This is a genomic window from Flavobacterium sp. NLM (assembly GCF_002210235.1).
Taxonomy (GTDB): Bacteria; Bacteroidota; Bacteroidia; order Flavobacteriales; family Flavobacteriaceae; genus Flavobacterium; species Flavobacterium panici.
On sequence record NZ_LIAC01000025.1, the window covers coordinates 1 to 97,921 of the forward strand.

The window sequence follows — 97,921 nt, forward strand, 5'->3', positions numbered from 1 at the left end:
GTAGAGACGCACAGCAGTGCGTCTTGCGCAACGTAACCACAATATTTGATATACTTGACGTAGACGCACTGCTGTGCGCCTCTACGGATATACGTTGTGGATATAATTAATTATAAAATTGACAATTCAAACATTCCAATTTTTTGTATAGACGCACAGCAGTGCGTTTTTTTTATTCGTATTTGGTGTGAAATATCTTAAAAATGTCCAAAATTATTTCTTTGATTTTGCAGGTAAATTATACCTGTTTTCTTTGTTTTAGATTACAACACTCTTCAGTTTTGTCTGAGATTTCTTTAAATTAATTATTCCTTTATTTTCTTTTTCCTTTTTAAAGCTTGGTATTTCTGTTAAAGCCGAAATAAATCATCAAAAAAAATATCAAATTCTTAAAACATAAATTTGGATGTAATGAAAATATTTGTATGTTTGTAATGTTGTAGTATAGTATAGTATAAGTCAATTCGTTTTCTCGTATTTTAATGCTCAATAAAAAGAATAAAACTAACTCACTAATTTATTAACTAAAAAACCAAATTATTATGAGAATTGCAATAAGATACTTATGCTTCTTAGTAGTTATGATGTGTGCCGGTACACTTTACTCCCAAACCATAACCGGTAAAGTTACAGACAATGAAAATTTACCATTGCCAGGGGCCACAATTCTGGTAAAAGGTACACCGAACTCTACAGTAACAGACATAGATGGCAGTTATAAATTGTCAAACGTAAAATCCGGCTCAACTTTAGAGTTCAAGTTTATAGGATTTAATCCGCAGACGGTTATTGCTAATAAATCTGAAATTAATGTCTCTTTAAGTCCAAGTCCACAGGAATTAAATGAGATAGTAGTAGTAGGAGCTTCAGTAAAAAGAGGAGATCTTACCGGAGCGGTAGGAAACGTAAAAGGAGAAAAACTGCTGGAAACACCAACAGCAAACGCAGTGCAGGCATTGCAAGGACGTGCAGCGGGTGTTTATGTACAGCAAAATACAACTCCGGGTTCAAGCGGTAGTATTAAAATTAGAGGAAACAACTCGATACAATTTGGTACAAATCCAATATTTGTTGTTGATGGTCTTATTATTGACGGCGGTTTTGAATCGATAAACCCTAATGATATTGCGAATATTGATATCTTAAAAGATGCATCTTCTACAGCTATTTATGGTGCAAGAGGAGCAAATGGAGTTGTGGTAATTACAACTAAAAAAGGATCAAAAGGTGAAGGTAAAATAAACTTTGATACCTGGGTTGGAATGTCTGAGTTTAGCAAAACGCTTCCGTTAATGAACGGACAGCAATTGTTTGATCTTAGAGTTGATGCATTTGCAAATCAATATATGGATCAAAATCCAAATGCTGATCGTGCTGCTTACATCAACCAGATTAAATCAGACGGATCTACAGTATTTGCCCCATACGAATTAGAATCTTACAGAACAGGAAAAAGCTACAACTGGTTAGACGAAGTAGCAAGAACAGGAATGCAGACTAATTACAATCTTTCCTTTTCAGGAGGAGGAGATAAAGGTTCTTATTTTGTGAGTTTCAACTACGCAGATCAGGATGGACTTTTAGAAAAATCTTCTTTCAAAAGATATAACGGAAAAATCAATTTGACGCAGGACGTTAAAAAATGGCTTCAAATAGGTACAAGTACTACTTTTTCACGCAGTGAAGCAAGTTATATCGAAGGAAGTGCTTTCGGAAATGCATTAGGCGCTAATCCACTATTGCCTATTGATCCAGATGCTACTTATTTAAAATATGGAGACGTATTAAACGCAGATGCTTATAATCCAATTAAAAGTTTAACGATTGATAATGTAAGTTCTAAAAACCGTTTAATGTCAAGTAACTATGTAAACATTAAACCTGCAGACGGATTAAACTTAAGAACTACTTTTTCTGTAGATATTACTGACCAGGCTAACTTTTCGTACCAGCCAATGGATACAGGACAATCTATTAGAAATTCTGCAAACGGAGATGCTAATCATTACAGATACAGTGAATTGAATTACCAATGGGATAATACTATCACATACAATAAATCAATAGGAAAACACGATTTTAGTGCACTTGGAGCTTTTTCTATGCAGAAAAATTCAAACAATTACACGCAAGTTGATGCAAGAGGTTTTTCATCAGATGATTTTACTTATATGTACTTAAATGGCGCATCTCAAAAACAAGATTTTTCATTAGGTTCAGATTTTGTTACAACGACTTTAATGTCTTACACAGGAAGATTAAATTATTCGTATGATAAAAAATACTTCGCAACTGTTACAACACGTTTAGATGGTTCTTCTCGTTTTGGACCTAATAATAAATGGGGAACTTTTCCATCTGTAGCTTTAGGCTGGGATATTTCCAAAGAGTTTTTAGAATCTGTAGAAAGTATTAAATTATTAAAACTTCGAGGCAGTTATGGTATTGCAGGAAACCAAAACATACCAAACTATGCTTATGTAAGTAAATATAGACCAGTTTATACAAATGGAAGTGTTGTTTACAAACCAAGTGATTATTTAGGAAATCCTGACTTACAATGGGAAAGACAAAAACAATTTGATTTTGGTTTAGACTTTGCAACTTCAGATAACAGATTCTCTATGACTGTGGATTATTTTGATATCAAAAATGACAACTTGTTAATGGTAAAAAGCGTAACTAGTTTAAGCGGATTTACTACTGGAATAGACAACGTAGGTACGATGGTAAACAAAGGAGTTGAATTTAGTGCCAACTATAAAATTTTAAAAAATAATAATCTTAACTGGGATGTTTCAGGAAACATTTCATCTGCCAAAAATAAAATTACCAAGTTATACGGAGAAACTACAGCAATCTACAATACAGGAGGTTATACCGGAGTTGAAATTCAAAGAACAGGAAATTTATTCGTAGGTAAATCTGTTAATTCTATTTATGTATTTGAGTTTGATAAAATTGCTCAGGCATCAGATATGACAGAAATAAGCAAAATCAATTTTGGAGGAAGAACAGTTAAACCGGGAGATATTGTTCCTGTAGATAGAAACAAAGACGGAAAAATTGATGATAACGACCGTTATGTAGTTGGAAACACAGATCCGGATTTTTATGGAGGTTTTGCAACTGATTTCAGCTACAAAGGTTTTGGGTTGAATGCTGTTTTTGCTTACTCTATTGGAGGAAGAAGAATCAGTTCTGCTTATGAAAGTTTCATGAGTTCTGGCGGAATGAGTGCTGCTCATACTGATTTATTAGACCGTTGGACACCAGAGCATACGGACACAAATGTACCAAGAGCTTATTATGGCGGTGGAAGATTTAACAGTTATGAGACATCATTGGCAATTCAAAATTCTTCGTTCTTACGTTTAAATGCATTGACATTGTCATACAACTTTCCTAATTCAATTTTGGAGAAAGCATATCTTCAAAATCTAAGACTTTATGTTACCGGATCTAATTTATTTACGATCACAAAATACAAAGGTTACGATCCAGAAGGAGGAGATAGTTATCCTAACTCAAGAATGTTTGTTTTAGGTTTAAATGTTTCACTTTAAAAATAATTTTCGACAATAATTAAAAATATAATTATGAAAGTAAAAATTTTAACGGCAATGGCATCTATAATGCTTTTTGCTTCCTGTTCAGATTTCTTAGATCAGGACCCAAATACTGCTCTTACTGAAGAACAGACTTATTCAAAAATGGATAATATTGAACCTCTTGTTTTAGGAATGTATTCTTCATGGAGAAATGTACAAAAAGACAGAGGAGGATTAATGTTTCAATTAGGAACAGATGAAACGCAGCAAGGAGCATTTCAGGTAATGACAACTCCGGGACAAGCTGGATTAGATTACTATAATGGTTTTCTTTCTCAGGAAAATACTGCTTTGGCCGAGCAATGGGATTCACGCTGGTTAGTTTTACAAAGCGCTGGTCAGGCAATATATGCCTTGAATAACAATACAGAAGCAGATACAGCCCGTAGAAATATATTACTTGGAGAAGCTAGTTTTATAAGAGCTAGTTTAATGTTTGAGCTTTCGCAATACTGGGGAGAAATTCCAATTTTGGATCAGGCACGTACTCAGGAATTAGGATATGGAAGACAGCCATTGACAGATGTATATACATACATTATCAACGACCTTAAAGTAGCCGAAGCAAATTTGCCAGCGACACAATCAAATAAAGCTCTGCCAGTAAAATACCTTGCTCAGGCATTATTAGGTAAAGTATTTTTATACGCTCCTGTAGCTTCTGGCGCGCGTGATTATACTCAGGCAAAAGAATGGTTAGGAAAAGTTATCTCATCAGGAAAATACAGCTTATTAGCAAATTATGCAGATGTTTTTAGTCCGGATCATGCTAATTCTACAGAGTCACTTTATGAATTTCAGTTCAACAATACCTGGCCTGATAACAATCAAATTCAGTGGCAGACAGGATCAAGAGCAATCGCAAACTTAGATCAGTACGCTTATTTTGGAGGATATGATTTATTAGTTCCTACACAATATTGTTATAAAGATAAATCAGCTGGCGGTATTTGGGAACCAGGTGATAAACGTAAAGATGCAAGTATTCGTTATGACTTTACCTATAGAGGAATTACACCAACAATTCCGGCAGGTTTTGGAGGAGACGAATTAGATCCGCACGTAAAAAAATATGAAGACGTTCGTGTAGACGGAAGACAATCATTCTGGAATTCAGGGAAAAACAAACCCTATATCCGTTATGCTGATGTATTGTTATGCTACGCAGAATGCTTAAACGAATTAGGAAGTACTACAGATGCTGAAGGATATGTAAACCAAGTTCGTACCCGTGCTTTTGGAGGAACACTTCCGGCAGGAATGAACTGGACTGGACTTTCTCAGGCAGATTTCAGAGACCGAATTTTAGATGAGCGTATGCGTGAATTAGCATTTGAAGGTTGGAGAAGAATGGATCTTATCCGTACAGGAAAATTGGTACAGTATGTAAAAGCTCGTAATAAATGGGCAGCTGAAAGCGGAACAATAGCCGAATTTCATAACAGATATCCAATTTCCCTAAAAGAAATTCAGCTTAATGATGATATAAACCCGGAAGATCAAAATCCTGGTTATTAATATCTTTTAAAATAGTTTTTATCGTTTGGTTATGTGATTTTTGGTTAATAATCACAGTTTTTGATTTGTAATGCCATTTTGGGTATAGGTAATAAAACAGTCCTGAGAATTCTGTTAGAAAAACTTATTCCAAAATGGCATTCTTATTTTTAGTTACAATTTTTCATCATTCAAATAACAATATGAAATTCAATACAATTCAGGTTTATATCACTTTATTTGTTTTAAATGCCTTATCGTTCCAATTTTATGCTCAGAATAAAGTAAGTCTGAACTCTTCAGACATTGTCTGGAAAGTAAAACCACAGGCAGAATTAGGAAAAGACAGCCTTAAAATAGCTGCTGCAGATTATTCAGATAAAGACTGGGTAAAAGCAGTAGTTCCAGGTACAGTTTTTAATTCTTATGTCGTGAGCGGTTTAGAAAAAGATCCCAATTTTGGCGACAATATTTATCAGGTGGATAAATCGAAATACGACCGCAGTTTTTGGTATCGTTCAGAATTTTGTATTCCTGAAAATTTCACCAAAGAAATTATCTGGCTCAACTTTGAAGGAATCAATCGTGAAGGGGATATTTATCTTAACGGAAAAAAACTAGCCACGCTTAGCGGAATGATGCAGCGTGGTAAATTTGATGTTACAAAACTGGTACATCGCAAAGCAAAAAATGTACTGACTATTTTAGTAAGCATTCCAAAACAGCCTTTAAACAATTACGGAAGTCCAACTTATATTTCGAGTGCCGGCTGGGACTGGATGCCATATGTACCGGGATTAAACTCAGGAATTACAGATGATGTATTTTTAAGCAATACAGATAAAGTAACAATTGCAGATCCTTGGGTTCATACAAATCTGCCAACTAATGCACGTGCAGATTTGGATGTTAAAGTAGACCTTAAAAATTCATCTGCACAAAATCAGGAAGGAGTTTTAACAGGCGTAATTATGCCTGGAAATATTACTTTTTCTAAAAAAATAAGTCTTGATGCAGATGCAGTTACCAGTGTAAAATTAAGCAAAGAACAATTTCCGGAACTTTCAATTCAAAACCCTAAATTATGGTGGCCAAATGGTTACGGAGATCCTAATTTATATACCTGCCAATTCACATTTAAAATTGGAGATGTAGTTTCTGATTCCCAAAAAATAACTTTCGGAATCAAAAAATATACCTACGATACAGAAGGCGGTGTTTTGCACATTTCGATTAACGGAAAACGCGTTTTTCTAAAAGGAGGAAATTGGGGAATGAGTGAGTATATGCTTCGCTGCAGAGGTGAAGAATACGATTTGAAAGTCAAACTTCACAAGGAAATGAATTACAATATTATTCGTAACTGGTTAGGTTCAACAACAGATGATGAATTTTACCAGGCTTGCGATAAATACGGAATTATGGTTTGGGATGATTTTTGGCTAAATGCAAATCCAAATCTTCCTTTAGATATTCATGTTTTCAACAGCAATGTGATTGAGAAAATCAAAAGGGTAAGAAATCATGCCAGTATTGCAATCTGGTGCGGAAATAATGAAGGTTTACCTCAACCTCCACTCAACGGATGGATTGCCGAGAACATCAAAACGTTTGACAACAACGACCGTTATTATCAGCCATGTTCTAATACAGGAAACTTAAGCGGCAGCGGACTTTGGGGCAATAAAGATCCAAGGTTTTATTTTACAAAATATCCGGAACCTTATGTGGGAACAGGAGACGGTCCAAGCTGGGGTTTAAGATCAGAAATTGGTACAGCCGTTTTTCCTAATATGGAAAGTTTCAAAAAGTTTATTCCGGAAAAAGACTGGTGGCCAAGAAACGATATGTGGGACAAACATTTCTTTGGACAAAAAGCCTTTAATGCTTCTCCCGATAATTACGATAAAAGCATAACAGAACGTTACGGCAAGCCAAATAATCTGGAAGAATATACCAGAAAAGCTCAATTATTAAATATCGAAACCAACAAAGCCATGTACGAAGGTTGGTTAGATCATATGTGGGAAGACGCTTCGGGAATAATGATCTGGATGAGTCAGTCCTCTTATCCAAGTATGGTTTGGCAGACTTACGATTATTATTATGACTTAACAGGAGCGTATTGGGGCGTAAAATCGGCATGTGAACCTATGCATATTCAATGGAGTCCAGTAAATAATTCAGTTAAAGTAATTAATACGACCGGTACGGATTTCAAGAATTTGACTGCCGAAGCAATAGTTTATAATTTAGATGGAAAATCGGTAGCAAAGTTCAGTCAAAATGCCACAGTAGATTCTTATTCAAATACAGCGACAGAAAGTTTCGTAATTCCGTTTTATTCCAATCAGAAAGATTTAGCCTTTCAAAAAAATGTTATTGCATCTTCAACAGAGGGCGGAAACACTAAAGATATTACAGACGGTGATTCAAATACCCGCTGGGCAAGTAAATCAACAGATGATGAATGGATTTATGTAGATCTTGAAAATGAATATATTATCAATCGCGTAGTTTTAAACTGGGAAAATGCATTCGGAAAAGAATATAAAATTCAAATAAGTACAGATGCAAAAAACTGGACAGATGTAAGTACGATTAAAGATGGAAAACAAGGACTTCAGAATATTTCGTTTGACGTAACCAAAGGGCGTTATATTAGAATGCTGGGAATAAAACGCGGTTCTGGCTGGGGATATTCGTTGTATGATTTCAAAGTTTTTGGAGCAGAAACGAATGCCGATACTTCCAGTTTAAGTCCGGTACATTTCATCCGATTAAAATTAAAAGATGCACAGAATAAAGTAATGAGTGAGAATTTTTATTGGAGAGGTTCTAATATGAAAGATTTCACAGATTTGAATAAATTGCCAAAAGCAAACGTAAATGTTTCCAGTAAAGTGGTAAAACAAAACGGGAAGTATATTATTAAATCGAAGATTTCAAGCCCTTCAGGAATTGCATTCGGAATCCAGATACAAGTAGTAAATGAAAAATCCAGAACTCAAATATTACCTGCAATTGTAAGTGACAGCTATTTTACTTTGCTAAAAGGAGAAAGCAAAGAAGTCACCATAGAATTTGATGAATCAGCTTTAAAAAATGGAGAAAAACCAGTTGTAAAAGCGATTCCGTATAATAAATAATCAGCTTCAAATCCTGCAAGGTTTCCAAAACCTTGTAGGTATAATTTAAAGACTAAAAGATTCTCATAGTAAACCTGACAGGTTTTTAAAACCTGTCAGGTTTAATCGAAACGGAGAAAAAAATATACAAGTTCTCACAGATTAAAAAAATCATTCCAATCCTTTTAATCTGTGGCAAAAAAACAAACAACATGAATATCAAAAAAATAAAAGCATTACTATTTATACTAATACCCATTTTAGGTTATTCACAAAATAACGCATTGGAATTATGGTATAAAAAGCCCGCCTCTCAATGGGAAGAAACATTACCCTTAGGAAACGGACGTTTAGGAATTATGCCCGACGGCGGTGTTGCAACCGAAAAATTGGTTCTAAACGATATCACCCTTTGGAGCGGATCACCACAAGATGCCAACAATTATAAAGCATTTTCATTTCTGCCTCAAATAAGAGAATTGCTTTTAGCAGATAAAAATACTGAAGCCGAGAAACTTATCAATGATAATTTTGTATGTACAGGCCCGGGATCAGGAAGCGGCGACGGTGCAAATGTACAATTTGGATGTTATCAGGTTTTAGGAAATATGACCCTGAAATTTGATTACAAAACTAAATCGCAAGCCACAAATTACAGCCGAAACCTAAACATACAAACCGCAACCTCATCAACACAATTTACCATTGACGGAGTTGCTTACAAGCGTGAATATTTTGCAGGTTTTGGTGATGATGCCCTTTTTGTAAAATTGACTTCAAGTAAAAAAGGAAAACTGAATTTTACCGTACAGTTAGACCGACCAGAACATTTTAAAACGGCAAATGAAAACGACAATTCTCTTGTTATGACAGGTCAGCTGAACAATGGAATTGACGGAAAAGGAATGAAATATAAAGCCAAAGTAAAAGCTAAAACAACAGACGGAAGTGCTTTATATACCAATAATTCAATTGAAATAAAAAATGCCACTGAAGTTGTACTTTACATATCCGCAGGAACAGATTTTAAAGATAAAAGTTTTGAAACTTCTGTAGATAAAATTTTAGATACAGCAATTCAAAAGAAATATCAGGATCAGAAGAAAATCCACATTCAGAATTATCAGAAACTATTCAATCGTGTGGCTTTGAATTTTGGAAAATCAGACAAAAAAGTACTGCCTACAAATGAGCGTTTAGATGCCTTTTTAAAAGAACCAGATTCAGATACCGAACTTCCGGTTTTGTTTTACCAATACGGACGTTATTTAAGCATAAGCAGCACAAGAGTTGGATTGCTTCCGCCAAATTTACAAGGATTGTGGGCGCATCAGGTACAGACACCATGGAACGGAGATTATCATCTTGATGTAAACGTTCAGATGAATCATTGGGCTTTGGAAACCGGAAATCTTTCAGAATTAAATCTTCCATTAAAAGATTTGGTAAAAGGAATGGTTCCTTACGGAGAAAAAACAGCAAAAGCCTACTACAATGCGGATGGCTGGGTTGCACACGTAATTACCAATGTCTGGGGATTTACAGAACCGGGCGAAAGTGCTTCATGGGGAATTGCAAAAGCAGGTTCAGGCTGGTTGTGCAACAATTTATGGAACCATTATTTGTATACAAATGACCAAAATTATCTTGCCGAAATCTATCCAATTATAAAAGGAGCTGCGCAGTTTTACAACAGCATGCTCGTAAAGGATCCGGTAACGGGCTGGCTGGTAACTTCGCCGTCAGTTTCTCCTGAAAATTCCTTTTTCTTGCCTAATGGTCAGGATGCGCATGTTTGTATGGGACCGACAATTGATAACCAAATTGTTCGTGAATTATTTAATGATGTAATCACAGCTTCTCAAAAACTTGGAATCGATAAAGATTTAAGATCTGATCTTGAAAAAAGATTAAAATTATTACCGCCACCGGGAGTTATTAGTCCCGACGGAAGAATTCAGGAATGGCTAAAACCGTATAAAGAACCAGACGCACAGCATCGTCACATTTCTCATTTATACGGATTATATCCTGCTTCTTTAATAACTCCAGAAAGCACACCGGAACTTGCCGAAGCGGCGAAGAAAACTCTTGAAGTTAGAGGCGATGATGGCCCAAGCTGGTCAATTGCTTATAAAATGCTGTTTTGGTCTCGTTTGAAAGAAGGAAACAGAGCTTATAAATTATTAAAAACAATTTTGAGACCAACGCTTGCTACAAATATCAATTATGGAGCAGGAGGAGGAGTTTATCCAAACTTACTTTCGGCAGGACCGCCGTTTCAAATTGATGGAAATTTTGGAGCCACCGCAGGAATTGGCGAAATGCTGATTCAAAGCCACGCCGGATTTATAGATTTATTGCCTGCTATGCCTGAGGTTTGGTTAAAGGAAGGTGAAGTAAAAGGGCTTAAAGCCGAAGGGAACTTTACCATAAATATGCAATGGGAAAAAGGAAAAATCACTAAATATGAAATATTATCTCCTATACCAGCAAAAGTAAAAGTGAAAGTAAATGGAGAATTGAAAGAGATTATATCTTCTAAATTATAGAGCATGATTCCTGCAAGGTTTTCAAAACCTTGTAGGTATTAAATTGTAAAAGGAAATAAAAAACTAAACCTACAAGGTTTTGAAAACCTTGCAGGACTCAGAAATATCAATAAAAAGATATTTAAATCAAATTCTAAATTAATTGCCTCCTGCTTTAGCTGGAGGTTTAAAAGAGTCTATTAAACAAAGGGCTTTAGCCAAAATCATAATGTTTTGGCTAAGGCCCTATTTGAATCTAATTTCAATAACCTCCAGCTAAAGCATGAGGCAATTAAAAATAAGTTTTGGCTAAAGCCTTTTTTAAATTAATTCTTCTAGCCTCCAATTAAAGCTGAAAGCAATGGTAAAACATATACTAAGGCTTTTATTCATCAATCGGATATTGAGAATGGTGGAGTTTTAGAATTTAGTATGGGATCAAAACCGAATAAAAAATGGGGAACTAAATTAGAGGATAGACCAGTTAATTAGATATTATTGCCCACGGGTTTTGCGGGTTGAATGGATTATCGCAGATTTTAATTTTATTATTGCATGCATTCTTATCGCCTTCACGGAGTTCCTGCAAGGTTTCCAAAACCTTGCAGGATTAAAACCAGAAGCCCCGACAGGTTTTTAAAATCTATCGGGGCTAAACTTAAATTACCAATACTAACTTAAACAAAAACTGATTCCTCATTTTTCAATAAGGATAAATGTATCGTAACGCCTGAATGGCTTTTTTCTTCTGCAAGAACTGTTTCAAAAGTCTGTTCTGCTTCTGCTTTTTTATCAAGACCTAAAAGTCCTAATCCCTGCATATATAGACAGTGAATTTTATTTCTTTTATCTAAATCATCTTCCCAAATCATAAGATCTGGAAGTGATACTGCAAAATAATCGATCGTAATAGAATCGTTTACATGTTTTTGAGCATACGCAACTAATTTCTCAAAACGTTTTCCGGCTTCAGCAGCATTATTTAATTTTAGGAAAGCTAAACCTTGATAGAAAATTTTATCCGGCTGCTGATCGTTATAAAAAATAGCGGCCGTTGGTTCATCTAATCCTTGTGTGGCGCTTTGCCACCAATTATTAGCTTCTTTCAGATCATTTTTCTTTTCGTAAGCAACGCCAAGCCAGTAATGAATATCATTTTCCTGTGCGCCCGGAAGTTTTCCTTCGCCTAAATTATCAGGATAAATTTGAGCCTGTTCTAACAGTTCTATCGCTGCGTCATAATTTCCTTGTGAGATTTGCTGTTTCGCAATTTCAGTTAAAGAAATAAGATATTGTCCGCTCACTTTTCCTTCGCCGCCTTCCCACGGATGGAAAATTCGGTTTTGTAATAAGGTTAAGGCTTTATCATGTTTTCCTAAAAGATTATAAATAGCGGCTCTTTCTAAATAAACATCATCACGCTGAATTACTAATTCTAAGTGTTTTTCTAAGAAAGCAAGTCTGAAAACCAAATCTCTGTTCAAACGTTTGTACAATTGATCTAATTCCATCAGGATTCTTGAATCTTCTAAATCCAATGAAAAAGCTTTTTCTAAACTTGAAAGCGCTTTTTGTTCGTCGTTCAATTTGTTATAATATGCCAATGATAAATTACGATGTACCGTAGGGAAACTATTGTCTACAGCAACAGATTGTTCCCAGCAAGAAATAGCATCATCATAAAACTTCGCAGCGTACCAAAAGTTACCTAAATAATACAACGCCTTAGCATCATTGGTTTGTTTCTCAATTACATTTTGAAGTACCAATGCAGCTTCAACCTGATTTGGGAAACAATAATCTGGTTTTGCCTCAGAGGCCATTTTGAAACATTTTTCGGCTTGACCGAAATCATTTAATTTTTCATAAAAAGAACCCGCAAAATACCACGCCATTGGGTATGTATTTTCATCTTTCAAACCTTCATTTAATAATTCTGAAGCTTCTTCATAAAAACCTGCTGCATTATAATCTAAAGCATATTCGATATACGTATGAATGTTGTTTCGGATAAGCGAATTAAAATAGCTGAGGTCTTTTTTATCATTGCTTAAAAGATATTTCTCATAAAGCAATCCAAAATTAAATGAATCGTTTTCTAAATAAGTATTGGCAAGCTGAAGCGCTTTTTCTTTTTGATTTAATTTTCGAAGAAGTACCACTTTTAAATGCAGTGCTTTATGATCTTCGGTATTTTTAGAAATCGCTTTTTTAATATGTGTTAATGCCAAATCGTAATCGCCTTTTAAAGCATCAAGCTGTGCAACATAAAAATAGCCCTGATTTTGCCAGGCCGCATTCCATGTTGATTTGTAAAAAGCACTGTAAGCATCTTCGTTTTTATTTTGATATTTAAGACATAATCCTAAATTGAAATAAGCTTCGCCTTCATATGGATTTGGATTTCGCTGTGTCAATGTTTTTATTGCTGCTCTAAAATAAGGTTCCGCTTCTGCAAATTTTGCTCGGCGCATCAGCCATAATCCCATTGCATTGTTCGAACGAATATCGCCAGAATCACGTTTTATAGCTTCTTCATAATACGGAATCGGGCTGTAAGTAGCGTGTCTGTATTGTTCTAAATGCTGAGCCGTTAGAAACAATTGTTCGTTATTTTCGATATCTTCCGGCGCAAGCGCAGGTTTTGCAGCTTCTGGAATTTCGTCTTCGTTTTGACCTTCATAATTCCAATCTACCAGAACTTTATTATCAGCATCGGTTACGGCAATTGATAATCCTTCTAAACCAAAATTAAAATCAATTGTTTCTTCAAACGAATTGTATGGCGATGCATCATATTGTTTTTGAAATATAACAACATTATTATTCTTTAAAGTAATAGTAGCTTTAGGATAAACGCCCGTTGTATACGCTTTAATGACTAATTTATCATCAATACTTTCTAAATTAACCATCGCATTTTTGGTCGCATTTTTCACAATACCCAAATCACGATATGGCATAAAATATTGTGTAAAATCCTTTTGTTCGCCTGGCATAATCCACGTAAAATCCGGCTGATTATCGGTATAAACACCACACATTAATTCGATATACGGACCATCTTCGTCGGTAAGGTTACGATCCCACGCACGACCGAAATCTCCGTGTCCCCAAGTCCATTGTTTTTTTCCCGGAGAAACATGATGATTAGCTACGTGAAGTAATCCGCCTTTAGAATCATTTTCATATCCGCCCACAAAATTATATTTCGAAGCAATCGCCATATAAGATGTTGGAACCGGAATATTTTTATAACGGGAAATATCTGTTCCCGGAGAATAATCGACTTTATAATACGTCCCTTTTGCAATTGGGAAAGAAGAAACGTCACGTTTTCCATGATCAAATACAGCATTTACATCTGGTGGAAAAACCGATTGATAATCGTCATTTACCTTAACTGCCGGATTTGCCCACCATAAAAATGTCTGCGGAAAAGATGTTCTGTTGTACAATTGCGCTTTGATTTCTAAATATGCTTTATCAGGATATAATCTAAAACCTGCCATTCCTTTGGTTCTAAACATACGTTCTACTTCGCTGCACCAAACTGTTGCGCTTCCGTCTTCATGTTCTTCTATTGTAAAATCAACCGGATCAAAAGTCGTTGGTCTGTGATGCTGCGGCCAGTTAAACTCGATTCCGCCAGAAATCCACGGGCCAGTAAGTCCAACCAATGCCGGTTTTACAACCTGATTATAATACACAAAATGACGATTTTTAGTTTTATCATATGCCATATGAACTCGTCCGCCAAGTTCAGGCAAAATCATTATTTTAATAAATTCATTTTCAAGATAAACCGCCTGATATTCTTTGTTCGTTTTTTCGTCTGCTATTTTTTCAATAACCGGATACGGGTATACAGATCCGTTACTTCCCTGATACACTCTTTTCTCAATAAATACAGGATTTTTTTCAGGTTTGCCCACCTCATAAGTTGGCAGGATTATTTTTTCCTTCCAAACATTTACTTTTTGCATGATGTAATGAAATTTAGATTATTGAATATTCTTCGATTGACGATCAGAAACCATTAGTTCCTCAATCTCTTCAAGACTTTTGTTTTTAGTTTCAGGAAGTTTTCTGAAAACAAATACAAATCCTAAGGCGCAGATAATACCATACACCCAGAAAGTTCCTGACGTGCCCAGGTATTCGTTAAAAATTGGAAATGTTTGTACCAATAGTGCAGAAGCAATCCAGAGCGCAAATGTGGCAATAGACATCGCAACACCTCTGATTCGGTTAGGGAAAATTTCAGATAAAATAACCCAGGTAATAGGAGCAAGTGACATTGCGTAAATGGCAATGGCTAATAAAACCAGTAATAATAAAGGGAAACCGGTAACATTGGTATAATAAAAATAACCCAATAAAGCATAAATTATTGCCAATGCAGCAGAGCCAAAAAGCATTAATTTTTTACGTCCCCATTTGTCTACAGTACCCATAGCAACCAAAGTAAAAACTAGATTAATACTTCCGGTAATAACGATATTCATAAACAAATCGTTGATGCTGTAACCAGCCGAAACAAAAATTTCCTGAGCGTAATTAAAGATAATATTGATCCCGCACCATTGCTGAAAAGCGGCTAAAACAATACCAATTGTCAATATAGGTAAAGCCTTTTTGTCAAGAAGCATTTTGAAATCGGTTTTTTCCGTTTCGTCTGTAAAAGTTTCTTTGATTTTTGTGATAGCTTCTTTTCCGTAAGCTAATCCGCCAATTTTGGTAAGCGTTGCTTCTGCTGTATCATTTTTTCCTTTTTTAGCCAGATATCTAGGGCTTTCAGGAATTAAAAACATTAAAAGGAAGAATAAAACTGCCGGAAAAAATCCTGCCCAAAACATCCATCTCCAGCCCGTTTGTCCGTTCCATGAGGCCAGAATTTGGGCGTGCGTATAACCAGCAGGAATCACTTCTGTAATCAGCATATTGGTTATTTGTGCTGCCAGAATGCCTATAACAACGGTAAGCTGATTTATTGATACAAAAAGTCCGCGGGTTTCCTGTGGCGAAATTTCTGCGATATATAAAGGTGATATTGTAGAGGCAATCCCAATTCCGATTCCTCCAATAATTCGCCAGATAATAAATATGGTAAAAGTTTCTGAAGCTCCCGTACCAATGGCACATAAGGAGAATAATACTGCGGCAACAATTAACATAGGACGTCTTCCGTACGTATCTGCCAGTTTTCCGGCAACAGCTGCACCTGCTACACAGCCAACAAGGGCACTGCTCATCGCCCAGCCCTGAAGAGCCGGAGAATCTGAAATGCCAAAATAAATTTCGTAAAATGGTTTTGCACCACCTATTACAACCCAGTCGTAGCCAAAGAGTAAACCACCCAATGCTGCAACAAGGCTAATCGATAGTAAAAAGGTATAATTATAATTTTTCATAAAAAGGGTTTAATAGCTTTTGTAAAATTAGCGGAATAGAAACCTTTGATTTATGGATATTTTTTTTGAATAGATGGATTATAATCTGATTTTTTGATGCGCTGTATTAAAATACGAAAACCATTGCGTTACTGTTTGTATTCTGTGCGATATTGTATAGGCGAAGTGCTCATTATTTTTTTAAACAAACGGGAGAAATACAACGGATCATTAAAGCCCAGATTAAAACTGATTTCTTTTATGCTCATAGTAGTAAAACTGAGATACTGACAGGCTTTCTGCATTTTTAAATAGTTGAAATAATGTATGGGAGAATAGCCCGTCTGCTTCTTGAATAAGGTAAAAAAATGGGATGACGAATAATTAAAATAAGCAGCAACATCATTGATTTTTAACGAAAGATCCAGATGTTTTTTCATGTAGTCAATTGCGGATTCAATAGTATTATCCTCTGAAAATTTTCGGTTCTTTTGAATGAAAAATTTCTCATATAAAAAAGCATTCAGCAATTGCCATAATGAAAGATTGGCAAATTCGAGATTACTCGCACTGTAACCGTCTTCCATGACATCGAGTATGTTTTCAAAAAGTTCAATTCGTCTTTCTTCAAGCGAAAGCTGCGGTGCTGAATCCGGAAACTCCGTTATGAATTTGTCATAAAAATGAGGTGCCTGCGGTCCCGTAAAATGAATCCAGAAAATACTCCACGGGTTTTGTTTTAAAGCATAATAATCGTGCGCAACTTCGGGAGGTATAATATAAAAGGTATTCGCTTTGAGCGTTATGGTTTTGTTTTCTTTGCTAATAATGCCTTCACCTTTATAACAATAAATAAGGATGTATTGTTTACTTCCGTGTTTTCGTTTCATGGAGTGATGGCTTGCATTCGGGAAAACGCCAATATCTGTAAAATACAAACTCGCAATAAGAGGATTCTTTTTAATGTTTGAAAGAATGTTTTTAGGAATCACAATCATGCGCTGCCCTAAGAAACCTTCTTTAACTTTTATTTTTTCTTTTTGAGATGAATTTTTCATTTTACGGATTGTCTTTTCCAAATATCGTAATTTAATCCATGCTTTTAAAAAAAATGTCCATTTTGAGACGAATAATCAAAAGTACATTTGAAACACTATTATAACCCTCATGTTTTTAATCCTTTTTTAAAACAATATGAATCCTTTAATTACAATTGCATATGAGCCTTTTGGGTGGTATGCAGAAAAAGAAATTTTTAAATTCACACTTACAAATGTTTACGGAAATTATGTAGAACTGCTTAATTATGGAGCCATAGTAAAATCCATAGTAGTTCCGGATAAGAACGGAAATAAGGAAAATGTAGTTTTAGGATTTCCAACTTTAGAAGGATACATAAAAGATAAATCTTATATAGGAGCAACTGTTGGTCGTTTTGCCAACCGAATCAATAATGCCGAATTTTCTATTGAAGATAAAACCTATTATTTAGATAAAAATGATGGCAAGAACAATAACCACAGTGGTTCAGCCGGATTTAACAGTAAGGTTTTTGATTTTAGTATAAAAGAAGATGCTGTAATTTTTACTTTGGAGAATGAAAGCGGCGACGGCGGTTTTCCTGGAAATTTAAAAACCAAAGTCATTTACAAATGGACGGATAAAAACGAACTGAAAATTGAATTTTTGGCTGTAGCCGATGAACCAACTCCAATAAACTTTACAAATCATTCGTATTTTAATTTATCGGCTTGTACCGAAAAAATACATCATCATTATCTGAATATTCAGGCTGACAAAATAGTTGAAAGTACAGAAGATTATATTCCGACAGGAAGAATTATACCTGCAGAAAACTGTTCTTTTTACCATTACAAATTAGGAGATGTTATGAAAGATGGCGGACTGAATACCTATTATATTTTTAATAGAAATAATGACGATGAAGATTCGGTTTGTGAATTATTCGAAGAAATATCAGGAAGAATCATGTGTGTGTTTACTTCTTATCCGGGAGTACAATTGTATACGGGAGATTATTTATACAGTGCGGAAATTGGGGAACATTCTAAGTTTTATGAACCTTTTGACGGTCTTTGTTTAGAATGCCAGTATTATCCGGATAGTCCCACTCATGCACATTTTCCAAATACAATATTCAAGGCAGAGCAGGTTTATAATGAAACGATTACTTATGCTTTTGATGTTGTGACTCTTGAAAATTAAAAATATTTATGCCACAGATTATAGGGATTAAAAAGATTTTTTTATGCCACGAATTTCACGAATTAGCACGAATTAATTAGTGAAAATTTGTGCAATTCGTGGCAAAATAACCTTTACAATCTCTGCGAAAATCTATGTTTTAAAATTGAACTATCACCTTTAAAAATTATATAATGAGAAAAATATTTATTCATCGAACTTTGAGCTTACTGATACCCGCCGTATTTTTTGTGCTGACAAGCGGTAAAGCTCAAAACAAAGACCTTTACCTGAAGTCTAAGGATAATTTAAATAAAATTACTTTGTCTTTAACCGAAGGCGGAAAGTTGTCGTATAAAGTTACGCGCAGAGATAAAACAATAATTCTGGATTCTCCGCTCGGTTTGAATCTTGAAAATAATGATTTTACTTCTGGTTTGTCAGTTGTAAACGTTTCGCCTATCGAAGAAAAGCGTGAAAAATATGAACTTAAAGTCGCCAATAATAAAGTTGCCGATCATATATTTAAAACTAAAAGCATAACATTTAAGAACAAACAAGGCGCTTTAATTACAATTGATTTAATTGCGGGAGAAGAAGGAGTTGCTTTTAGGTATAAGTTTGCGGAGAAAGAAGAGAAAACCAGAGTGGTTAAAAATGAAATTACAGGATTTCATATCGATCAAAATGCAAAAGGCTGGCTTCAGCCGTACAATAAAGCAGGAGATTATACTCCGGGTTATGAAGATTTTTATGTGAATGTAAAATCAGGAGATCCAATAAGCGGTGCGAGAAATGTTTCAGTTGGCTGGTGTATGCCGGCACTTTTTAATGTAAACGATACTAAAAATTGGGTTTTAATTGCAGAATCAGGAGCGGAAGGCGTATTTCCGGGTTGTCATTTACAGCCGGATTCTAATGGAGGAATGTATAAAATTGCTTTTGCAGAAAAAGATGAAAAATTCACTTTGCCTTTGCCGGACACAAATGCTTATCCTGAATCAAATTTACCCTGGACAATGCCTTGGAGAGTTATTTTGATTGGCGATAAAGCGGGAGATATATTATTGTCAACTTTGATTACGGATTTGGCTCCGGCCTCTAAAATTGAAGATACTTCATGGATTGTACCGGGAAAAGCAGCCTGGTCATGGTGGTCACATCCTGATGATTTTACACCAGAAATGTATAAAAAGTTTACTGATGTTTCGGCTTCCTTTGGTTTTAGATATACACTTTTTGATGCGGGTTGGGAAAAAGCGAATAAAGAAGGAAAAATTATTGATCATGCTTTATCTAAAGGAGTTCAGCCATTAGTTTGGGGATATTCGGCAGAATATTTTAATCCTGAAAAAAGGAAAAAGAGATTTAAGGAATTGGCCGACATGGGCGTAAAAGGTGTTAAAATAGATTTTTGGTGTTCAGACAGACAAGAGGTTATGAGCACGCTTCAATCGGTTTTTGAAGATGCAGCCAAAGAACATTTGCTTGTAAACCTGCACGGTACAACGGTTCCAAGAGGCTGGCATAGAACATGGCCGAACTTTGTAACGGCAGAAGCTATTTTAGGAACTGAAAGTTATTTCTATGAACCAAGATTTCCTGAAATGGCTGCACAGCAAAATACAGTTTTGCCTTTTACGAGAAACGTTGCGGGACCTGCAGATTATACACCGTTTGCGTTGACATTTAGAAAATATACGCGTTTAAATACGGCAGTGCATGAATTGGCAATGGCCATGATTTACACATCGGGAATTATTCATTTTGCCGATTCAGAAGAAGTTTTTAATTCGCTTCCAAATGAACTTAAAGATTTATTTAAAGAGATGCCGGCGACTTGGGATAAAACGGAAGCTATAATTGCAGAACCGGGAAAAACAATTGTTTTATCACGTAAAAAAGATAATCTGTCTTATATTATTGGAATAAATGGCACTAATGCAGTATCGCCAATTTTAATTGATTTAGCTAGATACGGTAAGGGATTTTCGAAATTCAGGGTTATTTCTGAAGGCACAGATCCGTTGATGGAATTTAAGATTTCAAATTATCCTATAACTTCAAAATGGAATTATAATTTAGCTCCAAAAGGAGGATTTATTATTCAGTTTATAAAATAGTTGAAGATTACAAAAGTAAAAAAGCCTTTAAACAGAAACGTTTAAAGGCTTTTTTTATTTCTATTGGCTGAAGGTTTTTAAGCTTTAATCTTTTTAGTTTTTTTCTTTCCTTTTTTCCACCAAATAATAAATCCGGTTATAGGAAGCGAAGCTCCAATCAAACTTACCAAACACCAGATTATTTTCCCTGTAAGACCAAAGAAAACTCCTGTGTGCAAATCATGATTACTGGCTTCATATACATCGGCAGCATTGTTATCTTTGTAAAGCTTTGTGCGAAGCATTTGCCCCGTTTTTCCGTCAAAGAAAAGCATGTTTTGATTTCTTGCCCAATCATTCGGATATGTCATTCTAACTCTCAATTCTCCCGTTTTTCTAATCGAAAATGAAACAGAAGTTGCTCCCGGATATTTCGAGTTGGCACTTTCGTATATGTTATTGTATCGAACCGGAATTGTGGTTGAATCAATTTTTTCTTTAGATAAAACTTCATCACCTTTTCTAAGTTTGCTTCCGGTTACTATACTAACCGATTTTTTAACCGTATCAAATTTAAAGTACGTTCCGGAAAAAGCGATTAAAAGCAAAACAATAGAAGCATAAAACCCTAAAACCTGATGCAAATCGTAATTGACTCTTTTAAAAGAACCGCTCCACTTTATTTTTAGTGATTGCTTTAGTAATCGTTTTTGATTCGGAAACCATAATACAAGTCCGGTAATCAGCATAATAATAAAAATCACTACTGACCAGCCTTGAATAAATTCTCCAACGTCTCCCAGTAATAAAGTACGGTGTATTTCAAGAACAATATTTAACCAGTCCGAACTTTGCTTGTTAATTAAGCTTCCGTCATACGGATTAAAATAATAGGTCTTTTTCTTTTTGGTAGAAATCTCAATGGCAGCATTAGGATCTTCTCTGTTTACTTTTAAAGCAGTAATTTTCTGTTTAGGTTCCAGTTTTTCATAATTTTCAATTATAGTTTTTAATCCTATAAATGATTTTTGCTGAACCGGAACATGCAGATATTCTTTGTTTGAAAAATCACGGATTTCTTCTTCAAAAACATAAAGAAATCCAGTAATGCTCACTATAAAAACAATGAGGCCCGATGCTAAACCGAGCCACAAATGTATTTGTTTTATTATCTTTTTAAAACCTTTGGTCATAACTTATTATAAAAGCCAAATGTAAATAATATCAGTCGAAATAAAGAACTGAAAATCTTAGAATTTAAAGGTAATATTTCCGGTAACCCTCGTTGGATTTTGAGCAGCTAAACGGTATGACCAGTATTTCTCGTTGGTTAAGTTATCCACTTTTAAACCTAATCTGTATTTTGGTCTGTCATAGAAAACAGAAGCATCTAAAACTGTGTATTCAGGGATTTGGAATTTAAAAGCAGCCGTATTAGTCTGGAAATATTTGCTTCCGTAAATTCCTCCAACACCAAATCCAAGACCAGATGCAGCACCTTGTGTTAATCTGTAACTTGCCCAAAGATTGGCAGTTGTTGGCGAACCTGCAGTTGTTGGTCGTAATCCGTTTGTACTAGGATTTGATTTTGATAATCTACTGTCGTTATACGTGTAACCAGCCACAATATTTAAACCTTTAATAGGGTTTGCAATAAGTTCAGCTTCAAAGCCTTTACTTAACTGTGTACCATCCTGAATTTGAAAATTAGCATGATCCGGATCATTACGGGTAATGTTAGTTACTTCAATATTATAATAACTCAAAGTAGCACTAATTTTACTAAAGTCGAATTTAAATCCTCCTTCTAACTGATTCGCATGGTTTGGTTTAAAAACATCTCCGTTAAAATCAGAACCGCCAACATTATTAAATCCGTTCATGTAATTTGAGAATACAGAAATTTTATCTTTAACAATTTGATAAACTGCTCCAAATCTTGGAGAAAATGCGGTTTGGTTGTAATTCCCTGTAGTGGTGTTAGTAGCCGGATAATACAATCCTTTATTAATATAACGGTCAGCTCTAAGACCAGCCATTACAATTAATCGATCAGTAATATTCAATACATCAGATATATATGCGCTGTATGTTCTTTCGTTGTTAGATGTATAATTTGTGTAAGTAGCTGCCGCAAATAATGGCTTTATTTTATCGATAGTAAAGTTATTATAAGCATCTCCCGGTGTTCTAAAATTGACAGCCGGCATATTTACCGTTGCATCATTACGCGTTGCACGTACGCTGTAGAAATCTAAACCTGCTACAACTCTGTTACGTAAGTTTCCAATTTTGAAATCACCATTAAAGTTTTGCTGAATATCTGTACCGTAATAAGGAAAATCCTGATTTGTAACTTGTTGTCTTAATGTTTCGTTACTCATAGCTGTCAACGCTACAGTATATCCTTCTGATGATGATCTTGTACGCGAAATAATTGTTTGTGACGTCCATTCCTCTGATATTTGATATTTTAACTGTGCAAATATATTATACTGCTGAGCGGTGTAATTTACAGTATTGTTAGCAAATGAAAGTTTATAAGGAATTTCCATTTCTTCAATGCTGTGTGCAGTAGCACCAGCTCCGGTAAAAGGAGCTAATCTCATTGGTGAAACTCCTTTTGATGCACTAAACTCAGCATCAATAAGTAAAGTAAGTCTTTCGTTTACCTGATAAGAAAAACTTGGAGCAATAAAAAAGCTTTTATTAAAACCTGCATCCTGAAAACTTCTTTCACTATGTAAAGCTGTATTAATTCTGAAAAGAGCAGTTTTATCATCATTAATCGGGGTATTGATATCGGCTGTAAAACGATTTAAATCCCAATCACCTGCAGAATACGATACTTCACCTTTAAAGAAATCAAAAGGTTTTTTTGTTACCCTGTTAAACAAACCTCCAAAAGATGAAATTGTACTTCCAAACAATGTTGCCGATGGTCCTTTGATAACTTCAATACGCTCTAAGTTAGAAGGATCAATTGAATTATAAGTAAAACTTCCAACTCCGTTTCTTACTAACTGAGGTGTTACAAATCCTCTCGAAATATTAGTTGATCTTCCCTGGTTTCTAACCTCAGAAATACCTGCACCAGGAATGTTTTTAAAAGCACTATTATAATCCGTGATTACTTGTTCTTTCATAAGTTCTTTACTTACAATGCTGTAAACCTGCGGATTTTCCATGTTTTTAAGTTTCATTTTAGAAACCTCTTCACTTTCTTTTCTTGCAAATCGGTTTCCTCCAGAACTTACAATAACTTCCTCTAATTTTTGTGAAGTATAAGCAAGTTCAAAATCAAGAGTTGGATTTGCATTATTTTGATCGACTAAAACAGAAGCCGGAGCAGACTCATAACCGTTTAGTTTTATTTCAACTAAATACGTTCCAAAAGGAATATTTTTTAGTAGATAAGTACCATCAGAATCTGTTGTGGTAGTTTTATTTAATTCTGAAATTTTTACCACAGCACCTTGTAAAGGATTTCCGTCTTTCAGAATTGCTTTACCTGAAATAGTTCCCAAAGCTGACTGGGAAAAAGCAGCTTCTGAACAAAAAAATACGATCAGGAATGCTAGAAACACTTTAGTTAAAACATTATTTTTAAGTGTTTTAGATGTTGTTTTCATGTGAAATTTTGTAATTTATTCTTATTTAGACTGATTACAAATATATAAATAGAAGTATAAATTCATATAGCAGGATTAAAATTTTCTTAAAATAATATTAAAAATATTTAGTGGAAAAAATCAGAATTGATAGTTTAAAATCTATAAAAGAAAAAACCTCATTTTATAATGAGCTTTTAATTTTTAAAAGCAAAAAAAGCATTACTGTTTTTTATAAAATAAAGTTGCTATTGCAAGAAGCGAACTGATTCCTCCAAAGAAATAAACAGACTGATAGTTATAGAAACCTGCAATAAGTCCCGCTGCCGGTCCGGCCAAGGCAAGTGAAAGATCAAAAAAAGCGGCGTAAGCGCCTAAAGCAGTTCCGCGCATTTGTGGCACTACTTTTTTAATTGCCAGTACGCCCAGTGATGGAAATATTAATGAAAATCCTATTCCGGTAAGAGAACAGCCTGCCAAAGCAATCAGTTTAGAAGGAGCAAATCCAATCAAAAACTGACCTGTGATTTCGATAACCAAAGATACTAGTGCCACTTTATAACCGCCAAATTTATCAGGGAAAGAAGAAAAAAGAACTCTTGTCAATATATAAAAGAATCCAAATGCCATGAAAGCCAATGACGGATTTCCCCAGTTTTTATCTAAAAACAACAGCGCAATAAATGATGATATACAGGCAAACCCAATCGCTGAAAATGCCAATGCCAGTCCTTGTTGTGAAATAAGCCCCACAACTTTGTAAAACGGAGATCTAACAAGAGAAAGATCTACAGGTAAAGAAGGCAGTTTAAGTGTAAAAAGCCAGCTCGCAGCAGAAAGCACACAGATTAAAATAAATACGATCGTTATGCCATAAGTACTTTTAAGCCATAAAGCCGCCGGAGCGCCAATTGCGATTCCTGCATACATGGCAATTCCGTTCCACGTCATCACTTTTCCCGATTGCTGTATTCCTGCCAGACCTATTCCCCAAGATAGAGCGCCAGTTATAGCAAGACTTTCAGAAGTTCCGTGTACAATTCTGGCTATTATCAATAAAATTATAGCAGCGAGAACATTATTAGAAAATAGAGAAGCTGTTATATAAATAACTCCTGAAATAATCATAAGTAGTATTCCCAGATGATTACTGTTTTTAGCTCCTTTTGTATCTGTTATTTTTCCGGAATATGCCCTTGTAAACAAAGTCGCAAATGACTGGAGTCCGATAACTGCGCCCACAATAAAATTGCTGAGGTTTAAATTTGTTTTTATAAAACCGGGCAATATGCCCAGAGTCATGCCAATAGTTAAGTAAATAGCAAACACCGATAGAATTATTGGTGTGATCATTTTAGTAAAATTGTTGGTTTGTACCATTGTAGATTTTTTATAATTATACAACGGCAAAGGTAGACGGGAAGGGCAGTGCAGGGCATAGCCGATTAATGGCTGTTATTGGACAATTAATGGTTTTGAATTTCTGAATTCAAGAGCAGTCATACCAGTATTCTTTTTAAAGAAGCGTGAAAAGTATTGATAATCTTCATAGCCTAACTCGTAAGCGATTTGTTTAACATCGAGTGTGGTGTAATAGAGCATGCGCTTGGCCTCGAGTAAAATTTCCTGATTGATCCAGTAACTTGCCGGAAAGCCCGTGATTTGTTTTGCAATTTCGTTAAGGTAAAGTGGTGAAATATTTAAAAGTGATGCATATTCCTGAACCTGTTTTACTTTTGTTTTGTTCTCGGCTATCAGCTGTTTAAATCTAACGACACTATTATATTTTTGCCCTTCCGGACGAATTATGGAATTTTGTGAATCTAAAATTTTTGAAGCTACCAAACCAGCAAGAGTTTCTATCATTGATCTTACGACAGAATCAAACAAGGGTTGATGCGTTTGTTCAAGCATTAATGCTAATAACGGAAGTATTTTAAAAACCATTTCACCACTCGTTACCGATGCAGATTGTTTTGCATTTAAATAGGTAATGAAAATGTCTCGATATTGAAGCGGAACTAAATCATTGTCTGCAAATACCAACCAGCCTTTGCATTGTTTTGCTTCAAGATAGCGATGCACTTGTCCGGGTGCTACGAAACCAACAGAGGGGCCAATCTGGGTTATTTCTTTAAAATCAAGTTCCCAAAGAAAATTTCCATTTTGCAGGATAACAAACATATAATGATCGTCCCTGTGTGCAGTATGGAGATATTCCCGAAGATTATCAAAGGAAGCAATATCGATACCCGGAGCGTTTAGCTCATCTTTATGTATTTCTATAGTTTCTTTTTTAGTCGGCATAATTCACCCAAAATTTTTATAAAACTACAAAATAATTCATATGCGGAAACTCAATTATAATCCTGATTCAGATTTCAACTGAAATCTGAATCAGGAAATACTATTTAAAACCAAACTGAATTTCTTCGATAGTTAGAGTTAATTTTGAGCGTTAAATTTTGCAATAGCTTCTGCTGTGACCGGCGTAAATAAATTGACAAGATTACCATCTGGATCACGAAATAAGAATGATTTATTTCCCCACGGCATTGTGGTAGGCTTTTGAACGATATTATTTTGAAGATAATTTTCTAATCTAATATAATCTTGTTCTACATCTTCTGATTTAAATTCTATAATCACACTGCTGTTTTGAGCTGGTTTTGCGACCTCATCACCGCCAAAGAAAAGTAAAGTTTTGGTACTTCCAATAGCTAATGTTGTGGTAGGTGTTTTAACCTCGGCAAAATCTGGAGTATAATGTACGGCGGTTATCCCCGTAACCTGCTCATAAAATTTTACTAGTTCTTCTAAACGGGCAGTAATAATGCGAATTGATACTAAATTCATATCTTATTTTTTTAAAGTTATAAGACAAAAGTAATTTCATGTTATGACAGCTGTTTGTCAGTAGACTTGAGTTTTTTTCGTATTTATTCTGAATAAAACAGTAAATAATAAGGATGAATAAAAACTCATCCTTATTGTATAAACTTTATTTATCAAAGAAAATTAAATGCTTTGTTGATCCGTTAAAGCGTTCAATTCCAGTATATCATTCTGATCAAGTGAAATTTCTTTCGCCCTGATGTTTTCTTCCAAATGATGTAGATTGGCTGTTCCAGGAATAAGCAGAATATTATCAGCGTGATGAAGCAGCCAGCTTAGTGCAAGCTGTCGCATAGTGACATTTTTACGATCGGCGATTTTTTGCAATTGCTCAGTCAAAGGCGTCATTCCGCCTCCAATAGGAAACCAAGGTATAAAAGCAATGCCCTGAGATTTACAATATTCTAATACAGGTTCCCACTGACGTTCTAATACACTGTATCGATTTTGTACCGAAACAACTTTGAAATATTTTTGTGCTTCTTTAATTTCATCAACCGATACTTCTGATAAACCAATATGCCTGATTTTTCCTTGTTCCTGAGCTTTAGCCAAAAATTCAAAACTTATTGGAGCAGGAACTTTAGGATCGATTCTATGCAGTTGGTATAGATCAATACGTTCCAGTTTCAACCTGCGCAGACTTCCGTCAAGTGCATCCTGAAGATGCTGCGGGCTGGCGTCGTTATTTATATCTGCCCACGGGCCAAAACGAACCAATCCGCCTTTAGTTCCAATAATCAGTTCTTGCTTATACGGGTGCAAAGCCTCGGTTATCAATTCTTCCGAAATGAAAGGGCCATATTGATCGGCAGTATCGATAAAATTCACTCCTAATTCTACAGCACGTTGGAGTACTTTGATAGAATTTTGTGGATCCTGCGGCATACCAAATAAATCAGGTGAGGTAATACGCATTGCTCCGTATCCCATTCGATTAATATTCAGGTCGCCGCCCAGCAAAAATGTAGATTTAATAGATGTGTCCATAATTTGATTTTTTATAGATACAAAGCTATTGAGGTATCTTGAATTTTAGTAAAGACTTTTCAAAGCATTATTTATACTTTTCAAATCTTTTTTCTAAAATCAGAAGGAGTAGTTCCTGCATATTTTTTAAAAAACCTCGTAAAGTAACTTTGATATTCAAAACCAAGACCAAAAGTGATTTCGGCTACACTATAATTCGTATAGCTTAGCAGTGACTTAGCTTCAGCAAATAAAAGTTCGTTGATATGTGCCGTTGTCGATTTACCGGTAGCCTTTCTTACCGCAGTATTGAGATGGTTAACATGTACTGAAAGACAGCTGGCAAAATCTGATGCAGTTTTCAATTTAATAGTCTGTAGAGGTAAATCAACAGGAAATTGTTTTCGGAGTAAACCAAAAAATGAAGCTACAATTCTCGAAGTGCCTTTATCAGCTCTGTCCTTCGTATTTCGCATTTTTAAAGCCTCATGAAATATTAAATTGAGATGACTGCGGAAAAGATTGTCTTTGTCATCATATTGAATATCAGAGTCTGCTCGAATACGCTTAAATAAAACAGATAAAAATTCTAGTTCCTCGTTATCCGGAAAATAAACAGGCGATGACTGTTCATTAAATAATTGGCTGGCTAATCCGTTGAGCTGTGCACTGGAATTAATAAACTTGTCATCAAATACACAAAAATATCCTTCTGTTTCGATTTCACGTTCTGGCACCACCCATGAATGAGGTACAAGCGGATTAAGCAGTACTAACGCAGGTTTGTCTACTTCTATAGGAGAAAGGTTCCCGTAATACAATTGGCATGGCGGCCAGCCTGTTGTTACCAGACTAATTTTATAGAAATCCCTGCGATTATAAGATTCCAGTGTACATTTATTTTCTCCAATCGCTGCTACCAGAAACTGACTCATATTTTATTTAGATATATCTTAATCATTTACAAATTTATACAATTCAATTATAATGAATAAGTTCTATGCCAAATTTTTAGATTAGTAATTCTTACTTCTCACGCTTGCCAGTAGATCATGCGGATATCCCAAAGTAATAGCACTCAGTTTGTCTAATTGTTGAATATGTTCGGTTGTTAATTCTATAGAAGAAGCTTTAAGTCCATCATTAAAATGCTCAATGGTACGCGCGCCTAATATTGGAAAAGCGCTTTTAGATTTTACCCAGGCAAAAGCCACTTGTCCGGGTGTTGAATCAATTTCTTCTGCAATAATAAAAAGTTGATCCAGTATTGCTTTTGATTTTTCATCTTCGTGGTAATCAGAAGTGCCAAGAGTTATTCGCCCTGTTTCTCCTTTTCTGTATTTTCCCGTTAATGTTCCGCCTGCTAAAGGTGAATACATCATAGTTCCTAAGCCAAATTGCTCTGCCATTGGTATAAATTCACGATCTGCAGTACGCTGTAATAGATTATATTCGATTTGTACAGCAGTCAGTTTGGTTAAAGCAGCTATTGCAGAAACCTTCCATGCAGGAAAATTAGTTAAACCAGTATAAAGCACTTTTCCACTTTTTACCAAATCTTCTAAACCTCTAATAATTTCGTCAAGCGGAGTAACGCCATCATCAAAATGCGGCATATAAATATCGATATAATCTGTTTTTAAGCGTTTCAGACTAGATTCTACAGCTTGTTTCATTGCTTTGCGATGATTTCCAAAATTGCTGATTTTAGGCGCAGCTTCATTACTTTGCGTGTATTTTGTACAAATGATAAAATTGCTGCGCTGGTGTTCTATAAATTTCCCAATCAGTTCTTCCGATTCTCCAAGTTGGTATCGGTCAGAAGTATCTATAAAATTCCCACCCGCATCTGCATAAGCCGTTAATATTTTATGAACTTCTTCTGGATTTGTTCCGTGTCCTTTGCGTGTTCCAAAACTCGCTGCGCCCAATATAATTTCGCTGGAATATAATCCCGTTCCTGTGCCGAATAATTTATATTTCATGATTTTTTTATTTTTTGTAAAATTACAGACTGCTTTTAAATCAGTCAAGTACGGCTAAATTTAGCCGTATAAGATTTATCATTTTTATATTTTACCTTTGATACCCAATTCGATTAATTATGTACAAAAAGAAGATTCCGGTAAATTTAGACTGTGGACTGCATTTGTTTATGGAGGTAATTCAGGGCAAGTGGAAAATCGCTTTAATCTGGTGTATTCATTCGGGTATAAAACGTCCCGGAGAACTCCAGCGCAAAATATCAAAAGCATCCAGAAGACTTCTTGATAACCAGTTAAGCGAACTTGTTAATCATGGTATTTTAACCAAAATTACATATGAAGAACGTCCTTTAAAGGTCGAATATGAGCTGACTTCTTTAGGGAAATCACTCATACCCGCAATTGAATACACAGCGCAGTGGGGCGAAGACCATCGTGAAGAATTAGAAAAATTAATTCAATCATAATAATACAAATCAAAAAGAGTTTGTAACTGATATTTAAATATTAGTTTAAAGAAGAAAATAAAAAGTTATGATAAACGACTATAAAAAACACGATCTATACGGCAAAACACTAATTCAAAAAATTGAATTAACGCCACCGTTTAATTTTGATTTTCCGGTTACGGAGCAGGCTTGTTTTTTATACGTGAAAGGAGGAGACGTTGAATATCAAATCGATGATGAACAAATAAGTGTTGCCACAAATTATTCGTTATTATTGAATTGTATAAATTCCGGGAAACAAATACACAATTCAAAGTCAAACAGTAATTGTGAAATTGTAATTGTTACGTTTTATCCGGAGATATTAAAAAAAATATACGACAGAGAACTTCCGTTATTGCTTCAAAAACCTAAGAACGTAATATCAAATAAATCAAGTGAAAAAATAAACAACGATTTTCTAATTCAGAAGTACATTGAAGGATTATTGTTTTATTTTGAAAATCCTTCTTTAATCAACGAAGATATTTTGGTTTTGAAAGTAAAGGAGATTATACTTTTGCTTTCTCAAACACAAAATTCAGAATCCATACAACTCATATTATCACAGCTTTTTTCTCCTACAACTTATACTTTCAAACAAATTATAGAAGCAAATCTGTTTTCACAACTCACAATTGAAGAACTGGCGCAGCAAAATAATTTAAGTGTTTCGTCATTCAAACGTGAATTTGCAAAAATATTCCACGATACACCAGCCAATTATATTAAAGTTAAAAAACTGGAGAAAGCTGCCGAATTACTGCAAGTTTCAGATCAGCGTATTACAGAAATAGCTTTTGACTGCGGTTTTAATGACTTGGCAAATTTCACCAAAAGTTTCACGAGCAAATACAACGTCAGCCCAACAAATTACCGCCAAAAACTAAATAACAAAGAGTAATTGTAAAACTCATTTTTATACTATTTAAGCATCTTTCATTTAGTTGAAGGATGCTTTTTTTGTGAACCAAATTGCCAAATAGTTGGACTAATTGACAAAACCATTCTCCTTGATCTATCGGAAGTTTGCTGTGTATTTTCAAACAAATTTAAATCATAAAAAATGGGATTATCAAGCTTAGGAATTTTTCACACAATTATAGGTGTTGCCGCAATTGTAGCGGCAGTAGTAGATTTTATCAAATACGGTAAAATCAATTTGAACACATTATCCGGTAAAATATATTTTTACGGAACAGTCGTAACCTCACTAACCTCGTTAGGAATCTCCAAACATGGCGGATTTAATCCGGGTCATGTCTTTGCTATTTTTATTATCGTTCTGGTATTAGCAGCCTATTTTCTGAATTCAAAAAGAAAAAACAGCGGAAGAGCTCGTTATTTTGAAAATTTCTGGCTGTCATTTAGTTTTTTTCTGTCACTTGTTCCAACCGTTAATGAAACTTTTACCAGAGTTCCGCTTGGGCATCCGCTGGCTAAGGATATTAAAGATCCTGTAATTGGGAATACGCTTCTTGTTTTATTACTGCTCTTTATTGCCGGTTCAATATTCCAGTTTAGAAAACAGAAGTTTATCAATAAAACAACAGGACTTTAAATCAGGAAACATACTATTTTAAATAACAAAGCCATGAAAATAAAAGCCTTTTTCATTTATATATTACTTTTCTCGTGCGCATTACAAGCACAAAACATGGTCAGTATGTCATCTGTACATCCTGCGGCAGACACCACAAGTGCAGGAAAAAGAGAGCTGGCAATTCGCTATCCGGCATTGAGACAGTTTGGTGTTTCTGCCAGCAGTTTTGGTTACAGTGATTTTGATTCAAAACTGGATGATCAAGATTTTGCAAACGGAAAAATAAAGACCGAACGTATCACCACTTTTTTCAATTCTCCGGCAATTCAATGGAGTGGAAATTCTCTTTCGGCAACGGTTTTTTATACGTATACCGCCATCGAACTTAAAGATATAACCAATCTTTCTGATTCTCAATTAATGCCTTTAACATCGAATAGAAATACGATAGATGTTGCGGTAAATTATTCCAGATCTGACCGTATTTTTAATCATCCCATTATATATTCATTGATAGCCAGAGGTATTTCTGATAATTTGAATTCTGTAAAGCGTTTTAATTTTAATGGAAGTTTCACGCTGCCCATAAAGAAAACAGAAAACTCTTCATTTTCTGTCGGACTTTTGGTGCTGATCGATCCTTCTTCGCCAATTCCGGTAGAACCCATTATAAATTATTATCATAAGTTCCTTTCGTCAGGATTGGAACTTATTGTAGATATTCCAACAGGAATTAATCTTAAAAAAGAAGTGGCAAGAAATGCCTGGGTTATTCTCGGTTCCAACCAAAGTTCGTTCAGTACTTTTTATAATCGTCGTAATAATCTGCTCGATGGTAAAGTAAGTTACAATACAATTGAACTAAAAAGCGGTGCAGCATTCGAATATCTTTTTGCTAAAAATATTATGTTAAGCGTGGGAGGCGGTATCAACAATTATTTCTCTTCCAGATTATTTAAAGATGGCGAACATTACAGCAATGCTTCTTTTACGAGTGATAATACAAGTGCGGGTTATGTAAATGCCGGAATTTCTCTATTGTCTTTCTAACAAACAAAATAGCTGATAACAAAAGTCCTAAACTGAAAAGATTTAGGGCTTTTTTTTTGGACTAAATCGCCAAATAATTGGGCTTATTGACAAAATCCTTCTCTTAAGTATAACGCAATTTTGTAGTGTCAATAATGACAATCAAATTAAACAATAATAAAGTAATGAAACGTACAGCAAAAGCACAATGGACAGGAAGTGCAAAAGAAGGAAAAGGGGAATTAACAACTCAAAGCGGAATTTTAAACCAAACAAACTACAGTTTTAGAACTCGTTTTACAGGAGATGAAAAAGGTACAAATCCCGAAGAATTATTAGCGGCGGCACACGCAGGCTGTTTTACAATGGCAGTAAGTTTTGCCTTGACAGAAAAAGGCTTAACACCAACATTATTAAATACCGAAGCGACTTTAACAATGGAAGGTTTTGCTATTTCAGGAATTCATCTTTCGATTACAGGAAGTGTACCGGGAATTAGTGAAGAAGAATTTACAGCCGTAACAAAAGCAGCAGAACAGAATTGCTTAATATCAAAAGCTTTAAGTGTTCAGATTACTTCTGATGCGCAGCTTTTCGCTTAAATAAAATAATTTTTAAGCTGAACTAAATTACCAAATAATTGACCTTAATCGCAAAAGCATACTCTTTTTTGTATTGCAATTTTACAAGGTCAATAATGACACAATTTAAAATTTAAAATCATGATAACATCAAAAAAAATGAAAGGAATTGTAATGATGATAATTGCAGTTCTTTGTCTAACAGCTTCGAATATCTACGCACAGGAAACATTAAAAAAAGGAGATAAAGCTCCGGGATTTACTCTAAAAAATCAAGATGGCAAAGATTTTAAACTGGCAGATCATTTGGGAAAACAAAACATAGTGGTTTTTTTCTATCCAATGGATCAGAGCCCGGTTTGTACTGCCGAAGTATGCGCTTTTAGAGATGCTTACGCAAAATACAAAGACGCTAACGCTCTCGTTATTGGGATAAACAACGGCACAGTTGAAAGTCATAAAGCATTTCAATCTAAAGAAAAACTTCCTTTTGATTTGTTAAGCGATCCGGATAATAAAGTATTGAAATTGTTTGGAGTAAAAGAAGAAAATTTAGGCACTATGATCCTGAGCGGACGTGAAACGTTTGTGATTGGAAAAGATGGTGTTATTGCTTACAGCTTCAGAGATTTTATGAAAGGTGAAGATCATTCTAAAGAAGTACTCTCTTATCTTAAAAAATAATAACATTTCTTATTTTTTAAAGTGTCCGCTATTAAGCATCGCTGTTTCAAGGTTACTGACGGCATCGGTGCGAGGAGCGGCTAATCGTAAAATTTTATTCAAATGAAAAATTTAAAAAACGGTTCTGGTCTGTTATCATTTTGTTTTCTTCTTTTTTCAATATTTATTTCTTTGAATGCGGAGGCTCAGAAGAAAACAGGAAATGAAATAAATTTTGTTCCGAAGAATTATCAGCAAGCACTTACTATGGCTAAAGCAAGGCATAAAAATATTTTTGTAGATGCATACGCAGTATGGTGTGCGCCTTGTAAACAACTCCAAAAAACTACATTCAAAGATCAAAAGGCAGCTGCTTATTTCAATAAAAATTATATCAATTTCAGTATTGATGTAGAAAAAGAAGAAGGAACTACACTAGCCAAAACATGGGGAATTGAAGGTCTGCCGACACTTTTAATTTTGGATCAAAACGGAAAAATAATTGCTAATCATATTGGATATGTTGATGGAGCAGGATTGCTTGAATTTGCAAAAGAAGCCTCGGCTCAATAATCTAAGCTTTTGATTGAATCAGAAGATTTCAGATTTCTATCTGAATTAATAATAAAATTTATGAAAAAACACGTTCTGGCAATTTATGTCCTGATATTTTCCTCGCTTTCAGGATTTGCATTTCACACTTTTAAAAGTTCACGCAGTTCAACTCAAACAACAGCAGTTCAAACCGAAACGGCAACATTTGCTACAGGCTGTTTCTGGTGCGGAGAAGCTAAATTTTCACAGCTCAAAGGCGTATTAAAAGTTACGCCTGGTTATACCGGAGGTCTTACTGAAAATCCCAGTTATGAAGAAGTTTGTACCGGAACAACCGGACACGCTGAGGCTTTTTCTATTGTTTATGATCCGTCTTTAATTTCATATGATGAATTACTGGAAGCTTTTTTTCTTTCACATGACCCAACGCAGTTGAATCGTCAAGGCAATGATGTTGGTACACAATACCGTTCGGCGATTTTTTATCATAATGAAACTCAGAAACAAAGAGCCAAATATTGTATTGCGCAGCTTAGAGAGAAAAAAATCTACGAACGCAATATCGTGACCGAGGTAACACCTTTCACTAAATTTTATAATGCCGAAAGTTACCATCAGGAATATTATAAAAAGCATCCTAATCAGGGGTATTGCCGATATGTAATTCAGCCGGAACTGGAAAAATTCAGGGAAATATTTAAAAAGAAAATCAAATAGTGATCACTATGAAAAATATAGTATTAAGCTGTATAGCAGTTTTATTGACTGCCAGCGGTTATGCTCAAAATATGAAATCAGATAAAGGACATGAAAACAATCCTTACTATTCAACAACTGACACCTCAAAATTGACGGTTTCTGATGCCGAATGGAAAAAGGTATTACCGATTGATTTATATCTGGTGGCAAGAGAAAAAAATACCGAAAGACCTTTTACAGGAAAATATTGGAAAAGCAGCACTAAAGGAACTTATTATTGTGCAGCCTGCGGTAACGTACTTTTTAAATCTGATGCCAAATTCGCCAGCAGCTGCGGATGGCCGAGTTTTTATGAACCTCTTAGAAAAAACAGCGTTCGTTATCACGATGATAGCTCACACGGAATGAGTCGTACAGAAGTTCTTTGCGGACGATGCGATGCGCACTTGGGACATATTTTTGATGATGGTCCGGCGCCTACTTACAAACGATTCTGTATGAATTCTGTTTCGTTGGATTTTGAACCAGAAGGAGAATCAAAAAATAAATAATATGTATCAAAAATTTAAGGGTATTCTTGGAATACTTTTCATTTTGTTTTTTATAAATGTAAACGCGCAGATTCAGGAAAATCCTGTAAAATGGAAATCAAGCATTGAACAAGGTTCTGGCGATACTTTACATTTAAAATTTTCGGCTGTAATTAAAAAAGGCTGGCACATCAACAGCCAGTTTAATAAAATACAGGATGGTCCGCTTCCTACATCTTTTCATTTTGAAGAATCAGACCAATATGTTCTTGCAGGCCGAGTAATGGAACCCAAACCTCTCAACCGAATAGAGAAGGAGTTTAAGAATCAGACTTTGTATTATTTTGAAAATGAAGTCACTTTTATACAAAAGATAATTCCAAAAGTAAAAGGGAGCATAAAAATTAAAGGAACTTTTACTTATATGTCGTGTGGAAGTACGATGTGCCTTCCGCCGGAAACCGAAGAAATTAATTTAAAATACTTGCCTAAACAAAGTGCAGAAAATGCGCATTATGTACCGCCTGTAAAAGAAGCTAATTTATGGTGGATATTTCTGGGAGGATTTCTAGGCGGATTTTTAGCAATATTAACGCCTTGTGTGTTTTCTATGATTCCGCTTACGGTTAGTTATTTTACCAAAAACGGAGGAATAAAACGAGCCATTATTTATGCCGCATCCATTGTTGCAATATATGTTACACTTGGTTTAACTGTTACGCTGACTTTAGGACCAGATGCGCTGAATGCTTTGGCAAGTAACGGTATCGTAAATTTTATTTTCTTTTTGATTTTTGTTGTCTTTGCCATCTCATTTTTAGGTGCTTTTGAAATAACACTTCCAAGCAGCTGGCTTAACAAATCTGATGAAATGGCTGATAAAGGCGGATTGATCGGAATATTTTTTATGGCTTTCACATTGGCATTGGTTTCGTTTTCCTGCACAGGGCCAATTATAGGAAATCTTTTGGTTGAAGCTGCAATCAGCGGAAATATTGTTGGGCCAGCAATAGGAATGTTTGGGTTTTCATTTGCGCTGTCCATTCCGTTTCTGCTTTTTGCTGCTTTTCCGAGTATGCTTAAAAAACTGCCAAAATCGGGAAGCTGGCTTGGAAAGGTAAAAGTAATATTAGGCTTTTTAGAACTGGCTTTGGCGCTAAAATTTCTCTCAACTTTCGATCTTGTTTACGGATTAGGAATATTGAAGCGTGAACTTTTTATAGCCATTTGGATTGTTATTTTTACCTTATTTGGATTTTACATGCTGGGCAAGCTAAAGTTTGATGAATACGAAAACAATGCAAAAGTTTCAATTAGTGGTTTTGTATCTTCTATTTTGATATTCAGTTTTGTCGTTTATTTGATACCGGGGCTGTGGGGCGCCCCTTTGAAATTAGCCAGCGGATTTTTACCGCCGTCTTTTTACAAAGAATGGAATCAAAATAATGTTGCTTCTGTTTCTTCCAATGCAGAGAATGTGAAAGAAAAACACTCGCAGCCCTGTCCGCAAAATCTTAACTGTTTTCATGATTATGAAGAAGGACTGTCTTATGCGAAAAAAGTAAATAAACCTATCATACTTGATTTTACGGGTTGGAGTTGTGTGAACTGCCGCAAGATGGAAGATAATGTATGGAGTGATAAAGAAGTATGGGAAAAACTCAACAACAATTATGTATTGATTTCTCTTTATGTAGATGATACAACAGTACTTCCGGAAAAGGAGCAGTTTATTTCAAAAACTACCGGGAAAAAGATCAAAACAATTGGGAATAAATGGAGTAATTTTCAAACTGAAAAGTTCCAAACTAATTCACAGCCGTATTATGCTTTGATGGATACAAACGGAAATATGCTTTCTAAACCAGCAGCATACGAACCCGATGTCAAAAAATATGCAGCATTTTTGCAAAAAGGGATTGAGAATTTTTAAGTTATTTTGATAATACTTAATTGAGAAATTAATCTTTCAATTTAGACCAATAAAAAACCCTTAAACAGAAATGTTTAAGGGTTTTGATTTTTAGTTTATTCTAAAAGTATCATTAATTAATTTTAACCAAATGATTTTCAATAGCAGCTCTTTGAGACTCGTATTGAGCAGGAAGTTTTAAGTTTTTGCCTAATTCTTCTAAGCTTTCATCTACAGTAAATCCGGGATTATCTGTAGCAATTTCAAATAAAACGCCTCCCGGTTCTCTAAAATATAAAGAATGGAAATATTGTCTGTCGATCTGCGGTGTAATTGACAATCCGTAAGCTTCGATTTTTTCACGGAAGTGCATTAAAATTTCATCATTTTTTACTCGGAAAGCCACGTGGTGAACAGTTCCATTTGCGTTTAAACCGCGTTTTTCATCAGCCAATTCTACCAAGTCAACAATTGCAGCATTTTCTACAGCATCTGTAGCATAACGGTAACGGTTTACATCCTGATCGATTAATTTGTAACCAAATATTTCCGTTAAAATTGCAGCAGTTGGTTTAATGTCGTTTAAAGTCAAAGTAATGTTATGAAAACCTTTTGTAGCCACATCTGCTTTTACCTCATCCGTTTCCCAGGCTTTTCTGTTATCGTCTGTTTTAGATTCGATTAATTCTAATTTTAAACCATCCGGATCTAAGAAAGTAAGATATTTTTCTCCGAATTTTTCAGCTGGTTTATTATAAATTACATTGTATTGCTCGAAACGTTTCTGCCAAAAATCCAAGCTTCCTTTTGGAACAGAATATCCAATTTCTGTAGCCATTCCAGAACCTTTTCTTCCTTGCTGAATTCCTTCTCCCCAAGGGAAAAAAGTTAAGATTGTTCCGGCACTTCCCACTTCGTCACCAAAGTAAAAGTGATATGTTCCCGGATCATCAAAATTTACTGTTTTTTTAATAAAACGTAATCCTAAAATATTAGAGTAAAAATTGAAGTTTCTTTTTGCGTCACCTGCTATTGCAGTTATATGGTGTAAGCCTAAAATTTTATTTTCCATGGTATTATACTATTAAATTGTTATTGATTTCTTATACAAATTTACCTCCATTATCGCTCTGGATCGATTAACCTAGATTAAGAAATAAAAGCCTCTTTTATCATTTGTAAATTAATAACCAAATAACATTCCAAGTGTGTTATTTGTTTGTTTACTAGTGTTTTACTTGTGTTGTGGTTTTTTGTTTTTACGATATATCGTAATTTTATAAATGAAGCTGTTTTATTTAGAAAATCGATAAAAAATATAGTGAGGTTATTTCTTAGATTTCATAAATAAAAAAGCCGACAGAATGCCGGCAGTTTATAATTTTATAAATATTGATTTTCGAAGTTTGGGCTCCATATTTTTTGTTTTGTGTCCTTTTCCTGTAGTGTCTTCAACCAAGAGAATAGATCCTGTTTCAAATTTTCTTTTTTCTCCTAAAGAAGTTTCGATTTCTACACCGCCTTCCAATAAAACAATATATTGACGGTCTGGCGCATTGTGAAAATCATAGTCATAAGAAGGTTTGACTTCCCTAAAAACGATTGATTTTACAGGCTCATCATCAGATAAAAAACCAATATCGCCATTGTTTTTCAACGGAACTTCGAAGTCTTCAAAATGACTTTCGCCGTTGGTATCGCTGTAAACTCGCGTTATCGTAATCATTATTTTTTGTTGAAAATTAATGCATTTGCACAATCTACTTCGTCCTGACTTATGGTATGTCCCATATTTGGATAGATTTTTTTAGTAACGTCTGCGCCTAATTTTTGAAGAAGTGCTTCAGATTCATTTACTCTTTCAACAGGAACATGAAAATCAGGATCACTTGTTCCAATGAAAATTGGTGTATTCTCGAAATTTCCGGCATAATGATTCTCATATACTTTATCGCCAATAAGTCCGCCTGTAAAAGCGACAACGCCTCCGTATTTTGCAGCATTTCGGGCTGTAAATTCTAAAGCAAGACAAGCGCCCTGAGAAAATCCAAGAAAATAAATGTTCTCTTTTTCGATTCCGTTTTGCTGAATCGCCACCACAACCTGATGAATAGCTTCTAGTGATTTTGAAAAAGAAGGTTCATTTTCATTAAGTGGAGCCAAAAAAGAATACGGATACCAGGTTCTGTTTTCAGCCTGAGGCGCTACCAATGCAAAGTCATCAACTTTAAGATGTTTTGCAATTGAAAGAATATCATGAGCACTTGCACCACGTCCATGAATCATGATCAAAGCTTTTTTAGCTTCGTTTAAAGGAATACCATCGGTTAAAATTTCTGTATTCATAATGTTATATTTTTAAAATTATGAGGCTGATTAAAGTAAATTTTTTAGCCACAGATTATAAAGATTAGCACAGTTTGTTTGCCGCGAATTTCACAAATTTTCACGAATGTATTAAGCATATTTGAATTTGTGAAAATTTGTGAAATTCGTGGCAAAAAAACTATAAGGATTTGCTATTGTTTTAACACATAGATACATAGAATTTTAGTTTCTAAAAAGGTAAATAAAAGAAACTAGTTTCTAACACATAGAAGCTATGTGTATTTAAACAAGTGAAACGCCTTTTAAACGCAATAAAAAGCTATGTTTCTATGTGTTTAATAATTTAGAAATTATTTTTTCCAGATATCCTGATATTCATCCGGATGTCTTGTGAATTGCGCATGAACGTATGGACAAAGCGGTAAAACCATTAAATTATTGGTACGAACATAAGAGACCATTTCTTCTAAAAGTTTTTTGGCATAGCCTTTTCCTTCGGCTTCTGGTTCAACTCCTGTATGATAAACAGTCAATAAATCCGGTTTAATACTTACCGTCATTTCACCTTGTTTTTTGCCATCAACATAAAGATTAAAAGCGCCATGTTTTTTCTCGTCTAATTCTAGTTTTATCGTTTCCATATTGTTCTAGTTATAATTTGATGTTGTTAATTTCTTTTACAAACTTAGGCAATAAACACAAATCTGCTGATTAACCTAGATTAAGAAAAATTTCACTTCTCAGATTTAAAATAGATTCTATTTGTGTACTATTTATATTTCACTATCGGTGAATTCTTTTAGCGAAATATAGTTATTAGAATAATTTTTTCAAAGTACATTTATTTGATTATCAATAAATTAGTAAATTAGCATAGTGCTTGCTTTATCTGTTTCCATGATTAGATATAGGAAAGAAATCAGAATACTTGTAAAGTATTTGAAATCTTAATAAAATGATTGAAATCTGATCTTTAATAAGTGCCTTGCCCAGATTATACTGCTAATTTAGAAGTAAGGTACGTCATATTTTATAAACCTCAATTACTCATTAAATATAAATCTTATGACAAAATCAAAATCTATTATTCTGATACATGGAAACTTTGTAAACCAAACAAGTTGGGAAAAGTGGAAGGACCGATACGAACAAAAAGGCTATACCGTTTACACTCCGGCTAATCCCGGACACGATGGAATTCCTTCTGACTTAAGAAAACAAGTTCATCCAGATCTTACCAAAACAGGTTTTATAGATGTGGTTGATAATATTATTAAACTAATTGAAACCCTTCCCGAAAAACCATTAATAATTGGACATTCAATGGCCGGAATGGCGGCGATGAAATTATTAGAATTAGGTAAAGCAGCTACGGCAGTAAGTATTGATGGTGCTCCTCCAAAAAATGTATTTCCTCCTTTTGCAACATTAAAATCAGTTATACCGGCATTTGGTTTCTTTTCCTCCCAAAAATATTTTATGGGCAGCCGCGAATGGTATGACAAATGTTTTTTCAACACACTTCCTGAAAGAGACAGAGCAAATGCTTTTGAAAGTTTTGCCGTTCCGGAAAGTTATAAAGTAAGCCGTGAACTGGTATTGAATTCTTTTTCTAATATTGATTTCAGCAAACCTCATAATCCTATTTTATTTATTGGAGGCGGCAGTGATGCAATTTTTCCTTCATCACTTACAACCACTCTGGCCAGAAAATATAAAGACAGTAACAGCAAGGTTGATCTGAAGATTTTTCAGGGTAAAAGCCATTTTATATGTGGCGAGCCAGGCTGGGAAGCTGTAGCAGATTATATTTTAGAGTGGTACGAACAATTATAAACTTCGAAAATGCATACTAACAATTAAAACATAATACAATGAGCAAGATTACAGTAAAAGACGGAACAGAGATTTATTATAAAGATTGGGGTACTGGTACGCCTATTTTTTTTCATCATGGCTGGCCTTTATCAGCAGATGACTGGGATGCGCAAATGCTATTTTTCTTAGATAAGGGATTTAGGGTAATTGCACATGACAGAAGAGGACACGGAAGATCTACACAAACGTATTCCGGAAATGAAATGGATACTTACGCAGCAGACGTTGCAGAACTTACGGAGTTTTTAGATTTAAAAGATGCTATACATATCGGACACTCTACAGGTGGAGGTGAAGCGATTCATTATGCCGCAAAATATGGTAAAAACCGTGTGTCAAAAGTAATACTTATTAGCGCGGTGACGCCGTATATGATCAAAAATGAAGGAAATCCAGACGGAGTGCCTATAGAAGTTTTTGATGATATTCGTTTTAACACAGCCAATAACAGACAGCAGTTTTATCACGATATTACTTTTCCGTTTTATGGATATAATAGAGAAGGAGCAGATATTAAAAAAGGAATTCAGGATAATTGGTGGCGTCAGGGAATGAACGGCGGAATTAAAGCACATTATGACTGTATAAAAGCATTTTCTGAAACAGATTTTACCGAAGATCTAAAAAGTGTTGATTTTCCCGTACTTATATTGCATGGCGAAGATGATCAGATTGTGCCTTATAATGTAACTGCACTAAGAGCGATTAAACTGGTAAAAAACGGAAAAATAATTACTTATCCGGGACTATGCCACGGAATACCAACAACAGATGCTGACAGAGTGAATGCAGATATTCTTGATTTTATTAAAGCTTAAGTATTTTATTTAAAAAATTTCTATCTGAAAGAAGGAAAGATCTACAGATTTACAAATACAAATAAAGCAACGGCAGTAATAGGAGAGGAATAAGAATGTAATTCAAATAAAAAACCCTTAAACATTTCTGTTTAAGGGTTTTGCCTTTTTGTAGCGAGGACGGGAGTTGAACCCGTGACCTCAGGGTTATGAATCCTGCGCTCTAACCAACTGAGCTACCTCGCCTGGACTGCTATCATTGAATTCCTGATTGCGGGTGCAAAGATAGAAATAATATTAAAGCTTACAAGAATAAAATGAAGAAAAAAAAATATTTTTAAAAACGCATTGTTTTTGGACATATATTCTTATATTTCGAAAAAATTAAAAGTAGCACATGGATTCAAAAATACGTTACGAAATCGAGTTTCCGATCAATTCTTCGCCACAATTATTGTATCAATATATATCAACTCCGTCAGGATTATCAGAATGGTTTGCTGACAATGTTAATTCAAGAGGTGAATTTTTTACTTTCATCTGGAACGATTCGCAGGAAAAAGCACGTCTTGCATCTAAAAAAACTGGTGAAAAAGTAAAGTTTAAATGGGTTGATGAAAGCAGTAAGGATACTGAATACTTTTTTGAACTCCATATTTTAGTTGATGAATTAACTAAGGATGTATCATTAATGGTAGTCGATTTTGCAGAAAAAGAAGAAGTAGGTGAAGCTAAACAATTGTGGGAGAATCAAATCTCAGACCTAAAACATCTTATAGGATCTGTTTAGTAAAAGTCTATTTTATGCCTTATATTTGCCCTGAACAAAATTCAGGGTTTTTTTATGATCAATTTTAACGGAAACATTGCACAAGAAGAAAATATTCTAACTCAAAATCGTGCCTTTTTATACGGAGACGGCGTTTTTGAAACAGTAAAAATAATCAACAATAAAATCTTGTTTCTCGAAGATCATTATTTCAGGTTAATGGCTTCGATGCGTGTTGTTAGAATGGAAATCCCGATGAATTTTACAATGGAATATTTTGAAGAGCAGATTTTAAATCTTGTGCAGCAAAAAAATATTGCTTCATCGGCCAGAGCCAGAATAACTGTTTTTAGAAACGATGGAGGTTTGTATCTGCCAAAAACAAATGAAGTTTCTTTTTTAATTCATGCAACGTTGCTTGATAATACTTTATATGCTTTAAATACGGCCGAATACGAAGTTGATTTGTATAAAGACTTCTATATAACAAAACAATTATTATCGTCGATTAAAACGATTAATAAAATGATTAATGTTACCGGAAGTATTTTTGCCCATGAAAACGGACTGGCAAATTGTATTTTACTAAACGACACTAAAAATGTTGTTGAAGCTTTGCAGGGAAATTTATTTATGGTTTCGGGCAAAAAACTAATTACACCTCCAATTTCTGAAGGATGTTTAAACGGAATTATGCGTAAGCAGATTTTAGCTTTAGCGAAGAAAGTAGAAGGCATAGAAGTATTAGAAGAAATAATTTCGCCGTTTGATCTTCAAAAAGCAGACGAATTATTTCTAACAAATGTAATCATAGGAATACAACCGATAAGCAAATACCGAAAAAAAGAGTTTACAAGTAATCTGGCTCATTTATTAGTACAGAAACTAAATGAATCCATATCCGAAAATTAATTCAGATATGGGTTTTCAGGTGCATTTGACCAAATAACGTAATCACCGCCAAGTTCAATAATCTGCTCTTTCCAGAAATGGGTAGTAGATTTTCCAATAATTTTGTTTTTGTAATTATTGTCAGCAATGATCCAGGAGTTTCCCTGCATTTCGTTTTCAAGCTGATTTTCGTCCCAACCGGTATAACCTAAGAAAAAACGAATATTGTTCTTATTGATCGATCCGTCGTTAATTAAGTCTTTGGTTGATTCAAAATCTCCACCCCAATAAATTCCGTTAGAAATCTCGACACTATTCGGGATCAAGTCAGGAATATTATGAATGAAGTACAGATTGTCTTGTTCAACTGGGCCTCCGTTATATATTTTAAAGCTGGCTTCAATTTCAGGTATTAAATCATTAATAGTGTATTTTAATGGTTTATTAATGATAAAACCTATTGATCCTTCTTTGTTATGGTCTGCTAATAAAATTACCGATCTGTTAAAAGATAAATCTCCAATTATTGAAGGCTCGGCAATAAGCAGGTGTCCTTTTTTTAATTTTTCTGAAATCATACGGCTACAATTTTTATTAAATTTAATCATAAATTTTTTAAATTCACAAAAAAAATCGTTAAACCGCACAAAAAAACCCTCCATAAGGAGGGTCTTAATTATATTATTTAGTTTAGAGAACTTTCTTACTTAGTTCACTGCACCTTCTAATTCAGCTCCAGCTTTGAATTTTACTACATTTTTTGCAGCAATTTTGATAGTTTTTCCTGTTTGAGGATTTCTACCGTCTCTAGCAGCTCTCGCAGATACTGACCAAGATCCGAAACCTACTAATGAAATTCTTCCGCCTTTTTTCAAAGTAGTTCCTACGTTTCCTAAAAATGACTCTAAAGCTAATTTAGCCGCAGCTTTTGTAATTCCTGCATCAGCAGCGATAGCATCGATTAATTCTGATTTGTTCATAATAATTAGTTATTAATTGTTGGTTAAAAAAAATTGTTAATACACAAATTTAGTAGGAAATCCGTTGCGTGCAAGTGTTTTCTTTAATTTTAGCAATAATTGTTGATAACTTGTTTTTTTTGTTCATAAAGCGTGTTGTTCATCGATCAAAAACAGGTAGAAACCCCTGTTTTACTGACCTTAATAGACCTTTGCGCTATCAGAAAAAGTTATCCCATTTAACAATTCTGCTACTTGCATTCGTTTCTTACCAGGTAATTGCAGACTTAATAACTGAATAAAGCCCTCTTTTATTGCAATTTTGATTTCTTTTTTATTACTAATTAAAGTTCCAGCTTCATAAGAATGCGGCTCTAAAATCAGTTTGGCTTCATATATCTTTATATTTAATTCCTCATTTTTATCTTTCAAAAAACACCATGCTGCAGGATAAGGACTTAAGCCGCGAATTAGATTATTGATTTCATCTCCGGGTTTTGTCCAGTCAATTTTACAATTCTCCTTATTTAGTTTATAAGCTGTTTTGATATCGTTATTATCTTCCTGAATTGTAGTAGTAACATTTCCGTTTTCAATCACCTTTAAAGTATCAATAACAGTTGTACTTCCTAAATGCATTAATCGGTCGTGAAGTTGTCCGGCATTTTCTGTTGGTTCAATCGCGATTTCCGAATTCAAGATCATCGCTCCGGTATCGATTTTGTCATCGATAAAAAATGTTGTAACTCCGGTTTTGGTTTCTCCATTAATAATAGCCCAGTTTATAGGGGCAGCACCACGATAATTTGGTAATAAAGAAGCATGAAGATTAAATGTTCCTAAACCTGGCATTTCCCAAACTACTTTTGGTAACATTCTAAAAGCAACAACAATCTGTAAATTGGCATTCAAAGCTTTTAACTCAGCTAAAAAACTTTCATCTTTTAAATTGGTTGGCTGTAATAAAGTAAGATTGTTTTCCAGTGCATATTCCTTAACAGCCGAATATTTTATTTTTTGTCCGCGTCCAGCAGGTTTGTCTGCCGCTGTAATAACGCCAACAACTTCGTAATTGTTTTTAATAATGGTATCCAGAATGCCAACTGCAAATTCCGGAGTTCCCATAAATATAATTCGTAATTTTTCCATTATGATTTTAAAGCGTATTTATTATTGGCTAAAATAATGATATGATTGTTTTCCAGTAATTCCTGAAGAACTACAATAACATCTTTAGCATCTAATTTTATTTGATTCTGAATTTCGCGCGAAGTTAGTGCAGTTGCTTTTAATAAGTGAAGAATTTTATCAGCAATTGAATCCGCTTCGGTAATTTTTCCTTTTTGAGTAATACAGAAAGAACAAACGCCGCAATTCGATTTAGTTTCTTCTCCAAAATAATCCAAAACTAATCTGTTCTTGCATGTTTTGTCTTCCTTTATATAATAGAGAACACTTGAAAGCTGATCTCGTTTTAGTTTGTTCTGTTTTTCCAGATATTTAGCAACTCTGTTTATGGTTAAATCATCTTCGCGGACTTCATTAAATAAAATCGTTGCGTCATTGTTTTTCGATTTGTATTCAATGATATCTTTCTCTTTCAATTTTTCTAAAAGATCTGTAACCTGTTCTTCGGTATGATTTGATTTTTTAGCAATCAGCGAAAGATTAAGAGGTGTTTTCATTTCATGAATTCCCGGATACGTTCTTAAAATCGCCAGAATGATTTCTTCGTCATTTGGATTCAGGCTCATGTATCGAAGTACTTCTTTTGATTCGATTAAAAACTGCATGGAAACTTTTTCTGAAAATTCCTGAGACATTGTGATGATTCCCTGTTGATTCAAAAACTGCAAAGCATTATAGGTTTTTAAAGTTGGGAAGTCGTATTTATGACAAAAATGATTCATTTTAAAAGAATACGAATCGTCTAAACCTTCGCCATAAGCAATTTGAAAGTAATTACACAATTTAATGTACATCGTTTTCAGGAACGTTTTGTCAGGAAGAACACTTATAAACTGCTGTTCTGTTTGATTTGCATCTGAATTATTAAATAATAAAACCGAAAATGATTTTTCGCCATTTCGTCCTGCTCTTCCGGATTCCTGATAATAATTCTCTATGTTTTCGGGCAATTGGGTATGAATAACTGTTTTAACATTATCCTTGTCGATTCCCATTCCAAACGCATTGGTGGCTACAATAACCTGCGCCTGTTCGGACATCCACAATTGCATATTTCTATCTTTTTCCTGAGCCGAAAGTCCGCCGTGATAATACGTTGCTCTAAATCCCAACGATTGCAATTGCGTTGACATATTTAAACAAGATTTTCTGTTTCGGACATATATAATACATGGCTGCGGATTTTTCTTCAAAATCTGCTCCACGCGATACAATTTGTCTTCCACTTCAAAAACCATGTACGCAATATTCTTTCTTTCAAAAGACTGCTGAAAAAGTTTGGTATCTTTTAATCCCAATTCGGTTTTAATATCTTCAACAACTCGTGGAGTTGCAGTTGCGGTTAAAGCCAAAAACGGAATTTTAGGAAAGTATTTTTTAAGTTCTGAAATTTTTAAATAAGCCGGTCTAAAATCGTGGCCCCATTGCGAAACACAATGCGCTTCGTCAATAGCAATTAAATTTATAGGAAGATTTTTAATGCGTTCTAAAATCCAGTCAGACTGTAGACGCTCCGGAGAAAGATAAAGGAATTTATAATTTCCGAATTGGCAGTTGTCCAGTAAATCAATAATTTCTTCCGTATGAATTCCGCCAGTTAGCGCAATTGCTTTAATTTCTCTTTTTTGAAGATTCGCTACCTGATCTTTCATCAGTGCAATTAAAGGAGAAACTACCAGACAAATTCCTTCTTGCATCATCGCCGGAACCTGAAAACAAATCGATTTTCCGCCTCCGGTTGGCAGCAGTGCAAAAGTATCTTGCCCTTCTAAAACCGAATCAATAATTTCTTTTTGCAACGGTCGGAAACTTTGGTGTTTCCAGTATTTTAAAAGAATTTCCTGTGCGTCCTGCATGGCCTCTGTTTTAAAGTTAAAAATGTAGAAATCAGTTTCTAGTTTTACAACTTTAAAACCGGTTGCTAAATTTTGTCTAAGATATAAAGAATTCTGTTTTCAACCGTATCTTTCGGAACCTCAATTAAATCGTAACCGTATTTTTTGTACGTTTCAATTAAGTGTTTCTGAATCGTAAGTGCCTGTTCAAAATTTTCATATCGCTCTGTGTCGCTCTGATAAATTTCTTCCCAAGGCGGTAAAATAAAAGTTTTAGAATATTTATAATCCTCGCACGCTTTTACGAAATCTTCCGGATATTCATCGCCAATATAATCCATATAAGCCACAACATCAGGAATACCACGATCTATAAAAACGATAGTATCGGGTTCTTTTTGGGCATTTTCAAATTGCTGAATACGTCCTTCTAAAAGCATTTCGCTAAATAATAAAGGCTGCTCCAGAAACAATTGTTCAACGCCTCTTTTTTGGGCTTCGAGTGTAACTTCTCTGGAAATTTCAGGGTAACAACAATAGCCACGAGCGACTAATTCGTTTATAAGCGTAGATTTTCCTGTACCAGGACCGCCAATGAGAACTATGATTTGTTTTTGCACTATTCTAAAAATAAAGCGCAAATTTACCTAAACTTATTCGTATTTAAAAAGAATATTTATCAAGAGCGAATAATTTAGCATTTTTATAAAAAATAGGTTCGTTTTGCAAGAGGTAAATATTGTGGTAACTGGACTGAAGTCCAGCTCTACAATATGGATTGTTCCTTCGGAACTGAATTGTGAAAAGATTTGTGGGTTTGTTAAATATTGTGGTAACTGGACTGAAGTCCAGCTCTACAATATGGATTGTTCCTTCGGAACTGAATTGTGAAAAGAGTTTTGGGGTTCTTAAATATTGTGGTAACTGGACTGAAGTCCAGCTCTACAATATGGATCGTTCCTTCGGAACTAAATTGTGAAAAGATTTGTGGGTTTATTAAATATTGTGGTAACTAAAGTCCAGCTCTACATTATGGGGTGTTCCTTAAGAACTAATTCGTAAGAGAGCCATAGGCTCGCCAAATATTGTAGGGCTGGACTTTAGTCCAGTTTATAATGTTGATTATTTTGGCGTGATTAAATTTTTTAATCACAAAACAAATATTTCCCAAAACCTTTTCCTTTTTTAGAAGGAACAATCAAATGCGATTCAAATTTCTTTCCTTTTAAAACATCATTCACAAAATCCAGAACATATTGTTGGCCGTCATGAAAAAGATAACCGGAGAATTCATGTCCGCCGCCGCAGAAGGTAATCAGTTCAACATCTTTATGTAAATCCTGCATGTGATTGTAAACCGCATATGAACCAAATAAAATTAACCAGCCCGAAGCATTTGTCGGGCAAGAACGATGTGAGCCAGCACTGTACGGAACCGTCTCGTCATTACTGCCATGTGCCAATAACATCGGAATTGCTTTTTCTTTTGTAATCAAATTGATATCCTGAATAGCGCCCGAACCTCCGATAAATCCGGTATATTTAAAGTTCTCCGGCAAATTGCTTTTGTACAAATTCATTAATTTATAATCCCAAAACGAAGCATGAAAACCAATTTCTGCCCCGGCACTAATTCCCGAAATAAAGATTTTAGAAGAATCAAGATTGTATTTATCAGCATTTTCGATTAAAAAAGAAGTGGCCTGCCACATATCGCTCACGCCAATTTGAATCGCTTTTATCTTTTCCGTTAAAGTCCCCTTGCAGCCAAAATCTTTTCCTTTCATATATAAACTGTACGAAATGCTGGCAACCGCATAACCGTTTTCGGCCATAAACATTCCGAAGTTTTTTTCGCTCTTACGTTCTCCGCCAGAAAATCCGCCGCCAAAAGCAAACATAATCAACGGGATTTTTTCGTTAGATTTTTTCTTTGGCAGATATAAATCTAAATCCAGTTTTAAAGTGTCGTTTTGGAAATAAGTTAAAGTTTTGACTTCTTGTGCCTGAATATTGTTGAATATAAATGCTATAAAAAATAAAAGGATTTTTTTCATTATAATGGGTTTTAATCTCGTAAAGTCGCAGATTCGCAAAGTATTTCAAATATAAAGGTTTGCCACGAATTACACGAATTTTCACGAATTTTAATTTTAAAATTAATGAAAAGCCAGCAAAATTGAGCAAGATATTCACACCAATATAATTAGTGTAAATTAGTGAAATTCGTGGCAAAAAATCTACAGCTTCTCCAATGAAAAAAATCTAAAATCTAAAATCTGAAATCTGAAATCAAAACCGTATATTTGCGTTTATTTTTAATTACGAATGGAGAACGATAAAGAAAAAAATACCGCCGAATTTTTCGAAAGATTAAAAGTCGAATTAGACAACGCAAATACTTGGCCAGCAGAATATTTGTACAAATTCATTGTGCCTTCTGTAGGCGATAATGTTGAACGTGTTGAAAAAGCTTTTGACAGAATGGGCGCGGTTATTAAAACAACAAAATCAAAAACCGGTAAATTTACCAGTGTTTCTGTAGATGTTACCATGAACAGCTCTGATGAGGTGATTGGTAAATACAAAGAAGTATCTACAATAGAAGGTATAGTTTCATTATAAACTTATGGTCGAAAAATATAAAAAAGAAGTCGCAAATGACGTTGTGTATAATTTAGAATACAATTCTGAAAGACAACGTTTGATTATTCCGGAGTATGGTCGTCATTTACAAAAACTGATCGATCAGGCTACTGCAATCGAAGATGATGAAACACGCAACAAAGCCGCGAAATATATCATTCAGGTTATGGGAAGCTTAAATCCGCATTTGCGTGACGTGCCGGATTTTCAGCATAAATTATGGGATCAGCTTTTTATTATGTCTGATTTTAAATTGAATGTTGAGTCTCCGTACCCAATTCCTTCAAGAGATGTACTGCAGTTAAAACCAGATGTTTTACAATACCCACAGAATTTTCCAAAATACAGATTTTACGGAAACAATATCAAATATATGATTGATGTTGCCAATAAATGGGAAGACGGCGAAATGAAAAATGCATTGGTTATGGTAATTGCCAACCACATGAAAAAATCATTTTTGAGCTGGAACAAAGACACAGTAAAAGACGATGTTATTTTTGAACACTTATATGAATTGTCCGGAGGAAAAATAAACTTGCTGCACAGTACAGAAGAACTGTTGAATACAACAGATTTAATGCGTACAAACAAACGTGTGTCAAACAAAATTGCACCTGCAGGACAGCCTAAAATTCAAAACAACAAAAACAATAATAAAGGCGGTAAACCTAAAACTTTTCAAAAAAACAATAATCAAAAATAGAAGAAGTTGCTAAGATACTAAGCAGCTAAGGTGCTAAGATTTTAGCTCAGCCTTAGAACCTTAGAATCTGAGAACCTTAGAACCTTAAAAAAAATCTATGGGAATTTTTAAAATCGAAGGAGGAACTCCTTTAAAAGGAGAAATCACTCCGCAAGGAGCAAAAAATGAGGCATTACAAATTTTATGTGCCGTGCTTCTAACAGGAGAGAAAGTAAGAATTAATAACATTCCTGATATTATAGACATCAATAAATTAATCACTTTATTGGGTAATTTAGGTGTAAAAATCCAACGCAATGAACCGGGTTCGATTACGTTTCAGGCCGATGAGGTTAATGTTGGATATTTAGAAACAGAAGCTTTCAAAAAAGAAGGTGGAGCGCTTCGTGGTTCTATTATGATTGTTGGGCCTCTTTTGGCACGTTTCGGAAAAGGATATATTCCAAAACCGGGAGGAGATAAAATTGGCCGTCGTAGATTAGATACTCACTTTGAAGGTTTTATTAACCTTGGAGCAAAATTCAGATACAACAGAGAAGATCACTTTTACGGAGTAGAATCTCCTGAAGAAGGATTACAAGGAACAGACATGCTTCTTGACGAAGCTTCTGTAACCGGAACGGCAAATATTGTAATGGCAGCCGTTTTAGCAAAAGGTAAAACTACAGTTTATAACGCGGCTTGCGAACCATACTTACAGCAATTATGCAAAATGTTGAACTCTATGGGAGCTAAAATCACTGGAGTTGGTTCTAACTTATTAACTATTGAAGGTGTTGAAAGCCTTGATGGATGTGAGCACAGAATCCTTCCTGATATGATCGAAATTGGTTCTTGGATTGGTCTTGCGGCTATGACAAAAAGCGAAATCACGATTAAAAATGTAAGCTGGGAAAATTTAGGTTTGATTCCAAATACATTTAGAAAATTAGGAATTACAATAGAAAAACGTAACGATGATATTTACATTCCGGCTCACAAAGACGGATATGAAGTAAAAACAGACATTGACGGATCAATCTTAACTATTGCCGATGCACCTTGGCCAGGATTTACACCTGACTTATTAAGTATCGTTTTAGTTGTGGCAACACAAGCAAAAGGAGATGTTTTGATCCACCAAAAAATGTTCGAAAGCCGTTTGTTTTTCGTAGATAAATTAATCGACATGGGAGCAAAAATCATGTTATGTGACCCGCATAGAGCTGTGGTTATGGGGCATAATTTTGAATCTCAATTAAAAGCAACTACAATGTCTTCTCCTGATATTCGTGCGGGAATTTCATTATTGATTGCGGCGCTTTCTGCTAAAGGAACAAGTACAATTCAAAATATCGAACAAATTGACCGTGGATACGAGCGTATCGACGAGCGTTTAAGAGCTATTGGAGCAAAAATTGTAAGAGCATAAAAATTATTTGCCACGAATTTGATTCTTCAAAGAATATCAAAAATAATTCGTGGCGAAAAAATAATTTTCTATAATGACAGATGAAAAAAAAGCTATAAAAGCTACTATTTTTAGTATAGTCGGAAACACCTGCTTGGCCTTGATAAAAGGTTTGGCAGGTTTTTTTGGCAATTCATACGCCTTGATTGCAGATGCAATCGAATCAACAGCAGACATATTTTCGTCCTGTTTGGTCTTATTCGGAATCAAATATTCTAATAAACCGGCAGATGAAAATCATCCTTACGGTCACGGCCGTGCAGAACCTTTAATTACCTTTTTGGTAGTTGGTTTTTTAATTACTTCGGCTACGATTATTGGGTACGAAAGTATTGCCAATATTCAATCGTCGCATGATTTACCAAAATCCTGGACATTATATGTTTTAGGGGCTATAATTCTTTGGAAAGAGTATTCGTATCGTTTAGTAATGAAACGAAGCAAGGAAACCAATAGTTCGTCTCTTGCCGCCGACGCCTGGCACCATCGTAGTGATGCTATAACTTCAGTTGCAGCATTTATCGGAATTTCGATTGCACTGATTATGGGAAAAGGTTACGAATCTGCAGATGACTGGGCAGCTCTTTTTGCTGCTTTTTTTATCCTATATAACTGTTATAAAATTTTCAGACCTGCACTTGGCGAAATCATGGATGAAAACATGAACGATGATTTAGTAGAAGAAATTCGTGTAAAATCACTGACAGTACCCGGAATCCTCGGAACCGAAAAATGTTTCATCAGAAAAGCCGGAATGCGTTATCACGTCGATCTTCACGCCATTGTTTCAGCTGAAATTTCGGTAAAAAAAGGACATGATTTATCTCATAAATTACAAGATACTTTAAAAGAAAAAATTCCGCAGTTAGGAAATGTTCTGATTCATATTGAACCAGATGATTATCATTGAGAAAGAGGTTCAAAGTTGCAAAGTTTCAAAGGTACAAAGGTTTTGTTGTGACGTAAATTCTTTGTTGTCTTAAACTTTGATAAAGATTGAAATAAAAAATCCGTTTATTCTTCAAGAGAGTAAGCGGATTTTTTTATGGGCGTTACCTTCGGCCGGGCTGTCCGCTGTATCTTTTTATTTTTAAAGAAAAAACAAAAAGGATGCCGCTTCCATCCCTAACGCAAACTCAGGTAATTAGAATTTTTATGGTTTAAATTATAAACACAGCTTGTCAGTTCGAGCGAAGTCGAGAACTTCGTAAAGTATTTACGCTGCAACAAAACCTTTGTTCCTTTGAACCTCTGCGCCTTTGAACCTTAATTCAAAACATTCAAAATCTTCAGCCCAAACACAACACCATTTTGCTGGATTCCACCTTGGTAAGAATGCACGTAATCAATTCTAAATAACTTAAATTTCCCGAAACCTAGATTATCTAAACCAACTGTAAATTCGGTATATGGTTTACGATCCGGAATTGCCAGCGAATGAAAACCAAGATTCATCGTTGATTTTAAAAGATTCAAAAGCGGAATTTTATTCGTTACAAATCCCATATCATTGTGTTCTAGATGAATTTCAAAATAACTGTCATTTGTACTATTGTCATAATACGACATTAAGTTGAAAACATTCAAATAACGATCGCTAGTGCCAATGTGAGTTTGGTTTCCGTTGAAATGCCTGTAATCTATAAAAGAAATATTTTCGGCATTAAAGAATTTACCCGCTCTAAAATTCATTCCCAAAAGGCCTTTGTTGTTTAATTTTAAATCATATTGAACAGAAGCGCCAATTCTTTCAAACTCGTATTTTTTTTCGCTTGCGGCAAATGCCTTTTCAAAAGCTAAAAATACGGTTGGATATTTTTCATCTTTAAAATTATACCTTCCGTCAGGTCTTGAAATATATTTGTTTCCAAAATTAATTTTGGCCGTCAAATTAGCCTTCATTAAATGATGCTGATCAAAAGCAGGCGTATTGAAATCATTCGGTGCAAGCGGATTATTTGACGAATAAATATCATCTCTTTTAAAGAACGAATAATCGGTAGTATTAAAAAGAGGTTTTCTTTGCTCGTAAGCTATTCTTGCATTTAAGTTTAATCCGTTTGCGACATCTTGTGCATAGTTAATTTGGGCAAATTCCAAATTGTACAACTTCATGTAATTGTCTTTAAAAAACAACGAGCTTACAGAATTGATCAATTTGCTAATAGGCTCAGCGCTATTAAATTGTTCTGTTTTTGTTCCTCCCGAAGCTGAAATTGTCGCGTAATTAATCGTATTAAATCGGTGGCTGAATTCGCCAATAACACGCAGACGTTCATCAGAAAAACCATAATTGAAATCTGTACTTATGGAAGTGCTTTTTCCTTTTTCTTCATTCCATTTTTTAAATGAAAATCCAGTTCCCAGATTAAATCCCTGAACCGTATTAAAACTTAAAGAAGTTGGACTTAGCAAACCGTCAAATTTAAAAGAGTATTTCTTAAACGTATTTTTATAATCGTAACCGCCAAGGATATCTAAAATCTTAAACTTATTATCTTTTGCATCAATAGAATCGGTATATTTTTTAGATTTTCTGATAACTTGTAAGCTGTCTTTTTTGGTGTAATCTGCACTTTCTTCGAGCGTTAACGGAATAGGACGAATTTCATTCCAAAACGAATCATCTTTTTTATTGGCATTCAAATCAAAAGCTACGATTTCGTTTCCAAAAGTTTTCTTGGCAAACGATTCAGGAAATTCATAATTGGAATAAATATAATTAAACTGACCCGAAAATTTTATACCAAATCCACCCGCATTAAACGAAAGCGTCTGTGCATTTTTTGACCAGATTTTGTTTTTTGCATTGTAACTAAAGCTTTGTTTTAAATTCATGACTTCAGTAAATTCATTTTTCATTCGGTAGCCTTTAATGTCGAAATCAACGGCATAAATGGCAAAACTGTCATCAACAATGTAAATATAACCTTCAAAAACAGGTTCTTTATCTCGCTTTGGGATTACTTTAATTTTGTATATCTGCTGTTTATTATCATCATAAAAACTTCCTTCCAGTTTGTATTTATAATAGCTGAAAGCGTTATTAGCAATAGGAGAGATGAGGTTTACATCAAATTCTAATGTATTGTCGTAGAAATCATAAGTTGATAAAGCAGCAGTATTATAGCTGAAACCTTTATTGTTTCCGGAGATTTTAGAGGCGATAATAGTTTCCTTTAATTTATCTGGTTTTTGATAAGAAACTTTCGAAATAGTTTCTGATAAATATAAAATCCCAGTTCCGGTCGAATCTAAATTAGAAGATAAATCCGGGCCAAGATCTACTTTTTGGCCTAATATTTTTTTAGGTAAATCTTTTACTTTTAAAATTCCTTTCGAATAAAAATCGGCAGTAAAACGCGCTGTTTTTTCAGAGTTTTCTTTTCTGTTTGCAATCGCATTTTTAATGATGGCATTTGCTGGATTGTTTTTAGGATCAATAACTACTTCGTTTAATGCAAAACTTTCTTCCTGCATTTTAACATCTAAATTTACTGTTTTTGAATCTCCCGAAACCGTAATTTTTTGAGTTTTAAATCCCAGATATTGAAAAACGATTCTGTTTTTACCAATTTCTTTTACCTGCAATTGATATTGTCCTTGTTCATTTGAAGTAGTTCCACGATAGGTATTCTCTTCAAAAATAGAAACAAACGGCAGCGGATTTCCTTTCTCATCGGTTATAGTTCCTTTGATTTGGGCAAAATTGGAAATCGAAAAAAATAAAAAGGCGAATAAAATATAGTTTTTCATGAAAGTAGTTTCTCTCACAAAAATAAAAGAAGTTGAAAATGAGCTTATTAATAATTTGTTAAATTGTAATAAGGAAAATCAAAGTCGTTTGTCAGGCTGAGCAATTTTCCAACTGTCAGGCTGAGCGAAGTCGAAGCCCCTCGCACGCTATAAGCGCTTCGACTTCGCTCAGCGTGACAATATCTTATAAAAACGACTGAATCGCTAATTCGTAACTTTTTAATCCAAACCCTAAAATAACACCTTTTGCATTTCCAGACAAATACGACTGATGTCTGAAACTTTCACGCGCATAAGTATTAGAAATATGCACTTCGATAACAGGAGTTGTAACCGCTTTCATAGCGTCGCCTAAACCTATAGAAGTATGAGTGTAAGCTCCGGCGTTTAGAATAATTCCGTCAAATGAAAAACCAACATCCTGAATTTTTCCAATCAATTCTCCTTCAATATTACTTTGGTAATACGAAAGTTCAATGCTGGGAAATTTTTGTTTCAACGTTTCAAAGTAATCTTCAAAAGTCTGACTTCCGTAAACTTCGGGTTCACGTTTTCCTAAAAGATTCAAATTGGGTCCGTTGATAATGCAGATTTTCATATTTAAAATTGTTTATTGAAATATTGGTATTGCTATTGCAATTGAATTGTGTAAAAATAAAAAAACCGATCTAATTAATAGACCGGTTTTTATAAAAGTATGTGATATATTTTTAGAACATGAATCCAGCTGAGAGTTGAAATACAGAGTTTTTAAGATCGGCTTTAGATGAAACTTCAGTCAATCCAAATCCGTAACGACCTTGAATGAAGATTCCTTCAGTAATTTTTAATCCAAGTCCAGCATTGATAGCGAAGTCGAAAGTTTTAGGGTCTTGAGCATCGAATTCTTCTTTATTGCTTAATAAAAATGAAGCTTGAGGACCAACTTCTAAACTTAATGATTTAGTCATATATATTTTAGCCATCACAGGAATAGATAAGTATCCTAATTCGTTTTTAAATTCTCCTAATGCATTTTTATAGCTTGCACCTTGTGTTGAATACAACAATTCAGGCTGAATAGAAAATTTTTCTAATAGTTTTAATTCTGCAACTAAACCTGCGTGATAGCTCGTAATTCCATCCTTGCTATAGTCTATTCCGTCAAAACTCGCATCTCCGGTTTGATTTGCAAAGTTAACCCCTGCTTTAACTCCAATTTTTAATAATTGTGCCTGAATCGTAGCTGTTGTTGCAATGAACAATACAGCTGCTAAAAGTATTTTCTTCATAAAAAATGTTTTTAGTTTGGTATTTAAATGTTATTCTTTTAATTCAAAACTACATTATTTTGATTTTATTGTTTTATATACTGCATGATAAATTTATTAAAATTCTCACATTTTTTCAAATTCACCTTGTTGAAATGATTGTTTTTTGTACAAATGAACTGGAAATTAATAGGTTATTTGAAAATCCATTTTGTCTTATTTTAATACTTTAATTACTTTTCGGGGGTATTTTTTGGTAAGTATAATCTTAGTTTTGGATTGTAATTAAAAAAATAAAAACATGAAAAAAGTAATTTTAACTGCTATTGCAGTCTTAGGATTTGTATTTGCAAATGCGCAAACAACGGGTTTCTCTAAAGGAGATGTATTTGTTTCAGGAGCTTTCAATGTAGGTTCTCAAAAAACTGGGGATTTTAAATCAAGTGATTTTACTCTTGTCCCAAGTGCTGGTTATTTTGTGACTGAAAATATTGCAATTGGAGCAAAATTAGGTTTTAGTACATCGAAAGAAGGAGATGACAAAACTAATAACTTTACAGTAGGAGCTTTTGGTAGATACTATTTTACTCCAGCTTCTCAATTCTCAGTTTATGGTCAGGCTGGATTTGATTACATGAACTCAAAAGAAAAACCTAGTGATTTTAAATCAAACACAATTGGTGGGAACATTGGTTTAGGTATGAGCTATTTCTTGTCTAATCATTTTGCTATCGAAGCTACTTGGATTGGTTTAGGTTATTATGTTGACAACAACGGTGGTCATGGAGCAGAGAAAACTAATACTTTTGGTCTTGGAACAGATTTAAGAGATGTAAGTTTTGGAGTTGTTTACAAATTCTAAAAGAAAATATTTTTAGTTAGTTTTTTAAAAAGCTTCCTCATTTTTGAGGGAGCTTTTTTCTTTTCATTTAAAAATAAATTGATATAAACTATAAATAGTTTATCTACTTATTAGTCTTTTATTTGTTAAATTCCTAATTAATTTTTATGAAGTATAATTTTATATTTGGCAGATAAATTTCAAAAACAAATAAAAATGAAAAAAATTATGTTTACTGTTACCGCAGTAATGGCCTTTGCATTTTCAAATGCTCAAGAAGTTAAATTTGGAGTAAAAGCAGGTGTTAACTTAACTACATTAACAGGAGATATTGAAGAGGCGTCTTCAAAAGTTGGATTCCATGTTGGTGGATTTGCAGAAATTAAACTTTCTGATAAATTTTCTATTCAGCCAGAAGTTCTTTATTCAACTCAAGGAGCTAAAGAGAAAGGTGAATTTGAGTTTAATGGAGATGTTTATGACGTTGAAATGAACTATAAATTGGCTTACATTAATGTTCCAGTATTAGCAAAATATTATGTTGCTGAAAAATTTAGCCTTGAAGCTGGACCACAAATTGGTTTTCTTGTAAGTGCAAAAGGTAAAGCAACTGTTCTTGGTAACTCTGAAGAAGATGATATTAAAGATGGTTTTGAATCAATTGATTTTGGAGTTGATTTTGGTGCTGGTTACGATTTTACTGAAAATCTTTCTGTAGGACTTCGTTACAATCTTGGTTTGGCAAATTTAGCTAAAGATGCTGAAGATTATAAAATTAACAATAGTGTATTCTCATTATCTGTTGGATACAAATTCTAATAAAATATTCTTTTTAGTTTAAAAAGCTTTCTCATTTTTTGAGGGAGCTTTTTCTTTTCATTTAAAGGCAAATTCACCTTGTGTTAACAATTTGTATGCTTATTACTATTTTTTTTGTTAAATTCCAAATTAGTTTTTATGAAGAATATTTTTATATTTGATTATTAAATTTAACCAAAACAAATTAAGATGAAGAAAGTTATTTTAACAGCAATTGCTATTTTAGCATTTGGCTTCGCTAATGCACAGCAAACAAGATTTGGAGTAAAAGGAGGTCTAAGCCTTACAAATTTTTCTGGAGATGTAGATACTAATACAAAAGTAGGTTTTGTAGTTGGTGGTTTCGCAGAAATTAAAGTTATAGAGAGATTGTCTATTCAGCCAGAACTTTTGTTTTCTGCACAAGGAGCTAAATATGATTTTATTGGTAGTAATGATGACGGAGATCTTAAATTAAACTACATCAATATACCAGTTTTAGCAAAATTTTATATTACTAAACAATTTACCGTTGAAGGTGGTCCTCAAATAGGTTTCTTAGTTTCTGCTAAAGACGAAGGAGAAGATGTGAAGGATTTTTACAAATCGGCAGACTTCGGTTTCAATTTTGGAGCGGGATATAATTTTACAGATAACTTTTCTGTAGGTTTACGCTACACAGTTGGTTTGTCAGGAGTTGTTGATAGAGGGGATTATGATGATCTTGATGATTATTATGATAGTGCTAAAAATAGCGTTTTAGCGATAACTGCTGCATATAAATTCTAATCAGAATTTTTAAAATACTTAAAAACCTTCCAGAAATGGGAGGTTTTTTTATGCATGAAATTTAATATTAAAATGTTTTAACAACACTTATATTTTGATAAGTAAATATCTATATTTGGCTAAATTATTTTTAACCAAAAACAAAAAAATGAAAAAAGTTATCTTATCTGCAATTGCAGTTATGGCATTTGGTATGGCAAATGCACAAGACGTAAAATTTGGTCTTAAAGGAGGTTTAAACGTTTCTAATTTTTCTGGAGATACAGAAGGAATTGATTTTAAATCTCGATTCGGGTTTAACGCTGGAGGATTTGTAGAAATTAAATTCTCTGAAAAATTTGCCTTACAACCTGAAGTTTTATATTCTACACAAGGTGCAAAAGTTGACAATTTTAATCTGGATGTTGACGGAATAGGTACTGTTAATGCAGATGTTGCCTTTAACCTTGCTTATATAAATGTTCCTGTAATGTTTAAATATTTTGCTGCAGAAAAGTTCTCACTAGAGGCTGGTCCGCAAATTGGGTTTTTAGTTTCTGCAGAAACTAAGACAAAAGTAGACGGTTACGGAAGTAGTAAAGTTGACATTAAAGATAACTTTGAATCAATTGATTTTGGATTGAATTTAGGAGCTGGATATGATTTTACAGAAAACTTTTCTGCTGGTGTAAGATATAATTTAGGATTAGCTAATATTGCTAAAACTGAAGAAGGAGATGACTCGAAAGTTCATAACGGAGTTTTTTCATTATCTGTTGGATATAAATTCTAATTAGAATTCTAAAATATTCAAAAGCCTTCCAGAAATGGAAGGTTTTTTTATGCCCAAAAATGTTTTACTTTGTAAATATGAAATGGAACAATTATATAAAAGACTATCAATCGTATCTGCGAATAGAAAGAGGTTTGTCTAAAAATACAATTGAAAACTACAGCTTTGATATTGAGCGATTATGTCTTTTTTTAGAAACCAATCAAATTGATGTTTCGCCTATAAAAATTACAGATGAAACCATTCAGCAGTTTATATATTCGGTTTCAAAAGAAGTAAATCCGCGTTCGCAGGCGAGGATTATTTCTGGTTTGAAAAGTTTTTTTAATTATTTGGTTTTTGAAGATTATAGAAATGATAGTCCGCTAGAATTAATTGAAAGCCCAAAAACCGGACGAAAACTTCCCGATACATTATCCATAAAAGATATTGATGCACTTATCGCAGCCATTGATTTAAGCAGTAATGAAGGAGAACGAAATCGTGCCATTTTGGAAACATTGTATGGTTGCGGACTTCGGGTTTCGGAATTGGTTTCGCTCAAAATATCAGATTTATTTTTTGATGAAGGTTTTATAAAAATTACCGGAAAAGGAAATAAAGAACGTTTTGTGCCCATTGGAAAATTAACTAAAAAATACATCGAAATCTATCAGGACGAGATTAGGGTACATCTCAATATTAAAAAAGGCTGTGAAGATACTTTGTTTTTAAATCGCAGAGGAAACCAGTTAACGCGTGCCATGATTTTTACGATTATAAAAGATTTGGCGGTAAAAATCGGTTTAAATAAAAATATAAGCCCGCATACTTTACGTCATTCCTTTGCAACGCATTTACTGGAAAATGGCGCCGACTTAAGATCTATTCAATTAATGCTGGGACATGAATCTATTACAACAACAGAAATTTATGTACATCTGGACAGAAGTTTCCTGACAGAAGTAATGCATTCGTATCATCCGCGGAAGTAATTTTTTGGGAAGTGTCTGGTTTTTTTACGCCAAAAGTTATAACTTGGTATCACATTTGTATTCAAAGGGAAGTAAATTAAAAGGATTTTGAGGATTTTTTTAACTCAGATCCAGTAAGATATTATTTACTTAAATAGCGACATATGATTTTTGATTTGTACAGTAATGAAGACTGCATGGAAGTAAATAATTTTTACAGAAAATTATTTGCCGAAATGCCAGATTTGCTTTTTCAATTTGTTATAGATACTCATAATCATTATACTTTTCCTCTAGTCAGTAAATCAGTTGATGAAATTTTTGAACTTTCCTTCAAAGAATTTACAGACGATATTAAACACATTATTTACGAACGCGTTTTTGAACAGGACAGAGAAAAATTTTTTCAGTCCCTTGTAAAAGCACGTAAAGAAATTGTGCCTTGGGAATTAGAATTCAGGTCTGTTTTACCCAAAAAAGGACTGCGCTGGTTTAGGGTTTCTGCAAAAACAGAATTATCTTCTGATGGAAAAGTTAGTTTTTTTGGACATATTTCTGATATTACCGATTTAAAAGACAAAGAAGAAAAACTCCGTATTTCTGAAGAACGTTTCCAGTTTGCACTTGATGCATCAACAGTGGGAATCTGGGATTGGGATATGGTTACGAATAATGTTTTTTATTCTTCACTCTCCTTAAAAATCTTAGAATTAGAATCGGCAGATATTTTTGACGACCCGGAACGCTGGGATAAAATTGTGCATCCTGACGATCTTCCAAAATATTATTCAGACATTAAAGAACATTTTGATAATAAGATTCCGTATTATGAAAATTACCATCGTGTAATGACGTCAAGCGGTAATTATAAATGGATTCTGGATAGAGGTAAAGTCATAAAACGGGATGAAAACGGTAAACCATTACGCGTTATTGGAACGCACACAGACATTTCTCTTCAAAAGGAAAAAGAACTGGAGCTTTTAAAAACAATGAAATTGTACAGCGACCAAAATAGTCGGTTGTTAAACTTTTCGCATATTGTTTCGCATAATTTAAATACACAGGCAGGAAACATAAAATCGATTTTAGATTTTATTGATGAAGATGGAGATAAAGCAACTGTTGGTGAAATGCTGGAACATCTTCGTACGGTTTCAAATGATTTAAATGAAACGATTTCTAACTTAACGCAAATTGTAAAAACACAGAGCAATATTAATATTGCTGTTGAACCTTTGAAACTTTGTGAATATATCGAGAAAACTGTTGCGACTATAAAAGGATATGATAAACAAAAGAAAGTTACGATTGTAAATAATGTTCCGCAATATTTGACCATTAATTTTAATCCGGCTTATCTTGAAAGTGTTTTGCTCAATTTCACTACAAATGCTATAAAATATGCACATCCGGATCGGGACCCGCTTATTGTATTTGATTTTGGAATCGAGCCAGAAGGTTATAAATCTTTGAAAATTACAGATAACGGCTTAGGAATCGATTTAAAAGTCTATGGCGAATTATTATTCGGGATGTATAAAACGTTTCATAAACATGAAGAAGCACGTGGAATAGGTTTGTATATAACCAGAAATCAAATAGAAGCGATGAAAGGAACCGTTTCTGTAGAAAGTGAAGTTGGAGTAGGAACGAGCTTTAAAATCGTTTTTAACGATCTCTAAATAATAAAAAAGGCTGTCATTTGACAGCCTTTTTTTATTATATATAATTAAAAGAGAATTATTTAGCAATGTTAACCGCTCTTGTTTCTCTAATTACAGTAACTTTTACCTGACCCGGATAAGTCATTTCTGTTTGAATTTTTTGTGAAATCTCAAAAGATAGATTTGCAGCATTATCATCAGAAACCTTTTCGCTTTCTACAATAACACGTAATTCTCTACCAGCCTGAATTGCATAAGCATTTTTTACACCGCTAAATCCGTAAGCAACATCTTCAAGATCTTTCAAACGTTGAATGTAAGAGTCTAAAACCTGACGTCTTGCACCTGGTCTTGCGCCAGAAATAGCATCACAAACCTGAACGATTGGTGATAATAATGATTTCATTTCTATCTCGTCGTGGTGCGCTCCAATAGCATTGCAAACTTCTTCTTTCTCACCGTATTTCTCGGCCCACTGCATACCTAATAATGCGTGTGGTAAATCACTTTCTGTATCTGGAACTTTACCAATATCGTGAAGCAAACCTGCTCTTTTTGCCAGTTTTACATTCAAGCCTAATTCAGCTGCCATGATACCACAAAGTTTAGAAACTTCTCTAGAGTGTTGTAATAAGTTTTGTCCGTAAGAAGAACGGTATTTCATTCTACCCACAACTTTAATCAATTCCGGGTGTAAACCGTGAATTCCTAAGTCGATTACAGTACGTTTACCAACCTCGATAATTTCGTCATCGATTTGTTTAGCCGTTTTTGCAACAACCTCTTCAATTCTTGCAGGGTGAATACGTCCGTCAGTCACTAATTTGTGTAAAGACAAACGGGCAATTTCTCTACGAACCGGGTCAAAACAAGAAAGGATAATAGCTTCCGGTGTATCATCAACAATAATTTCAACTCCAGTTGCAGCTTCAAGAGCTCTAATGTTACGACCTTCACGGCCAATAATTCTTCCTTTTACATCATCAGATTCAATGTTGAATACAGAAACGCAGTTCTCAACTGCTTCTTCCGTTCCAACTCTTTGAATAGTGTTGATGATGATTTTTTTAGCTTCTTGCTGAGCTGTAAGTTTAGCTTCTTCAATGGTTTCCTGAATGTGAGACATAGCTTTGCTTTTAGCTTCGGCTTTTAAACCTTCCACTAATTGCTCTTTTGCTTCTTCTGCAGAAAGTCCTGAAATAACTTCAAGCTGCTGCAATTGACTTTTGTGTAATTTGTCAACTTCAGCTTGTTTTTTATCTAAAACTTCAATTTTGTTATTGTATTCTTCTGTTTTAGCTTCAAAATCGTCGTTTACTTTTTTAGCTTTAGAAAGCTCGTTAGAAATCTGAGATTCTTTATCACGTACGCGTTTTTCTACTTCGGCTACTTTTTTATCGCGTGCCAGAATAACTTGTTCGTGTTCCGATTTTAATTCGATAAAACGTTCTTTTGCCTGAAGGATTTTATCTTTTTTTATGTTTTCAGCTTCTAAATTAGCATCTTTTAAAATGGAAGCTGCTTCTTTTTTAGCATTTTTGATTAGGTTTGAAATATTGCTTTTCTCGATGATTTTAGCTATTGCAAAACCTGCCGCAATACCTACAATACCTGAAATAATGATCGTTATGATGTCCATGTTTGTTAGGGTTTATATATAAAAAAAGCCTACATTAATTGCTTGTATAAACTCGTAAAGACAAGTTTTGAGCTAACTCACTGTTCAAGTTTCCCGGTCAAAGCTGGGCATACTATAGTAGCGACGATTTGCTCATTCTAAATTGTTAGTGTTGAGTTTACCAATTGTGAACTAATGTAGGCAGTATCTTAGTTTATGTAAAGAACGTTTAATTTTCGAGATATTGATCTAAAAGCGAATTTAATCTTTTAATTCGTTCAATGGTTTCTTCGCCATCGATTGCGTTATCAATTTGTTTTTGTTCCACCTGCGATGCAAATTGCAATGCGCACATGGCTAATACATCTTGTTTATCGCGAACTGCGTAACTTTCTTCGAATTGCTTGATCATAGCATCAATTTTTTTTGAGGCGCTTCTAAGGCCTTCTTCCTGAGCGGGTTCAACCGTTAATGGGTAAACGCGGTCGGCAATTGATATTTTAATTCTAAGCTTTCCGTCCATGTTTCTAATCTGATAATTGCGCTATACAGTAATCAATTTCGCGAATTAATGAATTTATTTTAAGCTTTGTCTCTCTCTTGTTATTGTCGCTGCCAAGCAACGAATTGGCTATCTTAAGTGTTTCATATTGCTTTTTCAAAGCTTCCATTTCTTCAGATTGTTTCTGGATAATTTGCACCGCTTTGTCTAATTCTAATCGTAATTCCTGATTATTTTTTTCCAGGCCTTTTGATTTTTCAAAAAGCTTCTCGACTTTATATTCAAGAGTATCAATTATTTCGGCAATTACACTCATTATAAATCCTATTCATTACTTAATCATACAAAGTTAGTATTCCTTTTTATTAATGCAATTTTTTCTCGATTTTTTTGCATTAAAAATAGACAAATAAATGAATTTCAATCAATTGTGTTTTTGTGAGATTTTCTTCGGTTTTTACCTGTTAATTTTTTATCTTAGCAAAAATGTTACCCATGAAATTTTCAATATTAGCTCTTTTCTTTTGCCCTTTTCTATTCGCTCAGACACAATATCCTAAAGATTATTTTCGTCCGCCGCTGGATATCCCTATGCAGCTTTCGGGGAATTTTGGTGAGTTAAGACCCAATCATTTTCATGCTGGTTTTGACTTAAAAACGAATCAAAGAGAAGGATTAAACGTGTATGCGATTGCTGACGGTTATGTGTCAAGGATTAAAATTTCGACTTTTGGAAACGGAAAATGTATTTACATTACGCATCCAAATGGATATACTTCTGTATACGGACATTTGCAGACAACCCTTGGGCCAATTCAGGACTATGTGAAAAAAACGCACTATAAAGAAAAGGCTTATGAAATTGAAATGTTACTAAAACCAGATGAACTTCCGGTTACAAAAGGACAATTAATCGCGCTTTCGGGAAATACCGGATCTTCAGAAGGGCCGCATCTTCATTTTGAAATTCGTGATACCAAAACTGAGTTTGTCATCAACCCAATTTTCTTTGGCTTTGACCAAAATATTAAAGATACCAAGAAGCCAACATTGTCGAGTTTATACGTTTATCCGTTAGATAATGCAACAGTTAACCAGTCAAAACAGCCGTTACTTGTAAACATGACGCTTCAAAAAGACGGAACTTATCTTGCTTCGAAAGTAAAAACAAACGGAAAAATTGGTTTTGGAATTAATGCCTCAGATACTGATGATGTTTCTTTTAATAAAAATGGGGTTTTTAATGTTTCAACATTCTTAAACGGAAACCAGAATTATAATTATCAATTCAATACCTATTCTTTTGATGAAATGCGTTATATCAACGCTTTTATCGATTATCCGCGATATAAAAAGACGAGCCAGCGCGTGCAGAAACTTTTCATGAAAACGCCGTTTGCATTAAGTATTATCAAAACAGATTCACTGAGAGGAATAATTTCGGCAGTGCCAAATCTGACTTCTAATTATAGAATTGAAGTTTCAGATTATTTCGGAAATCAAAATTCAATAACAGTTCCAATTGAATATGATTTGGAAACACCGCTTGTTCCAGCAGAACCAGTAACTTCAAAATATTTTGTTCGTTACAACAAAGATTCCAATTTTGAGAAAGATAATATGTCTGTTTTCTTTCCTGCCGGAACTTTTTACGAAGATTTTAATTTAAATTTTGATGTAAAAAACAACAAAATTTATATTCATGATGATACCGTTCCGGTGCATTCTAATTTTACAATTACGATAAAAGATACCGTTTATCCGGAATCTTTAAAGGATAAACTTTATATAGGAAAAGGTACAAGCTATAACGGAACTCTTAGAAAAGGCGACATTTTCACGGCCAAAGCAAAAATATTAGGAACATATGGTTTGGTTCTCGATACCATTGCTCCGGTTATAAAAATCACAAAACCTGTTGAAGGAAAATGGATCAGCGATCAGAAAAAAATTGAGTTTACAATTGGTGATTCTCTATCTGGAATAAAGTCGTACAATGGATATTTAAACGGAAGCTGGGTTTTATTTGAATATGAAAATAAAAACAGAAAAATTACACATACTTTTGATGATCAATATTTGACAGAAGGAGAAAACTTTTTAAAAATGGAAGTAGTTGATAATGTAGGAAATTCTACTATCTTTGAAACTCATTTTTTTAGAAGTCAACAAAAATAAAACCCAAATCTTTGAATAAAAACAGGTTAATATTCGCTTTGCTTTTCTTGTGCATTACTTGTATCTCATTTGCTCAAAATGCTCATGTAAAAGGTATTATTTTAGATAATGAAAATCATCCTGTTTCGAATGTCAATATAACTTCGGGTAAAAACAATACACAATCTGATGCAAATGGTTTTTTTGAAATTGATGTAATTTCGAATAAAAAGGCCTCCATTGTTTTTACACACATCTCGTTAAAAATGATCAGCCTTACGGTTACTTTAAAACCAAATGAAGTTTTTGTTTTTAATCCTGTAATGAATAATTCTCAAGAACAAATGGGAGAAGTTTTTGTTTCTTCCCGAAATAAAAAACGAGTTCAGGGAATTACAACTATAGAAACTGCCACTATAAAAAAGATTCCGGGAGCAAATGCCGGTATCGAAAATATTCTAAAAACACTTCCCGGTGTGAATTCAAATAATGAACTAAGCACACAATATGCCGTTAGAGGCGGAAATTATGACGAAAATTTAGTTTATGTAAATGAAGTCGAAGTTTACCGTCCGTTTTTAATTCGTTCAGGTCAGCAAGAGGGACTGAGTTTTACCAATACAGATTTGGTTCAAAACGTAGATTTCTCAGCCGGAGGATTTCAGGCAAAATTTGGAGATAAATTATCATCCGTTTTAGATATTACGTATAGAAAACCAACTCAGTTTGGAGCTTCGTTTGAAGCAAGTTTTTTAGGAGGAAGCGCTTCTGTAGATTTAGTTTCGAAAAATAAAAAATGGTCAGCCGTGACCGGAGTTCGTTATCGTAATAATAGTTTGTTGGTAAACAGCCAAGATACGCAGACGAATTATACTCCAACTTTTGCTGATATTCAAACCAATATAAATTATGATATTTCTGAAAAATGGCAGATTAGCTTTTTAGGAAATATTTCGCAGAATAAATATTTGTATCAGCCTTTAACCCGCGAAACCAAATTTGGAACCATCGATCAGCCAATGGCTTTGGCGGTTTATTATGAAGGTCAGGAAAAAGATCAGTACGATACTTATTTTGGAGCTTTTAAAACAACTTATAAAGTTTCGCCTTCGCTGACTTTAAAGTTTATCGGTTCGTTGTTTCATACTACAGAAAAAGAACATTTTGATATTTTAGCGCAATATCGTTTAGGAAATGTGAATGCCGAAAATCCAACAGATGCATCCTCAATTGATTTTACGCGTGGAATTGGTTCGCAATTAAATCACGCCCGAAATGATTTAGATGCGTTAATTGCCAATATGGAAATTAAAGGTTCTAAAGAATGGCAGGAAAGTCAGCTTGAATTTGGATTGAAATATACACGAGAATCTATTCGTGACAGAGTTGTAGAGTGGGAAATGATCGATTCTGCAGGATTTTCTATCAATCCGCCGTTGGTGATTCTGCCAGAAAACAATCAGCCATATTCGCCTTATACAGGTCCGCTTTTGCCTTATCAGGATATTCGCGCTGTAAATTTTAATACAATCAATAGATTTTCCGGTTATGCACAATGGAACAAACAGTCAGAATTGGGTACAAGCCAGATTTGGTATCATATTGGAGCACGTTTTCAAAGCTGGAATGTTACTGGAGCCATAGAAGAAGGAAAAAATCAGTTTGTAGTAAGTCCGCGTGCGCAGTTTGCTATAAAACCGGATTGGGATCGTGATATGGTTTTCAGGATTTCAGGAGGATTATACCATCAACCGCCATTTTATAGAGAACTTCGTGATTTGGACGGAGTTGTAAATCCAAATGTAAAAGCGCAGGAAGCAGTTCATGTTGTGTTAGGAAATGATTATAATTTTAAAATGTGGAATCGCCCTTTTAAATGGGTAACGGAACTTTATTATAAATCCCTTTCGGATGTAAATGTGTATTCAATTGATAATGTCCGTATTCGATATGTGGCCAATAACAATGCTAAAGCTTATGCACAAGGTTTAGATTTTAGATTAAACGGAGAATTTGTACCGGGAACAGAATCTTGGGTGAGTTTTGGATATTTAAAAACAGAAGAAAACTACGAAAACAAAGGTTATATCGCTCGTCCGACAGATCAGCGTTTAAAGTTTGCGATGTTGTTTCAGGATTATATGCCGAATATTCCAAGTGTAAAAGTTTATCTTAATGTAGTTTACAATACTGGTTTACCAGGCGGCGCGCCAGCATATTCAGACCCTTATTTATATCAAAACAGATTAAATGATTATAGAAGGGCTGATATTGGTTTTGCTAAAGTTTTTGTAGACAGCAGCACGCAGAGTTCGAAAACAAGCTGGTTAAAAAACTTCAAAGAATTAGCTGTTGGATTGGAAATTTTCAATCTTTTCAATAATCAAAATGCTATTACAAATACCTGGGTTCGCGATGTGTATTCTAAAAACCAGTACGCGATTCCAAATTATATGACTTCAAGGGTTTTTAATATAAAACTGAATGCGAGACTATGATCGCAAAACGTGAAAAAAGAAAGAAGATTTTTTACGTTCCGGGAATGATTTCTTTGGTTTTAATTCCTTTGTTTTGTTTTTATCATTTTTATAAAGTCGATGCCTTTAAGGTTTATGGAGCAATAGATTTATCATTGCCAAATAAAGGAGATTTTGAAAAGTATAAAGTCGAGACTCTAAGGAAATATAAAGTTTATAAGTTTAGTGGTAATGAATTTGAGGATAAGAAGAAGCTTAATGAAATGAGGTTTTATCTTAGAAAATTAAGAAAAGAGAAAGATACTATAAACGGAATTAAATTGCAGTATAATTCAAAAACAAATTACGATACTTTTATTAGAACTCTTGATATTTTGACAATAGAAAAAGCTCCGACCTGGGGAATATTTGATGATGATATATATGTAATTGCCAATAGTAATACACCAAAAAAGACCAAAAAGGATACTATTGAATATCATAGAATGAATTGTGGTACAGGAGAATTAATGAGGCAGCAGGCGTATTGGGAACAGAAAAACAGAAAAGAAGAAGAAGCACGTGCTTTTCAGGTTACTTTTTTTGCTCAGAAATGGCAGTTAATCTTCTGTGGCTATTTCGGACTTATTCTTCTTAACATCTTTACACTAGTAAAATTCAATAAAAACCAAAATTACAATCAAAAATAGTATATTTGATAATTGAATATAATTTGTCGATGAAAAAGTACTTTAAATATATAGCCTTAGCAATTGTTGGAACATTAATTAGCTGTCGTGAAGAAGTTAAAAAGCCAAAAGTAAGTTACGATGTGTCAAATAAAGTAAGTGTTACAAAAACAGATTCGACTCAGATTGAAGTTGCTGATCTGCCTATTCAAATGGAAGGAACAGATTATCTGATTCATCCGGTTGGGGATTTAAGGGTTTTTGAAAGAGGCTCAAAAGCACGTTATGGATCTTCAAGCGTAAACGATGTAAGTTTTACAATCTCTAACTTAGGCGAATATGAGATTACAGGATATTTACAAAACCTGAAATTTCAAAAAACAGATTCAGATTCGATTCATGCTTTATCAGATAAACCTGTTTTAATTTTAACAGCAACGTATTTAAAAACCGTTGCAGATAAAACTAAAAATAAAGTTATGGTGTATACACTAACAGATTCTGATACCAACAAAGACGGAAAAATTGATACCAGTGATATTAAAACTTTATATTTAAGTGATATCAGCGGAGAAAACTTTACAAAAGTCTCAGCAGATCTTCAGGAATTAGTTGACTGGAATTTAATTGAATCTAAAAACCGTTTGTATTTTAGAACTATTGAAGATACCAACCAAAACGGTCAATTTGATAAAAACGATGTTTTACACTATAATTATATCGACTTAGCTTCTAAAAAATGGGAAGTGAAGAGCTACAAGCCCATCTAAAGGGTTTAGCCACAGATTACACAGATTAAAGTGATTTTTTTTCGCCACTAATTACACAAATTTCCACAAATTAAATTGAATTAAAATTCGTGGAAATTTGTGTAATTAGTGGCGGACTTTTTTAATTCTTTTCATCTGTGTAATCTGTGGCAAAAAAACTTAGAATCTTAGCATCTCAGAACCTTAGAGCCTTTATATCAATATATCGCTTTCTAAGTCAGATTTTTCGATTTCAAAACCAAATTCGAGACGTTCAACCAATTCGATTACCAGTTTTTTATACCAGTTCTCAGATTTCGGGTGAATGTATATTTTTTCAATCAATTGATTGATGTCAACATTGATTTTTATTCCGTCATTTAGTTTGATGCCGCTTTTTGAAGTATCGGTAAGAATACGAACTTCACGCTCGTATTGAAAACTTTTTCTTTTGAATAAAAAAGGGAAGAACAAATCCTCAAACGGAATATATTCTTTTTTATAATCGATATAGTTTACTTCGCCAATATACTGATCAAAATTATTCTCAGGCTTTAAAGCTTTTTGCAATCTGCCAATTGTAGACTGAATTGCTAAACCTTCGCTGTTTTGAGTAAATATCTGCCACATGGCAAACGATTCATATTCGTTAATATGCCAGCTGCTTACGGCAACCTGTTCGCGATGCGTTTTATAATAATTTAAAAAGTCGGGATTATCAACGGCGAGCTTTTTAATTTCTTCATAAGTCGGTTCGCTAAAAGTACCCTCATATTGATCTTCAAATTTATCAGACCGCGACATGAAAAGTTTTTTAGAAAGCAATAAATCAAGAAATTTAGATAAGTCAAGATATTTCCAAACAATAGTATCAGGATCTTCTGGTAGTTTGATGTTGGGATTGTTAAGATACATTTTCCATAAGAATTAAATGATTTTAACCCGTTGGGTGTAATTATTTTTAACACATAGAAACATAGAATTATTGAACATAAGAAAGGCGTTTCACTTGCATTAACAACACATAGCTATGTGTGAGAAACAAGTTTCTTTTTGATTTACTTTTTTTAAAACATAAAATCTATGTCTCTATGTGTTTAATTATTATTTTTTATGGACTACGCCCAACGGTTTGATTTTAATCTTTACTACCTAAAGTTATAAAATAAAACACAGATTAAAGAAATTAAACTGAGTTTTAATATTTCCTTAATCTGTGTAGATTATTTGGTTATGATTGTATGTCTTACGATTCAAAAGACTGCATAGTAACCAGTTTATTATAAGTTCCGTTAAGTGCGATTAATTGGTCATGAGTTCCCTGTTCAACGATTTTTCCTTTTTGCATAACCACAATAACATCTGCTTTTTGAATAGTCGAAAGTCGGTGAGCGATCACAATCGAAGTTCTGTTCTGCATCATGTTTTCAAGCGCAACCTGAACAAATTTTTCGCTTTCGGTATCTAATGCCGATGTTGCTTCATCCAGAATCATAATCGGTGGATTTTTCAATACCGCTCTCGCAATAGATAAACGTTGTTTTTGCCCGCCTGAAAGTTTATTTCCACTGTCGCCAATGTTGGTATAAATTCCTAAAGGCAATTCTTTTACAAACTCATATGCATTGGCAATTTTAAGCGCATCGATAATTTCATCATCTGTAGCGTCTAATTTTCCTAATGCAATATTTGCTTTGATTGTATCATTAAATAAAATACTGTCCTGTGTAACCAATCCCATTAAACTGCGAAGCGAATGCAGGTTCATATCTTTTATATTAATCCCATCAATAGAAATTGAACCTTCGTTTACGTCATAAAAACGGGTCAATAAATTCGCAATAGTACTTTTTCCACTTCCGGATTGTCCAACTAGAGCAACAGTTTGTCCTTTATTAATATTAAGAGAAAAATCTTTTAAGACATTTTCATCTTCATATTTAAAGTTGATATTTTGAACACTGATATTGCTTTCAAAAGTTGTTTTTTCGATTGCGTTTTCTTTTGAAACAATTGTGTTTTCCTGATCTAAAATTTCCAATACACGTTCTGCGGCAGCATTTCCTCTTTTTACACCATATGAAGCTTTAGAAATGGCTTTTGCCGGAGTCAGAATGTTATAGGCCAATCCCATGTAAGCAATAAATGAAGCACCTTCTAAAGTTTTATCAATTAAAACCATTTGTCCTCCGTACCAAAGTAATATAGCAATAACCGTTATTCCCATAAATTCACTGGCAGGCGAAGCCAGGTTTTGACGGTTTCCAATGCTGTTTGATAAATTGAAAAAACGCTCTGTAGAATTTTTGAAAACATTATTAAAATAATTTTCGGCATTATATCCTTTTACCACTTTTAATCCGCCAATAGTTTCCTCAATAGTAGATAAGAAAGTACCTTGTTCTTCCTGAGCTTTTGTAGATTGTTTTTTAAGCTGTTTACCAATTAAAGAAATAATGTAACCTGAAACCGGAATAAATATAAAAACGAACAACGTTAGCTTAGCGCTTATAATCAGCATTGCTATTATCGTAAATATAATTGTCAAAGGTTCCTTAACAATAAGCTCTAAAATTGCTAAAAAAGAGGTTTGTACTTCATTTACATCGCCGGCAATTCGGGAAATAACATCTCCTTTTCTTTTTTCAGAATAAAATGCCAAAGGCAGCTCCAGTGTTTTTTTGTATAATGCATTTCGCATATCTCTTAAAACCCCATTTCTTAAAAAGTTAATAAAAAACATAGCCAGATAATCTGCTAAATTTTTTAATAAGAAGATCGAGATAATTATTCCAACCATTACCGAAAGTATAAAACCCGGATTGTTTGGATCGTTATTTTTTGTGATATAATAGTTTAGATAACTTTCTCCATATTCTTTTATATGTGTGATTCCTTCATAAACAGGCATGGTTGTAAGTTTCTTGCTTTTACCAAATAAAACCTGCAGCATTGGAATCAACGCCATAAATGAAAGTGTGCTGAAAAGAGCATACAAAACATTGAAAAAGATGTTTAAGAACGCATATTTTTTATACGGATATATAAAAGGAACTATTTTTTTGAAATTACTCATTTATTTTGAATATTATTTTTTCTGCTGTGGTATTGCTCTTTCGAGTTTTAGCAATATTTTTTTTTGGTTATAATTAATTTGTTGGGGGAATTTTTACTGCACAAAATTAATCCAATTGATTTGTTTTCAATTTTTTTTTAGTTTTTTTTATTAAAAAACTCTGATTTACATTTGTTCTAAATGTAAATCAGAGTTCTAAATATCAAAATTTAATTAGCTGCGCAGAGATTTCCTGCGCAGCTATAATAGGTATTTAAAGAGCTTATCACTCGTTTTTTTATTTCAATTGCATGTCTGCAATGATATTCTGTATTTTTCCGTCTAAGAAACTTTCTGCAGCATCAAAATCCAAAACTGATTCTAATTCAGCATTAACACTGATGTAGAATTTAATTTTAGGTTCAGTCCCACTTGGTCTTGCACAAATTTTAGATCCATCTTCTGTATAATAAATCAATACATTCGATTTTGGAATATCCATTGTAGACACTTCATTTGTCAATAAATTCAATGCTGTTGATGATTGGTAATCTTCCACCATAATTACACGCTGACCGTTGATTTCTTTTAAAGGATTTTCACGTAAATCAATCATCATCTGGTTAATTTCCTGTAAACCTTCCATTCCTTTTTTAGTCAGTGAAACTAAAAATTCTTTGTAGAAACCATTCTCAACATAAAGTTGTAAAAGTTCTTTATAAACAGAGCTTCCGGCAGCTTTTGCTTGGGCAGCAACTTCGCATATTAATAAAGTAGCAGCAACGGCATCTTTATCTCTAACTGCGTCGCCAACCATAAAACCAAAACTTTCCTCGCCACCGCCAATAAACTGAAGTTCAGGAAAATCTTTGATCATTTTAGCGATCCATTTAAATCCTGTTAAGCCAACTTTGCATTCAACACCGTAGCTTGTAGCAAGTTCCATCATCATTGGAGTTGACACAATAGTTGAACCTACAAATTGTTTTCCGTTAATTTTTCCGGCCTTTTTCCATTGTTTTAAAAGGAAAGAAGTCATCAAAATCATGGTTTGATTTCCGTTAAGCAAAATCATTTTACCGTCGTTGTTTCTAACCGCAACACCTAAACGGTCGCAATCAGGATCTGTACCCACAACGATATCAGAATTTGTTTTATCTGCCAGGGCCAAAGCCATTGTTAAAGCTTCAGGTTCTTCTGGGTTCGGAGATTTTACAGTTGGAAAATCCCCGTCCGGAACCGCTTGCTCTGGTACAATGTGAACATTTTTATAACCAGCCTGCGATAAAACATCTGGAATAGATTTTATAGAAGTTCCGTGCAATGAAGTAAAAACAATATGCAGATTGTCTTTGGCTTCAGCCGCAGTATTAAAACTTGCGTTCTCTATAGATGATTTTATAAACGCTTTATCGATATCAGTATCAATATATTGAATCAGGCTTTCGTTTGCGTTGAATTTAATTTTATCGTAGTCTAAATTTTCGATTACGTTAATAATTTCGCCATCTTGCGGAGGAACAATTTGTCCGCCATCTTCCCAGTATACTTTATAACCATTATACTCTGGCGGGTTATGCGAAGCCGTAAGAACAATTCCGCATTGACATCCCAGATATTTAAGTGCAAAAGACAATTCCGGAGTAGGTCTTAAATCTGAGAATAAATAAACCTGAATTCCGTTTGCCGAGAAAACATCAGCAACAACTTTTGCCAAAGTGTTACTGTTATGTCGACAGTCGTAAGCAATAACGACCTTTAAAGGCTGATTTGGAAAAACTTTATGTAAATAGTCAGATAAACCCTGAGTATTTTTTCCAAGTGTATATTTATTAATTCTATTGTTTCCTACGCCCATAACGCCGCGCATACCGCCGGTTCCAAATTCAAGGTTTTTATAAAAACTTTCCTCAAGTTCCTTTGGCGAAGTTGTCATTAATTCTTTTACAGCGGCTTGCGTTTCCTGATCAAAAGTTGGTGTTAGCCATTCATTTACAGCGTTTAAAATATTAGGTGCTATGTTCATGTAAATTTTCTTTTATGTTTTAAATAAAGATAGTTTTTCTTGAAAAGTTAATTTGACTCAAAAAGATTTTTTTTCCCGATTTGTGTCAAAAATTCACTTCTCGTGCTACTTTATATCTTGCTTCGTTGCTTTTAGTTCTCAAAATGATTTCACCTAAAAATCCAGCTAAGAAAAGCTGAGTTCCCAGAATCATTGTTGTTAATGCTATGTAAAACCACGGATTATTAGTTACCAGGCTGTATTTTACTCCGCTATACATATGGTATAGTTTTGAAACTCCAATATATCCGGCAGATAAAAATCCGATAATAAACATAATTGAACCCATTGCGCCAAACAAGTGCATAGGTCTTTTTCCGAATCTTGATAAAAACCAAATCGTAATTAAATCAAGGAACCCGTTAATAAAGCGTTCCATTCCAAATTTGGTTTCGCCGTATTTACGAGCCTGGTGAATCACTACTTTTTCTCCAATTTTACCAAAACCGGCATTTTTTGCCAAAACAGGAATGTATCGGTGCATTTCTCCTGAAACTTCGATGTTTTTTACAACGGCATTTTTATAAGCTTTTAACCCACAGTTAAAATCGTTTAACTCCACTCCAGAAGTTTTTCTGGCAGCCCAGTTAAATAATTTTGAAGGTAAATTTTTAGCCACAACAGAGTCGTAGCGTTTCTTTTTCCATCCCGAAACCAAATCGAATCGCTCTTTGGTAATCATTTCATATAATTCTGGAATCTCATCCGGACTGTCCTGTAAATCGGCATCCATAGTAATGATAACATCACCTTTTGCTTTTGCAAAACCAGCATGCAAAGCCTGCGATTTTCCAAAATTCTTCATGAAACGAATTCCTTTTACATTTGGATTTTCGTTAGAAAAACTTTCAATAATATTCCAAGAATCATCCGTACTTCCATCATCTACAAAAATGATTTCATAAGAGTAATTATTAGACTGCATCACTTTAATAATCCATGAGTAGAGTTCTTGAAGCGATTCCTCCTCGTTTAGAAGTGGTATAAGTATAGATAGATTCATTTATAATTTTTATTCTTGTGTAGATTTGCTTTTAAAAAATGCTGCTAAAATTAATCCTAAAATTGAGTAGCCAACAATACTAAAAACCAATGCTTTTAATTGTTCCGTTGTTGAGAAAGGACTGTTTTCTTTCATTTTAGCCAAAGCTTCGTTTATGGCAGAAGCCGGAGTTCCAAATTTTTGTAACGTCTCCGCCATATATTTAATAAGTAATTGGTTTACTGTTTCTTTTGCTTCCGGATCAATTACATTAAATAATATGACGCTAAAAAGAGTAGAAATTGCAAGAGCAGTTATTGTAGCTATAAAAAATGTGGTAAAGGCATCTTTAAAAGAGAAAAAACCAATCTCTTTTTTTGTTTTTGTAAGTAATAAAATACCAACTACTAAATAAATAACAAATGACAGACCGCCAATCCAGCCAGAAACAAATAATTTTAGATCAATAGCATATATACTTGCCGTAATTAACGCCAGAATAACACCTAAGGCAATTCCGTATGTAACTCCATTCTTTTTTATAACTTCATTAATCATATTTCTATATGTTTTAAAATTAATCCACAAATATAGCAATTCCCAATATAATCGAGGAGAAAAAAAGCTTTTTGAATTTAACTAAAAAAAAGTACGCTAACTATTTGTTTATTAAAAAAGAATTGTAAATTTGCAAACTCAAAATTAATTAAAATTTTAAACAAAAAAGAGCATTGTTTGTTTACACCTTTTTCTAACCATGAAAAAGCTTCAAAATGAAAATGTTCTAAACAATAAATAAAAAGTAAAGATGAAAAAAGGAATTCACCCAGAAAATTACAGATTAGTTGCATTTAAAGACATGTCAAATGACGAAGTTTTTATCACTAAATCTACTGCAGATACAAAAGAAACAATTGAAGTTGACGGAGTTGAGTATCCAGTTGTAAAAATGGAGATTTCTAGAACATCTCACCCTTTTTATACTGGTAAATCTAAACTTATCGATACTGCAGGACGTATTGATAAATTCAAAACTAAATATGCAAAACACGCTAAAAAATAATAGCTGTTTAAATTATATAAGAAGCCTTCCAATTTGGAAGGCTTTTTTTATGGGTATTTTTTGTTAGCCACGATTCGACCAAAGTGAATATTGCCTGTGGTTTCAACCACAGGGTGCGGAGGGATAAGGATTGTAAAAATATTGCGTTCCAGCGGTTGAAACCGCTGGCTATGTTTTTCATATTGTTGAGATTGTTTATCCCAAATGGAGAAGATTTGGCTAAAGCCGTCGCAATGATGATTAAGTCACCAACATCTAAAGATGTTGGCAATTGTTTATTCAGGAAACATTTTTTCAATTGCCTTCAGATTTATCTGAAGGTTATAAAATCAAAATGTATCAGGCTTTAGCCAAATAACTGTAATCTAAATCAATTAAAATTAAGAGAATATAAAAATTCGTGAATTCGTGGCTATCAGAAAAAACATATATTAATGAAACACATAAATATTTGTAACTTTGGCCTCGGTAACCAAACAAATTTTAACACATTAAATTAATTTTATGAATTACATTCTTTTTGACGGTCCCGTCCGGAATGCTCTCTTACCTTTTACTTTTACCAGACCCGTGGCTGATATTTTAATCGGAATTATGACGATTCGCCAAAAGTGGGAAACTCGTTTAGGATCGACTATAACAACAATTACAGAAGATTACCTTTCTACTAAATTCCCAATGGTAGAAATGGAAGAAAACGTAATGATAAATGCTGCGTATTTGCCAAATGATACGCTTGCTGAATTAGTTTCTGACTTAAAACCCAATCAGGCGATTTTTAAAGGAGAAGATGTAATTGCTTTTTTTACAACAGAAAATCAGGAAGAAGTTGATTTTGATTCGTATGAAATCATTCAATATAATGATGAATGTTTGACAGTAGAGCACACTTGGGATATTTTCTCAAAAAATGACGCTGCCATTCGTGCCGACTTTGCTTATTTGACTGAAGACAGAAAATCACAGCCAATTCCTAAAAGTGTAAATACAATTGCACCTGAAAATATTTTTATTGAAGAAGGAGCAAAATTAGAGTTTGTAACCCTAAATGCATCAAACGGGCCTATATATATAGGTAAGAACACCGAGATCATGGAAGGAACCGTTATTCGCGGACCTTTTGCCTTGTGCGAAAATGCACAGGTAAAACTAAATGCAAAAGTTTACGGAGCAACAACCGTTGGTCCCGGATCGAGAATAGGAGGAGAAGTTAAAAATTCTGTCCTGTTTGCTAATTCAAATAAAGGGCATGACGGATTTCTTGGAGATTCTGTTTTAGGGGAATGGTGTAATATAGGTGCTGATAGTAATAATTCAAACCTAAAAAATAACTACGAGGAAGTAAAATTGTGGAGTTACGAAACGGAAGGTTTTGCTAAAACAGGACTTCAGTTTTGCGGTTTAATGATGGGAGATCACAGTAAATGCGGAATCAACACGATGTTTAATACCGGAACTGTTGTTGGAGTAAGTGCCAATATTTTTGGATCTGGTTTTCCTAGAAATTTTGTTCCGAGTTTCTCTTGGGGTGGTGCAGCAGGTTTTACAACGTATATTACCAAAAAAGCTTTCGAAACTGCAAAATTGGTAATGAGCAGAAGAAACATAGAATTTGACGAAACCGAAGCTTCGATCCTAGAACACATTTTTGAAGAAACCAAAAAATGGAGAAAAGATTAATTTAATTAGATAATTAGTCAATTTGATAATGAGATAATTTTGTAACCCGATAGGTTTTAAAACCTGTCGGGTTATATTTTTCACATATTAACCAAACAAAAGCCCAGCCAAACAATAAGAGCCAAAGGCTCTCGTATAAGTTCCGAAGGAACGAATTATATTGTAGGGCTGGACTTCAGTCCAGTTTAGAGCAGAAATTTGACGAAACAGAGAAAATTTTTGCAGCCCGATAGGGATTTTAAAAAAAATCTGGGGGTTTTATTTTTTTTTCTTTACATATTAAACTGGACTAAAGTCCAGCCCTACAATATAATTCGTTCCTTCGGAACTTAAAGAGCCTTCGGCTCGATCTATATTGTAGAGCTGGACTTTAGTCCAGTTGAAAAAATAATTCGTGAAAATTCGTGTAATTGCTTCGCCTGTTCGCTGTCGCTCGGGTCGTGGCAAAAAAAAGAAAATTCTCTAATCACCACATTCCCAAAATTATCTAATTATCAAATTGCACATTTTCTAATTGCCTAATTATCTAATTAATCTATCTTTGCAGCACGAAAAAAATGGGTAGTCAGATAAACGATTAACCGATAAAACAAATTCACAGAAGATAATGATTACAGTTAACGATATTTCGGTTCAGTTTGGTGGAACTACACTTTTTAGCGATGTCTCTTTTGCTATCAATGAAAATGATAAAATTGCCCTTATGGGTAAAAATGGTGCGGGAAAATCGACACTTTTAAAAATTATTGCAGGACAAAGCAAACCTTCTACCGGAAGTATTTCTACGCCAAAAGATGCCGTTGTAGCATATCTGCCTCAGCATTTATTGACAAAAGACGGTTCGACTGTAATGGAAGAAGCATCAAAAGCTTTTGGTGAAATTTTTAAAATGAAAGCCGAAATTGACGAAATCAACGAGCAGTTAACCGTTCGTACCGATTACGAAAGTGACGAATACATGAAATTGATCGAAAGAGTTTCGGACTTAAGCGAGAAATATTATGCAATTGAAGAAGTAAATTACGAAGCCGAAGTTGAGAAAATCTTAGTAGGTTTAGGTTTCGAGCGCGAAGATTTTACAAGACAGACTTCTGAATTTTCAGGAGGATGGAGAATGCGTATCGAACTGGCAAAAATCTTATTGCAAAAACCAGACTTGATTTTACTGGATGAGCCAACCAACCACATGGATATTGAAAGTATTCAATGGTTAGAAGAGTTTTTAGTGAATTCAGCAAAAGCAGTTGTAGTAATTTCACACGATAGAGCGTTTGTAGATAATATTACAAACCGTACGATCGAAGTAACAATGGGAAGAATTTACGATTACAAAGCAAAATATTCTCATTATTTAGAATTAAGAAAAGACCGTCGTATTCACCAGCAGAAAGCCTACGACGAACAGCAAAAAATGATTGCTGATAACAGAGCCTTTATCGACCGTTTTAAAGGAACATTCTCAAAAACAGATGCCGTTCAATCTCGTGTAAAAATGCTGGAGAAACTAGAAATTGTTCAGGTAGACGAAGTAGATACATCAGCATTACGCTTAAAATTCCCGCCGGCAGCACGTTCTGGACAATATCCGGTTATTGTAAAAGAAATGGCAAAATCATATGGAGATCATGTGGTTTTTAAAGATGCTAATATCGTAATCGAACGCGGACAGAAAGTAGCTTTTGTTGGAAAAAACGGAGAAGGAAAATCGACCATGATCAAAGCGATTATGAAAGAAATTGGCGTTGACTCAGGAAGCGTTGAAATTGGACATAATGCACAAATTGGATATTTTGCACAAAACCAGGCTTCATTATTAGATGAAAATGCAACCATTTTTGAAACAATCGATGCCATTGCAGTTGGAGATATCCGTACACAGATCAAAAATATTCTGGGAGCATTTATGTTTCAGGGCGATGATATTACCAAAAAAGTAAAAGTACTTTCAGGAGGAGAAAAAACACGTTTGGCAATGATCAAATTATTGTTAGAACCCGTTAACTTATTAATTCTGGATGAGCCTTCAAATCACCTGGACATGAAAACAAAAGACATTATTAAAGATGCTTTACGTGATTTTGACGGAACATTAATTTTAGTTTCACACGACCGTGATTTCCTTGACGGACTAGCAACTAAAGTATTCGAATTTGGAAACAAACGAGTAAAAGAACACTTTGAAGATGTTGCAGGATTCCTTGCCCACAAAAAAATGGACTCAATGAGAGAGATCGAGAAATAAGTTAAAATTTACGATATACAAAGAGCACAAGCTAACCCTTGTGCTTTTTTTATGCAGTAAATAGTTAAAAATCCTAAAGGTTTATAATAATTTGAAACCTGATTTTAATCAGGTTTTAAGTTGATCTATAAAATTAAATTTATTGTATGAATAAACTTATAAAGTTTGTTTCGTTACAAAATTTTAATTTTTTTATTATGAATCAATTCAATCAATATTTAGGCTTTAAGGCCTTTATTTTACTACTATTATTTCCGTTTTTATCAAATGGGCAGACTTCAGAATCAAATTCGCAGGGAGAAATTAAATATCCGCAATTTAAATTTCAGGGACTTTTTCAGGCACGCTATTTAAGCGGATTTACTGACGGAATTGATGCGACAACAGGACTTCATCATTCAGATAGAAAAGCGGTTGAAAATACATTTGACATAAAAAGAATGCGTTTGGGAGTTACAACCAAACTTGGTGAACGCTTTGATGTTGTGGTTCTGGCTAATTTAGCAGACTTTAAATCAGATCCGAAAGGAAAAGTTTTGGAAAATGCATTTGCCAGATACACTTTTAATAAAAATATTGGTTTTTTAGTTGGTCAGTTTAGGCCGGCATTTGGAATTGAGGAATTAAATCCTGCTGATATCCTTAAATCATTTGATTACTCTAATCAATACACTGAATTTGGAAATAACGGCTGGACAAGTTTTCAAATAGGGGCGTCTATGTTTGGGAGTTTTGATTTAGGAAAACTTCCTGTTACTTATGCAGTTTCTACAGTTAATGGAAACGGAAAAGATCAGGTTTCTGATAAAGATAATGGTAAACAATACTCTTCGCGCCTGGGTTTTGAATTAGACAAAAAACACAATGTAAATTTAGGGCTCAACGGCGGAATTGGTGAAGTATATAATAATAAAGTTTTTGCAGTTGGATTAGATCTTACTGCCGACTTTAAATTAGCAGATAAATTAATACTTCAAACACAATTAGAGGCAAAACAAGGGATTAATCACTACTTATATTATTCTTTAGCTGCTGATTCAAGAACGGCCAATCTCAATGAATATCAAATGCGGGGTGCTTACTTTTTGCCAAACTTGAGATATGAAATTAAATATCAAAAATTGACTGCAATAGAATTTTCATGCCGATACGAATATTTTGACAGGAATTTCAAATTAGATTCAAACGCAAGGCAGACTTATACGCCAATGGCAGGTTTGGAATTTGGAAAGGGCTATACAGGACGTATTGAAATGGGAATGCAGCTGGATACTTACAAACACAATATCGCTAATACTACAGCATATGATAACAACTTGTTTATCATACAGTTTCAAGGCAGATTTTTTTAAAAGCCTAAAAATTAAATAACAGCATTATGAAAGAAATAAATATAAAAAACTCACTTATTACACTTGTCATAGGTTTGATCATTTGGTTTGTTCCTGCTCCAAAAGGACTTTCGCCAGAAGCCTGGCACTTGTTTGCGATTTTTATCTCAACGATTATTGGAATTATTTTAAAAGCAGCGCCAATGGGTACAATGTGCATGATTGCAGTAGCAGTTACCGCTTTTACCCGGGTTTTAGCACCAGAAAGTGCCGGAGATTCTATTACACTTGCCTTGGGAGGTTTTGGAAATAAAGTGATTTGGCTTATCGGAATCTCATTTTTTATTGCCCGCGGTTTTATAAAAACGGGTTTAGGAAACAGAATTGCTTTTTTATTCATTAAAATATTTGGAAAAAGTTCCCTTGGATTAGCGTACGGTTTAGGGTTGGCAGATTTAGTTTTGGCACCCGTTGTACCAAGTAATACAGCCAGAGGCGGTGGAATAATTTATCCAATCATGAAAGCAATGTCTATGAACTTTGATTCAGACCCTGACAAACCGGAAACCCGCAGGAAATTAGGAGCTTTCTTAACCTTAAGCAGTTACAATGTTAATTTAATTGCTTCGTCAATGTTTTTAACAGGAACGGCCAGTAATCCAATGTGCCAAAAATTTGCCGAAAATTTAGGAATCCATATTTCGTGGACATCGTGGGCGATTGCAGGTTTAGTTCCGGGTTTGACAGCATTTTTTGTAATTCCATTTTTGCTTTACAAAATTTATCCGCCAGAACTAAAGAAAACAGGCGATGCCCCAAAAGTAGCAACCCAAAAACTTAAAGAAATGGGTGCTATTTCAAAAAACGAATGGTTAATGCTTCTAACATTTGTTATTTTATTATTTCTATGGATGACAGGTGACCTTTTTTCAATAGATGCAACCACAACAGCTTTTATAGGATTGATAGTTTTACTGCTGACTTCTGTTTTAACCTGGGAAGACGTAAAAGGAGAAAAAGGAGCATGGGATACAATTGTTTGGTTTGCAGTTTTAGTAATGATGGCAAGTTCGCTGGACAAACTAGGCTTTATTGGCTGGTTTAGTGAGATAGTAAAAAGCCATATGCTTGGTATGAGCTGGCAGATAGCATTTGTAATTATTATTGCCGTATATTTCTTTAGTCACTATATTTTTGCCAGCGCAACGGCTCACGTAGCGGCTATGTATGCAGCATTACTGGCTGTTGGGATTTCATTAGGAGTTCCGGGATTGTTCCTGGCTTTTATGTTAGGATTTGTAGGTTCATTATATGGAACACTAACACATTATGGTCACGGGCCGGCACCGGTTTATTTTGGAAGCGGGTATGTCGATTTAAAAAACTGGTGGATAAAAGGCCTTATTACAGGACTCGCTATGCTTATAATTTATTTGGTTATAGGCGGATTATGGTTGAATGTATTAGGATATATTAATTAAATAATACTAAAAATAGTTTACAAGGCGTAAGATTTTCTTACGCTTTTTTTATTTGTTAAAATTTATTATCAGTATTTTAATGCAATAATTTTTACAAGGGATTAATATTTTTCCTACTTTCGTAAGATATTTCCAGTTACATATTATTTTTGGCTGTTTTTAAAAACAGTAAGCGAAGTCTAATTTTTTATTTTTAGGAGCGTATGAACAAACCTTTACTAATAAGAATTGCTTTTGTCTTTTTTTTAATACCGCTTTTCATGAACGCACAAACTGCCGAAACCCAAAAGGCAGTTGATTCTGAAGATGGTGTTAAGTACCCCCAATTTCAATTTAAAGGACTTTTTCAGGCACGATACCTCGAAAGTTTTGGAGATAATGTAGACGTTATGGGCGTTCACCATTCTACAGGTGACGTTACCCAGAGTTCCTTTGATATTAAAAGAATGCGTGTTGGACTAAACACAAAATTAAGTGAAGCCACAGAAGTCGTAATTCTGGTAAACCTTGCCGATTTTAAATCAGATACAAAAGGTAAAGTTCTCGAAAATGCCTATGCAAAATATACCTTCAATAAATACATTGCCGTTTTAGGAGGGCAGTTTCGGCCGGCTTTTGGTATTGAAGAATTAGTTCCGGTTGATATTATAAAATCATTTGATTTCTCCAATCAATATTATGAATTTGGAAAAAATGGCTGGACAAGTTTTCAAATCGGAGCATCTGCAACCGGAAACTTTGATCTTGGCAAAATACCTGTAAACTATTCTGTTTCGGTTTTAAACGGAAACGGGAAAAATCAGGAAAAAGACAACGATAACGGAAAACAATATTCATCGAGATTAGTTTTCGAATTATCAAAAAAACATAAAATTAATCTCGGTTTAAACGGTGGTATCGGTAAATATTCTAAAGAAAAAGTATTTGCCTTTGGAGCAGATGTTACCAGCGATTTTAGGCTTACAGACCGTTTTACCTTTGATTTGCAAATAGAATACAAACGAGGAACAAATCACAACTTATATTTTTCTTTACCAGTTGATACCAGAACAGCTGATGTTGCCGATTATCAAATGCGAGGCATTTATTTCCTGCCCAATGTGCGATATCAAATCGATTATAAAAAATTAACCTCTTTAGAAGTATCCTGTCGTTATGAAAGATTTGACCCTAGTTTTAAAATAGATTCAAATGTAAGACAGACTTATACCCCTATGATAAGTCTTGAATTTGGAAAAAACTATACAGGACGTATAGAAATGGGATTTGAGATAGATCATTTTGACCGAAATATCCCGGATACATCGACCTATAATGACAATTTATTTTTGATTCAGTTTCAGTGCAGGCTGTAGTTTAATTTAATTTCAAAACCATGAAAGAAGTACAAATTCCTCAAACCCTGATTACACTTGCAGTTGGAGCAGCAATTTGGTTTATTCCTGCGCCAAACGGAGTTGTACCCGAAGCCTGGCATTTGTTTGCCATATTTGTAGCGACCATTTTAGGAATTATTCTAAAAGCCGCCCCAATGGGAACCATGTGTATGGTTGCCATTGCCTTAACCGCTTTTACACAGGTTTTAGCACCAGGCGATCCGGGAAAATCAATTACGCTGGCATTAAAAGGATTTGGAGACAAAGTAATCTGGCTTATTGGAATTTCATTTTTTATAGCCCGCGGATTTATAAAAACAGGATTAGGAAACAGAATTGCTTTTCTGTTTATTCGATTATTCGGGAAAAGCTCGCTTGGATTAGCGTATGGTTTAGGTCTTGCCGATTTGGTTTTGGCACCAGCCGTACCAAGTAATACCGCTCGCGGCGGAGGAATTATTTATCCCATAATGAAATCAATGGCAATGAGTTTTGGTTCTTTGCCCGAAGAACCCGAAACACATCGAAAACTAGGATCCTATTTAACATTGAATTGTTATAATATGAATTTAATAGCATCCTCCATGTTTCTAACCGGAACGGCGAGTAACCCAATGTGCCAGAAGTTTGCCCTTAATCTCGGCATAAAAATAACCTGGATGTCCTGGGCAGCAGCGGCAATCGTACCGGGATTGTGTGCCTTTTTTGTGATTCCGTTTGTGCTGTATAAAATATATCCGCCGGAACTTAAAAAAACCGGAGACGCACCGCAAATAGCTTCTCAAAAATTAAAAGAAATGGGACCAATCACCAGAAACGAATGGATGATGCTGCTGACTTTCTTTATCTTATTATTTCTTTGGATGACAGGCGATTTATTTTCTATTGATGCTACCACAACCGCCTTTATTGGGCTGGTAATTTTATTGCTTACATCCGTTTTGACCTGGGACGATGTAAAAGCCGAAAAAGGAGCATGGGATACCATTGTATGGTTTTCGGTATTAGTAATGATGGCAAGTTCACTAAACGAATTAGGATTTATCAGCTGGTTTAGTAATTTGATAAAAGCAGAAATTGGCGGATTAAGCTGGCAGATGGCTTTTCCTATTATTATATTAGTATACTTTTTCAGCCATTATCTCTTTGCAAGTGCAACCGCGCACGTGGCGGCAATGTATGCAGCACTTTTGGGTGTTGGGGTTTCGCTGGGAATTCCGGGATTGCTTCTCGCTTTTATGCTTGGTTTTGTGGGATCAATTTACGGAACGTTAACGCATTACGGACATGGTCCGGCTCCCGTTTTCTTTGGGAGCGGATATGTCGATTTAAAAAGCTGGTGGGTCAAAGGTTTAATAACCGGACTTATAATGCTTTTTATTTATATGGCAATTGGCGGATTATGGCTTTGGGTAATTGGCGATTTTTAAATCCTGATTCCCGGCGGCAGTAAATCTTTGTATTTTGGATTTTTTTTGAAAAAGGCCGCAATTTTTGGGTGAATGGGCACAACTCTAAATTTTTTCTCTGTACTTAATTCCAAAATGCTTTTAAGTAAATTGTCGAGTACAGGCTGGTTTTCAAAATTTTCCGGCGTATTGATTTTGGTTAAAAAAATCTTTTTTTCCTGAAAAGAATACTCAACGCTTAGTAATCCTTCAGGGACCACGGTTTCAAATTGTCTTGCAAAAGTGTTGTCTTTGATTTCCATAGTTTCGGTAGGTTCCATATTTGTCATGTTTTGGGGTAGGTTAAAAAATATTAGAAAAAGAACGAAAAATATAGTCAGCTAAAATCTTTTTAAAAGATCTTTAGCAGTGAATGATTTGGAATGCAAAGGTAATCATTTGATTCTCAATATGAAATTATTTTTTGAGGATCGGGTGCATTGCAAAATCGTTTATTTTTACAACTCAAATTGTTTTAATATGCAATTATGGTGTGCGATTTGCTGTAGTTATTATTAAAAAAAGTAAATTTAGCTTGAAATTAAGAGCTGTAGTTGTAATTCCATTTTAAACAAATGAGCAAAATTCCCGTATATTTTATGCCCGGTCTGGCGGCTAGCCCTGCTATATTTGAAAGAATCAAATTAGACGAAACTGTTTTTGAAACCTGTTTATTAGAATGGGAAATACCGCATCCAAAAGAAGCCTTATCTGATTATGCGCTCCGAATTTCAAAAAATATCAAGCACGAAAACCCTGTGTTAATTGGCGTTTCTTTTGGAGGAATTTTAGTGCAGGAAATTGCAAAACACGTTCAGGCAAGAAAAGTAATCATTATTTCGAGTGTAAGAAGTAATATCGAATTTCCAAGAAGAATGAAAATAGGCAAGACTACAAAAGCCTATAAATTGATTCCTATGAAGCTGATTTTGAATATCGAAAGTCTGGCGAAATACTCTTTTGGAGAAAAAATCAACAAACGAATTAAATTATACGAAAAGTTTTTAGCCGTTCGGGATCTTAATTATTTACAATGGGCTGTAGAATCAGTCATTTTATGGAACAGAAACGAAGTCGACGACAATGTAATTCATATTCACGGCGATCAGGACGAAGTTTTCCCTATAAAATATATCAACAGCTGTATAGTAGTAAAAGGCGGAACCCATATTATGATTCTCAATAAATACAAATGGCTCAATGAAAATTTGCCTTCTATTATATTAGAATCTTAAATTCCAATATAAAAAATCCAAATTCCAATTCTTTATAATCGCAATCTTTGTCACCCTGAGCGAAGTCGAAAGATCACACAAGAAACTCCACAAAGTAATTCCACGCATTCTTTGTCATCCTGACGAAGGAAGGATCACACAAGTAACTCCGCAAAGCAATTCGACAAAGAAAATCACCAATCTTTGTCGATCAGCGAGTGCGATCCTTCGTTCCTCAGGATGACAAACGATGCTCTTGTCACCCTGAGCGAAGTCGAAGGGCGCAAAGTAGCTCCGCAAAGAAATTCGACAATAATCTTCACCACAATCTTGTCATCTCGACGAAGGAGAGATCTCCGCAAGAAGCTCCGTAAACTAAATCGCCAATCTTTGTAGAGTTACTTGCGCAGATTTCTCCCTACGGTCGAAATGACAAACGGTGTGGTTATACAATTTGCCGCACAATCTTGTCATCCCGAGGAACGAGGGATCTGCACAAGTAACTCTACAAAGCATATCGCCAATCTTTATCGATCCACTTGCGCAGATTTCTCCCTACGGTCGAAATGACAAACGGTATGGTTATATAATCTTCACCCCAATCTTGTCATCTCGACGAAGGAGAGATATCCGCAAGAAACTCCACAAAATAACTCCACGCATTCTTGTCATCCTGACGGAGGAAGGATCGCACAAGTGACTCCATAAAGCATATCGCCAATCTTTGTCGATCAGCGAGTGCGATCCTTCGTTCCTCAGTATGACAAACGGTGCTCTTGTCACCCTGAGCGAAGTCGAAGGGCGCAAAGTAACTCCACAAAGAAATTCGGCAATAAAATTCCCTCAATCTTGTCATCCTGACGGAGGAAGGATCGCACAAGTAACTCCGCAAAGTAATTCCACAAAGAAAATCGCCAATCTTGTCATCTCGACGAAGGAGAGATCTCCGCAAGAAACTCCGTAAAGCATATCACCAATCTTTGTCGATCAGCGAGTGTGATCCTTCGTCCCTCAGGATGACAAACGGTGCTCTTGTCACCCTGAGCGAAGTCGAAGGGCGCAAAGTAGCTCCATAAAGCATATCGCCAATCTTTGTCGATCAGCGAATGCGATCCTTCGTTCCTCATGATGACAAAAAATGCGTTGAAATGACAAAGCGATTCTATAAATAAACCTCAAATGTTAAAAAATCACACAAAAAACCTACAAAACTTTAACACTTAAAAAAAACTTTTTTTTTCAACAATTTTAAATTTTATACAATTTATAAGAAAAAACGACTGAAATTAATTATAAATAAGTTTATAATTAGCGACAAAAAACAGAAAAAATTATTCTAACCGAATTACCCCCGTTACAATCGCTATAGAAAGCAATTTTGACTTCGGAATTTCAAATGAATTATAATCTTTATTATCGCTTACGATAGTAACAAAATCATCATTTTCTGATTTGCAGATGCGCTTTACTAAAATACCTTGTTCCGTATTTATAACATAAACTTTATTCCATTGAAAAAACGTATCCAGCGACAAATGCTTGCAGGCCACTATGTCACCGTTATTATACTTAGGATACATCGAGCTGCCAATTACAGTAATTAAATAATCTGAACCCTGAAATGTGGGGATTAAAAATTTCGCGGCATTTAACTCTATACTTCTTTTATTGCCGGCATTATACTCAATCATGGCCTCTGCAGAAATAAGGGGCAGCGTTTGATTTTTGATCGAAGCATCTGTAAAAAAGTCATTTACAGATGTATTATAATTTTCATCATTATAACCTTTGTTATAATTGGAATCATTTTCTAAAACATTTCCAATTCCGGTTTTAATCCATTCTTTATTTATTTGGGTATTTAAAGCACATAATCTGTCCACAAAATCAGCTGGAAGGTTAACTTTTCCGTTTATTACCTGCGAAAACGACGATTTATTAGAGTATCCTAACAACTTTCCAACTCCCTCCTGATTCTTTGCGACACCTAAACTTATCAGTGTCTTTAACACAATTTTAACCCTTTGTAATTCAGTCATTTATATCCCAATTGTAGGAAATTTTACATTTTTGTTGTTTAATTATAAACTAGTTTATATCTTTGCCTCAATTTTTAAAAGAAATTTGACAATGGATAAAAGTAAGACAAAAATTTACAAATCCTATGATTCGAATATTTTAGAGGCATTGTTTGTAAAGTATGGTGTCTCAAAATATTATATACGTCAAAGCATAAGCGGATCTGTTCAAGGGATTACTCCAGACAGCATAAAAAAAGATTATGCCACTATGGAAAAAGCAAGCAAGGAAATTGTGATGCTTCTCATTCAAAAAACAATGGGCTAGGAAAAATTAATATTTGACAACAATATTGAAATTATCCCCGCCCTCTTATCAGCCATAAACTCCCCAAGTTTTATAAGCCTGCTATAATAAAAATTCGTTTACACAGTAAAACGAAAAACTTTTCATCATTATAAGCCGTATTGAATACCATCAATAGCGCCTATTTTTTTTACAAAATACCACGAATACCACAAAAAAATATATACGCATATCCCAAAAGGATATCGACTAGGCATGCCTTTTACTTTCTTGTTTTGCAGGAATAACAGGTAAGGTGTGCCGATTTAAATAATTAAACAATTTAAAAAATGAAAAAAAATCTATTTTGTATGTGGCTGGCATTATTAGCCATATTATTTACGGTAAACATGGAAGCCCAGATGACCATTGGGGGTAAAAAAGAGCCAGAAGCCTTTTCCGTTTTGGAACTTCTGAACAAGGGCGGACTACGACTGCCTCAAATGACAACGGCACAGCGTAATGATTTTGCCGTAAAAGGTAAAGTTGCAGGTGAAGGCCTTACTATTTATAATATTGATACCAAATGTGTGGAGTATTGGAATGCTACACGCTGGGTAAGTTTATGTGAGGGAACATCACAAACTAAAATAAGTCCGACACCTTGTGTAAATGTGGCTGCAGATGGTACAGGATGTGATCAGACCTTTACTGTTGATGATGTTGACTGTCCTAACGGACCTTTTAATATTGCTATTGTCGCAGGCGGTGAGTATGCTTCATTAAGCGATGTAGATAATACAAACGGAAAATTTAAAATTAACTTTTTCTCAAACGAAACAGTAAATATCCATACGGTATTAGTACGCGTAACGAGTACTTGTACCAGTTTGTTTAAGGAATTTTTATTCTCTCAAAATGGGGTAGACTGTACTTCTATGTCGTATACTGTACCAAGTATATCACCATCAAGCACGGCTTTGACTTTATGCACAGGCGGTGCGGTATATTTATCGGTTCCTGCCACTACAGCAAACCTTGATAAATTAATCTGGACGCGTAATGGCGCTGAAATTCCAGGTACTCGTGGTACTTCTTATATTATAGCAACACAAAAAGGGGAGTATAATATTTCTATGGGAGCTGTTGGATGTAACACAAGTGATTCAAACAAACGCACCATTACAGAATCTGGTTCTGTAACGCCGGTTACGCTTTCGGCACTGGCATCTAATAATGGAGTAATCTGCGGTACAGGAAAAGTAACACTTTCGGTATCAGGAAACGGCAGTACTTCAGTTGTTTGGTTTCATAATGGTAAAGAAGAAAAAACAGGAGACTCAATAGATATTAGCGGTGACAGTAGCGTGGGAGAATGGTTTGCTGCAACTAAAGATGGGACTTGTTATTCTAAACCTTCAAACAGTATTCAGATAACAAAAAGTGAAACTGCCTCAACACAGTTATCTCTTCCTGCCACTGATGTACTGGTAAACGGTGTTCAATTAAGTGCCTTTACAGCATTTTGTGCGGGAGGAAGTTTAGATTTAAACATTACCAATAAAATAAGCGGTGTTACTTATACATGGTATAACGGTAATGATGTAATAACTACAAATCCTTATATTGTTCCAACATCTCAAACTACGATGTCACTTCGTGTGGTAGCAACAGATAACAGCGGGGCTAAATGTCCTGCCGAACAGAACAAATTAGAGGCGGCTGTAACACAAGGAAGCACTCCTGCTAAACCAACTGTCACTTCAGTTAGTACACTGTGTAATGGGGCAGCAACTTTAACGATTTCTGAAAGCGGAACTTATATCTGGTATAAAAATGGTGCTGTATTAACAGGAGAAACAGGTAAAGAGCTTAACATAAATTCTGAAGGCACTTATGGCGCCGCTATAAAAAATGCAACAGGCTGTATCAGCCCAATGACCGAGGTAAAAATTTCAGGAAACTCAAGCGAACCTAATGTTTCGTGGGATCCTAATGTTAATCGTCCTGCTACGGCAACTTTTGGTTCGTCAGTTACGCTTACCGTGAATGATTCATACAATTCTACTTTTAGCTGGACTCTGGATGGTGTTAAACTTTCTTATACAGGAAAAACGGCAACAATAGCTCTTCCAACAAGTGGAACTCCAAGCCAAATAGCAAAAATTGCAGTAACGGCGAAAAATGAATGCGGTGAAAAAACAATAACCCACGAAATAACAATGAATAGTGCATGTCCTACTCCTGTTATTAATTCAATATCGGCATCGGCGCAGACTATAATAGCAAAAACAAATGTTACAATAAACATTTCGACAAAAGATATAAATACACCAACCTATCAGTGGTTTCAAAATACGACTGACAGCACTACAGGAGGTACTCCGGTAGGAACCGGGGTTTCGTATAGTACAAATCAACTTACAACAGGAACGTATTACTTTTACTGTACTGTAACAAATGGCTGTAATGGAACACCATCAGCAACATCACTAACAACAAAGGTTACGGTAAATGATAGCCCGGCTGATATGCAGCCAGGAGGCGGAACCCTAAGCGGAAAAACTTGTTTTGATGTTGTGCAGATAAATAACGGTACTGATTGTGGTACATTAGTATCACGTGCGTCACAAAAAGCAAATTTTGCCAACACCTATACTTATACTTTTACACCAAGCGGTACAATAACAGATTTTCATTTTGATTACATAGAAAATGTGGGTGTGGGGAAAATTGTTGAGTCCTTTACCGATAATGGGAACTACACCGTAACAGTAAAATACAAGACTGCATTAAGCGGACCGCAACCAGAAGGTGCAGCAGGTCTAAATGCTGCAAATGCATACTCTGTAAGTATATATGCTGTTTTTAAAGATGGAACAGGTGCACAAAAATCTGTAAAACTAACAGCACAAATAAAAGACTGTATGTGCTGTGGTGCTATGGTAAGTGCTACAGAATGGAGAGCCTTTATGTGCCATAATTTAGGTGTTGATCAAACTTTAGATCCGTTTACACCTACTACGTCTTTATTTGGAACTTATTATACATATGCTAATATAGCTAACGCCTATGTTAATGGTAAAAAAAGCACAGTACCTGGTGCTGATCCTTGTCCTGACGGTTATCGTGTACCGCTTCATGCTGAATGGGTTGGGGTAGTAGCATCCAATACACCGACGCTTAACGCTAATGGACCGGGAGGTGTGATGATTGGTGATAATTTAATGCTGCCTATGGCAGGATATAAGATATCTAATTCTCCTTATCTAAATAACATGAGATACAGAGGTTTTGGTCTGAGTGGTAGTGCTGAATCTATTATTTATACTGTCGGCAAGGATACTGGCTTAAAAACAGCTTTTATGGTTCTAGGAGCGACAGCTCCAATCCGTTGTATAGCTATACCAGATAATGAAAGATAATATCTCGAAAAGTTATAAAAACTTAAAAGATAATTATTGCTTTCGGGACAAATAAAGTTTTAGTTGAGCTATGTATAATTGTTTAACGACAAACTTAAAAATAAGATTGCCCCAAAAGGCTGCGACGCTTTTCATTTCCTGCTTATGGCAGGAATGAGAAGCGTTTCGGTATTTAGTAAATTTTATAATTAAGAATAAAAATCACAAAAGAAATATGAAAAAAATAATCACAGGGTTTGTTGTCCTCAGCTTTTTAGCTGCAAAGGCGCAAACTATAAATGTTAATTTTTCTCATTATGGAGGAAAGCAGTATGTGTATATGCTTGAAAAAGGCGGTAAAAAAGATACCATCGCCACAGGCAAACTAGATACAGAAGGTAAAGCGGTACTCACTATTCCCGCAGCCAAAAAAGGCTATACCGGGATTTCGCATTTTGCCCTTACAGAAGGCGGAGGAATGGATTTTATTGTAAACAACGAGAATTTCTCTGTTTCCTGCCTTGAAGAACAGCCCAATTTTGAAAACACAAAATATACAGGTTCCCCTGAAAATGAGTTTTTAAATCAAAAAATAAAGCAGCAAAAAGCAATTCTGGACAAAGTTGGTTTTGTGCAGTACGGTCTTAATTTATATAAAAAAGAAGAACCTATGCATGCTGCTTTTCAAAAAGAAAACGAAAACCTGCAGCAGCAGTTTACCGCACTTAGAAACGAAACAGCAAAAAGTACTTTATATGCGGCACGTTTTATAGAAATATACCGTTTTTTAATGGGCATAGGCAGCAGTTTTAACCAGACAGAAGAAGAAAAAGCAAAAGAGTTAAACCTTTTTGTAAAAGAAAAACTCGATATGCAGGCGCTTTACAACAGTGGTTTCTGGAACCAAACCATAGAAGGCTGGGCAGATTTACAGCAAAGGGTAATTAAAGACGATGCCGTTTTACTGGAAGACACCAAACAAATCCTCTCACGTATAAAAAGCAAAGAAATTTATACTGCCTTTACAGAAAAAATCGTGGCTGTGTTTACCAAAGCAGGAAAAGATGATCTGGTAACGGCAATTAGTGAATATGCCGCAAAATCAGGAAAATTAGAAAAACCGAGCAAGAAATTAGGAAATACTATTAATGCTCCGGTTGTTGGTGCAAAAGCGCCAGTATTAGAAACTCCGTCGGGCAAAAAAACAATCAATAAAAAAACCTTGTTATTCTTTTACGAATCGGGCTGTAATAACTGCGAGAACGAAATTCACCAGTTGCTAGGCAATTACCAAATTGTAAAAGACAAAGGTTACGAAGTAATAAGCGTAGCCGCAGACATGACCAAAAATACCGGAGACGGCCACGATCACGCCTTTCCGTGGGCAGCACAATTATGCGATTACAAAGGTTTCGCAGGCCCAAACTTCCAAACCTACGCCATAATAGGAACCCCAACTTTTTTTACGATAGATGAAAAAGGTATAATCACAGGGAAATATGCGAGGTTAATCGATACGGGGATACTTAATTAATGGTTAATTATTAATTGTTGATTGTTAATTGTGAATCTTTTTGTCATTTCGACCGAAGGGAGAAATCGCACGCGGGATTCGACAAAGATTGGTTAATCACTTTGTAGAGTTACTAGTGCGATTTCTCCCTTCGGTCGAAATGACAAACGGCGTGATTAATACTATCGGTGTCACCCTGAGCGAAGTCGAAGGGCGCAAAGTAGCTCCGCAATAAAACTCAGACCCAACAGGTTTTAAAAACCAGTCGGGTCTCTTTGCGTAAAAAAGGTACGATTACACAACCTTTACCCAATCTTGTCATCCCGAGGAACGAGGGATCTGCGCAAGTAACTCCACAAACTAAATCGCCAATCTTTGTCGAGCTTCTTGCG

General features: G+C 34.6%; 80 protein-coding genes and 1 tRNA gene. 45 read left to right on the top strand and 36 right to left on the bottom strand.

Translation table 11 applies throughout. The features are described from left to right. Window positions 1–542 precede the first annotated feature (542 nt). From APR43_RS22855 to APR43_RS22870, 4 genes are all read left to right on the top strand, one after another. Entirely contained in the window at window positions 543–3,566 is a 3,024-nt protein-coding gene (locus APR43_RS22855) for a SusC/RagA family TonB-linked outer membrane protein (protein WP_053474446.1), read from the top strand. Between the two features lie 33 nt (window positions 3,567–3,599). Then, the gene (locus APR43_RS22860; RefSeq protein WP_053474445.1) at window positions 3,600–5,129 is read left to right on the top strand and encodes a RagB/SusD family nutrient uptake outer membrane protein; all 1,530 of its coding nucleotides are present in this window, start codon (window positions 3,600–3,602) and stop codon (window positions 5,127–5,129) included. 134 nt (window positions 5,130–5,263) lie between these two features. Further along, window positions 5,264–8,257, top strand: coding sequence for a discoidin domain-containing protein (locus APR43_RS22865; RefSeq protein ID WP_240514983.1), 2,994 nt, complete (start codon window positions 5,264–5,266; stop codon window positions 8,255–8,257). Between the two features lie 191 nt (window positions 8,258–8,448). Beyond that, window positions 8,449–10,788 (top strand): glycosyl hydrolase family 95 catalytic domain-containing protein, encoded by a 2,340-nt coding sequence (locus APR43_RS22870; protein ID WP_053474444.1) that lies wholly within the window; start codon window positions 8,449–8,451, stop codon window positions 10,786–10,788. A 656-nt stretch (window positions 10,789–11,444) separates the two neighbouring features. Here APR43_RS22870 and APR43_RS22875 read toward each other — a convergent pair. The 3 genes from APR43_RS22875 to APR43_RS22885 form a co-directional block, all read right to left on the bottom strand. Beyond that, window positions 11,445–14,753, bottom strand: coding sequence for a DUF5107 domain-containing protein (locus APR43_RS22875; protein WP_053472835.1), 3,309 nt, complete (start codon window positions 14,751–14,753; stop codon window positions 11,445–11,447). Between the two features lie 18 nt (window positions 14,754–14,771). After that, window positions 14,772–16,181 carry a sugar porter family MFS transporter gene (locus APR43_RS22880; RefSeq protein WP_053472834.1) on the bottom strand — a complete coding sequence of 470 codons (1,410 nt, stop codon included), beginning with the start codon at window positions 16,179–16,181 and terminating at the stop codon, window positions 14,772–14,774. Window positions 16,182–16,309: 128 nt separating this feature from the next. Further along, entirely contained in the window at window positions 16,310–17,239 is a 930-nt protein-coding gene (locus tag APR43_RS22885) for an AraC family transcriptional regulator (RefSeq protein ID WP_240514984.1), read from the bottom strand. Between the two features lie 115 nt (window positions 17,240–17,354). On the opposite strand from APR43_RS22885, the gene APR43_RS22890 reads away from it, so the two are divergent. Together APR43_RS22890 and APR43_RS22895 are read left to right on the top strand one after the other, a co-directional pair. Next, entirely contained in the window at window positions 17,355–18,386 is a 1,032-nt protein-coding gene (locus APR43_RS22890) for an aldose epimerase family protein (protein WP_053472832.1), read from the top strand. Between the two features lie 173 nt (window positions 18,387–18,559). Beyond that, window positions 18,560–20,488, top strand: a complete 1,929-nt coding sequence (locus APR43_RS22895) for a glycoside hydrolase family 97 protein (RefSeq protein ID WP_053472831.1) — start codon at window positions 18,560–18,562, stop codon at window positions 20,486–20,488. Window positions 20,489–20,565: 77 nt separating this feature from the next. Here APR43_RS22895 and APR43_RS22900 read toward each other — a convergent pair whose 3' ends face one another. The 8 genes from APR43_RS22900 to APR43_RS22935 form a co-directional block, all read right to left on the bottom strand. Further along, complete coding sequence (locus APR43_RS22900; protein ID WP_240514985.1) at window positions 20,566–21,582, bottom strand: PepSY-associated TM helix domain-containing protein; 1,017 nt, start codon at window positions 21,580–21,582, stop codon at window positions 20,566–20,568. Between the two features lie 135 nt (window positions 21,583–21,717). Beyond that, window positions 21,718–24,099 carry a TonB-dependent receptor gene (locus APR43_RS22905; RefSeq protein WP_053472830.1) on the bottom strand — a complete coding sequence of 794 codons (2,382 nt, stop codon included), beginning with the start codon at window positions 24,097–24,099 and terminating at the stop codon, window positions 21,718–21,720. A 201-nt stretch (window positions 24,100–24,300) separates the two neighbouring features. Then, entirely contained in the window at window positions 24,301–25,458 is a 1,158-nt protein-coding gene (locus tag APR43_RS22910) for an MFS transporter (protein WP_082356445.1), read from the bottom strand. A 75-nt stretch (window positions 25,459–25,533) separates the two neighbouring features. Next, complete coding sequence (locus tag APR43_RS22915; RefSeq protein WP_053472828.1) at window positions 25,534–26,385, bottom strand: helix-turn-helix domain-containing protein; 852 nt, start codon at window positions 26,383–26,385, stop codon at window positions 25,534–25,536. Window positions 26,386–26,523: 138 nt separating this feature from the next. After that, complete coding sequence (locus APR43_RS22920) at window positions 26,524–26,934, bottom strand: VOC family protein (RefSeq protein WP_053472827.1); 411 nt, start codon at window positions 26,932–26,934, stop codon at window positions 26,524–26,526. Between the two features lie 162 nt (window positions 26,935–27,096). Beyond that, entirely contained in the window at window positions 27,097–27,963 is an 867-nt protein-coding gene (locus tag APR43_RS22925) for an aldo/keto reductase (RefSeq protein WP_053472826.1), read from the bottom strand. 80 nt (window positions 27,964–28,043) lie between these two features. Continuing rightward, window positions 28,044–28,877: a helix-turn-helix domain-containing protein gene (locus tag APR43_RS22930; protein WP_053472825.1), complete on the bottom strand. Its 834-nt coding sequence runs from the start codon at window positions 28,875–28,877 to the stop codon at window positions 28,044–28,046. 81 nt (window positions 28,878–28,958) lie between these two features. After that, on the bottom strand, window positions 28,959–29,927 hold the full coding sequence (locus APR43_RS22935; RefSeq protein ID WP_053472824.1) for an aldo/keto reductase: 969 nt from the start codon (window positions 29,925–29,927) through the stop codon (window positions 28,959–28,961). 119 nt (window positions 29,928–30,046) lie between these two features. Here APR43_RS22935 and APR43_RS22940 point away from each other — a divergent pair, with 119 nt between their 5' ends. The 10 genes from APR43_RS22940 to APR43_RS22985 all read left to right on the top strand — a co-directional run bounded on the left by APR43_RS22940 (window position 30,047) and on the right by APR43_RS22985 (window position 37,948). Further along, window positions 30,047–30,394: a winged helix-turn-helix transcriptional regulator gene (locus APR43_RS22940; RefSeq protein ID WP_053472823.1), complete on the top strand. Its 348-nt coding sequence runs from the start codon at window positions 30,047–30,049 to the stop codon at window positions 30,392–30,394. A gap of 67 nt (window positions 30,395–30,461) precedes the next feature. After that, complete coding sequence (locus APR43_RS22945; protein WP_053472822.1) at window positions 30,462–31,319, top strand: AraC family transcriptional regulator; 858 nt, start codon at window positions 30,462–30,464, stop codon at window positions 31,317–31,319. 162 nt (window positions 31,320–31,481) lie between these two features. Beyond that, window positions 31,482–31,976, top strand: a complete 495-nt coding sequence (locus APR43_RS22950) for a hypothetical protein (RefSeq protein WP_053472821.1) — start codon at window positions 31,482–31,484, stop codon at window positions 31,974–31,976. Between the two features lie 33 nt (window positions 31,977–32,009). Then, window positions 32,010–33,008 (top strand): hypothetical protein, encoded by a 999-nt coding sequence (locus APR43_RS22955; RefSeq protein WP_123924560.1) that lies wholly within the window; start codon window positions 32,010–32,012, stop codon window positions 33,006–33,008. Between the two features lie 134 nt (window positions 33,009–33,142). Then, entirely contained in the window at window positions 33,143–33,589 is a 447-nt protein-coding gene (locus tag APR43_RS22960; protein ID WP_317044749.1) for an OsmC family peroxiredoxin, read from the top strand. A gap of 120 nt (window positions 33,590–33,709) precedes the next feature. Further along, a complete protein-coding gene (locus APR43_RS22965; RefSeq protein ID WP_088636443.1) occupies window positions 33,710–34,252 on the top strand; it encodes a peroxiredoxin in 543 nt (180 codons plus the stop codon). Between the two features lie 102 nt (window positions 34,253–34,354). Beyond that, window positions 34,355–34,804 (top strand): thioredoxin family protein, encoded by a 450-nt coding sequence (locus APR43_RS22970; RefSeq protein WP_053472819.1) that lies wholly within the window; start codon window positions 34,355–34,357, stop codon window positions 34,802–34,804. 60 nt (window positions 34,805–34,864) lie between these two features. Continuing rightward, on the top strand, window positions 34,865–35,503 hold the full coding sequence (msrA, locus tag APR43_RS22975) for a peptide-methionine (S)-S-oxide reductase MsrA (protein ID WP_053472840.1): 639 nt from the start codon (window positions 34,865–34,867) through the stop codon (window positions 35,501–35,503). A gap of 8 nt (window positions 35,504–35,511) precedes the next feature. Then, a complete protein-coding gene (gene msrB, locus APR43_RS22980) occupies window positions 35,512–36,036 on the top strand; it encodes a peptide-methionine (R)-S-oxide reductase MsrB (RefSeq protein WP_053472818.1) in 525 nt (174 codons plus the stop codon). 1 nt (window position 36,037) lies between these two features. After that, window positions 36,038–37,948, top strand: coding sequence for a protein-disulfide reductase DsbD family protein (locus APR43_RS22985; protein WP_053472817.1), 1,911 nt, complete (start codon window positions 36,038–36,040; stop codon window positions 37,946–37,948). 112 nt (window positions 37,949–38,060) lie between these two features. Here the strand turns inward: APR43_RS22985 and APR43_RS22990 are convergent, their stop codons facing one another. The 4 genes from APR43_RS22990 to APR43_RS23005 all read right to left on the bottom strand — a co-directional run bounded on the left by APR43_RS22990 (window position 38,061) and on the right by APR43_RS23005 (window position 40,896). Beyond that, window positions 38,061–38,999, bottom strand: a complete 939-nt coding sequence (locus APR43_RS22990) for a ring-cleaving dioxygenase (protein WP_053472816.1) — start codon at window positions 38,997–38,999, stop codon at window positions 38,061–38,063. Window positions 39,000–39,302: 303 nt separating this feature from the next. Beyond that, complete coding sequence (locus APR43_RS22995; RefSeq protein WP_053472815.1) at window positions 39,303–39,653, bottom strand: hypothetical protein; 351 nt, start codon at window positions 39,651–39,653, stop codon at window positions 39,303–39,305. Next, on the bottom strand, window positions 39,653–40,273 hold the full coding sequence (locus APR43_RS23000) for an alpha/beta hydrolase (RefSeq protein WP_053472814.1): 621 nt from the start codon (window positions 40,271–40,273) through the stop codon (window positions 39,653–39,655). Before APR43_RS23000 ends, APR43_RS22995 begins: the two co-directional genes overlap by 1 nt. Window positions 40,274–40,605: 332 nt before the next feature. Further along, window positions 40,606–40,896 (bottom strand): GNAT family N-acetyltransferase, encoded by a 291-nt coding sequence (locus APR43_RS23005; protein WP_053472813.1) that lies wholly within the window; start codon window positions 40,894–40,896, stop codon window positions 40,606–40,608. 424 nt (window positions 40,897–41,320) lie between these two features. On the opposite strand from APR43_RS23005, the gene APR43_RS23010 reads away from it, so the two are divergent. Together APR43_RS23010 and APR43_RS23015 are read left to right on the top strand one after the other, a co-directional pair. Further along, window positions 41,321–42,091: an alpha/beta hydrolase gene (locus APR43_RS23010; RefSeq protein WP_053472812.1), complete on the top strand. Its 771-nt coding sequence runs from the start codon at window positions 41,321–41,323 to the stop codon at window positions 42,089–42,091. Between the two features lie 38 nt (window positions 42,092–42,129). Beyond that, window positions 42,130–42,951: an alpha/beta fold hydrolase gene (locus APR43_RS23015; RefSeq protein ID WP_053472811.1), complete on the top strand. Its 822-nt coding sequence runs from the start codon at window positions 42,130–42,132 to the stop codon at window positions 42,949–42,951. A 151-nt stretch (window positions 42,952–43,102) separates the two neighbouring features. On the opposite strand, the gene APR43_RS23020 is transcribed toward APR43_RS23015, so the two are convergent. Continuing rightward, window positions 43,103–43,176: transfer RNA gene (locus APR43_RS23020), tRNA-Met, on the bottom strand. 151 nt (window positions 43,177–43,327) lie between these two features. Here APR43_RS23020 and APR43_RS23025 point away from each other — a divergent pair. Then, complete coding sequence (locus APR43_RS23025) at window positions 43,328–43,720, top strand: START-like domain-containing protein (protein WP_026727620.1); 393 nt, start codon at window positions 43,328–43,330, stop codon at window positions 43,718–43,720. Between the two features lie 54 nt (window positions 43,721–43,774). After that, a complete protein-coding gene (locus APR43_RS23030; RefSeq protein ID WP_053472810.1) occupies window positions 43,775–44,611 on the top strand; it encodes an aminotransferase class IV in 837 nt (278 codons plus the stop codon). Here the strand turns inward: APR43_RS23030 and APR43_RS23035 are convergent. From APR43_RS23035 to APR43_RS23060, 6 genes are all read right to left on the bottom strand, one after another. Continuing rightward, on the bottom strand, window positions 44,608–45,168 hold the full coding sequence (locus APR43_RS23035; protein ID WP_053472839.1) for a YqgE/AlgH family protein: 561 nt from the start codon (window positions 45,166–45,168) through the stop codon (window positions 44,608–44,610). The genes APR43_RS23030 and APR43_RS23035 overlap by 4 nt on opposite strands. Before the next feature lie 129 nt (window positions 45,169–45,297). Beyond that, on the bottom strand, window positions 45,298–45,570 hold the full coding sequence (locus tag APR43_RS23040) for an HU family DNA-binding protein (protein WP_012022249.1): 273 nt from the start codon (window positions 45,568–45,570) through the stop codon (window positions 45,298–45,300). Between the two features lie 180 nt (window positions 45,571–45,750). Continuing rightward, window positions 45,751–46,698 carry a methionyl-tRNA formyltransferase gene (gene fmt / locus APR43_RS23045; protein ID WP_053472809.1) on the bottom strand — a complete coding sequence of 316 codons (948 nt, stop codon included), beginning with the start codon at window positions 46,696–46,698 and terminating at the stop codon, window positions 45,751–45,753. Beyond that, the gene (locus tag APR43_RS23050; protein ID WP_053472808.1) at window positions 46,698–48,593 is read right to left on the bottom strand and encodes an ATP-dependent DNA helicase RecQ; all 1,896 of its coding nucleotides are present in this window, start codon (window positions 48,591–48,593) and stop codon (window positions 46,698–46,700) included. Before APR43_RS23050 ends, fmt begins: the two co-directional genes overlap by 1 nt. Window positions 48,594–48,658: 65 nt before the next feature. Further along, window positions 48,659–49,192 carry an AAA family ATPase gene (locus APR43_RS23055; protein WP_053472807.1) on the bottom strand — a complete coding sequence of 178 codons (534 nt, stop codon included), beginning with the start codon at window positions 49,190–49,192 and terminating at the stop codon, window positions 48,659–48,661. Window positions 49,193–49,717: 525 nt separating this feature from the next. Next, on the bottom strand, window positions 49,718–50,629 hold the full coding sequence (locus tag APR43_RS23060; RefSeq protein ID WP_053472806.1) for an alpha/beta hydrolase family protein: 912 nt from the start codon (window positions 50,627–50,629) through the stop codon (window positions 49,718–49,720). 271 nt (window positions 50,630–50,900) lie between these two features. Here APR43_RS23060 and APR43_RS23065 point away from each other — a divergent pair, with 271 nt between their 5' ends. The 4 genes from APR43_RS23065 to APR43_RS23080 all read left to right on the top strand — a co-directional run bounded on the left by APR43_RS23065 (window position 50,901) and on the right by APR43_RS23080 (window position 54,284). Further along, window positions 50,901–51,197, top strand: coding sequence for a DUF493 family protein (locus tag APR43_RS23065; RefSeq protein WP_053472805.1), 297 nt, complete (start codon window positions 50,901–50,903; stop codon window positions 51,195–51,197). Between the two features lie 4 nt (window positions 51,198–51,201). Continuing rightward, on the top strand, window positions 51,202–51,924 hold the full coding sequence (locus tag APR43_RS23070; protein ID WP_053472804.1) for a DUF4290 domain-containing protein: 723 nt from the start codon (window positions 51,202–51,204) through the stop codon (window positions 51,922–51,924). A gap of 97 nt (window positions 51,925–52,021) precedes the next feature. Further along, window positions 52,022–53,335 (top strand): UDP-N-acetylglucosamine 1-carboxyvinyltransferase, encoded by a 1,314-nt coding sequence (gene murA, locus APR43_RS23075; protein ID WP_053472803.1) that lies wholly within the window; start codon window positions 52,022–52,024, stop codon window positions 53,333–53,335. Between the two features lie 73 nt (window positions 53,336–53,408). After that, window positions 53,409–54,284, top strand: a complete 876-nt coding sequence (locus APR43_RS23080) for a cation diffusion facilitator family transporter (RefSeq protein WP_053472802.1) — start codon at window positions 53,409–53,411, stop codon at window positions 54,282–54,284. 356 nt (window positions 54,285–54,640) lie between these two features. Here APR43_RS23080 and APR43_RS23085 read toward each other — a convergent pair whose 3' ends face one another. The 3 genes from APR43_RS23085 to APR43_RS23095 form a co-directional block, all read right to left on the bottom strand. Beyond that, window positions 54,641–57,130, bottom strand: coding sequence for a DUF5686 and carboxypeptidase regulatory-like domain-containing protein (locus tag APR43_RS23085; protein ID WP_053472801.1), 2,490 nt, complete (start codon window positions 57,128–57,130; stop codon window positions 54,641–54,643). A gap of 184 nt (window positions 57,131–57,314) precedes the next feature. Next, a complete protein-coding gene (gene aroQ / locus APR43_RS23090) occupies window positions 57,315–57,728 on the bottom strand; it encodes a type II 3-dehydroquinate dehydratase (RefSeq protein WP_053472800.1) in 414 nt (137 codons plus the stop codon). 112 nt (window positions 57,729–57,840) lie between these two features. Continuing rightward, window positions 57,841–58,401, bottom strand: coding sequence for a porin family protein (locus tag APR43_RS23095; RefSeq protein WP_053472799.1), 561 nt, complete (start codon window positions 58,399–58,401; stop codon window positions 57,841–57,843). A 280-nt stretch (window positions 58,402–58,681) separates the two neighbouring features. Between APR43_RS23095 and APR43_RS23100 the strand changes: the two genes are divergently transcribed. The 6 genes from APR43_RS23100 to APR43_RS23125 all read left to right on the top strand — a co-directional run bounded on the left by APR43_RS23100 (window position 58,682) and on the right by APR43_RS23125 (window position 64,218). Beyond that, window positions 58,682–59,242 (top strand): outer membrane beta-barrel protein, encoded by a 561-nt coding sequence (locus tag APR43_RS23100; protein ID WP_053472798.1) that lies wholly within the window; start codon window positions 58,682–58,684, stop codon window positions 59,240–59,242. A 195-nt stretch (window positions 59,243–59,437) separates the two neighbouring features. After that, window positions 59,438–60,040 carry a porin family protein gene (locus APR43_RS23105; RefSeq protein ID WP_053472838.1) on the top strand — a complete coding sequence of 201 codons (603 nt, stop codon included), beginning with the start codon at window positions 59,438–59,440 and terminating at the stop codon, window positions 60,038–60,040. A gap of 189 nt (window positions 60,041–60,229) precedes the next feature. Next, window positions 60,230–60,808, top strand: a complete 579-nt coding sequence (locus tag APR43_RS23110) for a porin family protein (protein WP_053472797.1) — start codon at window positions 60,230–60,232, stop codon at window positions 60,806–60,808. Between the two features lie 148 nt (window positions 60,809–60,956). Beyond that, window positions 60,957–61,580 (top strand): porin family protein, encoded by a 624-nt coding sequence (locus APR43_RS23115; RefSeq protein WP_082356446.1) that lies wholly within the window; start codon window positions 60,957–60,959, stop codon window positions 61,578–61,580. 77 nt (window positions 61,581–61,657) lie between these two features. Beyond that, window positions 61,658–62,554 carry a site-specific tyrosine recombinase XerD gene (gene xerD / locus APR43_RS23120; RefSeq protein WP_053472795.1) on the top strand — a complete coding sequence of 299 codons (897 nt, stop codon included), beginning with the start codon at window positions 61,658–61,660 and terminating at the stop codon, window positions 62,552–62,554. 143 nt (window positions 62,555–62,697) lie between these two features. After that, window positions 62,698–64,218 carry a PAS domain-containing protein gene (locus APR43_RS23125; RefSeq protein WP_053472794.1) on the top strand — a complete coding sequence of 507 codons (1,521 nt, stop codon included), beginning with the start codon at window positions 62,698–62,700 and terminating at the stop codon, window positions 64,216–64,218. A 58-nt stretch (window positions 64,219–64,276) separates the two neighbouring features. Here the strand turns inward: APR43_RS23125 and rny are convergent, their stop codons facing one another. From rny to APR43_RS23140, 3 genes are all read right to left on the bottom strand, one after another. Then, complete coding sequence (gene rny / locus APR43_RS23130) at window positions 64,277–65,839, bottom strand: ribonuclease Y (protein WP_053472793.1); 1,563 nt, start codon at window positions 65,837–65,839, stop codon at window positions 64,277–64,279. 208 nt (window positions 65,840–66,047) lie between these two features. After that, a complete protein-coding gene (locus APR43_RS23135) occupies window positions 66,048–66,341 on the bottom strand; it encodes a cell division protein ZapA (protein ID WP_012022231.1) in 294 nt (97 codons plus the stop codon). 4 nt (window positions 66,342–66,345) lie between these two features. Further along, complete coding sequence (locus APR43_RS23140; protein ID WP_053472792.1) at window positions 66,346–66,636, bottom strand: hypothetical protein; 291 nt, start codon at window positions 66,634–66,636, stop codon at window positions 66,346–66,348. A gap of 179 nt (window positions 66,637–66,815) precedes the next feature. Between APR43_RS23140 and APR43_RS23145 the strand changes: the two genes are divergently transcribed. From APR43_RS23145 to APR43_RS23160, 4 genes are read left to right on the top strand one after another with little or no spacing between them, the layout of a single operon-like run. Then, window positions 66,816–68,498 (top strand): M23 family metallopeptidase, encoded by a 1,683-nt coding sequence (locus APR43_RS23145; protein ID WP_053472791.1) that lies wholly within the window; start codon window positions 66,816–66,818, stop codon window positions 68,496–68,498. A gap of 11 nt (window positions 68,499–68,509) precedes the next feature. Next, complete coding sequence (locus APR43_RS23150; RefSeq protein ID WP_053472790.1) at window positions 68,510–70,975, top strand: carboxypeptidase-like regulatory domain-containing protein; 2,466 nt, start codon at window positions 68,510–68,512, stop codon at window positions 70,973–70,975. After that, entirely contained in the window at window positions 70,972–71,643 is a 672-nt protein-coding gene (locus tag APR43_RS23155) for a hypothetical protein (protein WP_053472789.1), read from the top strand. Before APR43_RS23150 ends, APR43_RS23155 begins: the two co-directional genes overlap by 4 nt. A 29-nt stretch (window positions 71,644–71,672) precedes the next feature. Then, the gene (locus tag APR43_RS23160) at window positions 71,673–72,392 is read left to right on the top strand and encodes a hypothetical protein (RefSeq protein WP_053472788.1); all 720 of its coding nucleotides are present in this window, start codon (window positions 71,673–71,675) and stop codon (window positions 72,390–72,392) included. 192 nt (window positions 72,393–72,584) lie between these two features. Here the strand turns inward: APR43_RS23160 and APR43_RS23165 are convergent, their stop codons facing one another. The 5 genes from APR43_RS23165 to APR43_RS23185 form a co-directional block, all read right to left on the bottom strand. Then, window positions 72,585–73,286, bottom strand: coding sequence for a DUF2971 domain-containing protein (locus APR43_RS23165; protein WP_053472787.1), 702 nt, complete (start codon window positions 73,284–73,286; stop codon window positions 72,585–72,587). Window positions 73,287–73,617: 331 nt separating this feature from the next. Further along, window positions 73,618–75,447, bottom strand: coding sequence for an ABC transporter ATP-binding protein (locus tag APR43_RS23170; protein ID WP_053472786.1), 1,830 nt, complete (start codon window positions 75,445–75,447; stop codon window positions 73,618–73,620). A 277-nt stretch (window positions 75,448–75,724) separates the two neighbouring features. Further along, a complete protein-coding gene (locus APR43_RS23175; RefSeq protein ID WP_053472785.1) occupies window positions 75,725–77,452 on the bottom strand; it encodes a phospho-sugar mutase in 1,728 nt (575 codons plus the stop codon). 85 nt (window positions 77,453–77,537) lie between these two features. Beyond that, window positions 77,538–78,494, bottom strand: a complete 957-nt coding sequence (locus APR43_RS23180; protein ID WP_053472784.1) for a glycosyltransferase family 2 protein — start codon at window positions 78,492–78,494, stop codon at window positions 77,538–77,540. Between the two features lie 9 nt (window positions 78,495–78,503). Beyond that, window positions 78,504–79,031 carry a DUF4199 domain-containing protein gene (locus APR43_RS23185; RefSeq protein WP_053472783.1) on the bottom strand — a complete coding sequence of 176 codons (528 nt, stop codon included), beginning with the start codon at window positions 79,029–79,031 and terminating at the stop codon, window positions 78,504–78,506. A 250-nt stretch (window positions 79,032–79,281) separates the two neighbouring features. Here APR43_RS23185 and APR43_RS23190 point away from each other — a divergent pair, with 250 nt between their 5' ends. After that, entirely contained in the window at window positions 79,282–79,536 is a 255-nt protein-coding gene (locus APR43_RS23190; RefSeq protein WP_008464817.1) for a type B 50S ribosomal protein L31, read from the top strand. A 7-nt stretch (window positions 79,537–79,543) separates the two neighbouring features. Here APR43_RS23190 and APR43_RS24340 read toward each other — a convergent pair whose 3' ends face one another. After that, window positions 79,544–79,834 (bottom strand): hypothetical protein, encoded by a 291-nt coding sequence (locus APR43_RS24340; RefSeq protein ID WP_123924559.1) that lies wholly within the window; start codon window positions 79,832–79,834, stop codon window positions 79,544–79,546. A gap of 206 nt (window positions 79,835–80,040) precedes the next feature. Between APR43_RS24340 and APR43_RS23195 the strand changes: the two genes are divergently transcribed. The 6 genes from APR43_RS23195 (at window position 80,041) to APR43_RS23220 (ending at window position 89,076) form a co-directional block, all read left to right on the top strand. Next, window positions 80,041–81,216 (top strand): GlmU family protein, encoded by a 1,176-nt coding sequence (locus APR43_RS23195; RefSeq protein ID WP_053472782.1) that lies wholly within the window; start codon window positions 80,041–80,043, stop codon window positions 81,214–81,216. A gap of 607 nt (window positions 81,217–81,823) precedes the next feature. Further along, window positions 81,824–83,458, top strand: coding sequence for an ABC-F family ATP-binding cassette domain-containing protein (locus tag APR43_RS23200; RefSeq protein ID WP_053472781.1), 1,635 nt, complete (start codon window positions 81,824–81,826; stop codon window positions 83,456–83,458). Window positions 83,459–83,655: 197 nt separating this feature from the next. After that, window positions 83,656–84,810, top strand: coding sequence for a porin (locus APR43_RS23205; protein WP_053472837.1), 1,155 nt, complete (start codon window positions 83,656–83,658; stop codon window positions 84,808–84,810). Between the two features lie 26 nt (window positions 84,811–84,836). Beyond that, window positions 84,837–86,270, top strand: coding sequence for an anion permease (locus tag APR43_RS23210; RefSeq protein WP_053472780.1), 1,434 nt, complete (start codon window positions 84,837–84,839; stop codon window positions 86,268–86,270). Window positions 86,271–86,530: 260 nt separating this feature from the next. Further along, window positions 86,531–87,625 carry a porin gene (locus APR43_RS23215; protein WP_240514987.1) on the top strand — a complete coding sequence of 365 codons (1,095 nt, stop codon included), beginning with the start codon at window positions 86,531–86,533 and terminating at the stop codon, window positions 87,623–87,625. Between the two features lie 20 nt (window positions 87,626–87,645). Then, window positions 87,646–89,076 carry an anion permease gene (locus APR43_RS23220; RefSeq protein WP_053472778.1) on the top strand — a complete coding sequence of 477 codons (1,431 nt, stop codon included), beginning with the start codon at window positions 87,646–87,648 and terminating at the stop codon, window positions 89,074–89,076. Here the strand turns inward: APR43_RS23220 and APR43_RS23225 are convergent. Continuing rightward, window positions 89,073–89,384: a GNAT family N-acetyltransferase gene (locus tag APR43_RS23225; RefSeq protein ID WP_234984747.1), complete on the bottom strand. Its 312-nt coding sequence runs from the start codon at window positions 89,382–89,384 to the stop codon at window positions 89,073–89,075. The genes APR43_RS23220 and APR43_RS23225 overlap by 4 nt on opposite strands. 285 nt (window positions 89,385–89,669) lie before the next feature. On the opposite strand from APR43_RS23225, the gene APR43_RS23230 reads away from it, so the two are divergent. Continuing rightward, window positions 89,670–90,329 (top strand): alpha/beta hydrolase, encoded by a 660-nt coding sequence (locus tag APR43_RS23230; RefSeq protein WP_053472777.1) that lies wholly within the window; start codon window positions 89,670–89,672, stop codon window positions 90,327–90,329. 1,310 nt (window positions 90,330–91,639) lie between these two features. Here APR43_RS23230 and APR43_RS23240 read toward each other — a convergent pair. Continuing rightward, entirely contained in the window at window positions 91,640–92,320 is a 681-nt protein-coding gene (locus tag APR43_RS23240; RefSeq protein WP_165590694.1) for a helix-turn-helix transcriptional regulator, read from the bottom strand. A 118-nt stretch (window positions 92,321–92,438) separates the two neighbouring features. Here APR43_RS23240 and APR43_RS23245 point away from each other — a divergent pair, with 118 nt between their 5' ends. The 3 genes from APR43_RS23245 to APR43_RS23255 all read left to right on the top strand — a co-directional run bounded on the left by APR43_RS23245 (window position 92,439) and on the right by APR43_RS23255 (window position 97,550). After that, window positions 92,439–92,654 carry a hypothetical protein gene (locus APR43_RS23245; protein ID WP_053472774.1) on the top strand — a complete coding sequence of 72 codons (216 nt, stop codon included), beginning with the start codon at window positions 92,439–92,441 and terminating at the stop codon, window positions 92,652–92,654. 308 nt (window positions 92,655–92,962) lie between these two features. Then, the gene (locus tag APR43_RS23250) at window positions 92,963–96,037 is read left to right on the top strand and encodes a hypothetical protein (protein ID WP_123924558.1); all 3,075 of its coding nucleotides are present in this window, start codon (window positions 92,963–92,965) and stop codon (window positions 96,035–96,037) included. A 214-nt stretch (window positions 96,038–96,251) separates the two neighbouring features. After that, the gene (locus APR43_RS23255; RefSeq protein WP_053472772.1) at window positions 96,252–97,550 is read left to right on the top strand and encodes a peroxiredoxin family protein; all 1,299 of its coding nucleotides are present in this window, start codon (window positions 96,252–96,254) and stop codon (window positions 97,548–97,550) included. Window positions 97,551–97,921 lie beyond the last annotated feature (371 nt).

Bases quoted from the DNA above. Each gene is read 5' to 3' on its own strand.
- APR43_RS22855 (WP_053474446.1), top strand. From the start codon at position 543: ATGAGAATTGCAATAAGATACTTATGCTTCTTAGTAGTTATGATGTGT.
- APR43_RS22860 (WP_053474445.1), top strand. From the start codon at position 3,600: ATGAAAGTAAAAATTTTAACGGCAATGGCATCTATAATGCTTTTTGCT.
- APR43_RS22865 (WP_240514983.1), top strand. From the start codon at position 5,264: ATGGCATTCTTATTTTTAGTTACAATTTTTCATCATTCAAATAACAAT.
- APR43_RS22870 (WP_053474444.1), top strand. From the start codon at position 8,449: ATGAATATCAAAAAAATAAAAGCATTACTATTTATACTAATACCCATT.
- APR43_RS22875 (WP_053472835.1), bottom strand. From the start codon at position 14,753: ATGCAAAAAGTAAATGTTTGGAAGGAAAAAATAATCCTGCCAACTTAT.
- APR43_RS22880 (WP_053472834.1), bottom strand. From the start codon at position 16,181: ATGAAAAATTATAATTATACCTTTTTACTATCGATTAGCCTTGTTGCA.
- APR43_RS22890 (WP_053472832.1), top strand. From the start codon at position 17,355: ATGAATCCTTTAATTACAATTGCATATGAGCCTTTTGGGTGGTATGCA.
- APR43_RS22895 (WP_053472831.1), top strand. From the start codon at position 18,560: ATGAGAAAAATATTTATTCATCGAACTTTGAGCTTACTGATACCCGCC.
- APR43_RS22905 (WP_053472830.1), bottom strand. From the start codon at position 24,099: ATGAAAACAACATCTAAAACACTTAAAAATAATGTTTTAACTAAAGTG.
- APR43_RS22910 (WP_082356445.1), bottom strand. From the start codon at position 25,458: ATGGTACAAACCAACAATTTTACTAAAATGATCACACCAATAATTCTA.
- APR43_RS22915 (WP_053472828.1), bottom strand. From the start codon at position 26,385: ATGCCGACTAAAAAAGAAACTATAGAAATACATAAAGATGAGCTAAAC.
- APR43_RS22920 (WP_053472827.1), bottom strand. From the start codon at position 26,934: ATGAATTTAGTATCAATTCGCATTATTACTGCCCGTTTAGAAGAACTA.
- APR43_RS22925 (WP_053472826.1), bottom strand. From the start codon at position 27,963: ATGGACACATCTATTAAATCTACATTTTTGCTGGGCGGCGACCTGAAT.
- APR43_RS22930 (WP_053472825.1), bottom strand. From the start codon at position 28,877: ATGAGTCAGTTTCTGGTAGCAGCGATTGGAGAAAATAAATGTACACTG.
- APR43_RS22935 (WP_053472824.1), bottom strand. From the start codon at position 29,927: ATGAAATATAAATTATTCGGCACAGGAACGGGATTATATTCCAGCGAA.
- APR43_RS22940 (WP_053472823.1), top strand. From the start codon at position 30,047: ATGTACAAAAAGAAGATTCCGGTAAATTTAGACTGTGGACTGCATTTG.
- APR43_RS22945 (WP_053472822.1), top strand. From the start codon at position 30,462: ATGATAAACGACTATAAAAAACACGATCTATACGGCAAAACACTAATT.
- APR43_RS22950 (WP_053472821.1), top strand. From the start codon at position 31,482: ATGGGATTATCAAGCTTAGGAATTTTTCACACAATTATAGGTGTTGCC.
- APR43_RS22955 (WP_123924560.1), top strand. From the start codon at position 32,010: ATGAAAATAAAAGCCTTTTTCATTTATATATTACTTTTCTCGTGCGCA.
- APR43_RS22960 (WP_317044749.1), top strand. From the start codon at position 33,143: ATGACAATCAAATTAAACAATAATAAAGTAATGAAACGTACAGCAAAA.
- APR43_RS22965 (WP_088636443.1), top strand. From the start codon at position 33,710: ATGATAACATCAAAAAAAATGAAAGGAATTGTAATGATGATAATTGCA.
- APR43_RS22970 (WP_053472819.1), top strand. From the start codon at position 34,355: ATGAAAAATTTAAAAAACGGTTCTGGTCTGTTATCATTTTGTTTTCTT.
- msrA (WP_053472840.1), top strand. From the start codon at position 34,865: ATGAAAAAACACGTTCTGGCAATTTATGTCCTGATATTTTCCTCGCTT.
- msrB (WP_053472818.1), top strand. From the start codon at position 35,512: ATGAAAAATATAGTATTAAGCTGTATAGCAGTTTTATTGACTGCCAGC.
- APR43_RS22985 (WP_053472817.1), top strand. From the start codon at position 36,038: ATGTATCAAAAATTTAAGGGTATTCTTGGAATACTTTTCATTTTGTTT.
- APR43_RS22990 (WP_053472816.1), bottom strand. From the start codon at position 38,999: ATGGAAAATAAAATTTTAGGCTTACACCATATAACTGCAATAGCAGGT.
- APR43_RS22995 (WP_053472815.1), bottom strand. From the start codon at position 39,653: ATGATTACGATAACGCGAGTTTACAGCGATACCAACGGCGAAAGTCAT.
- APR43_RS23000 (WP_053472814.1), bottom strand. From the start codon at position 40,273: ATGAATACAGAAATTTTAACCGATGGTATTCCTTTAAACGAAGCTAAA.
- APR43_RS23005 (WP_053472813.1), bottom strand. From the start codon at position 40,896: ATGGAAACGATAAAACTAGAATTAGACGAGAAAAAACATGGCGCTTTT.
- APR43_RS23010 (WP_053472812.1), top strand. From the start codon at position 41,321: ATGACAAAATCAAAATCTATTATTCTGATACATGGAAACTTTGTAAAC.
- APR43_RS23015 (WP_053472811.1), top strand. From the start codon at position 42,130: ATGAGCAAGATTACAGTAAAAGACGGAACAGAGATTTATTATAAAGAT.
- APR43_RS23025 (WP_026727620.1), top strand. From the start codon at position 43,328: ATGGATTCAAAAATACGTTACGAAATCGAGTTTCCGATCAATTCTTCG.
- APR43_RS23030 (WP_053472810.1), top strand. From the start codon at position 43,775: ATGATCAATTTTAACGGAAACATTGCACAAGAAGAAAATATTCTAACT.
- APR43_RS23035 (WP_053472839.1), bottom strand. From the start codon at position 45,168: ATGATTTCAGAAAAATTAAAAAAAGGACACCTGCTTATTGCCGAGCCT.
- APR43_RS23040 (WP_012022249.1), bottom strand. From the start codon at position 45,570: ATGAACAAATCAGAATTAATCGATGCTATCGCTGCTGATGCAGGAATT.
- fmt (WP_053472809.1), bottom strand. From the start codon at position 46,698: ATGGAAAAATTACGAATTATATTTATGGGAACTCCGGAATTTGCAGTT.
- APR43_RS23050 (WP_053472808.1), bottom strand. From the start codon at position 48,593: ATGCAGGACGCACAGGAAATTCTTTTAAAATACTGGAAACACCAAAGT.
- APR43_RS23060 (WP_053472806.1), bottom strand. From the start codon at position 50,629: ATGAAAAAAATCCTTTTATTTTTTATAGCATTTATATTCAACAATATT.
- APR43_RS23065 (WP_053472805.1), top strand. From the start codon at position 50,901: ATGGAGAACGATAAAGAAAAAAATACCGCCGAATTTTTCGAAAGATTA.
- APR43_RS23070 (WP_053472804.1), top strand. From the start codon at position 51,202: ATGGTCGAAAAATATAAAAAAGAAGTCGCAAATGACGTTGTGTATAAT.
- murA (WP_053472803.1), top strand. From the start codon at position 52,022: ATGGGAATTTTTAAAATCGAAGGAGGAACTCCTTTAAAAGGAGAAATC.
- APR43_RS23080 (WP_053472802.1), top strand. From the start codon at position 53,409: ATGACAGATGAAAAAAAAGCTATAAAAGCTACTATTTTTAGTATAGTC.
- APR43_RS23085 (WP_053472801.1), bottom strand. From the start codon at position 57,130: ATGAAAAACTATATTTTATTCGCCTTTTTATTTTTTTCGATTTCCAAT.
- aroQ (WP_053472800.1), bottom strand. From the start codon at position 57,728: ATGAAAATCTGCATTATCAACGGACCCAATTTGAATCTTTTAGGAAAA.
- APR43_RS23095 (WP_053472799.1), bottom strand. From the start codon at position 58,401: ATGAAGAAAATACTTTTAGCAGCTGTATTGTTCATTGCAACAACAGCT.
- APR43_RS23100 (WP_053472798.1), top strand. From the start codon at position 58,682: ATGAAAAAAGTAATTTTAACTGCTATTGCAGTCTTAGGATTTGTATTT.
- APR43_RS23105 (WP_053472838.1), top strand. From the start codon at position 59,438: ATGAAAAAAATTATGTTTACTGTTACCGCAGTAATGGCCTTTGCATTT.
- APR43_RS23110 (WP_053472797.1), top strand. From the start codon at position 60,230: ATGAAGAAAGTTATTTTAACAGCAATTGCTATTTTAGCATTTGGCTTC.
- APR43_RS23115 (WP_082356446.1), top strand. From the start codon at position 60,957: ATGAAAAAAGTTATCTTATCTGCAATTGCAGTTATGGCATTTGGTATG.
- xerD (WP_053472795.1), top strand. From the start codon at position 61,658: ATGAAATGGAACAATTATATAAAAGACTATCAATCGTATCTGCGAATA.
- APR43_RS23125 (WP_053472794.1), top strand. From the start codon at position 62,698: ATGATTTTTGATTTGTACAGTAATGAAGACTGCATGGAAGTAAATAAT.
- rny (WP_053472793.1), bottom strand. From the start codon at position 65,839: ATGGACATCATAACGATCATTATTTCAGGTATTGTAGGTATTGCGGCA.
- APR43_RS23135 (WP_012022231.1), bottom strand. From the start codon at position 66,341: ATGGACGGAAAGCTTAGAATTAAAATATCAATTGCCGACCGCGTTTAC.
- APR43_RS23140 (WP_053472792.1), bottom strand. From the start codon at position 66,636: ATGAGTGTAATTGCCGAAATAATTGATACTCTTGAATATAAAGTCGAG.
- APR43_RS23145 (WP_053472791.1), top strand. From the start codon at position 66,816: ATGAAATTTTCAATATTAGCTCTTTTCTTTTGCCCTTTTCTATTCGCT.
- APR43_RS23155 (WP_053472789.1), top strand. From the start codon at position 70,972: ATGATCGCAAAACGTGAAAAAAGAAAGAAGATTTTTTACGTTCCGGGA.
- APR43_RS23160 (WP_053472788.1), top strand. From the start codon at position 71,673: ATGAAAAAGTACTTTAAATATATAGCCTTAGCAATTGTTGGAACATTA.
- APR43_RS23165 (WP_053472787.1), bottom strand. From the start codon at position 73,286: ATGTATCTTAACAATCCCAACATCAAACTACCAGAAGATCCTGATACT.
- APR43_RS23170 (WP_053472786.1), bottom strand. From the start codon at position 75,447: ATGAGTAATTTCAAAAAAATAGTTCCTTTTATATATCCGTATAAAAAA.
- APR43_RS23175 (WP_053472785.1), bottom strand. From the start codon at position 77,452: ATGAACATAGCACCTAATATTTTAAACGCTGTAAATGAATGGCTAACA.
- APR43_RS23180 (WP_053472784.1), bottom strand. From the start codon at position 78,494: ATGAATCTATCTATACTTATACCACTTCTAAACGAGGAGGAATCGCTT.
- APR43_RS23185 (WP_053472783.1), bottom strand. From the start codon at position 79,031: ATGATTAATGAAGTTATAAAAAAGAATGGAGTTACATACGGAATTGCC.
- APR43_RS23190 (WP_008464817.1), top strand. From the start codon at position 79,282: ATGAAAAAAGGAATTCACCCAGAAAATTACAGATTAGTTGCATTTAAA.
- APR43_RS23195 (WP_053472782.1), top strand. From the start codon at position 80,041: ATGAATTACATTCTTTTTGACGGTCCCGTCCGGAATGCTCTCTTACCT.
- APR43_RS23200 (WP_053472781.1), top strand. From the start codon at position 81,824: ATGATTACAGTTAACGATATTTCGGTTCAGTTTGGTGGAACTACACTT.
- APR43_RS23205 (WP_053472837.1), top strand. From the start codon at position 83,656: ATGAATCAATTCAATCAATATTTAGGCTTTAAGGCCTTTATTTTACTA.
- APR43_RS23210 (WP_053472780.1), top strand. From the start codon at position 84,837: ATGAAAGAAATAAATATAAAAAACTCACTTATTACACTTGTCATAGGT.
- APR43_RS23215 (WP_240514987.1), top strand. From the start codon at position 86,531: ATGAACGCACAAACTGCCGAAACCCAAAAGGCAGTTGATTCTGAAGAT.
- APR43_RS23220 (WP_053472778.1), top strand. From the start codon at position 87,646: ATGAAAGAAGTACAAATTCCTCAAACCCTGATTACACTTGCAGTTGGA.
- APR43_RS23225 (WP_234984747.1), bottom strand. From the start codon at position 89,384: ATGACAAATATGGAACCTACCGAAACTATGGAAATCAAAGACAACACT.
- APR43_RS23230 (WP_053472777.1), top strand. From the start codon at position 89,670: ATGAGCAAAATTCCCGTATATTTTATGCCCGGTCTGGCGGCTAGCCCT.
- APR43_RS23245 (WP_053472774.1), top strand. From the start codon at position 92,439: ATGGATAAAAGTAAGACAAAAATTTACAAATCCTATGATTCGAATATT.
- APR43_RS23250 (WP_123924558.1), top strand. From the start codon at position 92,963: ATGAAAAAAAATCTATTTTGTATGTGGCTGGCATTATTAGCCATATTA.
- APR43_RS23255 (WP_053472772.1), top strand. From the start codon at position 96,252: ATGAAAAAAATAATCACAGGGTTTGTTGTCCTCAGCTTTTTAGCTGCA.